The sequence below is a fragment of the Streptomyces sp. TG1A-60 genome (genome assembly GCF_037201975.1).
GTDB lineage: Bacteria > Actinomycetota > Actinomycetes > Streptomycetales > Streptomycetaceae > Streptomyces.
Map to the genome: position 1 here is coordinate 1,611,790 of NZ_CP147520.1, position 115,343 is coordinate 1,727,132.

General features: G+C 71.9%; 87 protein-coding genes and 7 pseudogenes (2 of these 94 only partly in view). 53 read left to right on the plus strand and 41 right to left on the minus strand.

What is annotated here, in order from left to right:
- On the plus strand, positions 1-288 hold the 3' end of the coding sequence (gene iolD / locus WBG99_RS06475; protein WP_338900245.1) for a 3D-(3,5/4)-trihydroxycyclohexane-1,2-dione acylhydrolase (decyclizing). 1,587 nt of this gene lie to the left of the window's left edge; 288 of the gene's 1,875 nt are visible here — the last part of the coding sequence; its start codon lies beyond the left edge, outside the window; the stop codon is at positions 286-288.
- Positions 289-371: 83 nt separating this feature from the next.
- Positions 372-1,142 (plus strand): GntR family transcriptional regulator, encoded by a 771-nt coding sequence (locus WBG99_RS06480; protein WP_338895392.1) that lies wholly within the window; start codon positions 372-374, stop codon positions 1,140-1,142.
- Between the two features lie 35 nt (positions 1,143-1,177).
- Here the strand turns inward: WBG99_RS06480 and WBG99_RS06485 are convergent, their stop codons facing one another.
- On the minus strand, positions 1,178-2,329 hold the full coding sequence (locus WBG99_RS06485; RefSeq protein WP_338895393.1) for a Gfo/Idh/MocA family oxidoreductase: 1,152 nt from the start codon (positions 2,327-2,329) through the stop codon (positions 1,178-1,180).
- A gap of 140 nt (positions 2,330-2,469) precedes the next feature.
- Between WBG99_RS06485 and WBG99_RS06490 the strand changes: the two genes are divergently transcribed.
- Positions 2,470-3,474 carry a LacI family DNA-binding transcriptional regulator gene (locus WBG99_RS06490; RefSeq protein WP_338895394.1) on the plus strand — a complete coding sequence of 335 codons (1,005 nt, stop codon included), beginning with the start codon at positions 2,470-2,472 and terminating at the stop codon, positions 3,472-3,474.
- Positions 3,475-3,542: 68 nt separating this feature from the next.
- On the opposite strand, the gene WBG99_RS06495 is transcribed toward WBG99_RS06490, so the two are convergent.
- On the minus strand, positions 3,543-3,974 hold the full coding sequence (locus tag WBG99_RS06495) for an ankyrin repeat domain-containing protein (RefSeq protein WP_338895395.1): 432 nt from the start codon (positions 3,972-3,974) through the stop codon (positions 3,543-3,545).
- 269 nt (positions 3,975-4,243) lie between these two features.
- On the opposite strand from WBG99_RS06495, the gene WBG99_RS06500 reads away from it, so the two are divergent.
- Positions 4,244-4,702, plus strand: a complete 459-nt coding sequence (locus WBG99_RS06500) for an SRPBCC family protein (protein ID WP_338895396.1) — start codon at positions 4,244-4,246, stop codon at positions 4,700-4,702.
- Positions 4,703-4,863: 161 nt separating this feature from the next.
- Here the strand turns inward: WBG99_RS06500 and WBG99_RS06505 are convergent, their stop codons facing one another.
- The 4 genes from WBG99_RS06505 to WBG99_RS06520 all read right to left on the minus strand — a co-directional run bounded on the left by WBG99_RS06505 (position 4,864) and on the right by WBG99_RS06520 (position 10,048).
- Positions 4,864-6,018, minus strand: a complete 1,155-nt coding sequence (locus WBG99_RS06505; protein ID WP_338895397.1) for an XdhC/CoxI family protein — start codon at positions 6,016-6,018, stop codon at positions 4,864-4,866.
- Positions 6,019-6,156: 138 nt separating this feature from the next.
- Positions 6,157-8,544 carry a molybdopterin cofactor-binding domain-containing protein gene (locus tag WBG99_RS06510; RefSeq protein ID WP_338895398.1) on the minus strand — a complete coding sequence of 796 codons (2,388 nt, stop codon included), beginning with the start codon at positions 8,542-8,544 and terminating at the stop codon, positions 6,157-6,159.
- A 2-nt stretch (positions 8,545-8,546) separates the two neighbouring features.
- Positions 8,547-9,158 carry a (2Fe-2S)-binding protein gene (locus tag WBG99_RS06515; RefSeq protein ID WP_338895399.1) on the minus strand — a complete coding sequence of 204 codons (612 nt, stop codon included), beginning with the start codon at positions 9,156-9,158 and terminating at the stop codon, positions 8,547-8,549.
- On the minus strand, positions 9,158-10,048 hold the full coding sequence (locus WBG99_RS06520) for a xanthine dehydrogenase family protein subunit M (protein ID WP_338895400.1): 891 nt from the start codon (positions 10,046-10,048) through the stop codon (positions 9,158-9,160). Before WBG99_RS06520 ends, WBG99_RS06515 begins: the two co-directional genes overlap by 1 nt.
- Before the next feature lie 396 nt (positions 10,049-10,444).
- On the opposite strand from WBG99_RS06520, the gene WBG99_RS06525 reads away from it, so the two are divergent.
- A complete protein-coding gene (locus WBG99_RS06525; RefSeq protein WP_338895401.1) occupies positions 10,445-12,118 on the plus strand; it encodes a PucR family transcriptional regulator ligand-binding domain-containing protein in 1,674 nt (557 codons plus the stop codon).
- Between the two features lie 150 nt (positions 12,119-12,268).
- Positions 12,269-13,042 carry a hypothetical protein gene (locus WBG99_RS06530; protein WP_338895402.1) on the plus strand — a complete coding sequence of 258 codons (774 nt, stop codon included), beginning with the start codon at positions 12,269-12,271 and terminating at the stop codon, positions 13,040-13,042.
- 127 nt (positions 13,043-13,169) lie between these two features.
- On the opposite strand, the gene WBG99_RS06535 is transcribed toward WBG99_RS06530, so the two are convergent.
- Positions 13,170-14,057 carry a GntR family transcriptional regulator gene (locus WBG99_RS06535; RefSeq protein WP_338895403.1) on the minus strand — a complete coding sequence of 296 codons (888 nt, stop codon included), beginning with the start codon at positions 14,055-14,057 and terminating at the stop codon, positions 13,170-13,172.
- A gap of 240 nt (positions 14,058-14,297) precedes the next feature.
- Between WBG99_RS06535 and WBG99_RS06540 the strand changes: the two are divergent.
- Both WBG99_RS06540 and WBG99_RS06545 read left to right on the plus strand, forming a co-directional pair.
- Positions 14,298-15,163 (plus strand): annotated as a pseudogene (locus WBG99_RS06540) ((2Fe-2S)-binding protein).
- Between the two features lie 326 nt (positions 15,164-15,489).
- The gene (locus tag WBG99_RS06545) at positions 15,490-16,557 is read left to right on the plus strand and encodes a DUF2637 domain-containing protein (RefSeq protein WP_338895404.1); all 1,068 of its coding nucleotides are present in this window, start codon (positions 15,490-15,492) and stop codon (positions 16,555-16,557) included.
- A 103-nt stretch (positions 16,558-16,660) separates the two neighbouring features.
- Here WBG99_RS06545 and WBG99_RS06550 read toward each other — a convergent pair whose 3' ends face one another.
- Both WBG99_RS06550 and WBG99_RS06555 read right to left on the minus strand, forming a co-directional pair.
- Positions 16,661-17,143: an ATP-binding protein gene (locus WBG99_RS06550; protein ID WP_338900246.1), complete on the minus strand. Its 483-nt coding sequence runs from the start codon at positions 17,141-17,143 to the stop codon at positions 16,661-16,663.
- Positions 17,144-17,589: 446 nt separating this feature from the next.
- The gene (locus tag WBG99_RS06555) at positions 17,590-19,107 is read right to left on the minus strand and encodes a protein phosphatase 2C domain-containing protein (RefSeq protein WP_338895405.1); all 1,518 of its coding nucleotides are present in this window, start codon (positions 19,105-19,107) and stop codon (positions 17,590-17,592) included.
- Positions 19,108-19,150: 43 nt separating this feature from the next.
- On the opposite strand from WBG99_RS06555, the gene WBG99_RS06560 reads away from it, so the two are divergent.
- The 3 genes from WBG99_RS06560 to WBG99_RS06570 all read left to right on the plus strand — a co-directional run bounded on the left by WBG99_RS06560 (position 19,151) and on the right by WBG99_RS06570 (position 21,476).
- A complete protein-coding gene (locus WBG99_RS06560) occupies positions 19,151-19,570 on the plus strand; it encodes a hypothetical protein (RefSeq protein WP_338895406.1) in 420 nt (139 codons plus the stop codon).
- Between the two features lie 394 nt (positions 19,571-19,964).
- A complete protein-coding gene (locus tag WBG99_RS06565) occupies positions 19,965-20,948 on the plus strand; it encodes a winged helix-turn-helix transcriptional regulator (protein ID WP_338895407.1) in 984 nt (327 codons plus the stop codon).
- Between the two features lie 45 nt (positions 20,949-20,993).
- Positions 20,994-21,476 carry a DUF456 domain-containing protein gene (locus WBG99_RS06570; RefSeq protein WP_338895408.1) on the plus strand — a complete coding sequence of 161 codons (483 nt, stop codon included), beginning with the start codon at positions 20,994-20,996 and terminating at the stop codon, positions 21,474-21,476.
- Positions 21,477-21,777: 301 nt separating this feature from the next.
- Here WBG99_RS06570 and WBG99_RS06575 read toward each other — a convergent pair whose 3' ends face one another.
- From WBG99_RS06575 to WBG99_RS06595, 5 genes and pseudogenes are all read right to left on the minus strand, one after another.
- Positions 21,778-22,272 (minus strand): methylated-DNA--[protein]-cysteine S-methyltransferase, encoded by a 495-nt coding sequence (locus WBG99_RS06575; RefSeq protein ID WP_338895409.1) that lies wholly within the window; start codon positions 22,270-22,272, stop codon positions 21,778-21,780.
- Positions 22,269-22,549 (minus strand): annotated as a pseudogene (locus tag WBG99_RS06580) (DNA-3-methyladenine glycosylase 2 family protein); the annotation flags it as partial. The gene WBG99_RS06575 and the pseudogene WBG99_RS06580, both read right to left, overlap by 4 nt.
- 90 nt (positions 22,550-22,639) lie before the next feature.
- Positions 22,640-22,771: pseudogene (locus WBG99_RS06585) on the minus strand (hypothetical protein); the annotation flags it as partial.
- A 127-nt stretch (positions 22,772-22,898) separates the two neighbouring features.
- Entirely contained in the window at positions 22,899-24,062 is a 1,164-nt protein-coding gene (gene rsgA / locus WBG99_RS06590; protein ID WP_338895410.1) for a ribosome small subunit-dependent GTPase A, read from the minus strand.
- A 470-nt stretch (positions 24,063-24,532) separates the two neighbouring features.
- Positions 24,533-31,960, minus strand: a complete 7,428-nt coding sequence (locus WBG99_RS06595) for an SDR family NAD(P)-dependent oxidoreductase (protein ID WP_338895411.1) — start codon at positions 31,958-31,960, stop codon at positions 24,533-24,535.
- A gap of 128 nt (positions 31,961-32,088) precedes the next feature.
- Between WBG99_RS06595 and WBG99_RS06600 the strand changes: the two genes are divergently transcribed.
- From WBG99_RS06600 to WBG99_RS06615, 4 genes are read left to right on the plus strand one after another with little or no spacing between them, the layout of a single operon-like run.
- Complete coding sequence (locus tag WBG99_RS06600; protein WP_338895412.1) at positions 32,089-33,141, plus strand: 3-oxoacyl-[acyl-carrier-protein] synthase III C-terminal domain-containing protein; 1,053 nt, start codon at positions 32,089-32,091, stop codon at positions 33,139-33,141.
- Positions 33,138-34,082 carry an alpha/beta fold hydrolase gene (locus WBG99_RS06605; protein WP_338895413.1) on the plus strand — a complete coding sequence of 315 codons (945 nt, stop codon included), beginning with the start codon at positions 33,138-33,140 and terminating at the stop codon, positions 34,080-34,082. Before WBG99_RS06600 ends, WBG99_RS06605 begins: the two co-directional genes overlap by 4 nt.
- Positions 34,079-35,680: an AMP-binding protein gene (locus WBG99_RS06610; RefSeq protein ID WP_338895414.1), complete on the plus strand. Its 1,602-nt coding sequence runs from the start codon at positions 34,079-34,081 to the stop codon at positions 35,678-35,680. The genes WBG99_RS06605 and WBG99_RS06610 overlap by 4 nt, the downstream gene beginning before the upstream one ends.
- Complete coding sequence (locus tag WBG99_RS06615) at positions 35,677-36,657, plus strand: NAD-dependent epimerase/dehydratase family protein (RefSeq protein ID WP_338895415.1); 981 nt, start codon at positions 35,677-35,679, stop codon at positions 36,655-36,657. The genes WBG99_RS06610 and WBG99_RS06615 overlap by 4 nt, the downstream gene beginning before the upstream one ends.
- Before the next feature lie 463 nt (positions 36,658-37,120).
- Here the strand turns inward: WBG99_RS06615 and WBG99_RS06620 are convergent, their stop codons facing one another.
- From WBG99_RS06620 to WBG99_RS06630, 3 genes are all read right to left on the minus strand, one after another.
- Positions 37,121-38,626: a cellulose-binding domain-containing protein gene (locus tag WBG99_RS06620; protein WP_338895416.1), complete on the minus strand. Its 1,506-nt coding sequence runs from the start codon at positions 38,624-38,626 to the stop codon at positions 37,121-37,123.
- A 228-nt stretch (positions 38,627-38,854) separates the two neighbouring features.
- Positions 38,855-40,189: a radical SAM protein gene (locus WBG99_RS06625; protein WP_338895417.1), complete on the minus strand. Its 1,335-nt coding sequence runs from the start codon at positions 40,187-40,189 to the stop codon at positions 38,855-38,857.
- 204 nt (positions 40,190-40,393) lie between these two features.
- A complete protein-coding gene (locus WBG99_RS06630) occupies positions 40,394-41,401 on the minus strand; it encodes a hydroxyacid dehydrogenase (RefSeq protein ID WP_338895418.1) in 1,008 nt (335 codons plus the stop codon).
- A gap of 144 nt (positions 41,402-41,545) precedes the next feature.
- On the opposite strand from WBG99_RS06630, the gene WBG99_RS06635 reads away from it, so the two are divergent.
- From WBG99_RS06635 to WBG99_RS06670, 8 genes are all read left to right on the plus strand, one after another.
- A complete protein-coding gene (locus tag WBG99_RS06635; protein WP_338895419.1) occupies positions 41,546-42,793 on the plus strand; it encodes an FAD-binding protein in 1,248 nt (415 codons plus the stop codon).
- 193 nt (positions 42,794-42,986) lie between these two features.
- Positions 42,987-44,282, plus strand: coding sequence for an ROK family transcriptional regulator (locus WBG99_RS06640; RefSeq protein ID WP_338895420.1), 1,296 nt, complete (start codon positions 42,987-42,989; stop codon positions 44,280-44,282).
- 245 nt (positions 44,283-44,527) lie between these two features.
- Positions 44,528-45,787, plus strand: a complete 1,260-nt coding sequence (locus WBG99_RS06645) for a sugar ABC transporter substrate-binding protein (protein WP_338895421.1) — start codon at positions 44,528-44,530, stop codon at positions 45,785-45,787.
- Positions 45,788-45,810: 23 nt separating this feature from the next.
- On the plus strand, positions 45,811-46,776 hold the full coding sequence (locus WBG99_RS06650; RefSeq protein WP_338895422.1) for a sugar ABC transporter permease: 966 nt from the start codon (positions 45,811-45,813) through the stop codon (positions 46,774-46,776).
- Positions 46,773-47,666, plus strand: coding sequence for a carbohydrate ABC transporter permease (locus WBG99_RS06655; protein WP_338895423.1), 894 nt, complete (start codon positions 46,773-46,775; stop codon positions 47,664-47,666). The genes WBG99_RS06650 and WBG99_RS06655 overlap by 4 nt, the downstream gene beginning before the upstream one ends.
- Positions 47,667-47,682: 16 nt before the next feature.
- Positions 47,683-50,553: a glycoside hydrolase family 2 TIM barrel-domain containing protein gene (locus WBG99_RS06660; RefSeq protein WP_338895424.1), complete on the plus strand. Its 2,871-nt coding sequence runs from the start codon at positions 47,683-47,685 to the stop codon at positions 50,551-50,553.
- Between the two features lie 379 nt (positions 50,554-50,932).
- On the plus strand, positions 50,933-52,252 hold the full coding sequence (locus WBG99_RS06665; RefSeq protein ID WP_338895425.1) for a jacalin-like lectin: 1,320 nt from the start codon (positions 50,933-50,935) through the stop codon (positions 52,250-52,252).
- A gap of 18 nt (positions 52,253-52,270) precedes the next feature.
- Positions 52,271-52,447, plus strand: a complete 177-nt coding sequence (locus WBG99_RS06670; protein WP_338895426.1) for a hypothetical protein — start codon at positions 52,271-52,273, stop codon at positions 52,445-52,447.
- Positions 52,448-52,498: 51 nt separating this feature from the next.
- Here the strand turns inward: WBG99_RS06670 and WBG99_RS06675 are convergent, their stop codons facing one another.
- Both WBG99_RS06675 and WBG99_RS06680 read right to left on the minus strand, forming a co-directional pair.
- Positions 52,499-54,232 carry a DUF2264 domain-containing protein gene (locus WBG99_RS06675; protein WP_338895427.1) on the minus strand — a complete coding sequence of 578 codons (1,734 nt, stop codon included), beginning with the start codon at positions 54,230-54,232 and terminating at the stop codon, positions 52,499-52,501.
- 78 nt (positions 54,233-54,310) lie between these two features.
- Positions 54,311-55,354, minus strand: a complete 1,044-nt coding sequence (locus WBG99_RS06680) for a rhamnogalacturonan acetylesterase (RefSeq protein WP_338895428.1) — start codon at positions 55,352-55,354, stop codon at positions 54,311-54,313.
- Between the two features lie 193 nt (positions 55,355-55,547).
- On the opposite strand from WBG99_RS06680, the gene WBG99_RS06685 reads away from it, so the two are divergent.
- Positions 55,548-57,227 (plus strand): rhamnogalacturonan lyase B N-terminal domain-containing protein, encoded by a 1,680-nt coding sequence (locus WBG99_RS06685; RefSeq protein ID WP_338895429.1) that lies wholly within the window; start codon positions 55,548-55,550, stop codon positions 57,225-57,227.
- A gap of 7 nt (positions 57,228-57,234) precedes the next feature.
- Here the strand turns inward: WBG99_RS06685 and WBG99_RS06690 are convergent, their stop codons facing one another.
- Together WBG99_RS06690 and WBG99_RS06695 are read right to left on the minus strand one after the other, a co-directional pair.
- Positions 57,235-58,647, minus strand: coding sequence for an RICIN domain-containing protein (locus WBG99_RS06690; protein ID WP_338895430.1), 1,413 nt, complete (start codon positions 58,645-58,647; stop codon positions 57,235-57,237).
- Position 58,648: 1 nt separating this feature from the next.
- Positions 58,649-59,749, minus strand: a complete 1,101-nt coding sequence (locus WBG99_RS06695; protein ID WP_338895431.1) for a glycoside hydrolase family 43 protein — start codon at positions 59,747-59,749, stop codon at positions 58,649-58,651.
- Positions 59,750-59,960: 211 nt separating this feature from the next.
- Between WBG99_RS06695 and WBG99_RS06700 the strand changes: the two genes are divergently transcribed.
- On the plus strand, positions 59,961-62,063 hold the full coding sequence (locus WBG99_RS06700) for an autotransporter (RefSeq protein WP_338895432.1): 2,103 nt from the start codon (positions 59,961-59,963) through the stop codon (positions 62,061-62,063).
- Between the two features lie 755 nt (positions 62,064-62,818).
- Here the strand turns inward: WBG99_RS06700 and WBG99_RS06705 are convergent.
- Positions 62,819-64,297 (minus strand): amino acid permease, encoded by a 1,479-nt coding sequence (locus tag WBG99_RS06705; RefSeq protein ID WP_338895433.1) that lies wholly within the window; start codon positions 64,295-64,297, stop codon positions 62,819-62,821.
- 134 nt (positions 64,298-64,431) lie between these two features.
- Between WBG99_RS06705 and mmuM the strand changes: the two genes are divergently transcribed.
- The 4 genes from mmuM (at position 64,432) to WBG99_RS06725 (ending at position 69,646) form a co-directional block, all read left to right on the plus strand.
- Positions 64,432-65,385 carry a homocysteine S-methyltransferase gene (mmuM, locus tag WBG99_RS06710; protein ID WP_338895434.1) on the plus strand — a complete coding sequence of 318 codons (954 nt, stop codon included), beginning with the start codon at positions 64,432-64,434 and terminating at the stop codon, positions 65,383-65,385.
- A 471-nt stretch (positions 65,386-65,856) separates the two neighbouring features.
- Positions 65,857-66,897, plus strand: a complete 1,041-nt coding sequence (locus WBG99_RS06715; protein WP_338895435.1) for a substrate-binding domain-containing protein — start codon at positions 65,857-65,859, stop codon at positions 66,895-66,897.
- A gap of 191 nt (positions 66,898-67,088) precedes the next feature.
- Complete coding sequence (locus tag WBG99_RS06720) at positions 67,089-69,113, plus strand: sulfatase (RefSeq protein WP_338895436.1); 2,025 nt, start codon at positions 67,089-67,091, stop codon at positions 69,111-69,113.
- Positions 69,114-69,241: 128 nt separating this feature from the next.
- On the plus strand, positions 69,242-69,646 hold the full coding sequence (locus tag WBG99_RS06725) for a VOC family protein (RefSeq protein ID WP_338895437.1): 405 nt from the start codon (positions 69,242-69,244) through the stop codon (positions 69,644-69,646).
- A 24-nt stretch (positions 69,647-69,670) separates the two neighbouring features.
- Here WBG99_RS06725 and WBG99_RS06730 read toward each other — a convergent pair whose 3' ends face one another.
- Together WBG99_RS06730 and WBG99_RS06735 are read right to left on the minus strand one after the other, a co-directional pair.
- Positions 69,671-70,369 (minus strand): helix-turn-helix transcriptional regulator, encoded by a 699-nt coding sequence (locus tag WBG99_RS06730; RefSeq protein WP_338895438.1) that lies wholly within the window; start codon positions 70,367-70,369, stop codon positions 69,671-69,673.
- A 44-nt stretch (positions 70,370-70,413) separates the two neighbouring features.
- Entirely contained in the window at positions 70,414-71,541 is a 1,128-nt protein-coding gene (locus WBG99_RS06735) for a YihY/virulence factor BrkB family protein (protein WP_338895439.1), read from the minus strand.
- Between the two features lie 66 nt (positions 71,542-71,607).
- Between WBG99_RS06735 and WBG99_RS06740 the strand changes: the two genes are divergently transcribed.
- The 15 genes from WBG99_RS06740 (at position 71,608) to WBG99_RS06810 (ending at position 85,859) form a co-directional block, all read left to right on the plus strand.
- The gene (locus tag WBG99_RS06740; protein ID WP_338895440.1) at positions 71,608-71,742 is read left to right on the plus strand and encodes a hypothetical protein; all 135 of its coding nucleotides are present in this window, start codon (positions 71,608-71,610) and stop codon (positions 71,740-71,742) included.
- 81 nt (positions 71,743-71,823) lie between these two features.
- Positions 71,824-73,476, plus strand: a complete 1,653-nt coding sequence (locus WBG99_RS06745) for an acyl-CoA dehydrogenase family protein (RefSeq protein ID WP_338895441.1) — start codon at positions 71,824-71,826, stop codon at positions 73,474-73,476.
- A 546-nt stretch (positions 73,477-74,022) separates the two neighbouring features.
- Complete coding sequence (locus tag WBG99_RS06750) at positions 74,023-75,411, plus strand: hypothetical protein (protein ID WP_338895442.1); 1,389 nt, start codon at positions 74,023-74,025, stop codon at positions 75,409-75,411.
- Positions 75,412-75,488: 77 nt separating this feature from the next.
- Entirely contained in the window at positions 75,489-76,070 is a 582-nt protein-coding gene (locus tag WBG99_RS06755) for a GNAT family N-acetyltransferase (RefSeq protein ID WP_338895443.1), read from the plus strand.
- A gap of 92 nt (positions 76,071-76,162) precedes the next feature.
- Positions 76,163-76,246: a putative leader peptide gene (locus tag WBG99_RS06760; RefSeq protein ID WP_309474722.1), complete on the plus strand. Its 84-nt coding sequence runs from the start codon at positions 76,163-76,165 to the stop codon at positions 76,244-76,246.
- Positions 76,247-76,410: 164 nt separating this feature from the next.
- Positions 76,411-78,102, plus strand: a complete 1,692-nt coding sequence (locus tag WBG99_RS06765; RefSeq protein WP_338895444.1) for a nitrite/sulfite reductase — start codon at positions 76,411-76,413, stop codon at positions 78,100-78,102.
- Entirely contained in the window at positions 78,099-78,332 is a 234-nt protein-coding gene (locus WBG99_RS06770; RefSeq protein WP_338895445.1) for a hypothetical protein, read from the plus strand. Before WBG99_RS06765 ends, WBG99_RS06770 begins: the two co-directional genes overlap by 4 nt.
- Entirely contained in the window at positions 78,329-79,084 is a 756-nt protein-coding gene (locus WBG99_RS06775) for a phosphoadenylyl-sulfate reductase (protein WP_338895446.1), read from the plus strand. Before WBG99_RS06770 ends, WBG99_RS06775 begins: the two co-directional genes overlap by 4 nt.
- Positions 79,085-79,182: 98 nt before the next feature.
- Positions 79,183-79,719 (plus strand): adenylyl-sulfate kinase, encoded by a 537-nt coding sequence (gene cysC, locus WBG99_RS06780; protein ID WP_338895447.1) that lies wholly within the window; start codon positions 79,183-79,185, stop codon positions 79,717-79,719.
- Positions 79,716-80,654 (plus strand): sulfate adenylyltransferase subunit CysD, encoded by a 939-nt coding sequence (gene cysD, locus WBG99_RS06785; RefSeq protein ID WP_338895448.1) that lies wholly within the window; start codon positions 79,716-79,718, stop codon positions 80,652-80,654. Before cysC ends, cysD begins: the two co-directional genes overlap by 4 nt.
- Before the next feature lie 2 nt (positions 80,655-80,656).
- Complete coding sequence (locus tag WBG99_RS06790; protein WP_338895449.1) at positions 80,657-81,985, plus strand: GTP-binding protein; 1,329 nt, start codon at positions 80,657-80,659, stop codon at positions 81,983-81,985.
- Between the two features lie 233 nt (positions 81,986-82,218).
- A complete protein-coding gene (locus WBG99_RS06795) occupies positions 82,219-83,328 on the plus strand; it encodes an aliphatic sulfonate ABC transporter substrate-binding protein (protein WP_338895450.1) in 1,110 nt (369 codons plus the stop codon).
- Positions 83,329-83,364: 36 nt separating this feature from the next.
- Complete coding sequence (locus WBG99_RS06800) at positions 83,365-84,153, plus strand: ABC transporter ATP-binding protein (RefSeq protein ID WP_338895451.1); 789 nt, start codon at positions 83,365-83,367, stop codon at positions 84,151-84,153.
- Complete coding sequence (locus tag WBG99_RS06805; RefSeq protein ID WP_338895452.1) at positions 84,140-85,045, plus strand: ABC transporter permease; 906 nt, start codon at positions 84,140-84,142, stop codon at positions 85,043-85,045. Before WBG99_RS06800 ends, WBG99_RS06805 begins: the two co-directional genes overlap by 14 nt.
- Before the next feature lie 64 nt (positions 85,046-85,109).
- The gene (locus WBG99_RS06810) at positions 85,110-85,859 is read left to right on the plus strand and encodes a sirohydrochlorin chelatase (protein WP_338895453.1); all 750 of its coding nucleotides are present in this window, start codon (positions 85,110-85,112) and stop codon (positions 85,857-85,859) included.
- A gap of 82 nt (positions 85,860-85,941) precedes the next feature.
- Here WBG99_RS06810 and WBG99_RS06815 read toward each other — a convergent pair whose 3' ends face one another.
- The 4 genes and pseudogenes from WBG99_RS06815 to WBG99_RS06830 form a co-directional block, all read right to left on the minus strand.
- Complete coding sequence (locus WBG99_RS06815) at positions 85,942-86,538, minus strand: TIGR03086 family metal-binding protein (protein WP_338895454.1); 597 nt, start codon at positions 86,536-86,538, stop codon at positions 85,942-85,944.
- A 149-nt stretch (positions 86,539-86,687) separates the two neighbouring features.
- Positions 86,688-87,245 carry a DUF1697 domain-containing protein gene (locus WBG99_RS06820; protein WP_338895455.1) on the minus strand — a complete coding sequence of 186 codons (558 nt, stop codon included), beginning with the start codon at positions 87,243-87,245 and terminating at the stop codon, positions 86,688-86,690.
- A gap of 89 nt (positions 87,246-87,334) precedes the next feature.
- Positions 87,335-88,396: a CDP-alcohol phosphatidyltransferase family protein gene (locus WBG99_RS06825; RefSeq protein ID WP_338895456.1), complete on the minus strand. Its 1,062-nt coding sequence runs from the start codon at positions 88,394-88,396 to the stop codon at positions 87,335-87,337.
- A gap of 238 nt (positions 88,397-88,634) precedes the next feature.
- A pseudogene (locus tag WBG99_RS06830) lies at positions 88,635-89,384 on the minus strand (macrolide family glycosyltransferase); the annotation flags it as partial.
- Positions 89,385-89,526: 142 nt separating this feature from the next.
- Between WBG99_RS06830 and WBG99_RS06835 the strand changes: the two are divergent.
- Positions 89,527-90,390: an aminoglycoside phosphotransferase family protein gene (locus WBG99_RS06835; RefSeq protein WP_338895457.1), complete on the plus strand. Its 864-nt coding sequence runs from the start codon at positions 89,527-89,529 to the stop codon at positions 90,388-90,390.
- A gap of 9 nt (positions 90,391-90,399) precedes the next feature.
- Here the strand turns inward: WBG99_RS06835 and WBG99_RS06840 are convergent, their stop codons facing one another.
- The 3 genes from WBG99_RS06840 to WBG99_RS06850 form a co-directional block, all read right to left on the minus strand.
- The gene (locus WBG99_RS06840) at positions 90,400-90,879 is read right to left on the minus strand and encodes a GNAT family N-acetyltransferase (protein WP_338895458.1); all 480 of its coding nucleotides are present in this window, start codon (positions 90,877-90,879) and stop codon (positions 90,400-90,402) included.
- Positions 90,876-91,598 carry a 3'-5' exonuclease gene (locus WBG99_RS06845; RefSeq protein WP_338895459.1) on the minus strand — a complete coding sequence of 241 codons (723 nt, stop codon included), beginning with the start codon at positions 91,596-91,598 and terminating at the stop codon, positions 90,876-90,878. The genes WBG99_RS06840 and WBG99_RS06845 overlap by 4 nt, the downstream gene beginning before the upstream one ends.
- 136 nt (positions 91,599-91,734) lie before the next feature.
- Entirely contained in the window at positions 91,735-92,973 is a 1,239-nt protein-coding gene (locus tag WBG99_RS06850; protein WP_338895460.1) for an SAV2148 family HEPN domain-containing protein, read from the minus strand.
- 329 nt (positions 92,974-93,302) lie between these two features.
- On the opposite strand from WBG99_RS06850, the pseudogene glgX reads away from it, so the two are divergent.
- The 3 genes and pseudogenes from glgX to WBG99_RS06865 form a co-directional block, all read left to right on the plus strand.
- Positions 93,303-95,421: pseudogene (gene glgX / locus WBG99_RS06855) on the plus strand (glycogen debranching protein GlgX).
- 174 nt (positions 95,422-95,595) lie between these two features.
- Positions 95,596-97,923, plus strand: a complete 2,328-nt coding sequence (gene treY / locus WBG99_RS06860) for a malto-oligosyltrehalose synthase (protein WP_338895461.1) — start codon at positions 95,596-95,598, stop codon at positions 97,921-97,923.
- Positions 97,924-98,084: 161 nt separating this feature from the next.
- Positions 98,085-98,249 (plus strand): annotated as a pseudogene (locus WBG99_RS06865) (3-hydroxyacyl-CoA dehydrogenase); the annotation flags it as partial.
- A 2-nt stretch (positions 98,250-98,251) separates the two neighbouring features.
- Here WBG99_RS06865 and WBG99_RS06870 read toward each other — a convergent pair.
- The 3 genes from WBG99_RS06870 to WBG99_RS06880 all read right to left on the minus strand — a co-directional run bounded on the left by WBG99_RS06870 (position 98,252) and on the right by WBG99_RS06880 (position 100,774).
- A complete protein-coding gene (locus tag WBG99_RS06870) occupies positions 98,252-98,659 on the minus strand; it encodes an SSI family serine proteinase inhibitor (RefSeq protein WP_338895462.1) in 408 nt (135 codons plus the stop codon).
- Complete coding sequence (locus WBG99_RS06875; RefSeq protein ID WP_338895463.1) at positions 98,656-100,020, minus strand: M14 family zinc carboxypeptidase; 1,365 nt, start codon at positions 100,018-100,020, stop codon at positions 98,656-98,658. The genes WBG99_RS06870 and WBG99_RS06875 overlap by 4 nt, the downstream gene beginning before the upstream one ends.
- 202 nt (positions 100,021-100,222) lie before the next feature.
- Positions 100,223-100,774, minus strand: a complete 552-nt coding sequence (locus WBG99_RS06880) for a DUF1707 and FHA domain-containing protein (protein ID WP_338895464.1) — start codon at positions 100,772-100,774, stop codon at positions 100,223-100,225.
- Positions 100,775-100,963: 189 nt separating this feature from the next.
- Here WBG99_RS06880 and treZ point away from each other — a divergent pair.
- Positions 100,964-102,726, plus strand: a pseudogene (gene treZ, locus WBG99_RS06885) (malto-oligosyltrehalose trehalohydrolase).
- A 137-nt stretch (positions 102,727-102,863) separates the two neighbouring features.
- Here the strand turns inward: treZ and WBG99_RS06890 are convergent.
- From WBG99_RS06890 to WBG99_RS06910, 5 genes are all read right to left on the minus strand, one after another.
- Positions 102,864-103,802 carry an aminoglycoside phosphotransferase family protein gene (locus WBG99_RS06890; protein WP_338895465.1) on the minus strand — a complete coding sequence of 313 codons (939 nt, stop codon included), beginning with the start codon at positions 103,800-103,802 and terminating at the stop codon, positions 102,864-102,866.
- Between the two features lie 317 nt (positions 103,803-104,119).
- The gene (gene cyc2, locus WBG99_RS06895) at positions 104,120-106,327 is read right to left on the minus strand and encodes a germacradienol/geosmin synthase Cyc2 (RefSeq protein ID WP_338895466.1); all 2,208 of its coding nucleotides are present in this window, start codon (positions 106,325-106,327) and stop codon (positions 104,120-104,122) included.
- 136 nt (positions 106,328-106,463) lie between these two features.
- Entirely contained in the window at positions 106,464-107,624 is a 1,161-nt protein-coding gene (locus WBG99_RS06900) for a damage-control phosphatase ARMT1 family protein (protein ID WP_338895467.1), read from the minus strand.
- A complete protein-coding gene (locus WBG99_RS06905) occupies positions 107,617-108,219 on the minus strand; it encodes a hypothetical protein (RefSeq protein WP_338895468.1) in 603 nt (200 codons plus the stop codon). The genes WBG99_RS06900 and WBG99_RS06905 overlap by 8 nt, the downstream gene beginning before the upstream one ends.
- A 121-nt stretch (positions 108,220-108,340) precedes the next feature.
- A complete protein-coding gene (locus tag WBG99_RS06910) occupies positions 108,341-110,164 on the minus strand; it encodes a S8 family serine peptidase (protein WP_338895469.1) in 1,824 nt (607 codons plus the stop codon).
- Between the two features lie 358 nt (positions 110,165-110,522).
- Between WBG99_RS06910 and WBG99_RS06915 the strand changes: the two genes are divergently transcribed.
- Positions 110,523-111,185 carry a lytic polysaccharide monooxygenase gene (locus WBG99_RS06915; RefSeq protein ID WP_338895470.1) on the plus strand — a complete coding sequence of 221 codons (663 nt, stop codon included), beginning with the start codon at positions 110,523-110,525 and terminating at the stop codon, positions 111,183-111,185.
- Between the two features lie 13 nt (positions 111,186-111,198).
- On the opposite strand, the gene WBG99_RS06920 is transcribed toward WBG99_RS06915, so the two are convergent.
- Positions 111,199-111,852 (minus strand): Tat pathway signal sequence domain protein, encoded by a 654-nt coding sequence (locus WBG99_RS06920; RefSeq protein ID WP_338895471.1) that lies wholly within the window; start codon positions 111,850-111,852, stop codon positions 111,199-111,201.
- Between the two features lie 743 nt (positions 111,853-112,595).
- On the opposite strand from WBG99_RS06920, the gene WBG99_RS06925 reads away from it, so the two are divergent.
- Both WBG99_RS06925 and WBG99_RS06930 read left to right on the plus strand, forming a co-directional pair.
- On the plus strand, positions 112,596-113,258 hold the full coding sequence (locus tag WBG99_RS06925; RefSeq protein ID WP_338895472.1) for a DUF6230 family protein: 663 nt from the start codon (positions 112,596-112,598) through the stop codon (positions 113,256-113,258).
- A complete protein-coding gene (locus WBG99_RS06930) occupies positions 113,255-113,650 on the plus strand; it encodes a DUF6114 domain-containing protein (protein WP_338895473.1) in 396 nt (131 codons plus the stop codon). The genes WBG99_RS06925 and WBG99_RS06930 overlap by 4 nt, the downstream gene beginning before the upstream one ends.
- 108 nt (positions 113,651-113,758) lie before the next feature.
- Here the strand turns inward: WBG99_RS06930 and WBG99_RS06935 are convergent, their stop codons facing one another.
- Positions 113,759-114,145 carry a hypothetical protein gene (locus tag WBG99_RS06935; RefSeq protein ID WP_338895474.1) on the minus strand — a complete coding sequence of 129 codons (387 nt, stop codon included), beginning with the start codon at positions 114,143-114,145 and terminating at the stop codon, positions 113,759-113,761.
- A gap of 196 nt (positions 114,146-114,341) precedes the next feature.
- Here WBG99_RS06935 and WBG99_RS06940 point away from each other — a divergent pair, with 196 nt between their 5' ends.
- A protein-coding gene (locus WBG99_RS06940; RefSeq protein ID WP_338895475.1) for a cytochrome P450 crosses the window boundary here: on the plus strand, positions 114,342-115,343 show its 5' portion. The gene runs 246 nt beyond the window's last position; the window shows 1,002 of its 1,248 coding nt (coding positions 1-1,002); it begins with the start codon at positions 114,342-114,344; its stop codon lies beyond the right edge, outside the window.

The following is a 115,343-nucleotide window of genomic DNA, read 5'->3' on the forward strand; positions in this document are numbered from 1 at the left end:
ACCTTCTCCGGCCCCCCGCTCCCGGTGGACCTGGCCGCCAACGCGGCCAGCCTCGGTATGGACGTCCTCCGCGCCAAGACGGTACGGGAACTGCGCGAGGCCCTGGCCACGGCCCGCGCCTCGGACCGCCCGACCTGCGTGTACGTCGAGACCGACCCGGCGCCCACCGCTCCCCCGGCGCATGCCTGGTGGGACGTCCCGGTCGCGGAGACCGCCTCCCGTCCGGCGGCCGTCGAGGCACGCGTGAGGTACGACCGCGAGGTGGCCGGCCGGCGCCGTCATCTGTGACGGACGCCCCGAGGACATGGGTTGATCATGTAAGGACAACGCGATGACAGGGCTTCCTGTCATCCGGACGGACGGATACCCTCATGGGCGTGAGCAGCGCGACTACGGGGAGTACAGGGAGTCTCGGCCTCAGTGTCGACCGGAGCAGCCCGGTGCCGCTGTACTACCAGCTGGCCCGGCAGCTGGAGTCGGCGATCGAGCACGGTGCGCTCGGCCCCGGCAGCCTGCTGGGCAACGAGATCGAGCTCGCGGGCCGGCTGGGTCTGTCCCGGCCGACCGTACGGCAGGCCATCCAGTCGCTCGTCGACAAGGGCCTGCTCGTACGCCGCCGGGGCGTCGGCACGCAGGTGGTGCACAGCCAGGTCAGACGTCCGCTGGAGCTGAGCAGCCTGTACGACGACCTGGAGGCGGCCGGTCAGCAGCCCACGACCCAGGTGCTGATGAGCGAGATCCGGCATGCCTCCGCCGAGGTCGCGGCAGCCCTGGGCATCGCCGAGGGCGCCGAGGTGCACCTCTTCGAGCGGCTGCGCCTCACCCACGGCCAGCCGGTGGCGTTCCTGTCCAACCACGTGCCGGCCGGGCTGCTCGACCTCGGCACGGACCGCCTGGAGTCCACGGGCCTGTACCGGATGATGCGCAACGCCGGCATCACCCTGCACAGCGCCCACCAGAGCGTCGGCGCCCGCATCGCCACCCCCGAGGAGGCCCGGCGTCTCGGCGAACCGGAGGGCGCCGCACTCCTCACCATGCGGCGCACGGCGTACGACGACACCGGGCGCGCGGTGGAGTACGGCACCCATGTCTACCGGGCCTCGCGCTACTCCTTCGACTTCCAGCTGCTCGTGCGCAACTGACCGCGAGGGTGCCCCCGGGCAGGGTGTTCGACGGTTCAGAGGGTCACCCACGCCCCGGACTCGGCGGAGCGGCCCATGGCGTCCAGCGCGGTGGCGCTGTGCACGGCGTCGTCCAGGGTGGTGCCGTGCGGGGTGCCCTCGGCGACGGAGCGCAGGAAGTGGTACGCCTCGACGACCTTGAGGTCGTCGAAGCCCATGGCGTTGGCTGAGCCCGGCTGGAAGGCGGCGTACGCGCCGTGGCCGGGGCCGACGAAGAGGGTGCTGACGGACTGGTCCTGGTACATGTCACCCCTGCTCACGCCCAGTTCACCCATCCGGCGAAAATCCCAGAGGACCGCGCCCCTGGTGCCGTGGATCTCGAAGCCGTAGTTGTTCTGCTCGCCGACGGAGACCCGGCAGGCCTCCAGGACGCCGCGGGCGCCGGAGGCGAAGCGGAGCAGGCAGTTGACGTAGTCCTCGTTCTCGACGGGGCCGAGTTCGCCGCCCGCGGCGCGGGCGTGGCCGGCGGTGGCGCCGGTGGGCCGTGCCCGCTCGGGGACGAAGACGGCGGTGTCCGCGGTCAGCGACGCGATGTCGCCCAGCAGGAAACGGGCGAGGTCCACCCCGTGCGAGGCGAGGTCGCCGAGGACTCCGCTGCCGCCGCGCTCCCGCTCGTACCGCCAGGTCAGGGCCCCCTCGGGATGGGCGGCGTAGTCGCTGAAGAGGCGGACGCGGACATGGGTGACCGTGCCGATCTCACCGGCGGCGATCAGCTCGCGGGCGGCGGCTACGGCGGGCGCGTTGCGGTAGTTGAAGCCGACGGCGCCCTGGACACCGGCCTTGGCGACCGCGTCGGCGACGGCTCGGGCGTCGGCGGCGGTGAGCCCGACCGGCTTCTCGATCCAGATGTGCTTGCCCGCCTCCGCCATGGCGACGCCGATCTCCCGGTGCAGAAAGTTCGGCGCGGTGATGCTCACGGCCTGGACCCGGGGGTCGGCGGCCGCCTCACGCCAGTCCCGGGCGGTCCCGGCGAAACCGAACCGCTCGGCCGCCTCCTCGGCGCGTCCGGGCACCTCCTCGACGACGGTGACCAGCTCAGGCCGTACGGACAGCTGCGGGAAGTGGTGCGGCACGCGGGCGTACGCCTGGGTGTGCACCCGCCCCATCCACCCGAACCCCACGACGGCGACACCGAGCGCACTCACCATGACCGCCCTTCCCCGGACCTCACTGGAATCACCGGACCGCGTTTGGACCGTTCCAGACCGTACATCGTCACCTTGCGGGCCGTCTTCGCCGCTGTCAACCCCTTTGACAACGGCGCGGCAGCTGTGGAACGGTCCACGCCATGAGACCCCCGACGATCCGCGATGTCGCCGAGCGGGCCGGCGTGTCGAAGTCGCTGGTCTCCCTGGTGCTGCGCGGGTCCGACCAGGTGCGCCCCGAGAAGCGGGAGGCCGTGCTGACAGCCGTGGACGAACTGGGCTACCGGCCGAACGCCGCCGCGCGCAGCCTGAGCGAGCGCCGCACCCGCACCGTCGGCGTCCTCCTCAACGACATGCGCAATCCCTGGTTCGTCGAGCTGCTGGACGGTCTCAACTCCCGGCTGCACGACAACGGTCTGCGCATGCTGCTGGCCGACGGCCATCTCAACCGGCGGCTCGGCGAGGACCTCACCCGTACCTTCACCGAGCTGCGGGTCGACGGTCTGATCGCGGTGGGCACCCTGCCGCCGTCCGAGGCCCTGCGCACGGCGGCGGGTCTCATCCCGACCGTGGTCGCGGGCGCCCGCGAACCCACCCTCCCCCGTGTGGACGTCGTCGCCGGCGACGACCAGCACGGGGCCCGTCTCGCCACCGAGCACCTCATCGGTCTCGGGCACCGGCGTATCGCCCACATCGCGGGGGACGGCGTGGTGGGCGCGCTGCGCCGGCGCAGTTTCGAGACGGTCATGCGCGAGCACGGGCTGAGCGACACGGCGGCCGTCGAGCGCGGCGACCTGACGGAGGAGGGCGGCTACCGCGCCACGGTCCGGCTGCTCAGCCTCCCCGAACGCCCCACCGCCGTCGTGGCGTTCAACGACATGGCCTGCGTGGGCGCCCTGTCCGCCGCCGAGGAGCTGGGCCTGAAGGTGCCGCGCGACCTCTCCCTCGTCGGCTACGACAACACCTATGTCTCACGCCTGCGCCACCTCTGGCTCACCACCGTGGACAACGCCAGCCACGACGTGGGCCGGGACGCCGCGCGGTGCCTGGTCGACCGCATCGCCGACCCGGCCCGGCCCGCCAGGGTCGTCCTGACCACCCCGACCCTGGAGGTCCGCGGCACGACCGGCCCGCCGACGGACCGCTGAGCCGTCAGCACCACGCTCGGAGGATGGCAGACCGTCGCGGCCCCGAGCCCGGTGGTGTGCCGGCGGAGTCACTCGGTCCGGTCGCCTGGACGGGCCCCCGCGGCGCGCAGTACGGCCGCCGTCTCGGTGTGGGACCCGCGCTCCGCCCAGTCGAGCGGCGACCAGCCCGTGCCGTGGTCCTCGCGGAGGTCGGGGTCCGCGCCATGGGCGAGCAGTACCCGGACCGTCTCGGTGTGCCCCCAGCACGCGGCGGCGCACAGCGGTGTGCCTTCCGTGCCGTGCCCGCTCTCCCTGTCGGGCGAAGCCCCGGCGGCCAGCAGCCGGCGGACCGAGTCGGTGGCTCCGTGGACGGACGCCGCGTAGAGCGCCGTCGTGCCCTCGGCGTCGGCCGTGTCCGGGTGAAGCCCGGACCGCAGCACCTCGCGCACACCGGCATGGTCACCGGTGCCCGCGGCCAGGGTCAGCCGCCCCGACAGCTTCTTCCACCGCCGTCTGTTCACCGTCGTCCCGCTCCCGCCGTGACACGCACCGGCTGTCACCCCATCACACGCCGCTCGGAAGAGCGAGCTCCTTCCCCGTACGTCGACGGCGGTGAGCGCAGAGCCGGCACGCCGCCACGAGGAACGCCAGCGGCAGCAGCATCCAGGCGCTCGCCACACCCGCCGCCACGACCAGCGGGCCTGTGGACCGGTCCGGTCCAGGACGGTCAGGCAGGTCACGCGTCCGAAGGAGCCCGCCCCGTCCGCAGTTGTTCGCTTACGATCACTTCGTGGTGCTCTTCGTCCTGGAACGATTCCCCTCGCTGCCCGTCGGCCGCGCCTGGCGACGTCTCACCGACTGGAACCGGCACGCCGACGTCGTCCCCCTGACCCGCGTCACCATGCGCACGCCTCCGCCGACCGGCGAGGGCACGGTGTTCGTGGCCCGCAGCGGCGTCGGGCCGCTCGCCTTCGACGATCCGATGGAGGTCGTGGTGTGGCAGCCGCCGGAGGGGGTGACCGCGGGGAGGTGCCGCCTCGTCAAGCACGGTCGCTTCGTCACCGGGTGGGCCGAGATCGAGGTCCGTCCGTACGGCGACGGCGCGTCCCGTGCTGTGTGGCGCGAGAACCTGCGGGTGCGGTGGCTGCCGGCGCTGTTCGACCGGCCGCTGGGGTGGCTGGCACGGCGGATGTTCGGGCGGGCGATGGACGGGCTGCTGAGGGGCCCGGGAGACCGGGGCGCGAGCTGACGACCCTCGGGCCCACCCCCGACTGCGGTTCGACGCCGGCATGATGACGCGTGGACGAAACTGCCGAGCGCGCCGCACACGACCACGGCGAGCAGCATCGCGGTGTCGCCGACCGGTCACCGAGGCCGAAGGGTGCCCAGCGTCAGGTCGGCAGGCGCTGTTCAGGAGACGCGCAGGCTCCGGAGTTCCGTGACGCCGGGGGTGCCGTCGTGGTGGATCGGGGTGTGCGCTCCGGTCAGGGGGACCCCGCTCCCGCCCCGGCGGTCCGCAACGATCTCGGCGGCGATGGACAGGGCAGTCTCCTCGGGAGTACGGGCACCGAGGTCGAGGCCGATGGGTGAGCGCAGGCGCGCCAGCTCCGCCTCGGTGACACCGACTCGGCGGAGGCGGTCGTTGCGGTCGAGGTGGGTGCGGCGGGAGCCCATGGCGCCGACGTAGGCGACGGGCAGCCGCAGGGCGAGGCGGAGGAGCGGTACGTCGAACTTGGCGTCATGGGTGAGGACACAGAGGACCGTGCGCGCGTCCACCGACGTCCGCTCCAGGTACGTGTGGGGCCACTCGACGACGATCTCGTCGGCCTCCGGGAAGCGGGTGCGGGTCGCGAAGACGGGGCGAGCGTCGCAGACGGTCACGTGGTAGCCGAGGAACCTGCCGACGCGGACCAGCGCCGACGCGAAGTCGATCGCACCGAAGACGATCATCCGGGGTGGCGGGACGGAGGACTCGACCAGCACCGTGAGCGGTGCTCCGCAGCGTGAGCCACGCTCTCCGATCTCCAGGGTGCCGGTGCGGCCGGCGTCGAGGAGGGCGCGCGCCTCGGCGGCGACCGTGCGGTCCAGTTCGGGGTGGGCGCCGAGGTCGCCGTCGTAGGAGCCGTCCGGGCGGACCAGCAGAGCGCGGCCCCGCAGGTCCACCGGGCCGGACACGATCCGCGCCATCGCCGCTGCCTCCCCGCTCGCGGCGGCGGCGAGCGCGGCGGCGACCACCGGGCGGACGGGATCGCCGACCCGCACCGGTGTCACCAGGATGTCGATGATTCCGCCGCAGGTCAGGCCCACCGCGAAGGCGTCCTCGTCGCTGTGGCCGAAGCGTTCGAGGACCGGCTCGCCATCTGCCAGCGCCTCTTGGCACAGGTCGTAGACGGCGCCCTCGACGCAGCCGCCGGAGACCGAGCCGACCGCCGTGCCGTCGGCGTCCACCGCGAGGGCGGCGCCCGGCCGGCGGGGCGCGCTGCCGCCGACGGCCACCACGGTGGCCACCGCGAAGTCACGTCCCTGCTCGACCCACCGGTGCAGTTCTTCGGCGATGTCCAGCATCTCTCGGTCTCCTTGGAGGAACGGCTCGAATCGAGCGGCGGTCGCGCGGCCGGTACGTGCCGGGCGGGCCGGGGATGCGACGTGCCCTCGCGTGGTGCGCGGAGCACACGTGGCGGCGACCCGCCGCAGCCGGACCGGCTACGCCGTACCCGTGAGGTGTTCCGGGCGTACCGGCGTCCTGTTCAGCTCCAGCCCTGTCGCGTTCCGAATGGCCGCGAGGACGGCCGGAGTCGACGACAGGGTCGGGGCCTCGCCGATGCCGCGCAGCCCGTACGGCGCGTGGTCGTCGGCGAGTTCGAGCACGTCGACGGGGATGGTCGGCGTGTCGAGGATCGTGGGGATCAGGTAGTCCGTGAAGGACGGGTTGCGGACCTTCGCGGTCTTGGGGTCGACGACGATCTCCTCCATGACGGCGATGCCGAGGCCCTGGGTCGTGCCGCCCTGGATCTGGCCGAGGACGGAGAGGGGGTTGAGGGCCTTGCCGACGTCCTGGGCGCAGGCCAGTTCGACGACCTTGACCATGCCCAGCTCGGTGTCGACCTCGACGACGGCCCGGTGCGCGGCGAAGGAGTACTGGACATGGCCGAAGCCCTGCCCGGTGCGCAGGTCGAAGGGCTCGGTCGGCCGGTGCCGCCACTCCTCCTCGACCTCGACGGCCTCGTCCCCGAGGACGTCCACCAGGTCGGCCAGCACCTCGCCGCCGACGGTGACGACCTTGCCGCCCTCCAGGAGGAGTTCGGCCGTTGCCCAGGCGGGATGGTACGTACCGAACTTGCGGCGGCCGATCTCCAGGACCTTCTCGCGGACCAGCTCGCAGCTGTTCCTGACCGCGCCGCCGGTGACGTACGTCTGGCGGGACGCGGACGTCGAACCGGCCGAACCCACCCGCGTGTCCGCCGGGTTGATCGTCACCCGGGTGACGCCCAGCTCGGTGCGGGCGATCTGCGCGTGGACGGTGATGCCGCCCTGGCCGACCTCCGCCATGGCCGTGTGGACGGTGGCGACGGGTTCGCCGCCGACGACCTCCATCCGTACCCGGGCGGTCGAGTAGTCGTCGAAGCCCTCGGAGAAGCCGACGTTCTTGATGCCGACCGCGTAGCCGATGCCCCGGACGACGCCCTCACCGTGCGTGGTGTTGGACAGGCCGCCCGGCAGCTGTCGTACGTCCGCCGCCTCGCCGGCGGTGAGCCACTGCCGCTCGGGCGGCAGGGGCATCGCCTTGACGCGCCGCAGGAGTTCGGCGACCGGGGCCGGGGAGTCGACGACCTGACCGGTCGGCAGGGCGGTGCCCTGGGACATGGCGTTGATCTGCCGGAACTCCACCGGGTCCATGCCGAGACTCGCCGCGAGCTTGTCCATCTGGGCCTCGTACGCGAAGCACGCCTGGACCGCTCCGAAGCCCCGCATGGCGCCGCAGGGCGGGTTGTTGGTGTAGAGGGCGACGGCCTCCATCTCGACGTCGTCGATGACGTACGGGCCCGCGCCGAGCGAGGCGGCGTTGCCGACGACGGCCGGGGAGGCGGAGGCGTACGCGCCGCCGTCCAGGACGATGCGGGCCTTGAGGTGGGTGAGCTTGCCGTCGCGCGTCGCCCCGTGCTCGTAGTACAGCTTCGCGGGGTGGCGGTGGACGTGGCCGAAGAAGGACTCGAAGCGGTTGTAGACGATCTTCACCGGCTTGCCCGTGCGCAGCGCCAGCAGGCAGGCGTGGATCTGCATCGACAGGTCCTCACGGCCGCCGAAGGCGCCGCCGACCCCGGCCAGCGTCATCCGGACCTTGTCCTCGGGCAGGCCGAGTACGGGTGCGATCTGGCGGAGGTCGGAGTGCAGCCACTGGGTGGCGACGTAGAGGTCGACGCCGCCGTCCTCGGCGGGTACGGCGAGACCGGACTCCGGGCCGAGGAAGGCCTGGTCCTGCATGCCGAAGACGTACTCGCCCTCGACGATCACGTCGGCGCGCTCGCGGGCCGACGCCACGTCGCCGCGGATGATCGGCTGACGGTGGACGATGTTCGGGTGCGGGACATGGCCGATGTGGTGGTCGTCGCGGCCCTCGTGGATCAGGATCGCGTCCGGCGCGGTCGCGGAGGCCTCGTCGGTGACGACCGGCAGTTCCCGGTACTCCACCTTGATCTTGGCGGCGGCGCGGCGCGCGGTCTCCGGGTGGTCGGCCGCGACGATCGCGACGGGCTCGCCGTGGTGGCGGACCTTGCCGTGGGCGAGGACCGGGGTGTCCTGGATCTCCAGGCCGTAGTTCCGGACCTCGGTCGGCAGGTCGTCGTACGTCAGCACGGCGTGGACGCCGGGCGTGGCGAGGGCCTCGGCCGTGTCGATGGAGACGATCTCGGCGTGCGCGACCGTGGAGCGCAGGATCTGACCCCAGAGCATGTCCTCGTGCCACATGTCGGACGAGTACGCGAACTCGCCGGTGACCTTGAGGGTGCCGTCGGGACGGAGCGTGGACTCGCCGATGCCGCCCTTGGTGCGGGAGCCCTGGGTGATGTTGGTGGGCAGGCCCGTGGTTCCCATGATCAGACCCCTTCGGACTGCCGGGCGGCCGCGAGGCGGACCGCGTCCATGATCTTCTCGTAGCCGGTGCAACGGCACAGGTTGCCCGACAGCGCCTCGCGGATGTCCGCGTCGCTCGGGTTCGGGCGGCGCTCCAGCATCTCGTCGGCGGCGACGAGCAGACCCGGTGTGCAGAACCCGCACTGGACGGCGCCGGCGTCGATGAACGCCTGCTGGATCGGGGAGAGTTCGACGCCTTCGCCGGTCTGCGAGTCGGTGCCCCTGGCGGCCCACCGCTTGGCCTCGTCGAGCGAGGTCCCGGCCCTCCCTGCCGTACCTGCCGTTCCGCAGGCACCCGACGCGCAACCGCCGTGCTCGGCCCGCTGCTTGGCGTGGTCCGCCAGCCCCTCGACCGTGACGACCTCGCGGCCCTCCACCTGCCCGGCCGCGACCAGACACGAACACACCGGCAGGCCGTCCAGGCGGACCGTGCACGACCCGCACTCGCCCTGCTCACAGGCGTTCTTCGAACCGGGCAGACCGAGCCGCTCCCTCAGCACGTACAGCAGGGACTCGCCCTCCCACACGTCGTCGGCTTCCTGCGGACGGCCGTTGACCGTGAGATTGACGCGCATCACGCGACTCCCTCCGTGCGGGCGGCGGTGCCGCGGTACGACTCCCAGGTCCACATCAGCGTGCGGCGGGCCATGACGCCGACCGCGTGGCGGCGGTAGCTCGCGGTGCCCCGGACGTCGTCGATGGGGTTGCAGGCGCCGGCGCAGAGGTCCGCGAACTGCTTGGCGACCGAGGGGGTGATGATCCTGCCGTTGTCCCAGAAGCCGCCCTCGTCGAGCGCCGCGTTCAGGAACTCCTCGGCGGCCCGGGCACGGACCGGGGTCGGCGCGGCCGAGCCGATGCCCGTCCGGACGGTGCGCGTCGACGGGTGGAGGGCCAGTCCGAAGGCGCACACGGCGATGACCATGGCGTTGCGCGTGCCGACCTTCGAGTACTGCTGCGGGCCGTCCGCCTTGTCGATGTGCACGGCCCGGATCAGCTCGTCCGGCGCGAGGGCGTTGCGCTTCACGCCGGTGTAGAAGTCGTCGATGGGGATGAGCCGGGAGCCCCGTACGGACTCGGCCTCGACCTGGGCACCCGCCGCGAGAAGGGCCGGGTGGGCGTCGCCGGCCGGGGAGGCGGTGCCGAGGTTGCCGCCGACGCCCCCGCGGTTGCGGATCTGCGGGGAGGCGACCGTGTGCGAGGCCAGGGCGAGGCCGGGCAGCTCGGGACGGAGGTGTTCCATGATCCGGGTGTACGACACGGAGGCGCCCAGACTAACCGTTTCCTCGCCGACCTCCCACTCGGAGAGCTCGCCGATGCGGTTCAGGTCGAGCAGATACTCGGGCCGACGGTGGTCGAAGTTGATCTCGACCATCACATCGGTGCCGCCGGCGATCGGCACAGCGGTGGGGTGCTCGGCCTTCGCGGCGAGCGCCTCCTCCCAGCTGGCGGGGCGAAGGAAGTCCATGTGACCGGCTCTCTTCTTCGTCTCTGTGTCTCGGAGTAGTTCCGTTTGAGCCAGATCGTGTGCGGCGGGCCCGGCTCGTCCAGGTGCTCTTCCTGTGGATGAAGCCCAGTACACAGCTCCCTCCTCCACCCCGGTCAGTCACGGAAGACATGAAGGAGTTGGCTGGCCAGGGGGCGCATCTTGTAGATTCGTATGAAGGGAGGCCATCAGCAACCTCTCCGTCTTCCTCTGGAAACATCCAGAACACGGCTGGGGTCCGGCGAGCGGGATCGTCGAAAGTCCCAGGCCAGCCCTGGAGCTGTCCCGGCCTCCGCGACCACCCTCCTCCGGAAGTCGCGGACACGCTTCCCGGGCGAACCGAACGTTGTTTTCGAGACAAGAACGGCGGCGACGAGAATGCGCCTGCGCGCACTGCTGGACACCGACGCGCTGGGACTGCGGCTGCTCGGCGGCGAGGACGAGCTGGACCGCGCCTTGCGCGGTGTGATGACCACCGACCTCAGGGACCCCAGCCGCTACCTCTCCGGCGGCGAGCTGGTGCTGACGGGCCTCGCCTGGCGCCGCGACGCCGCCGACTCCGAGCCCTTCGTGCGGCTCCTGGCGGGCGCCGGCGTCACCGCGCTGGCCGCCGGGGAGGCCGAGCTGGGCGACATCCCGGAGGACCTCGTCGTGGCCTGCGCCCGGCACCGGCTGCCGCTCTTCGCGGTCAACGAGTCGGTGGCCTTCGCGACGATCACCGAGCACGTCGTACGGCAGGTCTCCGGCGAGCGTGCCGGGGACCTGGCGGCCGTGGTGGACCGGCACCGCCGGATGATGACCTCCGGCCCGGCGGGCGGCGGCCCGGACGTCGTCCTGGACCTCCTCGGCTCCGACCTGGACCTCAGGGCCTGGGTGCTCTCCCCCGCCGGCCGGCTCATCGCGGGCCCCAAGGCCGCCGGGCCCGCCCTCCCCGCCGGGCTGTGCGCGCGGCTGGCCGCCGAGCACCTGGCGGCGACGCGCACGGGACGGCGCGGACCGCACCGCGTGACCGTCGGCACCACGATCTACTCGCTCTTCCCGATCAGCACCGCGGGCCGCGGGCCCGACGGAGCCCGCGACGAACGCGAGACGGTGCTGTCCGACTGGCTCCTCGCGGTCGAGGCCGACGCCGGGGACTGGCCCGCCGAGCGGCTCGACCTGCTGGACGGTGTCACGCAACTGATCGCGGTCGAGCGGGACCGGCGCGACGCGGCCCGTACGGTACGGCGGCGGCTCGCCCGGGAGGTCCTGGAGCTGGTGCAGGCGGGGTCCGCGCCCGCCGAGATCGCGGCCCGGCTGCGGGTCGCCGCGCCGGTGCTGCTGCCGGGCCTCGGGGCGGCGCCGCACTGGCAGGTCGTCGTGGCCCGGGTCGAGTGGGACGGCGGCGACGCCGACGGCGGGCCGCTCACCCAGGCGCTCCTGGAGGAGATCCTCGTCGACCCCCGGTCGACGGGCCCCGAGCCGTCGGACCGTATCGCCGTCGCCCACTCGGGTGAGGAGGCCATCGCCCTCGTCCCCCTCCCGGCGGCCTCCTCGGCACACGACCCCTCCGAGTCCGGCATCCACGCCGACACGCTCCTCGCGGCCGTACGGGACCCGCTGACGGCCGGCCTCGACGACGACGGGCGGCTCACCCTCGGCGTCAGCGCGGCCGTGCACTCGGCCGAGGGCCTGCGCGGCGCCCTGGAGGAGGCCCGGCACGCCCGCCGGGTGGCGGCGGCCCGCTCCGGCCGGGTGTGCGCGGCCGGCCACCAGGAACTGGCCTCCCACGTGCTGCTCCTCCCCTTCGTCCCCGACGACGTGCGCCGCGCCTTCACGGCCCGCCTCCTCGATCCCCTGCGCGACTACGACCGCAGGCACCGCGCCGAGCTGATCCCCACGCTGGAGGCGTTCCTGGACTGCGACGGCTCCTGGACGCGCTGTGCCGCTCGGCTCCACCTGCACGTCAACACGTTGCGGTACCGGGTGGGCCGCATCGAGCAGTTGACGAGCCGGGACCTCTCCCGCCTGGAGGACAAGCTCGACTTCTTCCTGGCCCTGCGCATGAGCTGAGGTCGAGGGGTCGTGGCCGGGGGGTCCCTGTGCGCCGTCCGCACCCCATGACTTTGTGAATTCCTTCACCCGCCCCCTGGCCCGACCCCGGAATTCGTGCTGAGATGCCGCCACCACTCAAAGCTCAAGGGCGTGCTCGGGGAGGGCAACGTGGCGCACACCGCCATGTCTGGTAACGGAACGACCGCTGGTGACGATCCACTCCAGACCGCGGTATGGCGGTTGCGCTCACGCGCCTGCTGGGTCGACGCGGCAGCCCTGATCGAACCCGTCAGCCCACAGGCCTCGCTCCAGCGGACCGCGCTGCTCGTCGAGCGCTGTCTCTACACCGAGCAGGGCTGGGAGGACGCCGAGGACGCGCTGCGCACGGCCGAGGCGCGGGCCCGGACCGACGACGAGCGGGGCGCGGCGGCCTGTGAGCGCGGCCAACTGGCGTACGCGGCCACGCTGCTCGGCGTCCGCGACCGCTCCGACGAGGCGCGGGCCGCGCTCGGCCGGGCGGCGGCCCTGATCGCCCCCGGCGCCCCCGGCCGGGCCCTGCTCGACTTCCGCCGGGGCGTCCTCGCCGAGAACCTGGCCCTCTCCCCGCAGGCCGCCCGCGCCGCCTATCGCCGCGCCCACGCCGGCGCCACCGCCCACAACGACCAGCTCCTGCAGTCCTTCACCTGGCGCCACCTTGCCGGACTCGCCCTCCGCGACGGCGAGTTGGCCGAGGCCCGTCACGGCTTCGCCGAGTCCCTGCGCATCCGGGAGGAGTTGGGCTACCTCGTCGGTACCGCCCCCGCCCTCGTCTCCCTCGCCGACACCGAAGCCGAGCCGGAGGCCTCCCGCCTGCGCGAGGAGGCCCGCCGCCTGTTCCGTCTGCTGGGCGGCGTACCGACCTGGCTGGCACGCCAGTTGGCGCCACCGGCGGCGACGGCGTGAGCGGGGGCGCGCCGACGGTGCGACTGCCGGACAGATGGTTGCTCGCCTGAGTGCGCGAGGTGGTCGCGCAGGTCCCACACGACCGGCAGCCGAGAACGCTCCGCGGCCTACGGCGCCGGCTCGCCTCTCAACCGGCCGCGCCGAAGTGCGTCTCCACCAGACAACAGGCCGCTTCCAGGTCCTGCGCCACCAACGCGTCCAACAACGCGAGGTGCTCCGCTGCATCCGCCATCAGCTCGGTACGGCCGCCCCCGGCCCCGCCCACGTGGCCGACGGTGAGCGGCAGTTGCGTACGCCGGTGCAGGTCGTCGGCGATCTGCAGCAGTTGCTGGTTCCCGGCCAGCCCCAGCACCCCCCGGTGAAAGGCCCGGTCCGCCTCCCCGTACGCGGCCCGGCACCCGGACGACGCGGCCCGCGCCGTCCCCTCGGCGAGCGGCCTCAGCTCGGCCCACCGGTCGGCCGGCAGCGTATGCGCGAGCCGCATGATCACCGGTACCTGGAGCAGCGCCCGCACCTCCGCGAGCTCGGCCAGTTCCCGGGCGCCCCGTCGTACGACACGGAAGCCCCGGTTGGGCACGACCTCGACGGCGCCCTCGACGGCCAGTTGCTGCATCGCCTCCCGGACGGGGGTCGCCGAGACCCCGAACCGCTCACCGAGCGCGGGCGCCGAGTACACCTCCCCCGGCGTCAGGTCCCCGCCCGCGAGCGCGGCACGCAGCGCGTCGAGGATCTGCCCCCGCACGGAGGCCCGCTGGACGACCGGGCGCCCCTGCGCGCGGGGCAGCGGGAACGGCGTCTCGCTGTGCGTGTGCTCACCCCGCGCCGCATCCGCCACGGGACCGGTGTCGCCGCGTACCGCCGCCGGGCCGCCGTCCGCCGCGATGCCCCGCTCCCGGTCGACGTCCGCGACCTGGGGCTGTGCGGGGACGCGATAGGCCGAGGCCGACCGGACGGCGGCGGCCTCCGGCGCACTCGGACCAGCGGCCTGGCGCACGCGAGGTCCGGCCTGCTCCACGGGTCCTCCTCCGAGCCGAGTCGTGTGTCGCGCAGCGCGGCCGACGGGATACATGGGGCACTCGGGGGCCTCGCACCACACGCGACCCGGGCGGGCACGGCGCAAGGACCCCGTAGGTCACTACTGGGGTTGTTACCGGTCGTAAAGCACCATAGGCGCACATGCCCTCAGTTCAAACCTCGACCACCTCGGGTAAGGTAAGCCTTACTTGGTGGCGACTGGTGAAACGGCGGTCTCCGCATGCCCCACCCAGCACCGGCACCGGCCCCCACTTCGCGCACGTCGCCCGTCACGGCCGCGTACGCCCGCCTGACCGAGATCCTGCCGATGATGAGCGTGACGGAACTCTCCCCCGTGGATCCACTGCCCGACGGCGATGGGTGGGTCTCCGCCGCCGGACTCGCGGCGGCGGGCGCCGAGTTCGACGCGTTCCTCGCCTGGGACGAGACGCAGATACGGCGGGACCACGGCCGCGCGGGCCGCCCGGACGTCGTGGCGGCCTTCGGACTGCACCGGTACTCCTGGTATGCCTGCCTGCTCTTCACGGTGCCCTGGTTCCTGCACCGCCGGGTGCCTCGCTTCCGCGCCGAGCAGATGGCGTTCCAGCGCGAGCGGAGCCGGCTGGCGGTGCGTGGCGAAACGTTCAGCTGCCTGCCGGGCGATCCGGCCGCGGCCGAGCCCGGTGCCCACGTGGTCCCGGACGAGGAGGCGCTGCGGGCGGAGGTGCGGGCGGCCCGGCCGAGCACATAGAACCGGTGCTCGGCGGTTTCGGCCCCCGTATGCGGCGGCGCGGGCGCGCGCTGTGGGGCATGGCGACCGACGAGATCGTCGAGGGGATCTGGTACATCGCCGAACTCCTGGGCGCGGACGAGCAGGAGCGCTGCCGACACGAGCTGGAACTGCTGCTGCCGGGCGCGACCAAGCCGTACGTGGGCGCCGCGGGGTTCCGCGAACCGACCGGCCCCGGCGGTGAGTCGCTGCCCACCCGCGACCGGGTGAGCTGCTGCATGTTCTACACGCTGGAGCCCGAGGACACCTGTGCCACCTGCCCGCGTGCGTGCGAGGCCGAGCGGATCGCCAAGTTGACGGCGTCCGCCGCCATGTGACGATCCCTCCCCTCGCCTCACCCGACGACCCCCCGGCGATCGCCCGCGGTTGTGTGCCGTAAGATCCACTCCGGTCGGGGTTCTCGTTGGTCACAGGTGGTTCACGAATTCCTCACTTCTCGCGGGAACTTTCCGTGGAACCACTCGAACGGGTAATCTCACTCGCACTCAACTCCCGTCCCTCGCGCGGTAGTTCGAGCAGAATGCCGCCTGGCGTCACTCATCGCACTTCCTTGGCGGTCTCTTGCCCCGAAACCCCCTGAGGGCCGCGAGGATTGGGCCACCATGGCGGGCGTTACGCCCTATCCCAATGCAAGGGACCCCTGATGAGATTGACCGACATATCGCTGAACTGGCTGCTTCCGGGCGCCGTACTGCTCCTGGGCATGCTGGCGGCGGTTGCGGTGCTCGCGCGCGGCAAGCGCTCCGGGGAGCACGCGAAGACCGAGGATTCCTGGGAACGCAGCGAGGAGCGCCGCAGGCGCAAGGAGGCCCTCTACGGCACGGCCTCCTACATCCTTCTCTTCTGCTGTGCCGCGGTCGCCGCCGCGCTCTCCTTCCGCGGCCTGGTCGGCTTCGGCGAACAGAACCTGGGCCTCACCGACGGGTGGCAGTACCTGGTTCCGTTCGGCCTCGACGGCGCCGCCATGTTCTGCTCGGTCCTCGCGGTGCGCGAGGCCAGCCACGGTGACGCGGCCCTCGGCTCCCGGATACTCGTCTGGACGTTCGCCGGTGCGGCGGCCTGGTTCAACTGGGTGCACGCGCCCAGGGGCCTCGGCCACGACGGCGCCCCGCAGTTCTTCGCCGGCATGTCCCTGTCCGCCGCGGTTCTCTTCGACCGCGCGCTGAAGCAGACCCGCCGGGCCGCACTGCGCGAGCAGGGTCTCGTCCCGCGTCCGCTGCCGCAGATCCGTGTCGTCCGCTGGCTGCGGGCCCCCCGCGAGACGTACAGGGCCTGGTCGCTGATGCTCCTGGAGGGCGTGCGCAGCCTGGACGAGGCCGTGGACGAGGTCCGCGAGGACAAGCGGATCAAGGAAGAGACCCGGACGCGCAAGCGCGAGCAGGAGCGTCTGGAGCGCGCACACCTCAAGGCGATCAGCCGGGGCCACCGGGGCCTGCCGGGTCGTGGCGGTGGCGGCGGTGGCGGCGGCGGCGGCGGACGCCAGGTGGACACCACGGTGGAGCGCGTGCCCGCCGCCCAGGTCGCCTCGGAGCCTGCCATATCGACACCGGAGCAGCTGCCCGTACGTACGCGTCCCTCCCTGCAGCCCGTGCGCAACGGCGCTGACAAGTCGATCACCGTCGACCTCACCGCGGAGGACGACACCATGGCCCTGCCACGGCTCGACTCCCTGGAGCGCAAGCTCAAGGACCTTGAGCAGCAGTTCGGCTGATCCGAACCGCACATCGGACCGGGGCGCGGCATCAAGCCGCGCCCCGGTCCGTTTCCCGTTCGGCGTCCTCCCGCGACGCGGACCGGTCGCCAGGGGCGGCCCCTTACGTCAGTCCGCCGTCCAGGTCGAACCACACCGCCTTGCCCACGCCGTGCGCCCGTACCCCCCAGGCGTCGGCGAGGGACTGGACGAGGAGGAGGCCACGACCATGGGTGCCGTCGTCGGTCCTGGGCATCCTGGGTCTGGGCCTGCGTGCCACGAAATCCCGTACTTCCACGTGCAGTCCGCGCGGTGAGACGGTGGCGGTCAGCACCGCGTCGTGGTCGGTGTGGATGAGCGCGTTGGTCACCAGCTCGCTCGTCAGCAGCTCCGCTGTCTCCGATCTCCCCGGCCGCCCCCATTGCCGCAGCAGCTCCCGCAGGGCCCGGCGGGCCTCGGGCACCGCCCTCAGGTCCGCCCGCCCGAGTCTGCGCCTGAGCTGTCCGGCACCGGCCTTGCCCGTCGTGCCGCCGGCCGCTTCCCCCACCGCTTCCGCCAAGAAGGCCCCTATCGCCACAGGGCCGCCCCCTCGTGCCTGCCTCTCCATGCCCCCCGCCCACGCGCCGATGTCGATTCCCCCTCCTGCCTCGAACACGTACACGGGGAACCATCCCCCGTCCGGATCGCGGCACTCATGTCGAATCGCCAACGACCTTCCGTACGCTTTCAAACGCACAGGGTCAAGCCAGCTGTCAGGCCCATGTGAAGCGTTTCCCGGCCCGGGAAACCACCGCACACGCCGACGAACCCGACGCCGCGCCCTCTCCGGGCGACCCCGGCGGGGCCCCGACCGCCGGGACCGATGGCCCACGTGGAGCTGCCGTATCCGGCCGTATACCACCGGATACGGCTGCCGTACGGGCGCCGCGTCCCCCGCACAAGGCGGGCCACTCGCCCCGATGATGCCGATTGGCCGGAATCCTGCGCTGGTACAGGCCAACGCGCGGCCGGGCGGGACTGGTTGACACCCGTCCGTGTCGGCCGTGGTCCTTGTCAGGCCTCCCACACGGCGGCGGCCGTACGGTCGTCCGCGTAGCCCTTGACCCTGACCTGGGCGTCGGCGAGGAAGGCGGCGAGGCCGGGCGGCTCGTCGGCTCCCCAGCGGCCCGCGAGATGCTCCGCGAGCGGGGCCTCCGCGCGCAGGGGCTCGGCGAGGCCGCCGGTGCACAGCAGCAGGACGTCGCCCTCCCGCGCCACGGAGGCCCGGAAGCGGAAGGGTTCACGGGGCGGCGCGGGGGCGGGTTCGTACGGGCTCGGGGGCGTCGTGATACCGAGGTCCATGGTGAGGCGGTCGCCGTCGGGGGTCTCGTGCGGCAACGAGCCGAAGCCGACGACCGGCGCGCCCGCCGTGTCGGCGACGCGCGGCTCCAAGTCCTGCCACTCCCCGCCCCGCAGCCGGAACAGCCCGCCGGCGCCGGCGCCGAAGAACACGCGCGTACGGCACCGAGGGTCGGCCGGGAGCAGCAGACAGCGCAGGCTCGCCGTGTACTCCTCCGGGTCGAGGCCCTGCTCTGCGGCGCCGGCCCGCAGCTTGCCGAGGCTGCGGTCGGTGAGCCGGTGCAGCCCGGACTTGAGGTCAACGCGCCGGGCCGCCCGGATGTCCTCCACCAGCCGTGCGTGGCTGAGCCCGACGGCCCGCCCGATCCATCGGCACGCCTCCGCCGCCGCGCGGTGCGCCCCCGGTGTGGCCCGGACACCCGTCGCCACGGCCACCAGCACCAGGGCCTGCTCGCCCACACCGAAACGGGCGGTCAGAAGTGAATCCCGGCGCGGCTCGCCCCGGTAGCGCGCCGAGTCCCCGCGCAGCGACGCGGCCCGCAGCGTGCAGACCCCGTAATGCGCCCCGTCCAGCACGGTGTCCGCCACCAGGTCGTCCAGACCCTCCGGATCCGCCGACGGCAGCGCGGTCGGCTCCGCGTCGTACGTGGGCGGCCCGGACCCGACGTAGTCGACCCGCACATCCCGCCGCCCGGTGACCGGAGTGGCCCCCCGCGTCTGGACGGTGGGGAGGTCGAACCGAGCGGAGGGCGGGGCGTCGGAGGGCTCGGCGGCGGAGGGCGCGGGCGAAACGGACGGCCGTGGCGGCGCGGGCGCGGCCCCGCCGGGTGCGTCCGTCAAAGGCCTGCCGGCGGGAGGAGGTGGCGCGCCCTCCGGGGGCCGTGAGGCGGGCACTGACCCCATGGGCGGTCGCGCGGGCGTACCGCGTCGGAAGGATGCCGCGCGCAAGCCCGGCGGGGTGGGACCGGTCGAGAAGGTCAGGGGGCCCGTCGGCTGCGCGGGCGGTGGCTCCCAGGGTGCGGGCCGCGGGGCGGAACCGCCGCGACGCAAGGAATCTGTCGTGGGGCTCGGGGCCGGGGCGGGGCCGACGGGCGGAACGGAGGGCGGGGCCGAAGGGGGAGGAGCCTGGGGGGCGTCCGGCCGGCTGCCTTGCCCGTCCTGCGCTCCGCGCCCACCACGTCCACCGAAGTCTCCCCGTCCGCCGAGTCCGCCCGGCGAGTCCTGGGGCGGCACCCTGTCCGAAAGGGCGCCCGAGGCACCTGGTGCGGACTCCGAGGTGTCCGGAACCGCGCGAGGCCCGCCCGGCGTGTGCGCCCCGGCACCCGATCCACCGGGCCGGTCCGACCCGCTGCCCGATCCGCCCGATCCGCCCGGCCCGTCCGACCCGCTGCCCGATCCGCCCGGCCCGTCCGGGACGGTGCCCGATCCGCCTCTGCCTGCTGCCGTACCGGACCCGCCCGGTACGGCTCCCCAGGCACCCGTCGGACTCGACGCACCCGTCGGGCTCGACGCACCCGTCGGGCTCGTCGGAGTACTCGCGCTCCTCGGAGTCGCCCCGCTCGCCGGAGTCGTCCGCGGCTTCCCGACCGTGTCCGCCGCCGAGGCGAAGCGGTCGTCGAGGGAATCGGCCGCGACCGAGGGGCCCGTGTCCCCGTTGGAGTCGTCGTACAACTGCCGCCACCAGTCGTCCTCGTGACCGGTCGGCCTCTCCCCCTGCTGGCTCATGCCCCTGATTGTCCACCTCGGGAGCCGTATGAAAACGGGGCATCCGGAAAATCGCCCCGCAGAGCCGACGACCCCACGGCGTGTCGGACCATATCTCGAACTCCGATGCGAGGCAGGGGAGTCGAAAGGCCGGAGGGAGCGGAGGGAGGAAAGGGACCGCCGGCGGCGCCCCACAGGAGAAACCGCCCGGCGGCGCCGGGATGACCGGCGTGGTGCCTGCGCGTGGCCCGGCCGTCCAAGTGCGCGGCGCGTTCCTGGAATTGCGCTGTGCGACCCCGGCTGCCGACGGGATGCGCGGTGCGGTGATGATGTGTCGAGCGGAAGGGCGCCGGGACCGGCGCGGCAAAGGAAAGGGACGTCGCCGCATGCTGGGAGCGATCGGTCTCGACGAGACGCACGAGGCGGCGTACCGGGCACTGGTGTCCGTGGGCGCCGCCGACGTACCGGATCTGGCGCGCCGGCTCACGCTCGGGGAGCACGACACCGAGCGCGCGCTGCGCCGGCTGGAGCGGCACGGTCTCGCTGCCCAGTCCTCCGCGCGCGCGGGCCGCTGGGTGGCCGCGCCGCCCGGGGTGGCCCTGGGCGCTCTGCTCACCCAGCAGCGCCACGAGCTGGAGAAGGCGGAGCTGGCGGCGGCGATGCTGGCCGAGGAGTACCGGGCGAGCGCGGCCGAGCCCGCCGCACACGACCTGGTCGAGGTGGTGATCGGCTCGGCCGCGATAGCGCAGCGCTTCCTCCAGCTCCAGCTCGGCGCCACGGAGGAGGTCTGCGCCATGGTCACCGGCGCTCCGATCGCGGTCTCCGGACCGGAGAACAACCCGGCGGAGGAGCAGGCCACCGGCCGCGGTGTCGGCTACCGCGTGGTGGTCGAGCGGGCCGTCCTGGACGAGGACAGCGGGCTCACCGAGCTGTCCGCCGCGCTGGGCCGGGAGGAGCGGGTGCGGGTGCTGGACAAGGTGCCCACGAAGCTCGTCATCGCCGACCGCACGCTCGCGATGGTCCCGCTCACCACGCACACCGCCGAGCCCGCCGCGCTCGTCGTCCACGCGAGCGGTCTGCTGGAGCTGCTGTCGGGCCTGTTCGAGTCGGTGTGGCGGCAGGCCCTGCCACTGCGGCTCGGCGCGGGCCGTGTCAGTGAGGACGTACCGGACGGCCCCGACGAGACCGACCTGGAGATCCTCTCCCTGCTGCTGGCCGGCATGACCGACGCGAGCGTCGCCAAACAGCTCGACCTGGGCTTGAGGACCGTGCAGCGCCGGGTGAAACGCCTGATGGAGCTGACCGGCGTGACGACCCGGCTGCAGTTGGGCTGGCATGCGTACGAGCGGTCCTGGGTGACCCGGAACTGACACGACCGCCCTGCGCTTTCTCGCGCGGTCCGGCACCCTGGGCAGATGGGAGCGTGGGAACTCCTGCTGGTCGCAGTGGTGCTGCTGCTCGGCATGTGCGGAGTGCTGGTGCCCGGCGTGCCGGGGACCTGGCTCGTGTGGGCCGGGGTCATGTGGTGGGCGCTGGAGGACCCGCGGCCCCTCGCCTGGTGGGTGCTCGTGGGCTCCACCGCCGTCCTCCTGCTGTCCCGGGCGGTCCGCTGGGGTCTGCCGCCCCGGCGGACGGAGGAGAGCGGCGCCACCCCCCGGATGGGGGTGTACGCCGGTGTCGGCGCCCTCCTGGGTTTCGTCCTCCTCCCCGTGCTCGGCGCGATCCCCGGCTTCGTCGGCGGCATCTACCTCTCCGAGCGGCTCCGCCTCGGCCGCCACGGCGCGGCGACGGCCGCGACGCGCACCGCGATGCGCTCGGGCGGGTCGGACGTCCTGGCGGAACTGTTCGCGTGCCTGCTGGTCGTGGGCGCGTGGGTGGGCGTGGTCTTCGGGGGCTGAGACGGCCCCGCGGAGAGGTCACCCTCCGGGAGTCACGTCCGGCGGGGTGCGCGTGCCCGCGTCGTCGAGGGGGAGGTGGTCACCGGGTCGTCGGGGGGACGGACCGGGCCGGGCGGCGTGGGTCGCGGACGGCCCGGTCGAAGTCCGCCACCGCGTCAAGGATCCGGTCCCCGACGATCACGTCGTCGCCCGCCTGCCGTACGCGCTCACGAGCCGGCGTGCAGGCGTGCAGGCGTGCCTCACGTGGCCGTGAAGGCGGCGTTGTCGACGCGGGGCCGGGTGTGGCCGGTCCCGGCCGGCGTCAGAGCACGCCCTCCAGGTCGAGCAGCAGGCGCTTGCGGACGAGGCCGCCGGCGTACCCGGTGAGGGTGCCGTCCGCGCCGATCACGCGGTGGCAGGGGCGGAGGATGAGGAGGGGATTGGCGCCGATCGCGCCGCCGACGGCCCGGACGGCCGCCCGGGGCGCGCCGATACGGGCGGCGACGGCACCGTACGTGGTGGTCGCGCCGTACGGGACGTCGTCGAGCGCGGCCCACACCCGCTGCCGGAAGTCGGTGCCCTCACCCCGCAACTCCAGCCGGAACTCCTTTAGTTCACCGGCGAAGTAGGCGGCGAGCTGTTCCTCGGCCGCCCGGAAGGGCCCCGGGTCGCGCAGCCGGCCCGCCAGGGGGACCCGGCCGCCTTTCTGCTCCGGCACGGAGAGGGAGGTGAGGGCGCCCGACTCGTCGGCGGTGAGGAGAAGTCGTCCGACGGGGCTGTCGACGGTGGTGCGGTACGTCCGCTGCTCGGTGCTCACGACTGAACTCCCTGTGGCTGTCGCCGCGAAGCCGTGCCCGGCTCCGGCGCGCTCGCTGTTCTGAGGTGGTGCAGGGCGTACGACCGCCAGGGCCGCCGGGCGTCCGGCACGGCCTCGCCCGGCGGTGCCACGTCCGGATCACCGAGGGCGCGGGTGCGGATCGCGGTGACGGTACGGCCGTCCATGCCCGGCAGCGCGAGCAGCGCCGCCGGGACCTCGTCCCGGTCCACGCCACGTCGAGACGTACGGTGCCGTCGGTGAGGGCGGTGGCGAGCGCCGAGCGGGCCGTCCGCCCCGGCCTGCGCACCCGGTTCGCCGGTTTCGGCGTCACCGCCGGGCAGCTCGGCCGACAGAAGATCCCGGTCGTCTCGACGGCGAGGAAGAACTCCCCGTCGGACCGCCCGCCCCTGCTGCGGACGGCCTCGTACCTGGTGTCTTCGTCCTTCATGCCTCCCAGTGTCGACCACGGGGACCGCCCCGGCTGGCGGAAATCGGACATGACGTCGGGCCGTGGCCGCCCCCGCCCCGCCGCTCCACTCGGGCGATCACCGCCGGAGGAGGCGGCGGGGGCGGCAGCGGGGGCGGCGGGGACGGACCCGCCAGGTCACCGCGTCGGGCGTCGGCGACTACGCCCAGCGATTCCGCTTGGCCTCCATCGCCGCGCGCCCCTCGGCGTCCCTCCGTTTCCACTCCTTCCGGATCTCGGCCCGCATCCGGGCGTCGGACTGGGCCGCGATCCGCTGGTTCTCGCGGAGCAGCTTGCGGTAGCTGTCGAGCCGCCGCTCGGGCAGTTCACCGGACTCGACCGCGCCGAGGACCGCGCAGCCGGGCTCGGCGATGTGCGCGCAGTCGTGGAAGCGGCAGTCCGCGGCCAGTTCCTCGATCTCGGCGAAGACCTGCCCGACCCCGCTCCCGGCGTCCCAGAGGCCGACGCCGCGCAGCCCGGGTGTGTCGATGAGGACTCCGCCGCCCGGCAGGGCGAGGAGGTTGCGGGTGGTGGTGGTGTGCCGTCCCTTGCCGTCCACGTCACGGATGGCCCGGACGTCCATGACGTCCTCGCCGAGCAGCGCGTTGGCGAGGGTCGACTTGCCGGCGCCGGACTGCCCGAGCAGCACGGAGGTGCCGCCGGAGAGCACCGCGGCGAGGACGTCGAGGCCCTCGTCGAGGGCGGAGCTGACCGTCAGCACGGCGATGCCGGGCGCGACGGTCTCCACGTCCTGCACCAGATGCCCCAGCGTGGCGGCGTCCGGCACGAGGTCGGCCTTGGTTAGCACGACCACGGGCCGCGCCCCGGACTCCCAGGAGGGTTCCGACTCGCGCAGCAGTGCATCACCTCTGGAGCAGGACATCGCGAGCGCGAGGAACCGCTCGATCCGCCCGAGGTCCAGTTCGACCGCGAGCGACACACAGATGACGACGTGGTCGATGTTGGAGGCCAGCACCTGGCCCTCGGAGCGCTTGGACGACGTCGACCGCACGAACGCAGCACGGCGCGGCAGGAGCGTGCGCACATACCGCGGATCGCTGCCTTCGGGGTCGACGGCAGCCCAGTCCCCCGTGCACACGACGTTCATCGGGTCGCGGGGGACGACGAACTCGGTGTCGGCACGAACGGTACCGGCCGGGGTGATGACGTCGCACCGGCCGCGGTCGACCCGGACGACACGGCCCGGCAGGAGTCCCTGCTCGGCATGTGGGGCGAACTCGGCCTCCCAGTCCGCATCCCACCCGTACGGCACGAGCGGATGCGAAGAAGACGAGGACGAACCCGGGAGAGAAGAGAGAGACAAGGGGTGACCCTTCACAGGGGTGGCCCCGGCACCGCGCTCACAGGCGCGGGAGAAACAGAGAGGTCAGCCGGGGGCCACGGAGGTGAACTGAACGGACTTCGGGATACGGGCAGCGCCCGTCGCAACGACAGCCATCGGTCACACCTCCCCAACCAGACCAAGTCACCCGCGGCAACTCCGGGTTGCCGCCTCAACAGAACCGACCCTAGAGGTACCCGGGCCGCGACGCCATCGAATTACGGCGACCCATTCGGCGACGGTGCGAGGCAGGCGCGGCACCGATCGCCGGGAACCTGTGCACTGTGCCGGTCAAAGGCACCTCCCCACGACCCGGACATGGTCGCGTCCTCGGGGCCTGGACGACACCCCTGGACGGTCGAGGTGTTCCGAACGGCGCCCAAGGGCACGGGCGAAGGCCGTCTCCTCACCCCTGAGGAGACGGCCTTCGCCCGTGCCCTTGGGCGCCGCTCCTACGTGAGATCCAGCCTGGTGTGCACCAGCTGCGCGAAGTGGGTCAGGGTGCGGTCGCTGTTCATCAGCTCGGCGGTCGCCAGGCGGACGTCGAAGTGTTCGCCGGCGCGCACCATGAACTCGGTGCTCAGCAGCGAGTCGAGGCCGAAGTCGGTCACGGGCCGCGCTGGGTCCAGCTCCTCGGGATCGCTGTGCAGAACGGCGGCGAGCAGCCGGGTCAGGGTCTGGGTGATCGCGGCCCGGGCGTCGTCGGGTGTCATGGCGGCCAGTTCGCGCCGCAGCTCCGCCCGGCCTTCCGGGCTGGGGGCGGAGTCGGCCGGCACAAGTCCGGCGAAACGGGCGGCGGTCAGGGCGGGCAACAGGCGGCGGGCGCGGCCCCAGCGGTAGCGGCCGATGCCCGCCACGTCGGTGCCCGGCTGGAGCAGGCCGCCCGCGGTGGCGAGGGCCTCGGCGACGGTGAGGGGCTGGAAGCCCCGTTCGGCCATGGCATCGCCGATGGCGTGGCGGGCGACGTAGCCGGTCTCGCCGATCGGGCCGAAGGCGAGCGCGGTGGCCGGGCGTCCCTGGGCGTGGCGGGCGCGCGCCTGCGCCTCCAGGTAGGCGTTGCCGGCCGCGTAGGGGGCCTGGCCGACGTTGCCGACGGCGGTGGCGATCGAGGAGTAGGTGAGGAACAGGTCCAGGTCATGGTCCGCGGTGAGGCGGTGCAGTCGGGCCGCGCCGTCGGCCTTGGGGGCGAGGACGGCGGTGAACCGGTCGTCGGTGAGTTCGGCCAGGGGCGCGTCGTCGAGGTGCATCGCGGCGTGTACGACGCCGCGCAGCCGGTGCCCGGTGGCGTCGATCGCGTCGATGACCCGGCGCAGCGCCGCCCCGTCGGTGACGTCGGCCGCGTAGGCGGTGGCGTGTACGCCGCGCCGGGCCAGGTCCTCCAGGAGGGCCGGCGCCTCGGGAGTGGCCTGGCCGCGGCGGGAGACCAGCGCCAGGTGCCGGGCCCCTTGGTCGGCCAGCCACCATGTGGTGGCGGCGCCGAAGCCGCTCAGTCCGCCGGTCACCAGGTAGGTGCCGTCGGCGTCCAGTGCGCGGGCGTGGGGTGCGGGCTGGACGGTGACGGGTTCGTCCAGCGGGTTCTCGTCGGCTTCGCTTCGGCCGCTGGCATCGACCCGGTCGTGGGCGTCGGCTTCGCCGAGCGAGACGACGACCTTGCCGATGTGCCGGGAGTGCTGCAGGACCTGGAAGGCCTCCTCCACCCGGGCGGCCGGGTAGACGGTGTGCGGCAGCGGCCGGTACACACCTCGCTCGATGAGTGACACGACATCGTCGAGCAGGCGGGAGCCGCGGCCCCGGTCCAGCACCACGTGGTCGAGGTTGAAGCCGATGAACGTCAGGCTGCGGTCGAAGGGACGCAGCGACAGCGGGTTGTTGAGAAAGATGTCGCGTTTGCCCAGTTCGATGAAGCGGCCGTTGGGGCGCAGCAGGTCCAGTCCGTGCGCGATCGCCTCGCCGCTGAGGGAGTTGACGACGACGTCGACGCCCCGGCCTTCGGTGAGTTCGCGGACCCGCGGTACGAAGTCCAGGCTGCGTGAGTCGAGCACGTGCCAGGCGCCGAGGCTGCGCAGCAGGTTCCGTTTGGTCTCGCTTCCGGCGGTGGCGATGACGCGGGCGCCCCGTGCGTGAGCGCACTGCAGGGCGGCCAGGCCCACCGCGCCGGCGCCGCCGTGCACGAGCACCGTCTCGCCGGAAGCCACGCGCGCCTGGTCGACCAAGGCGTGGTGGACCGTCAGGAAGGCGACGGGGAAGGTCGCCGCCTCGGCGTAGCTCATGCCGTCGGGGATCTTGATCAGGCCGTCGTCGTGGGCGACACCGTGGGAGGCGAGGGCCGCGGGAATGAGGCCGCAGACCCGGTCACCGATCGCGAGGTCACGCACTCCGGGTCCGACGGCGCGGACGATGCCGGCACCGTCCGTGCCCAGTCCGCGGCTGAGGGGGCTGTCCTCCACGGCTTCGGGCGGCAACAGGCCGTTGGCGCGCATGGGGTCGCGGTAGTTCAGCGCCACCGCGCGCATCTCGACGGCGACTTCACCGGGACCGGGCTGCGGGAGAGGTGTCTCCCGCCAGACCAGGCGCCGGGCGGGGCCGGGGTCGCGGGCGTCGAGGATGAAGGGCACGCCGGCGGGGACGGCGGGTGGCTCGTCGGCCGGGTGCTCGACGTGCAGGGGAGTGAAGCGGCCGGCCGGTGTGAGGACGACCTCGTCCTCGACGGCGCCCGCGTTCTCGTCCGCGGTGCGGCCCGCGGTGAGCAGCTCGGCGGCCAGGCGGCGGGCGTCGGCGGCCGGGTCCGCCGTGCGGTCGAGGGAGACGCGCCGCAGTCCCAGGCCGGGCTGTTCGTTGGCCAGGGTGCGAGCGGCGCCCCAGACGGCCGCGTCCTCGGGGTGCGTGGGGCGTTCCGGGGCGGGGAACAGGCCGGTGGGGCGTGTCACCAGCCACACCTGTGGGCCCCGGTCCTCGGGCGGAGTCCGGCAGGCGGCGGCGAGAGTGCGCAGGACGGCCGCGCGGTGCGTGGTCCGGGCCACGGGCTGCTGCGGGTCGGGCTCGGCCAGGAGCAGGACGATGTGCGGCGCGGCCTCGGCGGTCAGTGCCGCCGTCCATGCCTCGACGTCGGTGGCGGCGGGCAGGACCGTCGCCGGGCCCAGCAGTGCGGCCAGCTCCCGGGCGGTCGGGGTCTCGGCGTCGGTCTCCGTGGCGACGAGCCAGACCGCGTCCGGCGGTGGCGGGGGAAGGGCGGGCGTGTCCGCCGCTTCCCCGGGCGCGGCGGCGACCAGAACCGAGTGGTCGTCGGGCCCCGTCTGCCAGGGGCTGGTGAAGCCGCACCGCTCCAGCAGTGGCGTCCACTCGTCGCGGGGCAACAGCCGTGTGGTGGGACGCAGGGCCCGGTCACTGCGTTTCCACAGGGACTCCAGGCCGCCCAGCAGCAGGGCGTCGAGCCGATCGTTGTGCCGCTCGGTGGCCAGCAGGTGGCCGCCCGGGACGAGGAGCGAGCGTACGTGTCCCAGCGCGGCGGCCAGGTCGGCCGTGGCGTGCAGGGCGTCACCGGCGAGGACCAGGTCGAAGCCGCCCGGCGGGAAGCCCTGGACGGCGGGGTCGGCGTCCAGGTCGAGGGTGCGGTGGTCGACGAAGTGGCAGGCGGCGAAGCGGTGCCGGGCGTGGACGAAGGAGGCGTTGGAGGGGGCCGTGCAGGTGTAGTGGGTGCGGTCGGGCGGGAGCAGCGGGAGCGCGGCGGCGGTCAGGGCCGTGGTGGTCGCGCCCACTTCGAGGACGCGCAGCGGGCGGTCGGCGGGCCAGGCGCGGACGATCCGGTCGAGCAGCGCCTGCACCACCCGGTGGGTGAAGCGGTGAGCGGGCGCGGTCTCCTGCCACTGTTCGAGGAAGCTCTCGCCGACGGGCAGCAGGTCGCGCGGGTCGACGGAGCCGCGCAGCACCTCGGGCAGCTGCCGTAGCCGGCTGTTCATCAGTACCGCTGCCGGGCCGAAGCGGGGATGGTCCTCCAGCAGAGTCCGCAGAGCCGCCTCGGGGCTTGCGGTGACGTCGAGCAGCCGCCAGGCCTCCCCGTCGGCCTCGGCCAGTCGCTGTTCGGCCAGCATGGGCAGCATCAGACGCACCAGCCTGCGGTGCCGCGGCGCGAGGCCCTGACCGACCAGGTCGGGCATGGTGAAGGGCTCGTCCGGGTGGGGCAGCAGGCCGCGCAGGGCGGCGGCCCAGCAGTGCGCGCCGGCCCGTTCGGCGGCAACCGTGAACCGTGCGTGACCGCTGTCGTCCAGTTCGGAGCGGGCGGCGGTGATGCGCGCCCGGGCGGCGTCCGCCACCTCGGCCGGTGCGGGCAGCGGGGACGGCGGGGCGGGCATCGTGGGGTGCGGGGCCGCGCGCAGGACGGTGCGCTGGACGGTCAGCGGGGCGTGGTCGGTGAGACGGACGCGTCGGGTGCGGCACTTCTCGATCTCGACGGTGACGGTGCCGTCGAGGTCCGCGTACGTGATGTCCCAGCAGATCTCGTTGGCGCTGCGACTGCGGCGCCGCAGGTGGACGACGCCCTCCGACGCCGGGGTGCGCCACGCGCGTACCGTCCCGAAGGCCGAGGGCAGGTAGCCGGCGGCTTCCCGGGTCGGCTGGTCGGCCAGGGCGACGGTGGCCTGCAAGGGAGCGTCCAGCAGCACGGGGTGGACCGTGTGGGCGTCGGCCGGGTGCTCGAGCCCGTACCACGCGAGCAGTTCGCCCTCGCCGAGGTCCAGGCTCCGCAGGACCTGGAACGCCGGACCGAGCTGCACCCCGAGGCGGTGGCAGTGCTCGTAGTAGTCCGGGCCGGTGAGGGTGCGGGAGCAGCGGGCCTTGACCGCGCCGATGTCCAGTGGAGCGGGAGCGCTGCTCAGCCGGGTGCGCACCTGGGCGCGGACGACCGGCTGGATCTCGGCGCCCCGCGTGTCGCGTGTGCTGATGGTCAGCGTGCCGTCCGACGGGACCACCGCGGTCTGCAGCGCGGCTCCGGCCGGGTCCGGCCACTCGATCGAGAACGGGCGGGACAGGTCCAGATGCCGCACCTCCACCGGGCGGCCCAGCGCCCGCTGCCCGGCCGTCAGGGCCATGTCCGCGTACGCGGCGGCGGGCATCAGGACGCTGCCGCCGATCCGGTGGTCGCCCAGCCAGGGCACGAGCTGCGGCTCGACGGTGCCGTGCCACAGAGGGTGGGGTGCGGGCAGGCGTTCGCCGAGCAGGGGGTGGTCCAGCACTCCGGTGCCGCTGGTGCGCACGACGAGATCGTGTGCGGTGCCGTGCCAGTGCCGGTCACGCTGCCAGGGGTAGCCGGGCAGGTCCGCGACCCGGCCGGGGTGCGGGAAGTGCGCCTGCCAGTCCACCTCGGCACCGGCCGCGAGCAGGGCGGCGACAGCGGCCGTGGCCTCGCGCGGCCCGTCCCCGTCCCGGCGCAGCGTCGGCACGTACGACAGGCCGGTACGGCGCAGGTAGGGGCGCAGGACCGGGTGCGGGCCGATCTCCACGACGATGCCGATGCCCTCCTCCGCGAGGTGCCCCATGGCCTCGGCGAAACGGACCGGCTCGCGCACGTTGCGCCACCAGTACGCCGCGTCCAGTTCCCGTCCGGTCAGCGGGGCAGCCGTGACGGTGGAGACGAACGGCACCCGTGCCTCGACGGGCGCCAGACCGGCGAGGGCGGCGGACAGGGGCTCCTTGATGGGGTCCATGGCGCGGCTGTGGAAGGCGTAGTCCAGATCCAGCTCGCGGAAGAAGACGTCGCGGGCGGTCAGTTCGGCACCGAGCGCGGCCAGCGCGTCGGGGTCGCCGGCCGCCGTGACGTCCCGGTCGCTGTTGATTCCGGCGATCTCCAACGCCCCGCCGAAGCGGGCCAGTTCCTCGCGTGCGGCGTCCTCGGCCAGGCCGACGGCGGCCATGCGTCCACGACCCGCCGTGGCGGCCTGGGTGCGGCTGCGGTGGGCGAGCACCAGCGCCGCCTGCTCCAGGGTCAGCGCTCCGGCCGTGTACGCGGCGGCCACCTCTCCGACGCTGTGCCCGGCGACCGCACGCGGGCTCAGCCCCTGGGAGGCCAGCAGGGCGGTGAGGCCCACCTGGACGGCGAACAGCACCGGCTGGGCGATCTCCGTACGCGCCCAGCGTGCCGCGGTGGGACGCTCCAGCTCCTTGGCCACGGACCAGCCCAGATGCGGGGCCAGCGCGGCGTCCGCCTCCTCGACGGCGGCGCGGAGGACGGCCTCACTCGCCATCAGGTCGGCGGCCATTCCGGGCCACTGGGAGGCGTTGCCGGAGTAGACGAACGCCACGGCGCCCCGCCCGGCCTTGCGGGTCACGGCCCCGTGCGGCGGCGCGTCGGTGAACAGGCCCTCCAACCGGTCCGCCGCCTGCCGCGGACCGGCGGCCAGCACGGCGGCGCGGTGCGGGTGGGCGCCGCGCCGCAGCGTACTGGTGCGGGCCAGGTCGTAGAACTCCTCCGGTGCCGCTTCGCGCAGCCGCTCGGCCATCCGCGCGCTCAACTGCTGGAGCGCCTTGGGCGACCGCGCGGAGACCACCACCGGCAGCGGCCTGTCCGTGTGCTCCGGTCCGGCCGGCATCGCAGGTGGCGGTACGACGATGGCGTGGGCGTTGGCGCCGCCGAAGCCGAAGGAGTTCACCCCGACCGCGGCCCGTTCCGAGCGGGGCAACTCCACAGGAGTCACGGTGGGTGCCAGACCGAGCGCGCCGAAGTCGATGGCGGGGTTGAGCGGCAGGGCGTGCAGGGACGCGGGCGCCATCCGGTGGCGGAGCACCAGGATCGCCTTCAGCAGGCCGGCCATGCCCGCCGCGGGCTCCAGGTGGCCCAGGTTGGACTTCACGGAGCCGACGGGCAGGGGGCCCGTGCCGCGCCGCGCCCCGATGGCCCGGCCGACGGCCCGGGCCTCGGCGGGGTCGCCGACCGGTGTGCCGGTGCCGTGCGCCTCGAAGTAGACCAGGTCGTCCGGCCCGATCCCGGCCTCCTGGCACACCGCGTGCAGCAGCGCCTCCTGGGCCTGTGAACTGGGCAGCGTCATGCCGGTCGTACGGCCGTCGGAGTTGCTGCCGGTGCCGGCGAGGACTGCGTGGATCCGGTCGCCGTCGGCCACCGCGTCCACCAGCCGCTTCAGCACCAGCACCGCGCCGCCCTCGGCCCGCACGAAGCCGTCGGCGTCGGCGGAGAAGGTCGCGCACCGCCCGCGCCGCGACAGCATGCCCGCGTAGGAGAAACCGGCGTACGAATACGGGTTCGCGAGCACGTTGACCCCGCCCGCCAGCGCCACGCGGCTGGTGCCCTCCCGCAGGGTGCGGCAGGCGCGGTCCAGTGCCACCAGGGACGAGGAGCAGGCCGTGTCGATGGCCATGCTGGGGCCGCGCAGGTCGAAGGCGTACGACAGGCGGTTCGCCGCGATGGACAGGGTGGCGCCGGGCATGGTGTGCGGGCTGGTGTGGTCCTCCATCAACGTCAGGACGGTGCCGTAGGCCGGGTCGGAGACCCCCACGTACACGCAGGTGTCGGACCCGGCGAGCGCCTCGGCCGGGACGGCGGCGTCGTCCAGCGCCTCGGCCGCCATCTCCAGCAGCAGCCGCTGCTGCGGATCGAGGTGGGCCGCTTCCTTGGGCGAGATACCGAAGTACGCGGCGTCGAAGGACGCGATGTCGTCGAGGAAGCCCCCGGCGGCGGTGTAGCTGCGGCCCGGGCGAACCGCTCCCGGATCGACGAACCGTTCCTTGGGAAACCGGTCCGGCGGCATCTCCCCGACGAGGTCACGCCCCTCCCGCAGGGCTGCCCACAACCCGTCCAGGTCGGTGATCCCGCCCGGCAGCCGGCAGCCCACGCCCACCACCGCCACTGACCGGTCGTCCCGTCCCTCAGCCATTGAACCTGCCCCCCTGCTTGTCCGGTTCGAGTGGAAGGACACTGCCCAGACGGCCCGGCGGCCAAGGTCCCTTTCACCCATCGGAGTGGCCTTTGCCCCACAAACGGGTGAACTGGGGTCCACGGTGCGTGACCGGCCGCTACGGTGACGCGGTGCTCGAAGCCCCGCGTGCCCGCTTGACAGCAACCGCCGTCCACCTGCCGTCCCGCTACCGGACCATGGAGGAGATCCGGGCCCAGATCGCCGCCGCCGGAAGTCCCTACGTACCGCCGCCCGGCCTGCTCGAGGACATCACCGGCGTGCGCGGCGTGCACACCAGCGAGGAGGGGGAGTGCGCCTCGGATCTCGCGGCCTCGGCCGCCCGCAAGGCTCTCGCGGACGCGGGCGTGACCATCGGTGAGGTGGACCTGCTGCTGTTCGCCGCCACCAGCCAGGACATGATCGAACCGTCGACCTCGCACCTCGTGGCCGTCAAACTCGGCGCCACCTGCCCGGTGTTCGACGTGACGAACGCCTGCAACAGCGTCCTCAACGCGATGGAGGTGGCCGGCGCGTTCATCGCGACCCGCCGGTACCGCACGGTGCTCATCGCCTGCGGCGAGGTGGGATCCATGGTCACGCGCTGGCACGTTCCCGACCAGGAGGCCCTGCTGCGGGCCATGCCCGGCTACACCGTCTCCGACGCCGGCGCCGCCATGCTGCTCACCGCCGGGCCCGCCGGGGACTGCGACCCCGGAGTACTCACGCTGCGGTTCGCCGCGGACTCCACCGCCTGGAACGCCTGCACCGTGAGCGGTGGCGGCTCCATGCACCCGCGGGCGTTCGACGACGAGCACCTGACCATCCGGCTGAACGGCGACCTGCTGCGTACGACCGCGGTCGAGGGCCTGCCGTTCCTCCAGCGGGCAGCGGAACGGGAGTTGGACGCGGTCCGCTCCAGCGCCTTCATCGCCTTCCACCAGATCGGCATGGCCCACTACCAGGAGATGGTCGACATGCTCCCCCTGCCCGCCGACCGGTGCATGCCCGCCGTGGCCGAGCACGGCAACTGCGCCGCGGCCTCCCTGCCCCTGCAACTGGTCAAGGCACAGGAGGCCGACCGCATCGAGCCGGGCGACACCGTGGCGATGCTCGGCCTGGCCAGCGGCATGAGCTTCGGCCTGGCGCTGGTCCGCTGGTGACCGCCTCGAACCGGCGCACACCCGCCGCCACCCGCGCTTCCGTCCTCCAACAGCTCCTGCCCGGCTACCCCGCTCGCGAGCACTGGCGGCTCGTGCCGGCTACCGGCCAGCACTATCTCGACGTCGGCTCGGGCGAACCGCTGCTGTTCCTGCACGGGAACCCGACCTGGAGCTACGCCTGGCGCAAGCTGCTCCCCACACTGGCCCCGCACGCACGCTGCCTGGCCCCGGACCTGCCCGGCCTCGGTCTGTCCCAGCCCGTGGAACCGCCGTCCGACCCGAGGGCCCGCTACCTGCACCAACTGGACCACCTGGACGCCCTCTACCACCACCTGGTCCGCAACGAGGGGGTACCGCCGAGCGGTTGGACGTTCGCCGTGCACGACTGGGGCGGCCCGCTCGGCGTCGCCTGGCTCCTGCGCAACCCCGGCGTCGTCTCCCGTCTGGTGGTCCTCAACACCATCGCCTTCCCCTGGCCCGACGGCTACCGGCTGCCGTTCTACCTGCGCTGGATCAGGGACCACCGGCCGGTGGCCGCCACCGTCCACGCCACCAACGCCTTCGCCCGGGCCACCGTCCGCCTCGGCGTCACCCACCGGCTCAGCTCCGCCGAGCGGCGCGCCTACCTGCTGCCCCATGCCCGCCGGGGCAACCGCCGGACGATCACGGAGTTCGTCCGGGCCATCCCCCGGAACCCCGCCGACGAGGCCTGGCGCCTGCTCACACCGCCTGACGGGGACGACTGCCTCGGACGGCTGCCGATGCTCATCGGCTGGGGCATGCGGGATCCGGTCTTCACGCCGCTGATCCTCGCCGAGTGGACCCGCCGCCACCCGCACGCCGTCGTCCACCGCTATCCGCGCGCCGGCCACCTGGTGATGGATGACGCCGGGGACGAACTCGGCGCCCACATCCGCGACTTCCTGCGAGGGCAGCGATGACCGCCGCACCCGACGGCATCTTCACCCGCCTGGCCGGGCTGACCGAGCACGCCCCGGCCACCGTACTCGTACGCTGCACCGGCGCCGTGTCCGCACGGGACGTGACGGCGGCACAGCTGCTGGACGGCTGCCGCCGCACCGCCGACGACCTCCGTGCCGCCGGAGTGCGGCGCGGCGACAAGGCCGTGGTGATGACGCGGGACGCCTACCAACTCGTCGCGGCCGTCTACGCGCTGACGTCGCTCGGTGCCGTCCCCGTGCTGATCGAGCCGCGCGCGGAGGTGCGTCGCTGCCTGGACGAGATCGCCCCCGGCGTCTTCGTCGGGGAGCCGCTGGCCCATGTGGCGCGCCGGGCGCTGGGCTGGGGTCGCGGCCATGTCCGTGCGGCCCTGGTGACCGGCCGCGCCTTCCCCGGCCGGCACCAACTCCTGGGGCGAAGCCTGCCGTTGGCGGTTCCGGACGGCAGGGGCCCGGCGCCGCGCGTCCCGGAATGGCGGCCCGAGGACCTGGCGATGATCGCCTTCACCTCCGGCTCCACCGGGCAGCCCAAGGGCGTGGAGTACCGCTACACCACCCTGGCCGGACAGCTCACCACCCTGGACGCCGTGCTCCACCCCCGCGCCGGCGACGTCCTGCTCTCCTGCTTCCTGCCGTTCGCCGCACTGGGCCCGCTGCTCGGCCTCACGACCGTCGCCCCGCAGGTGGACCACCTGGCCCCGGCCCGCACACCGCCCGGCCACCTCGTCGGCCCTCTCCTGCGCCACCGGGCGAACATCGTCCTCGGCTCACCGGCGGTCCTCGGCCTGATCGCGGGCCACTGCTCCCGCCACGGCCTGACGCTGCCCTCGGTCCGCCGCGTGCTGTCCTTCGGCGCGCCGCTGCGCCCGCGGCTCGCCGAGGCCCTGGCCAAGGCGCTGCCGGCCGAGGCGGAGATCCTCAGTGTCTACGGCGCCACCGAGTGCCTGCCCGCCGCCGCCATCGACGCCGACGAACTGCGCTCGCTGCGCGTCCAGCCGCCCCCGGGCCACTCGGGCACCTGCCTGGGCCGGCCCCTGACCGGCGTCGGGGCACGCGTCCTGGACGCGGACGACACCGGCCTGGGGGAGATCGCCGTCGCGGGACCCGTGGTCAGCCCGGCCTACCACGCCCGCCCCGACGCCACGGCCGCGGCCAAGACGGTCACCGACGGCACACTGTGGCACCGCACCGGCGACCTGGGACGCCTCGACGACGAAGGCCGCCTCTGGTACCTCGGCCGCCAGGCCCACCTCGTCACCGGCGAAGGCTTCACCCTCACCACCGAGGACGTCGAGGCCGCGGCCGACACCGCCCGGGGCGTCCGCCGCACGGCCCTGGTCGGCGTCGGCCCCGCCGGACGGCAGCGGGCGGTGCTCTGTGTCGAGCCCGAGCGCGGCGCACGCCGGGACGCGGTCCTGGACGCGCTGCGCGCCGCCCTCGGCGGCCACCGGCACGGCCGCCGCATCGACACCGTGCTGTTCCACCCGCGGTTGCCGACCGACATCCGCCACAACTCCAAGACCGACCGTGCCCGGCTCGCCGCCCACGCCGCCAAGTACGTGACAGGAGGCCCGCGTTGAGGGTCCTGGTGACGGGCGGGAGCGGGTTCCTCGGGCAGGAGATCTGCCGCCGGCTCGTCGCACGCGGCACCACCGTCTCCTCCCTCGGCCGCCGGCCGAGCCTCGCCCTGGAGAACCTCGGCGTCCGGCAGCACCTGGGGGACCTCGCCGATCCGGCCGCCGTCTCCCGTGCGCTCGCCGGCTGCGACGCCGTCATCCACAACGCCGCCCTCGCCGGCGTCAGCGGCCCGCTCACGCCGTACTGGAGAACCAACGTCCTCGGCACCCGCAACGTCATCGACCAGTGCCGTGCCCACGGGGTCGGCACCCTCGTCCACACCTCCACCGCGAGTGTCGTCTTCCGGCCCGGCGGCCTGGAGAACGCCGACGAGCGCTGCCCCTACCCCCGCCGGCACCTGGCCGCCTACCCCCGCACCAAGGCCCGCGCGGAAGCCCTCGTCATGGCCGCCGACAGCCCCGGCCTGGCCACCGTCTCCCTGCGCCCCCACGTCATCTGGGGCCCCGGCGACCCGCACTTCGCCCCGGCCCTGGTACGCGCCGTGCGCGCGGACCGGATGGTGATGCCCGGCGACGGCACGAACCTCGTCGACACCACCCACCTGCACACCGCCGCCCACGCCCACCTGCTGGCCCTGGACCGACTCCGGGAGGGCCGGCCCATCGGGGGCCGCGCCTACTTCATCACCCAGGACGACCCCCGCCCCCTGCGCGAGATCACCGCCCGCTTCCTGCACGCGGCGGGCCTGCGGGCCACGTGGTGCGCCATCCCGCGCCCGCTGGCCCACGCCGCCGCGACGACCTGCGAGACGGTCCTACGACTGACCGGCCTCACCCGCACCCACACGCTCAGCCGCTTCCTCGTCGCCGAGCTGGTGCGGCCCCACTGGTTCAACATCGAAGCCGCCCGCCGTGACCTGCTGTTCAAGCCACCGATCACCTTCGACGAAGGCATCACCGCGCTGTCGGCCGCGCGTTGACGAGGGGCCTCAGCGGTCGGAACGCCGTCGTGTGGGCTCGGGCCGCCAAAGCCTCCAGCAGCAGCTCCACCGCCTGTTCGAAAGAGCTTATCCGCCGTTTCCGGGGAGCTCGGGGCGCACTGCGGTGAGGGCCGGGTGCCGCCGGATCCAGGTCCTGGTAGACGTTCCGCCATGCCCGGTGGTCGGCCTCGCGCTGCTGTCGTGGGAGGGCGGGGAACGCCGCTTCCGTGGCGGCGAGGCTGAGGACCGTGTCGATGAAGGCCGGACAGAGCCGTGCGGCGTCGGCCGGCCGGAGCCCGCCGTCAGGAGCAGGCCGAGCGGGAACGCGGGGCCGTCGGTCGACACCTGCTGTCTCACTCGTTGTTCGCCACGGCGGCCGGAACGGCCGCCGTACGTGGTGGTCTCACCCCGGCGGGGGCGCGCTGCCCCCGCTCGACCGCTGTGGTCCGCGGTCGGCCCGTGCTCAGTCCTCGTGGTCGCAGTCGCGCCCGTTGAGCGTGAACTCCTCGGGGACGGGGTTGTCGTAGCCCTGCCAGGTGCCGAGGAGGCCGACCCCGAAGGTGCCGCCCTCGGGGACGGTCTTGTTGTAGTCGGCGGCGGAGGCGGTGATCTCGGCCCCGTCCTGGTCGAAGGTGCCGTCCCACATCTGGGTCACGCGCTGGTCGTGCGCGTAGGTCCAGCCGATGCGCCAGCCGTCGAGTGCCTTCGTGGAGGTGACGGTGACGGCGGCCTGGAAGCCGCCGGGCCATTCGTTGACGATCTCGTAGCGGACGTGGCAGGTGGCGGACGACTTGCCGTGATCGACCGGCTCGTGGGAGGCGCGGGCGGGCGTCGAGGAGTCGCCCTGGGGCTCCTCGTTGCTGTTGCCGCCGCCCTTGTCGTCGTCGGAGCCGGGCTCCTCGGGCCGGGAGGTGCTCTGCAACTCGGACGATCCGCCGACCGGGGGCTGTGCCACCGGGAAGCGCGGGGCCTGCCGCACCACCGACGACTCGCCCGTGGACGCGCCGTCGGCGACGGTCTCGTCGTCACCGAAGGGCATCAGGGAGACGACGAACGCCAGTACGGAGACGAGGCCGGCGCCGGCGAGCAGGCCGTTGCGGCCCAGCCGGGGCCTCGGCTCCCTGCCCGGCGAGAATCCCCGGTCGGTGCCGGTGGAGTCCGCGCGCCCGGGGAGAAGTCCCGCGTCGGCCGCGCGGCGGCGGCGCTCCAGGTAGGCGTGTCCGCCCCAGCCGATCACGCCGCCGGCGAGCGCTGCGGGCAGGCCGCCGCCGTGCAGGCCGAGACAGGCCGCGGCCTCGGCGCACTCCACGCAGGTGGCGAGGTGCCGCGACAGGTCGTCGGGGGTGTCGGTGCCGGGTGAGCGGGTGACCGCGTCCAGCAGCCGTGCGTAGCTGCGGCAGTCGGTGTGCAGGGGCGTGTCGAGCTGGTTGCGGTGACAGCGGTCCCGGAACAGCGCCCGCACCTGGTCGAGTTCGGCCCTGACGACCGCCGGGTCGTGGCCGAGCCGACGGGCCACCGAGGTCAGGGGCAGCGACTCGACCTCGATCAGCCAGAGCAGAGCCGCGTCGGGTTCCTGCATGTCCCGCAGTGCGCGCAGGGCGAGGGGGCGGTGCAGTGGCGGGCCGACATAGCGCGCGGCCTTGTCGGAGTTGAGCCAGAGGCGCAGGTCGGGGTCGAGGCGGTGGCCCTTCCCGTCCGCCTCCCAGGACGCGGCACTGGTTCTGACCCACGTCAGGAGGAACGGTATTCGGGGCAGCCGTAAGGCGCGCCGTCCGGCGCCGCGCTCGGCCCCCGCGTCGAGTTCCAGGGCGCGCGACTCGTGCATGCCGTTGGTGAAGGCCTCGGTGGCCAGTTGGGCCGCCGCGGCCGAGCCGGACGTACACAGGTCGGCGTACGAAAGGACCGCGTCCCAGCACTCCGAGAACAGCGCGGCCTCGGCGGCGTCCTGGGGTTTCGGCAGGTCGGGCATGGGTCTCCTGCATCCAACAAAGCGAGGGGGAAGTGCGCAAAAGCGGTCAAATCCCCTCTGAATCAGGGGAGTTGATGGGGCCACCTTGCGGCTGCCCCAGAGCTTTTCACGCTTCCAACACAACTGACAAGCCGCGCCTTCAAATGCGGTTACCAGGGGTCACACAGTCCGGGGGTCACTGTCGAGTGGTACGTACGCCGGGCCCGATCGTCTCAACCGCCACAGGAGTTACCGGGCGGGAACCTCCTCGGTAGCCTCCTCGACGGCCGGCAGGCTGTCCATGAAGGAGCTGACGGAGAAGACGGCGCGGCCGGGTCCGGGCGGACCGTATCCGGGCGGGGACGACAGCCCGAAGTCGTCCATCGTGGCCCGGTAGGCCTCCAGCAGCCGGATGTGGTACTCCAACGCCGCGCCCTGCGGGTTGGCCTTGCCGAGCGGGGTCGTGGGCTCCGGGCACCAGGTGGTGAAGCGGGGCGTGATGCCGTGCGACATGAAGAACCGCAGGCCCTCGGTGGTGGAGGCGATCGCCTCGTCGACCGTGGCGAAGCCGAACGGCTCGGCCATCTCCACACCCGCCACGAAGTTGGGGATCACATTGCGCGCGCCGAAGACCTCCGCCGAGTCCAGGATGCGCTTGTGCCACTCGTCGCGGCCGACGTAGCGCTCCTTGCCCGGGCAGTACAGCTCGAACAGACGGCGGTCCCAGACCTCGTAGTTCGGGTGGTAGATCTTCACGCCGTAGTCGTGGAAACGCCTGACGTCGTCCAGCGGCAGCGCCTGGGCGACGACCTTGCCGATCCAGCGGTCCGGGAAGCGCTCCTCGATGGCCTTGGCGTAGTGGCCGTAGAAGTCGGCCTCGTCCCGGCCCGCGACCGTCTTGGTGATCGCGCCGCCGGTGAGCGTGTACGCGGTGGACGTCTTCGCCGTGTCGTACCGGTCGATGATCTCCAGAGCCTCCAGGACCTCGTCGACGTCCTTCACACCCGTGTACGGCCGCCCGGCCGCCTTGTGCTGGCGCCAGTTGTGGTTGATGTCGCAGTACTGGCACTCCTCCTTCGCGCCGAAGTACTGGCAGACACGGAAGACGGTGAGGTAGATGAGGTAGCCCCACTGGATGGTCGGAGCCACCTCCATCACGGACTTCCCGTTGGAGAGGGTGTGCCGGTAGTACTCGGGCATGGGCGGCACGCCGACGTCCGCGATGCGCCGGCCGTCGAGGTAGAGGCCGAGAAGGCCTTCCTCGTCGGCCCCCACACGGTAGGGCGAGGACGGGTTGACCCGTACGGACACGACCGTGCGCCGCAGGTCGTAGGGGCCGCCGGTGAGGATGATCTCCTCCGGCGGGCGGCGCAGGGCGGCCTCGCCGAGCTCGGGGAGGGTGCCGTGGTCGAAGGAGAAGATGAAGTACGACTTCGGCTTGACCTCGCCCTTGTCGTTGTCGCTCAGCGCGGAGGCGTCGAAGGCCACGCCGCCCCTGAGCAGGTCCTCCTTGAAGACGGCCTCCCGTGGCACGTGCGGGAACCTCTCCATCAGGTCCTCCACCAGTGCGGTGCGGCTGCCCATCCCGTTCTCCTCGCTCCCGACGTCACGTAAGGGGTCGTCCGTCGTCGTTGTTCGCCTCCTCACGGTATGCCTCCGCCCCCGCGCGGGTGGGAGCGGGGCCCCCGGCCGTGTCAGTCCTCCGCGGCGCGGCGGGCACCCTGTGAGGACACGAGGTGGTGCGGCGGGCTCACCGGCGCCGACGGCGTCTCGCCCGCAGGGCGATCGTCACGCGGTGCGCTCCAGCGCCGCCCGGTCGAGGGCATGAGCCAACTGCCGTCCGGCGGCGAGCCGTTCCGCCTCCTGCGTGACAGCGAAGCCGAGGCGGGACACCTCGTTGCCCTGGGAGCCGGCCAGGTGCGGGGTGACGAAGGCGTTCGGCAGGTCGAGGAGCGGGGAGTCAGGGGGCAGTGGCTCGGGGTCGGTGACATCGAGGATCGCGGAGAGCCGCCCGGCGCGCAGTTCGTCCATCAGGGCGTCGTGGTCGACGAGCGCGCCGCGCGCGGTGTTGACGAGGACGGCCCCGTCGGGCATGAGAGCGAGAGCGCGGCGGTCGATCAGCCGGTGTGTCTCGGGGGTGTCCGGGGCGTGGACGGTGACGATGTCGCAGGTGCGCAGCAGGTCGTCGAGCGGCAGGAGGGGGACGCCGAGGGCGGCGGCCCCCGCCTCGTCGACGTAGGGGTCGGTGAGGCTCACCATCAGGTCGAAGGGGCGCAGCAGTTCGATGACCCGGCGGCCGATGCGGGAGGCACCGATGACGCCGACGCGGCGGCCGTGGTTGCCGATGCCGGGGATGAACCCCCAGCCGGGGGAGACGCGTTCGGCGCGGAGGCGGTCGCGGCGGCCGAGGACGTCCTTGCCGGCGAGCAGGATCATGGCGAGTGTGTACTCGGCGACGGGCAGGGCGTTCGCGGCTGCCGCCGTGGAGACGGTGATGCCGCGCTCCCAGACGGCGGGGGCGGCGAACCCCTTCACCGAGCCCGCCGAGTGCAGCACCGCCCGCAGCCTGGGCGCCGCGTCCAGGACCGTCTCGTCGAGCCGGGGGCAGCCCCAGCCGGTGACCAGCACCTCGGCCTCGGCCAGCACCGCGCGGACCCCGGGGTCGGTGAAGTCCTCGGCGATCAGCCCGGGGTCGATCTCCAGGGTCTCGCGCAGGCGGGACAGCACCTCGGGCGGGAAGATCCGGGGAACGTTCTCGGCCGTCATGGCGAACAGTGCGAGGGGACGCTCTGGCAAGGAAGGACCTTCCGGCTGGGAGAGGCGGGCGACAGCAACCGTTCTCTACGGTAGGCAGCTGCTCGCGAGGGGGTCAATGGACCCGGACGGGCCGGGGAGGATGGGCCGGACAGCTTCGCTCGCGGATCGTGGAGGACATCGGGCATGACCACCGAGACCCTGACCAACTGGGCCCGGAACATCACGTACACCGCCAAGGAGCTGCACCGGCCGCACTCCGTCGAGGCGCTCAGGGCCCTGGTCGCGGGGAGCGACAAGGTGCGGGTGCTGGGCAGCGGGCACTCCTTCAACGCGATCGCGGAGCCCGGCCCCGAGGGTCTGCTCCTCTCCCTGACCGGCCTGCCGCCGGCGATCGAGGTGGACACGGCGGCCCGTACGGTGCGGGTCGGGGGCGGTGTGCGGTACGCGGAGCTGGCCCGCACAGCGCACGCCCATGGGCTCGCCCTGCACAACATGGCCTCGCTCCCGCACATCTCCGTGGCGGGCTCGGTGGCCACGGGTACGCACGGCTCCGGCGACGGCAACGGGCCGCTTGCGGCGGCCGTGCGCGAGGTCGAGCTGGTCGCGGCGGACGGGACGACGCTTTCGCTCGCGCGCGGCGACGAGCGCTTCGGCGGGGCGGTCACCTCGCTCGGTGCCCTCGGTGTGGTCACCGCGCTCACCCTCGACCTGGAGCCGGCCTTCGAGGTGAGCCAGCGGGTCTTCGGTGAACTCTCCCTGGCGGACCTGGACTTCACCGCCGTGGCCGCGTCGGCGTACAGCGTGAGTCTCTTCACCCGCTGGCAGCGCTCCGGCTTCGACCAGGTCTGGGTCAAGCACCGCGCCGACCGGCCACGGCAGGACTTCCCATGGGCCGCGCCGGCCACCGAGGCGGCGCACCCCGTGCCGGGGATGCCGGCGGTGAACTGCACCGAGCAGTTCGGGGTGCCCGGTCCCTGGCACCAGCGACTGCCGCATTTCCGGGCGGAGTTCACGCCGAGCAGCGGGGAGGAGCTGCAGTCGGAGTATCTGCTGCCGCGGGCGTGCGCGGTGGCGGCCCTGCACGCCCTCGACGAGGTCCGGCGCGTAGTGGCGCCCGTGCTGCAGATCTGCGAGGTCCGCACGGTGGCCGCCGACGAGCAGTGGCTCAGCCCCGCCCACGGGCGGGACACGGTCGCCCTGCACTTCACCTGGATCGCGGACACGGCGGCCGTAGCGCCGGTGGTGCGGCAGGTGGAGGAGGCGCTCGCGCCGTTCGGCGCCCGGCCACACTGGGGCAAGGTGTTCGCGGTTCCTGCGGCGGCACTGCGCGCGTCGTACCCACGGCTGGGTGATTTCCGGACGCTGGCCGACACGCTGGACCCGGCGGGCAAGTTCCGCAACGCCTTCGTACGGGAGGTACTCGGCGTGTGAGGGCGTCCGGTGTGCGGGGCCCTCACCTGGGGACCCGCCGCGCCATCGCTCTCCAGCCACGTGGTGGCGCCCCCTCGGGAGACTTCGTAAACCCCCTTTCCTAACCCCTTGAAGAAAGCCTGGTCGCGCCATAGCCTTGGCGACCGCGCCGGGGCTGCACGCCTCGCCATGGCCTGGAGGGATCGAGGGGATCATGTCGTCGGTGAAGCGCACCTCACGCGACATCCGCACCGCGAACCGCTACGAGGTGATGCGCCAGATCATCGCCCAGTCTCCCACCTCCCGGCAGGAGCTGGCCGCGGCCACCGGACTGAGCCTGGCCACGGTCGCCACGCTCGTCGGCGAGCTGCTCGACCTCGGCATGATCACCGAGGTCGGGTTCGAGGACTCCGCGGGGGGCCGTCCCCGCGGACTCGTGGCCGTCAACGCGGCGGGGGGCGCGCTGATCGGCGTCGACATCGCGGAGACGTACGTCCATGTGGAGCTGTTCGACCTGGGGCTGAACGTCCTGGCCCGCGCCGAGGAGGACGTCCGCGCCGGCGAGAACCTGCCCGAGCAGATGGTGGGCCATGTGGCCGCCGCCGTCGGCTCGGTGGTCGCGCAGGCCGGTATCGAGGGCGCCCGGGTGCTCGGCGTCGGCGTGAGCGTGCCGGGGCAGGTGGACCGGGCCACCGGTATCTCGGAGTACGCGCCCAACTGGGACTGGCACGACGTGCCGCTGCTCGACCTGCTCACCGAGCACATCGCCTACCCGCTGTACCTGGACAATCCGCTGCGGGCCGTCGCGGTGGCCGAGCTGTGGTTCGGGGCCGCGCGCGGGCGCGGGGACGCCGTGGTGGTGAACCTCGGGACCGGGGTGGGCGCCGGGCTCGTGCTGGGCGGCGGGCTGCACCGGGGGGTGAGCAACAGCGCCGGCGAGTGGGGGCACACCACGATCGTGCTGGACGGCCGGCTGTGCCACTGCGGCAACCACGGCTGTGTGGAGACCTATGTGGGCGCCCCGGGGATCATGCTGAACCTCCGGGAGCTGAGTCCGCGCAGCCCACTGCTGCACCCCGAGGACCAGACGGCCACCATCGCCGCGCTCGCCCGGGGGGTGCTCCGGGGGGACCCGGTGGCGCTCAGGGTGGTGCGGGACACCGCCCGCTACCTCGGCGCCGGCATCGCCGACCTGGTGAACCTGTTCAATCCCGAGGTGGTCGTACTCAGCAGCTGGGTCGCCGCCGCCCTCGGCGAGCCGCTGCTCACCGAGGTGCGCGAGGCCGTCGCCCGCCACGCGCTGCCGCGGCCGATGGCCGCCACCGAGATCGTCCTCTCCCTGATCCCCACCGACCCGGCCTGCCTGGGCGCGGCGACGTTCGCGCTCGAAGGGGCGCTCCAGTCGGTGGGGCAGAAGCCGGGCAAACGCGCCGTTCCGGCAGGGAGCAAGCCGGTCGTACGCCACCGAGGGCGCCCCGAAGAGCGCGAACGTCTACACCCACACCCCTGAGCCGAGGGCCGCCGGACCCTGACCCGGCGGCCCTCACCTCCCCTTACCAAGCCCTCTGCCCCGCAAGGACGTTCGGACATTCGAACCGAATACAACGCTTCGAACAGGCTTCGCCCAACCCCTTGCCGAAGCCTTAGTCGAAGGTTAACGTCCCGCACCGCAAGCCTCTTTGAGCCAACTGGCCCTGAGCCGCTGAGCCAGCGCGGGTGCAGAGCCGCAGCCGTACTCAAGACAAGGACGTCAGCATGTCGGCATTGAGCAACAGCAACTTCGATCGTCGCTCCGTACTGCGGGCCGCCATGGGCCTGGCCGCCGCGGGCGGACTCGCCGCGTGCGGCAGCAACACCGGCCGCGGCAGCGGCGGCGGCGCCGGTCTCACGCAGTACTTCCACGCGTACGGCGAGGCCGGGACCGAGCAGGCCATCAAGAAGTACGCCGCTGCCTACAAGGAGTCCAAGGTGACCACGCAGTGGATCACCGGCTCCAACTTCGAGAGCAAGCTGTTCGCCACACTGCTCACGGACAAGGCGCCCGACTGCTTCGAGTTCCACCCCCAGCTGCAGATGATCGAGAGCGGTCAGGTCGCGGACCTGACCGACCTGATCGACCCGGTCAAGGACGACTTCAACCCGGCCGACATCCAGTCGCACACGGTCGACGGGAAGATATACGGCATCCGGATGATCGACGACCCGCAGTTCTTCTTCTACCGCAAGTCGATGTTCGACAAGGCCGGTGTCGAGGTCCCGCAGACGCTGGAGGAGCTGATCGAGGCCGCCGCCAAGCTGACCACGGACAAGGTCAAGGGCGCCTACCTCGGCAACACCTTCCACGCGATCGTCGACCCGCTGATCTGGTCGGCCGGCGCTCAGCACCTCGACGAAAAGAACCAGATCGCATACCACACCGACGCGGTCGCCGACGGCCTGGGGCAGTTGCGCAAGCTGTTCACCAGCGGTGACCTGCTGCTCGACGCGCCGACCGACTTCTGGGACCCGGCCGCCCTCAACCAGGGTCTGACCGCGATGCAGTGGTGCGGTATGTGGGCGATGCCGCAGATGCAGGAGGCACTCGGCGACGACCTCGGGATCTTCCCGTTCCCGAAGGTCGGCGACGCGGGCAAGCTCTCGGTCTACAACGGCGGCTGGTCGATGTTCGTCAACGCCAAGGGCAAGAACGTCGACGCGACCAAGGAGTACGTGAAGTGGCTGTGGATCGACCAGAAGGAGTACCAGGAGGACTGGGCGCTCTCGTACGGCTTCCACATCCCGCCGCGCACCTCGATCGCGGAGGCCGCCGACAAGCTGAAGTCGGGTCTGCCCGCTGAGGGAGTCAAGCTCTTCAACGAGTACGGCAACTTCGACAACATCGGCTGGACCCAGGCCAGCAGGACGGCTCTGGTGGACGTCATGGCCAACTCCGTCCGCAAGGGCGGCGACCCGGACGAGGAGCTCACCAAGGCCGACGCGAAGGTCAACCGCGAGCTGAAGAAGCTCTTCGGATAGACCGACGGACAGGTACCCACGACATGTCGACCATCACCAAGGACGGCGTCTCCAGCCCCGCCCCGGCGAAGGCCTCTCCGGCCAGGCCGCGGCGGGGGCTGCGGGGCTCCAGCACCTTCAACTTCTGGCTCTTCACCGGGCCGTTCCTCATCGGCCTGCTGATCTTCGTCTACCTCCCGATCCTGTGGAGCCTGTGGCTCTCCTTCTTCGAGGCCCGCTTCACGGTCACGCCCAGCACGTTCGTCGGGTTCGACAACTACGCGCACATGCTGACGGACGAGAACTTCATGAGGTCCCTCGTCACCTTCACGGTCTTCGCAGCGCTCATCGTGCCGACCACCTGGGCGGCCTCGCTCGGACTCGCGCTGATGGTGAACCGGATGCGGTTCATGCGGGCGTTCTTCCGCTCGGTCTTCTTCCTGCCGACGGCGGTCAGTTACGTCGCCGCCTCGCTGATCTGGAAGATGTCCATCTTCAACGGTGTCCGCTTCGGCATGGCGAACACCTTCCTGGGCCTCTTCGGCATCGACAACACCGCCTGGCTGGCCAGCCCCGACCCGCCGTGGTATTGGCTGGTCATCGTGACCGTACGCCTGTGGCTCCAGGCCGGCTTCTACATGATCCTCTTCATCGCGGCCCTGCAGAACATCCCGCAGGAGCTGTACGAGGCCGCCGCGATCGACGGCGCCAAGCCCGGCTGGCAGACCTTCTGGCACATCACCCTGCCGCAACTGCGGGCGACGTCCACCGCCGTGATCCTGCTGCTGCTCGTGGCTGCCTACCAGGCGTTCGACGAGTTCTTCAACCTGCTGGTGAAGACGACCTGGGGCCGGCCACCGCTGGTGGAGCTGTACTACAAGGCGCTCGGCGAGAGCCAGGACTACGGCGCGGGCAGCGCGGGCGCGCTGATCCTGACCGTGCTGATCTGCCTCGTCACCCTGCTCCAGGGCAGGATCATGGGATTCGGAAGAGCGGAGGGGTCCAAGTGACCACCACGACAACACCTCCGGTGGACCAGGTGGACGCGTCGGCCAAGCCACGTCGCGTCCGGAGCGGCGGCACGATCGGCTCAACCGGTCTCTACGTCGCCACCGGCATAGCCGCCCTGCTCTTCCTCATCCCCTTCTATCTGATCGTCCGCAACGCGCTGATGACGGACCCGGAGATCACGGGCGAGGAGTGGCAGTGGTTCCCCTCCGAGATCCAATGGGGGAACATCAGCAAGCCGTTCGACGACCCGTCGGTCGACTTCGCGCGCTCGCTGTGGAACTCGGCGGTCGTCGGCGTCCTGCACACCGTGGGCACGCTGCTGGTCTGCTCGCTGGCCGGCTACGGCCTGGCCCGCATCCCGTACAAGCACGCCAACAAGGTCTTCTACGCCGTCCTCGGCACCCTGATGGTCCCGACCGCCGTGACCTTCGTGCCCAGTTTCGTGCTGGTGTCGTCCCTCGGCTGGATCGACACCTACCGGGGTCTCATCATTCCGGGCCTCTTCAGTGGTTTCACGTGCTTCCTGTTCCGGCAGTACTTCCTGGGGTTCCCCAAGGAGCTGGAGGAGGCGGCGCGCGTGGACGGGCTCGGTTACCTCGGCGCGTACTGGCGGGTCGTCGTACCCAACTCGCTGAACTTCTTCGCGGCGATCGCGACGATCACGTTCATCAGCGGGTGGAACTCCTTCCTGTGGCCCCTGGTCATCGGCCAGGACCCGAGCGCGTGGACCGTCCAGGTCGCGCTCTCGAACTACATGACCGGCCAGAGCGTCACCTACCACCTGATCTTCATGGCCACGGCCATTTCCATCCTGCCCCTGGTGTTCGTGTTCCTCTTCCTGCAGCGCTGGCTGGTGCAGGGCATCGCGCAGACCGGCATCAAGGGTTAGGACAGCTAGGAGACCGATGTCTTTCCGCACGACCGCATCCGTCGACTACGTCGAGGACGTCTCACCGGGCAGCGGGGCCCTCCCGCCCCGGGCCTGGTACGCGTCCTCCGACGCCGCGTCCCTGTCGCTCAACGGCGACTGGAGGTTCCGGCTCTCCCCCACCGCCGACGCCGAGGACGACTCCTTCGCGGAGGAGGGCTACGACGCCGGGGGCTGGGCCGAGGTGGCCGTCCCGGGTCACTGGGTGCTGCAGGGCGGCGGGGCCTTCGGGGCGCCGATCTACACCAACCACCTGTACCCCTTCCCGGTGGACCCGCCCAGGGTGCCGACGGAGAACCCTACCGGCGACCATCTGCGGTACTTCGACCTGCCGGAGGGCTGGCCGGCGGACGGCGGGGCGGTGCTCCGCTTCGACGGTGTGGAGTCCTGCGCCCGGGTGTGGCTGAACGGCACGGACATCGGTGAGTTCAAGGGCTCCCGGCTGCCGCACGAGTTCACGGTGGGGCACCTGTTGAAGCCGGCGGGCAACGTGCTCGCCGTCCGGGTCCACCAGTGGTCGGCGGGTTCCTATCTGGAGGACCAGGACCAGTGGTGGCTGCCCGGCATCTTCCGGGACGTCACCCTGCTGCACCGCCCGGCGGGCAGCGCCCTCGACTTCTTCGTGCACGCCTCCTACGACCACGTGGGCGGTCTCGGGACCCTGCGTGTCGACTCCGGCGTCGACGGCCGGGTCTCCGTGCCCGCCCTGGACATCGATGTCGCCACAAGCGAGCCGGTGACGGTACCGGTCGAGCCGTGGACCGCCGAGACACCCCGGCTGTACGACGGTGAGCTGGTCACGGAAGGCGAACGCGTCCCGCTGCGGATCGGTTTCCGCACGGTCGTCCTTCAGGACGGCCTGCTCAAGGTCAACGGCAGGGCGATCCTGTTCAAGGGCGTCAACCGGCACGAGTGGCACCCGGAGAAGGGCCGCGCGCTCGACCTGGAGACGATGCGCGAGGACGTTCTGCTGATGAAGCGGCACAACGTCAACGCCGTGCGCACCTCGCACTATCCGCCGCACCCGGCCTTCCTCGACCTGTGCGACGAGTACGGCCTGTGGGTGATCGACGAGTGCGACCTGGAGACCCACGGCTTCACCGAGCAGGCCTGGCGGGACAACCCCGTCGACGACGACCGCTGGACCCCGGCCCTGCTGGACCGCGCGGCCCGCATGGTCGAGCGCGACAAGAACCACCCCTCGGTGGTCATCTGGTCGCTCGGCAACGAGGCCGGCACCGGCCGCGGCCTGACCGCCATGGCCGAGTGGATCCACGGCCGCGACGGCTCGCGTCTCGTGCACTACGAGGGCGACTGGGACTGCCGGGACACCGACATCTACTCGCGCATGTACGCCGACCACGCCGAGGTCGAGCGCATCGGCCGGAGCCTGGACGGCGGCACCCACAAGCGCCGCGAACTGCCCTTCATCCAGTGCGAGTACGGTCACGCCATGGGCAACGGCCCCGGCGGCCTCGCCGACTACCAGCGGATCTTCGAGGCCCACGAACGCCTCCAGGGCGGCTTCATCTGGGAGTGGATCGACCACGGCGTCAAGCACCCGACGCTGGGCTTCGCCTACGGCGGCGACTTCGGTGAGGAACTGCACGACGGCAACTTCGTCTGCGACGGCCTGGTCTTCCCGGACCGGACGCCCTCCCCCGGCCTGGTCGAGTTCAAGAAGGTCATCGAGCCGGTCCGCATCGACATCGACGGCGCCGCCGGGACCGTACGGGTACGGAACGCGTTCGACTTCGCGGACCTGTCCTCCCTGGCCTTCGAGTGGTCGTACCAGGTCGACGGCAAGACGGTGGAGGCGGGCTCCCTCTCCGTGCCCGCCCTGAAGCCCGGCGAGTCGGCCGAGGTGAAGCTGCCCCGGCCGCCGTCCGGCGGACCGGACGGCGAGGCGCTGTGGACCGTACGGGCGCTGCTGGCCGAGGACACGGCCTGGGGGAAGCGGGACCACCAGGTCGCATGGGCCCAACTGCCGGTCGTCAAGCGGCCGTTTCCTACGGTGACACCGGGTGACGGGCCCACGGCGAGCGAGAAGCTGGTCTACCTCGGCCCGGCCTCCTTCGACGCCCGTACGGGCGCGCTGAAGACCATCGGCGGCCTCGACGTGACCGGCCTGCGCCTGGACGTGTGGCGGGCACCGACGGACAACGACGGCGGGGCACCCTGGCAGCCGGACGTGCGCTACGGCCTGCTGTGGCGCAGGTTCGGCTTCCATCGGATGCGGCACCGCCTCGACGGCGTCGAGTTGGGCGAGGACGCGCTGACCGTACGGACCCGGGTGGCGCCGGCCGCCTGGGAGCTCGGCCTGCGCACGACGTACCGGTGGACCGCCGACAGGACGCGGCTGAAGCTGACCGTGACCGTGGACCCGGAGGGTGACTGGACCGTTCCGCTGCCGAGGCTCGGCATCCGCTTCGGACTGTCCTCCGCGGACGCGGTCAAGTGGTACGGCGGCGGTCCCGGCGAGGGCTACCCGGACACCAAGTCGGCTTCCATGCTGGGTCGTTGGCACTCCACGGTCGACGAACTCCAGACCCCGTACGTCCGCCCGCAGGAGAACGGCGCCCGCGCCGACGTCCGCTGGGCGGAGCTGGGCGGGCTGCGCGTCGACGGCGACCCGGAGTTCTGGTTCACCGCCCGCCGCTGGACGACCGAGCAGCTGGACGCCGCCGAGCACCTGACCGACCTCCAGGCCGGTGACACGGTGTGGGTCAACCTCGACCACGGGCAGATGGGCATCGGCTCCCAGTCCTGCGGGCCGGGTGCGCTGCCGCAGTACCACCTGCTCGCCGGGCCGGCGCGGTTCTCGTTCGTGTTCTCCGAGATCGGCTGATCGTCCCCGGGCGAGTGAAGGGTGCCGCACGGCACCCTTCACTCGCCCGTCGGCGACGGAGGGACGAGGTTCCGCATCCGCAACCACTCCCCTGCCGTACAACGAGAGCTACGCGCCGAAGCCGGCGTACACGGGGCTGTCGAACGGGCTGAAACCGAACGACTGAGGCCCCGTCATGGAGACGCGCGAGCGGCAGGACCCGGAGGCCGGACCGGGCCCCTTCCACCTTCCCACGCGTGTTCCCGGCCCGGCGCACTTCTTCCCTGTCTTCACTGTTTCCCCAACCGACCTTTCACGTCACACTGTTCGCCACTGAACTTGAGCACTGTTCAAGTTCCTCCGCGTTCCCCCTCGCTCCCCGACCGGAGACACCTTCACCATGAGAAGACTTCTCGGCGCACTCGCGGCCGGCGCACTCGCCGTCACCGGCCTCGCCACCACCGGCTCGACGCCCGCGGCGGCGGCCACCAGCGGCACCTTCAACGTGCTGACGTACAACGTCGCCGGCCTCCCGGAAGGGCTGAGCTCCGGCAGTCCGGCGACGAACACCCCGCTGATATCGCCGCGCCTCGGCGCGTACGACATCGTCAACGTGCAGGAGGACTTCAACTACCACGCGGCGCTGTACGCGGGCGACGACCACCCCCACCGCACGGCGACCAGCGGTGGTGTGCCCTTCGGCGACGGCCTCAACACGCTGTCGGACCTCGCGTTCGAGGACTTCGAGCGGGTGAAGTGGAACAACTGCACCGGCACCAACTGCCTCACCCCCAAGGGCTTCTCGCTGGCCCGGGTCCGGCTCGACGAGGGCGCCTTCGTCGACCTCTACAACGTGCACACCAACGCCGACGCCACCGACGACGCGCTCGCCGCCCGCCGGGCCAACGTCGAGCAGCTCTCGGACTTCATCCAGGCGAACTCGGCGGGCAACGCGGTGATCGTCATGGGCGACACCAACACCCGCTACACGCGCACCGGCGACAACATCCGTACCCTTCTCGCCGAGAACGGCCTCACGGACCCGTGGGTGCGGCTGGTCAAGGGCGGCACACCCCCGGCACCGGGCAGCGACGCGCTGGTCTGCCCGACGACCGCCCCGACCAACGACTGCGAGGTCGTCGACAAGGTCCTCTACCGGGACAGTGACGTGGTGAACCTGACCGCCACCCGCTACCACAACGAGTGGGCGAAGTTCCTCGACCCGGCGGGCGGCAACCTCTCCGACCACTTCCCGCACACCGTCGACTTCTCCTGGACCCTCAACTCCAAGCTCCGGGCCAGCGACTTCTTCGGCGGCCCGCACGGCACCGCGTACAACGACGCGGACGACCTCCCGGCGACGGTCTCACCGCGCACCCTGACCCTGCGCGGCGGCTCCCGCCTCGACGCGGTCTCGCTCACGCACGACGGCGGTACGACGCTGGCCCACGGCGGCACGGGTGGCACGGCGGCCTCCCTCACCCTGGCCTCCGGTGAACACCTCACCTCCGTGAAGCTGACCCAGGGCCAGAAGAACGGCCGCACCCGGATCTTCTCCGCCGCCTTCGGCACCGACAAGGGCCGTATGCTGACCGCCGGCACGGCCACCACCGCCACGAAGACCTTCACCGCCCCCACCGGCTGGCAGATCGTCGGCTTCACCGGCCGCTCGGGCACCGAGATCGACAAGCTGGGCGTGCTGTACGCGCCGATCGGCTGACCTGCGCCGATACGCCCGGTGAGCGCCGTCGCCGCCTCGCCCGCAAGTCCGTCGTCGGCTCGCTCGTGGCGGCGTCCGTGCAAGGACGGGACGCTGACCCGGGCGTACGCGCCCGCCACCCCGTCCTGCACGACCGCCCTCACCGGCGCCTCCCCGACCACGAAGCCGCTGAAGACCGCCCGCCTCAAGCCCTGAGGCCCCGCCCGTCGCACGACAGCCTGCCGTGGGAAGATTCCTGTGGTGTTCTCACGTCGACCTGACGCCGACGGGTACGAGGTCCGGCGAGGTGACCGCTCCGTCCGTCAGCCGGGCCCGTACCTCGGCCCCGCCGGTCCACTGGACAAGGAGTTCGCCGGGCCCCTCCACCCGTACCGACACCGTCTCCTGAAGAGGTACCGGGTCCGGTTCGGCCGTGAGGCGGGCGAGGACGGCGAAGAGGGTGGCGCCGTCGGAGGTCATTCCTTCGTGCTCGTCGGTGAGGCCGACGGCGGGGCGGAGTTCGGTGCGCACACCGCCCCGTGCCGCCCAGCCGGTCACGCGGACCGGGGTCCCGGGCGCGGCGCCCACCACGAGATGAGCGCGTACCTCCACCGCCCCGCGCGCGAGCACGAGGCTCGTCACCCGTGCTCCCGCGCCGGCCGTGTGGCGGGACGCCGCCCATCCCTCGCCCACGCCCAGCGGTTCGATGTCCGTCCGGCGCGGGTCGCCGTCGACGATCACGCTGTTGTCGTGGGACTCCGCGGGCTCCGCCAGGGGTACGGGGACCGTCACCGTCGAGTACGCGAGCCGGGTGTAGAACGGGTCGTAGCGGACGTCCTCGCTGCCGTGGTTGTGGAGGCGGACGACGCCGTCCGCACGTGTGGACTGCACCAGCCAGTTGGGCGGGCCCACCGGCCGCACCTCGTCGCCCCGTTCCGCCGGCCCCGGCTCCTCCGTCGCCGTCCACACCTCGTGGTCCGGCGGCAGCAGCAGGCCGAGGAAGCCCTTGGCGGCCCAGTACGGGGAGGCAGGGCCCGAATAACCTTGCAGGACGGCGGAGTCGGGGCCGTGCCAGCCCAGCGACAGCAGGCCCCGGCCGTCGACGGCGCCCCGGTCGAGGAAGTACTTCAGCGCGCCCGACGCCAGCCGCCTCGTCTCGCCCGGCGACAGCGGCGTACGGCCGGTGAGGGCGCCCAGCCAGAGGGGGGCCGTCGTCGCGAAGCGGTACGTGAGGGAGCGGCCCTGGTGCAGGGGGGCGCCGTCGCCTCCGAACAGGCGGGCGTAGTCGGCGAGATGGGCCGAGAGACGGTCGCCGTAGCGGGCGAGGAGGGGTTCGTCGTTCGCGAGCCAGGCGTGGAGCACCGGGTAGAGGTGCATCGCCCAGCCGTTGTAGTAGTCGAACTTGCGGCCGTCGCCGTCGGTGTACCAACCGTCGCCGGCGTACCACTGCTCGATGCGGTCGAGCCTGTGGTCGATCACCCGGCGCGACGACTCCGGTTCGTGGCCGACCTCTTCGAGGAAGCCGCCGACGGTGACCGGGAACAACTCCCAGTTGCAGGGCCAGGGTTCGGCGGTGAGCGCGTCGCCGAGCCAGGCCGCCGCCCGCTGGCGGACGGCGTCGTCGAGCCGGTCCCAGAGCAGTTCCCGGGTGACGCGCAGCGCGAAGGCGATCGACGCGGCCTCCACAAGGGGCTGGCCTCGGTCCTCGATACGCGGCCAGACACCCGACACCCCGGCCGCGAGGCCCTCGCCGTAGCGGGCGAGCGCCTTCTCGTCCCGCCGGAAGGCGGCGAGGAGCAGCGTCCGGGCGTACCCCTCCAGGCCGTCGGAGAGGTGTCCCGACCAGCTCGTGCGGTCGCCCGGCAGGTGGTACAGCGCCCCGTCGGCGGTCGCGTACGGTTCGACGGCGGCCAGCAGCGCGTCGGCGGCGGCCTCCCAGTGGGCGCGGGTGTAGCCGGTGCGGGGGCTGAGGACGCGGTCCTCGGCGGGCTGGGAGGGCATGGTGCGCACGCTTCCTGTGTCGTTGCTCGGCGGTTCGAACCTGGGACGCCCCGGTTCCGGTCGGGGCGCCCCAGGGGCTCATCCCACCCTGGTCTGCCCCTCGGGCACCAGCCCCCGGGCGACGAGTTCGTCGCGGACGAGGTCGGCGTAGACGGTCGCGCCGTGCACGGAGGTGTGGGTGTTGTCGCGCTTCTCGTTGTAGAGGTAGAGCGCCTTGGAGGCTTCGGTGCCCAGGGACTCCACCAGCGCCTTCGTCTGGGTGGTGAGGTCGATCAGGGGCACGTCGTGGGCCGCAGCGACCGAGCGGGTGACCGCCGGGTGGTCCACACCCAGGCCGTTCACGAGCAGGGCCGTGCCGTTGTTCAGGGTGCCGTCGGAGTTGAACCAGCGGCGGACGATGGGGGTGACCAGGACCGGCCTGCCGCCCTCGGCACGGACGCCCGCGACCAGGGTTTCGAGGTTCGCCCGGTAGGTCGCCTCGTCGGTCTGCTTGTCGTTGTGGGCCAGCTGGATCAGGACCAGGTCGCCGCGGTGGATCCGCGGCTGGACGGTGGCCCACAGCCGCGAGTCGGCGAGGTAGGTCACCGTGCTCTCGCCGGAGTCGGCGTAGTTGGCCACGGAGAGACCCTTCCTAAGGTACTGCGGGAGCTGCTGGCCCCAGCCGGAGTACGGGTCGCCGGGCTGGTCGCAGACCGTGGAGTCGCCGACGAGGAAGATCTGCCGGGCGCGCCGGGCGGGGCTCACGCGGATGTCGGCGAGGGCGGGCGCCGAGCCGCCGACGACGAGGTCCAGGCCGGGGGTGCCGGCAGCGCCGGTCGGCTCGCCCTCGGGGGTGCGGACATCGACGGTGAAGCTCCGGGAGGTCGTGGCGCCCGCCGCCGTGGCCGTCTCGGACAGGAGTGTGCGGCGCGTCTCGCCGGTGATGCTCGTGCTCGCCGCGCTCGCGCCGCCGAGCCGGACGGTCACGTCGTACGTGCCGGCGGGGACATCGAAGTGACAGGCGTTCGCGGCGCAGTTCTGCAGGCCCAGAGCAGGACGGCCCTGGTGCGCCTCGGCCGGTACGGCCGTCAACGCGGTGCCCAGGGTCGCCGCCGTCAGCGCGGCGACGGTGAAACGTCTCATTGCGGCTCCTCGCGAGGGATGACAAGACCCGGCGGCTGGACCGTACATCGTTTGGCAAGCGCTTTCTAGACATCGGATCGATTTCACAAGATCCTCAACTTCCTCAGAACGAAAGCCCTTTCGCAGAATCGATTCAACTGTCACCCTCCGAAGCACCCCGCGTTTCCCCCACACCTCCCAAGGAGGCACCCCCATGTCCGCGACCAACGACAGACCGGAACCCGGCCGCCGCGGCTTCGTGGTCGGCGCCGCCGCCACCGCCGCCGGAGCCGCCCTCGCCGGACCACTGGCCGGCACCGCCCGCGCCGCCGCCTTCGGTTACTCCGACGACGGCACCCACTACGTCGTCGACACCGGCGCGAACCTCGTGTTCAAGGTCAGGAAGAGCAACGGCGACCTGTCCTCGCTCGTCTACCGGGGCACGGAGTACCAGGGCTACGGCGGCATGAACTCGCACATCGAGTCCGGTCTCGGCAGCTCCACGGTGAGGATCAGGCAGTCCGGCTCGACGATCCTCGTCTCGGTGGCCCACGGCACGCTGAGGCACTACTACGCGGCCAGCAGCGGCGAGAACAACGTCTACGTCTGGACCGACAAGGCCGACACCTCGGTCTCGGCGACCCGCTTCATCCTGCGGGTCAGGCCCGGCCTGTTCCTCAACGACGAGCCCGACTCGTACACGTACGCGCCCACCACCATCGAGGCGTCGGACGTGTTCCGGAAGTCCGACGGCCAGACCCGCTCGAAGCACTTCTCGAAGCTGCGGGTCATGGACTACGACTACGTCGGCTGGTCGGCGGGCGGCGTCGGCCTGTGGATCGTCCGCAGCAACCACGAGAAGGCGTCCGGCGGCCCCTTCTACCGCTCCCTGCTGCGCCACCAGAGCGCGGACGGCGGCGGCCTCTACGAGATCCTGTACTACGGCCAGAATCAGACCGAGGGGCAGCGGTTCGGTCTCCAGGGCCCGTACGTCATCGCCTTCACGGACGGCGGGGCGCCCTCCTCGTCGCTGTTCCCGGGCACGCTGACCACCCCGTGGGCGGACTCGCTGGGCCTGTCCGGGTATGTCGGCGCGAGCGGCCGGGGCCGGGTGGCGGGCGTCGGCATCACGGGGCGGAACACGTCGTACGCCTACACGGTGGGGCTCGCCAACCCGGCGGCACAGTACTGGGGTGCGGCGCGGGCGTCGGACGGCTGGTTCTCCATCTCGGGGGTGCTGCCGGGGAGTTACACGCTCACGGTCTTCAAGGGCGAGCTGGCCGTCCACGAGACGTCGGTGACGGTCTCGGCGGGCGGCACGACGACCCTCAACTCGATCGCGATCCCGTCGTCGAACGACCCGTCCAACGCGAGCGCGATCTGGCGGATCAACGACTGGAACGGCACGCCGGGCGGGTTCAAGAACGCCGACCTGATGACGTACGCGCACCCCTCGGACGTCCGGGCCGCCGCCTGGACCGGCAACGTCGTCATCGGCAGTGGCACCGAGACCTCCGCCTTCCCCTGTTACCTCTGGAAGGACGTCAACAGCGGCCTCCTCGTGTACTTCCGGCTGACCGCCGCGCAGGCCGCCGCCGCGCACACCCTGCGCATCGGTGTGACGACGGCCTACGCCAACGGCCGGCCGCAGGTCGCCGTCAACTCCTGGACGTCGGCCGTCCCCGCCCCGCCGCCCCAGCCGAACACGCGGTCCCTGACCAACGGGTCCTACCGGGGCAACAACCACACCTTCACCTACAACGTCCCGGCGTCCGCCTGGCTGACGGACACGAGTCGGTACAACGTGCTGAAGATCGACGTGGCGAGCGGGTCGGGGGCGGCCTCCTACCTGAGTGCGGGCACGTCGATCGACGCGATCGACCTGCTCGGCTGACGCCTCGTCATGTGCCGCGCGTCCACTGCTGGTTCGTCCCTCCGTTGCACGCGTACGTGATGATCGCGGCGGAGTCGGCGGTGGACGCGCCGTTCACGTCCAGGCACTCACCGGTCGCCCGGGACTTGACGGTGACGTGGGAGCCGGTGGCGGTGAGGGACCACTGCTGGCCGCTCACCGAGGAGTCGCAGTTCTCCTGCGTCACCGTGTTGGCGTTCTCCTGGACACACAGGGAACTGTGACGGGTCATCAGCTGGTGGTAGCCGCTGCCGACCGACTTGAACCAGTACTTCTGGTTGTCGCCGCCGTTGCAGGCGTACTGCTTGATCTGGGCGCCCGCCCACTGCGACCGGCTGGTGACATCGGCGCACTTGGAGGAGTGGCGCGCGACCAGCGTGTCGTAGGTGGCGTTCGTGCCGCTGACCGTGCCGGTGGCCGTGTCGACGGTGACCTCGGGGGTCCAGGACATGGACATCGTGGTGGAGGTCGGGAAGGTCAGGGGCAGCCAGACGTAGCGGGAGTCGCCGACCTTCCCGCCGAAGGAGTTGCCCCAGCGGTCGCCCATGTAGAGATACGAGGTGGTCGACGTGCCCTGCACGGGCAGGACGTACGCGGTCTGCGAGCCGAAGGTCGTCGAGTCGCCGATGTCGGTCATGGCTGTCCAGGGACCGGTGATGCTGGTGGCGGTGGCGTACTGCTGCTGGTTGGGGTTCCAGCCGGTCGAGCCCGAGGTCAGCATGAAGTAGACGCCGCCCCGCTTGAACAGAGCGGGGGCCTCGCGGTGGCCGCCGTGCCAGGGGTCGGCGACGAGGGCGGCGACGCCGGTGTAGTCGGCGGTGAGCCGGTAGATGTGCAGGTCGTAGTTCTCGCGGGCCGCGGAGATCATGTAGCCGGTGCCGTCGGTGTCCACGAAGACCGTGATGTCACGGGACATGTGCCGGTCGAGCGGACGGAAGCTGCCCCGCCAGGTGTAGTTCCCGTCGACGGTGTCGGAGACGGCGACGGCGGCGCGGGCCTCGCTGTAGTCGCTGCCGTTCTCCTTGTGCATCCACATCACGAACTTGCCGGTCAAGGCGTTGTACATGACCTTCGGCCGCTCGATGTTGGCGGTCGCCAGCTCGGGGTCGGTGGCCTGGGTCAGGACGTTGTTGCGGAACTCCCAGTTCTTCAGGTCCGTCGAGCGGTAGGCCGACACGTACCGGAAGGTGTTGTCGGAGTTGCGGTGCTCGCCGAACCAGTAGTAGTACGAGCCGACCTTGATGACCCCGCCGCCGTGGGCGTGCAGGGGGTTGCCGCCGCTGTCGGTGAACTGGGTGCCGTTGGTGATGGTCCGGGGTGCCGCCTGGGCCGGGCCGGCGGTGACGAGGGCGCCGGCCAGCGCGAGACAGAGCGCGAGGAATATCGCGTACGCACGTCTCATCTCAGCTCTCTTTCTGGGAGCTCGGGGTGGGTGCATCGGCAATGGGGACGCCGAAATCCGGGGTGCCGTCGGGCTTCCAGCCGAGGCGCTGGACGCGGGTGTGGCGGTTGGGGTCGTTGAGCGGGTCGCCCACGATCTCCCTGTACTGCCGGGCGTGGTAGACGAGGACGTCGGTGCGGCCGTCCTCGGCGACGGTGAAGCTGTTGTGGCCCGGCCCGTACTGCTTGGTGGTGTCGTTGCTGGTGAACACCGGGGTCGGGGACTTCGACCAGTTCGCGGGGTCCATGAGGTCGGCGTGCGCGTCGACCGTCAGCAGGCCCATGCAGTAGTTGAAGTCGGTCGCGCTCGCCGAGTACGTCATGAACAGACGGCCGTTGCGTTTGATGACCGCCGGCCCCTCGTTGACCTTGAAGCCGACGCACTCCCAGTCGTACTCCGGGGTGGTGAGCCGGACCTGGGGACCGGTCAGGGTCAGCGGGTCGGCCATCCTGGACAGCCAGACCGCGGTGTTGTTGTTCATCCCGGGCTCGTGCTGGGCCCACGCCAGGTAGCGGCTTCCCCGGTGGGTGAAGGTGGTGGCGTCGAGGGAGAAGGTCTCCCAGGCCGTCTTCAGTTGGCCGCGCTCGACCCAGGTGCCCCGGAAGGGGTCGGGGTGGGAGTTCTCCAGGACCCACATGCGGATGGCCCAGATGTCCTCGGCGGGCGCGGAGGCGAAGTAGATGTACCACTTGCCGTCGATGCGGTGCATCTCCGGCGCCCAGATGTGCGCGCCCATCACCCCTGTCGCGTGTTCGCGCCAGATGACGGACTCGGCGGCCGTCGACAGTCCGCGCAGGGTGCGGGACCTGCGCAGGATGATGCGGTCGTACTCGGGCGAGGTCGCCGTGAAGTAGTAGAAGCCGTCGGTGTGGCGCCGGATGTGCGGGTCGGCACGGTTGCGGACCAGCGGGTTGGCGTACCGGGCCGGGGCACCCTCGGCCGCCGGGGAGCTCGCCGCGTGGGCGGCGGTGGCGGGCAGCGCGGTGAGGGCGCCCGCGCCCAGCGCGCCCTTCAGGAGCAGCCTGCGGTCGGGGGGTTCGGGGAGATCGTGTTCGCGGCTCATCCAGGCTTCCTCTCGGAGGGGGGAAGAACAAAAGGAAACAGAAATGTTCGGCATTTCGCACAAGATCTTTCATTCCGAACGCCGAAAAGGTAAGGGCGTGTTACGGAGAGGTCAACGGGTTGCGCGAGACCAAAACGAGCTGACAAGAACCGGACCGGGGAACTCGCGAAGTTTCTGTTATCGGGGCGGGGCACCGGCCGTCTCCGACGATGTGCGCAGCCATACCCACAAGACAGCGGCAGCCGCCGGAGCCCTGGCGGTCACCGCCCTCATGCTCGGTGCCCCGACCGCGACCGCCGCAGGCCCCCGTGATGTCACCACCGACGTACTGGCCGGGCGGAACGTCACGCTCACCGGAGACACGGTGGTGACCGTGCCGTCCGGGACGACCACGTACGGCGGCGTGTTCAGCGGCACCGGCACGCTCACCGTGCGCGGCACCGGGACGCTGGTCCTCACCAAGGACAGCGACTTCACCCTGCCGAAGTCCCGGCAGCGGCAGACCGTGAGGACAGTCGGCGGCAACCACCCGTACGTCACCGTCACCAACCCCGACCCGCCGGCCGTGACCGTCGAGAAGGGCGCGACCCTCCAGTACGGGAATCGCGGCTCGACCGGGGTGATCCGCCACTATCCGTACGACACCCCGGCGTTCCCGCTCAACCAGAACAACATCCGCGTCGACGGCACCCTGCGGCTCTCCCTGAAGAACGTCCAGTACAACCTGGGCACCATCAGCGGCTCCGGCCTGATCACCCAGCCGAGGTTCCTCTGGGCCACCTGGGACCTGTCCGGGACGCACCCCTTCACCGGTGTGGTCGACAACGGAACCCAGGTGAACGCCGGCCGCCCGGAGTACGCGACCTCACTGCCGGCCGCGCGCAAGGTCCTCAACCAGGGCACCTGGACGGTGGACACCCCGCTGGGCCAGACCGTCACGCAGGGCATGGACTTCTACCAGCGCGAGTACGGCAGCGACATCAACGTCCAGTCGCGGCCCGGCAGCAAGGTGATCCTCACCGGCCAGTACAGCTGGTCCGACCAGGGCGGCGACACCAACCCCTCGCTCAGCGACCCCGCGCTGAACTGGACGCCCGCACGCAAGAACGTCAACAAGCGCGGCACCAACATCAAGGGCGCCAACGTCCAGTGGGGCGACGGCACGACGAACAAGATCTTCATGCCGGGCACCGCCGAGACGGTCTACATCAACCTCCTCGCCGCCCGCTCCCGTTCGCTGCTCACCTTCGACTACAACGGGCCGGTCACCCTGGGCGCCCCCATCGGCGGCGGAGTGTTCCACGACACGCTCTCCAAGCCCGGCGCCGGGGACATCGTCATCAAGGGGACCAAGGGCAACGACGTCACCTTCGCGGCCGTCCAGTACTACAACGGCTCGACGACCGTCGAGAAGGGCGCGGTGCTGCGGCTGGGCAGCGGCAGGTCCGGCGGCGACGGCGGGCTGTACACCAGGGGCGACCTCTACAAGGTGGTCAACAACGGCTCGCTGGTCGTCCGCAACGTCGCCGAGCCCGTGACGCTGTCGCGCGTCGGCGGCAGCGGCTCCCTGACCCAGTCGGGCACGGCCACGACGACCCTGACGGGCAGCGCGGTGACGTACACGGGGAGGACGACCGTCACCAAGGGCACGCTGGCCCTCCGCTCGGGAGCGACGCTCGCCCGCAGCAAGGCCGTTCGGCTCACCACCACCGGGGCGAAGCTCGACGTGGGCACGGCCGGGCTGAAGGTGACCAGGTCGCTGTCCGGCAGGGGCACGGTGAAGGGCTCGGTCACCAACGCGGGCACCGTCGTGGCCGGCCTCACGGTCACCGGCGGATACACCCAGACCAAGCAGGGTGAACTGGTGCTGCGCGAGAAGCCGTTGAAGGTGAGCGGCGCGGTGAAGCTCGCCGGTGAGCTGGACTTGGGTGACGTCGGCGGACCCGGCACGGAGATCATGGTGATCGACCACCGGGGCAAGGACGGGAACACCGGTACGTTCACCGGGCTGCGCGAGGGCGCCGAGGTGAAGCTCGCCGACAGCGCCTACAAGATCAGCTACAAGGCCGGGGACGGGAACGACGTCGTCCTCACCGCCGTGAAGGCGAGCCCCTCGCCCAAGGTCAAGGCCGCCGCCGGCTCCGGGTCGGGCCTCCAGGACTCGACCACCCGCAACACCGGCGCCGCCGCCGACACCGGGCTCGGCTGGTGGCCGTACGCACTGGCGGTCGTGCTGTCCGGCCTGCTGGTACCGGTGGCCAGACGCCGCAGGAGCAACCGCCGCCGGGGCGGTCGGCACGCGGCCACGGGCTGAGCCCTCGCGCCACGCAACGGCACCGGGGCGCGGCCGGCAGCGAAGCCGGGGCGCTCCGGCCAGTGCCGCGGGCAGGCGACGCTTGCCCGCGGCAGGAGCGGCGTCCGGTGCGTGCTCTCGGTGTGCCGGCGGGAAGGCGTCGTCCGCCCGAAGGGCCTGGACGTACTCGGGCTTTCACCACCGTCCGCCACAACGGGATCACCACCCGCCCGCGGGAGGCCGGACCGGGTGTTCTGGCCGACCTCGGCTTCGTCGGCCTGGACGACGGCCCCGGCGACCCGGTCATCGTCACCGGCCGGCGGGCGACCCGCGGCCATCCGCTCACCGACGCCCAAGGAGCGAACGGCTGGTCAGCCGCGAGCGAGAGGCGAACGAGCACGGCTCTGCCACCTGCTGAAGAACTGGTGGATCCTCACTCGCCAAGGTCGGCGTGGATGCCCGACACGCGACCCCGCTTCTACGAGCTCTCCTCGCACGTTCACCGTCGCATCGACCACCACGCTGTTCCGGGCCGAGCTCGTCAACCGTCTGCCGTAACCTGTCCGTCCGGTCCGGGCGGCGCCCGGATCAAGGACCGGCAACGTGAAGAAGCACCTGAACCGGGGCGACAGAGCTGTCAATCGGGCTCTGTCGCCCCAACGGGCTTGCCGGCGTCACGGCCCACCGCTCGTACCTCGTCTCATCTGGTGAGTCCGCGGCAGCAGGTCAGGCAGGTCCACGGCTTGACGTTGCCCCTGAGGGAAGCCGTCGCGGTTCTACGCCGTCCCGGCCTCGGGCGCGCCGGGGTTCTCCTGCCGGCCGCGCAGCCACACGTACACCGGGATGCCGGCGAAGAGGAACAGGACGCCCTGGTAGACGGCCGCGTAGCCGGCGCCGGCGATCAGCCAGAAGGAGAAGACGAAGGAGAGGGCGGCGACGATCAGGTCGCGGACCAGGCCGGCGGGGCGGACGCGCTCGCGGGTGCCCCGGGCCAGCCAGTACAGCTGGGCGGCGGCGGAGAGGAGGTAGGGGACACAGCCGGTGAACGTGGTGATGAGGACCAGGACCCGGAAGGCGGTGTCCGGGTCGTCGGCGTAGTTCACGGCGATGAGGAGCGTGCCGAGGACCGCCGTGGCGAGGACACCGAAGCCGGGGACGCCGCCCTTGCCCACGCGGGCGAAGCGCTTCGGGAAGAGACCGTCGCGGGCGGCGGCGTACGGCATCTGGGCGCTGAGCAGGACCCAGCCGTTGAGGCAGCCGACGATCGAGGCGACGGCGACCAGCGCGATCACCGTGCCGCCCCAGCTGCCGCCGGCGATCGAGTTCACCGCGTCGGCGAAGGGCGCCCCCGACTCGACCAGTTCCTCGTGCGGGACCAGACCGAACACGGCGACCGTGCCGAGGATGTAGACCAGCGCGGAGGCGAGCGTGCCGAGGACGCTGGCGCGGCCCACGGTGCGCTCCGGGTCACGGACCTCGCCGGCGCTGACGGCGGCCGACTCGACGCCCAGGAAGCTGTAGAGGAGGAGCGCGGCAGCGGCGGCGAGCGCGCCCGGGACGCTCTCACCGGAGGCGTTGAAGGGGCCGTAGTTGTCCGTGTCGATGAAGAACAGGCCGATGGTGGCGACCAGCAGCAGCGGCACGAACTTCAGGACCGTCGACACGATCTGCACGGCACCGACATAGCGGGTGCCGGCGAAGTTCGCGGCGGCCGGCAGCCACAGGGCTGCCAGCGCCACCACCGCCAGGGCGACCTTGCCGTCCCCCAGGGGTATCAGCACGTCGACATAGCCGACGACACCGACGGCGAGGGCGGCGATGCTGACCCAGCACATCGTCCAGTACGACCAGGCCGACAGGAAGCCCGCGAAGGGGCCGAAGGCGTCGCGCGGGTAGACGTAGAGGCCGCCGGTGACGGGGCTGCGCCTCGCCAGCCTGCCGAAGAGCAGCGCCAGCAGCACGGCGGCCACGGAGAGGACGACGAAGGCGAGCAGGCTGACCGTGCCGTACGGGGCGACGGCGGCGGGGAGCGTGAAGATACCGCCGCCGATGATGTTGCCCATGACGAGGGCGGTGGCCGCGCCGAGGCCGAACTTGCGGCCCGGTGAGGCCGCGTTCGTCCCGGGTCCGGTCGCGGAGATCTCCTCGGACCCGGCGACCGGGGCCTTCCCGGACCCCGAGGCCGGGGTGGGCTCGGGCCCCGGGACAGGGGTCGGATCGGGCTCGGCGGCCTCGGGGGTGCTGGTCGTGGTCATGACGGTTCCCGGGGGATGGGGCGGGGACGGGGAGGGCGTGATCGTACCGCCGCGTTCCACATGGTGGTCAACCTGTTCACCTTCTGGACATCGTCGGTGTGGCCTCCGCGTCCGGCTCGACTACCGTCGTCGGCATGACCAGCAACACGCCCGGCACGTCCCCCGCCCTTCCCGGCCCTCACTCCGTCCCTTTCGCCACGGCCCTCGCCGACGGCGTCCTCGTCCTCGACGGCGGCATGTCCAACCAGCTCGAATCGGCCGGGCACGACCTGAGCGACGAACTCTGGTCGGCGCGACTGCTGGCGGAGCGGCCGGAGGCCATCACCGAGGCCCATCTCGCCTACTTCGAGGCGGGCGCGGACGTGGCCATCACCTCCAGCTACCAGGCCACCTTCGAGGGCTTCGCGGAGCGCGGGATCCACCGGGAGCGTGCGCACGAACTACTCTCCCTGAGCGTCGAGTTGGCCGCGGACGCGGCAGTGGAGGCCAAGGCGAAGGGCGTCACGCGACCGCTGCTCGTGGCAGCCTCGGTCGGCCCGTACGGGGCGATGCTCGCGGACGGCTCGGAGTACCGCGGCCGGTACGGACTGAGCGTGGCGGAACTGGAGCGGTTCCACCGGCCCCGCCTTGAGGCACTGGCCGCCGCCCACCCGGACGTCCTGGCCCTGGAGACGGTCCCCGACACCGACGAGGCCGAGGCGCTGATACGGGCCATCCGCGGCCTGGACGTGCCCGCCTGGCTGTCGTACACCGTCGCCGGCGACCGCACCCGCGCCGGGCAGCCGCTGGAGGAGGCCTTCGCCCTGGCCGCCGACGTCGAGGAGGTCGTCGCCGTGGGCGTGAACTGCTGCTCCCCCGACGACGTGGACGGGGCGGTCGAGACGGCCGTCCGGGTCACCGGCAAGCCGGTCGTCGTGTATCCGAACAGCGGAGAGGCCTGGGACGCGTCGGCGCGGTCCTGGACCGGGCGGTCGACGTTCACGGCCGAGCAGGTGGAGGGATGGCGGACCGCCGGGGCCCGGCTGATCGGGGGGTGCTGCCGGGTGGGTCCTGAGGCGATCTCGGCGATCGCGCGGACACTGGGCTGACGCGCACGGCGCTGCCGCCGCTCCCCCGCGGCTGGCCTCACTTCCGGGGTGACCGGTTACTGATGACCAGGCCGGGTTTCTGCCCAGGCGGCGGCGATGAGGGGGCGATGCAGGTCGGCCCGTCGGATGCAGATACCGACGACCCCTGGCCCCTGGCCAGCCTGCGCCGCGCGCCCGACCCGTCCCGTGGCCGAGCGGTGGCCCCCTGCGCCTGGGCCCCTCGGCCCGCCTCACCGTCATCAGCGAACATCCGGCAAACCACTCGCCCGGCCCCCGGTCGGACCCCGCACCCGCTGTTCGAAGTTTCGAAAGTTCTGGCCGGGGCGGCCCTCCGAATCCCTGCTTCTTCACGCGGTGTTGAGTTGGGCTTACCGTAGGAAGCGCTTGCTACGCGGTGGGGCTCCGCCGCGCGAGCGTGCTGTTCGAAAATTTCACCGGCCCTCGGGACGGGCCCTGAGAGGTGGAGTCGCGATGGTGCGTGGCGGGAACGCGACGGCCGGGCCGACGCTGGCGGTGGTGGCGCGCGAGGCCGGGGTCTCCGTACCGACGGCCTCGAAGGTGGTCAACGGCCGGGAGGACGTGGCCCCCGAGACCAGGCGCCGGGTCACCGAGGCGTTGGACCGGCTCGGCTATGTCCGCAGACCCCGGTTCGAGGCGTCGAAGCCGCCGCGCATGGTCGACCTGGTGGTGCACTCGCTGGAGAGCTCCTGGTCGGGCGCCGTCCTGCACGGCGTCGAACAGGCGGCCCACGACGCGGGCCTGGAGGTCGTGGTCTCGGCCGGTCTGACCCGCACCCGGGGTGCCCGCCCCGAACGCGGCTGGTTCGACAAGCTGACCGCCCGGGGCTCGGCGGGCGTGCTGTTCAACCTGGCCGAGCTGTCCCCCGCCCAGTACTCCTGGCTCACCCGGCACCGCATCCCGTTCGTCCTGATCGACCCGGTCCTCGAACCGCCGCCCGGCGTGGTGTCGGTCGGCGCGGCCAACTGGCAGGGCGGGATGACCGCCACCGAGCATCTGCTGGCCCGGGGGCACGAGCGGATCGCCGTGGTCGCCGGGTACCGGCGCAATATGTGCAGCAGCGCCCGGGTGGCGGGTCACCGCTCGGCGCTGATGGCGGCGGGGGTCCGGTACCGGCCGGAGTACGTCCGCTACGGCAATTTCGTGGAGACCACCGCCCGCCGCCGTATGCACCAGCTGCTCGACCTCCCCGAGCCGCCGACCGCCGTCTTCGTCTGCTCGGACAAGATGGCCCTCGGCGTGTACGAGGCGCTGGCCGAGCGGGGGCTGAGGGTGCCGGACGACATCAGTGTGGTCGGTTTCGACGATCTTCCCGAGGCCCGTTGGGCGACTCCGGGCCTGACGACGGTCCGCCAGCCGCTCTCCGAGATGGCCTCGGCCGCGCTACGGCTGCTGGTGCGGATGATGGAGGGCGATCAGCCGGAGAGCACGCGCACCGAATTGTCGACGCGGCTGGTCGAGCGGGCGAGTACCGGGGCCCCACGCTCGGGCTGAACCCGTGGGCGCCGGGCATGTCGCTGTTCGGTGAAGTGGTGCGGAGAACTCGAGTGCGGGTGAACGGTGGGCGGCGTGGGACCGTACGCATAGGGATGGCCGTACGGGTGTCCCGGCGGTTCCGCCGCTCCCGGCCCGCGCCACCGCACCAGCACTGAGCTCCACATGCTCCACAGGGAAGGACCTTCGGGTTGTCGCACACACGCTCTCCGCAGCTCCCGGGACCAGGACCGGCACCGGCACCGGCACCGGACGACGACACCGCTCCCGAGGAAGCCGCCCCACCGGCCCCGGCACCCGAGGAGAGTTCGCCGGACGCCGGGGCCAAGGCGGAGCCCGAGCCCAGGCCGGAATCCACGCCGGAGGCGGAGCCCGAGCCCAAACCGGAGCGCAGGCCGAAGGCGGAGACGGAGACGAAGCCGGACTCCGAGCCGCAGGCGGAGCCCAAGTCGAAGGCGGAGACGGAGACGGGGCCTGCCCCCTCGCCGAAGGCGGAGCCCGAGCCCGAGCAGGACCCCGAGACCGGCCCTGGCCAACTGCCTGCCGAGTCCCCGGCCGTCCCCACCGGCTGGCGCACCGAGCACCCCGCCGTCGCGCGCACCGTCGCCTGGACGGTCACCGGGCTGGCCCTCGCCCTCGTGCTGTTCGCGTTGCTCGTGCCGAACGACGTCACCAACCTGGAGTTCGGCCGTTTCCTGCGCATCCCGGCGGAGGGCATCCTCGTGGCGGCGCTGCTGCTCGTGCTGCCCGCGACCGCGCGGCGGGTGGGGGTGGTGGTGGTCGGGGTGGTGCTCGGGCTGCTGACGATCGTCAAGGTGCTGGACATGGGGTCGTACTGGACCCTGGACCGCCCGTTCGACCTGGTGCTGGACTGGATCCTGCTGGACGACGCCCAGTCGTTCATGAAGGACTCGCTGGGCGGCGCGGTCGCGCAGGCGGCCACGATCGGGGTGATCGCGCTTGCGGTCGCGCTGCCGGTGCTGATGACGCTGGCGGTGGTGCGGATCAGCCGGCTGATGGTGCGCAACCGGCACACGGCGAGCCGTACGCTGCTGGTCCTGGGCACCGCGTGGATCACCTGCTCGACGCTTACGCTTGAAATCGCGAACGTGCCGGTGGCCTCGCACAGCGCGGCGACCCTGGTGGAGAACCGGGTCGAGGCGGTGAGCAACGGGCTGAAGGACGGGGAGGCGTTCAAGAAGGAGGCGGCGGTGGACGCCTTCGCCGACGTACCGCCGGACGAGCTGCTGACGGGTCTGCGCGGCAGGGACGTGCTGATCACGTTCATCGAGAGCTACGGCCGCTCCGCGATCGACGACCCGCAGATGGGCGGGCCGCTCGGCGAGACGCTCGCGCAGAAGACGAGGGAACTCGAGGAGGCCGGGTACGCGTCCCAGAGCGGCTGGCTGCGCTCCCCCATCACGGGCGCGGGTAGCTGGCTGGGCCACTCCACGTTCCTGTCAGGCCTGTGGATCAAGAACCAGCAGCGCTACCGCAACCTCGTCTCCGGCGACCGTCTCACCCTCACCGAGGCGTTCCGCCGTACGGACGCGTGGCGCACGGTCGGCATCGTGCCGGGCACCCAGAAGACCTGGCCGGAGGGCAAGTACTTCGGCCTGGAACACATCTACGACTCCGACCAACTCGGCTACAAGGGCCCGAAGTTCAGCTGGTCGACGATGCCCGACCAGTACACGCTGAAGGCCTTCGAGGAGCTGGAGCACGGCAAGAAGGACCGCGAGCCGATCATGGCGGAGATCATCCTCACCTCCAGCCACAACCCGTGGGCGCCCGTCCCGAGCACGATCCCCGAGGAACAGATCGGCGACGGCTCGGTCTACCACTCGCTCCAGAAGGCGGAGGGCAAGGACCCCAAGGAGGTCTGGAAGGACCCCTCGGACGTCCGGGACGAGTACCGCAAGTCCATCCAGTACTCGGTGACCAGCCTCGTCGACTACGTCGCCGAGTACGGCTCGAAGGACACCGTCCTGGTCTTCCTCGGTGACCACCAGCCCAACAAGACGGTCACCGGCGCCGACCCCAGCCACGACGTGCCGGTGTCGATCGTCGCCCAGGACCCCGAGGTGCTGGAGAAGGTCGCCGACTGGGGCTGGACGGACGGCCTCAAGCCCGCCGACGACACCCCGGTGTGGCGGATGGACAAGTTCCGCGACCGCTTCATGACGGCGTTCGGCCCGGCCGTCCCGGCCGGCTGATCACGTTCCGCGGGCGCGCCGAGAAGTCCGGGCCTCGTACGACGCGTCCCGCCGCGTGGCCGGGCGGGGCCTGGCCGGGTGTCCGATTCCTTCAAGACCGGCCGCCCCGGCCCGCCTACGGTGGCCGTATGACTCCACGACTCGATGCGATCGGCATGGTGGCCTCGGACATGGCCGCCTCCGTCACCTTCTACCGCCGGCTCGGCTTCGCCTTCCCCCAGGGCGCCGAGAACCAGCCGCACACCGAGGCGCAGTTGCCCGGCGGGCTGCGACTGATGCTCGACACCGAGGAGACCGTGCGCTCCTTCCACCCCCAGTACCGGCCGGGAACGGGCGGCGGCGCCGGGCTGGCGCTGCTGTGCGACAGTCCCGCCGAAGTCGACGCGCTGTACGAGGAGTTGGTGGGCGCCGGGTACCACGGTGAGCTCAAGCCGTGGGACGCGGTGTGGGGCCAGCGGTACGCCGTGGTCCTCGATCCCGACGGCAACGGGGTAGACCTCTTCGCGCCGCTGCCCTCGTCCGCCCGCGAGTAGCCGTCCCGGCGCCGCGCCCTTCCGCTATCGTCCACCGAGCAGCTCGCCGAGCGGCACTCCCGCCAACTCCCGTACGTCACGGGCCAGATGCGCCTGATCGGCGTACCCGGTCCGGGCCGCCGTCTCGGCCCGGGGCAGCCCGGACCGGGCGAGCGCGAGCGCCCGTTGCAGCCGCAGCACACGCGCCAGAGTCTTGGGCCCGTACCCGAACGCGGCGAGCGACCTGCGGTGCAACTGCCGTGCTCCGAGACCGAGTTCGTCGGCGGTCGCCGCGACCGTCCGCCCCGCGTCGAGGGCGGCGACGACCCGCCGCAGAAGCGGATCGGACCGCCCCGTCACGGCCGCCCGCGCCAGGGCCACCTCTTCGAGCCCGCTCGCCGGATCGGCCGCCGCGTTCACCCGCGCGGTGAGCCGCCGCACAAGCGCCGGGGACCACAGGTCGGCCAGCTCCACCCGCCGGTCACGCAGTTCGTGCGCGGGCACCCCGAGGAAGGCGGGCGCGGTGCCGGGGTAGAAACGGAGACCCGCCCAGCCGCTGGGCACCCCTCCGGTGACGTACGCCCGTGTGTCCGGCCCGGCGACCAGCAGCCGCCCGTCGTTCCACAGCAGGTCCAGGCACCCGTCCGGCAGAACCCGGCCGGCCCCGGGACCGGCCGGCGGATCACTCGGGCTGTTGGTCCACACAACGGCCCCGCCCAGCCGAGACGCCCTTTCCGCATACACGCCGAAAGGCTACGCCTGCGCCCGTCGAGCGCCGCCGCGCCCCTTCAGCCGTCCTCGCCCTTCCTCACGGGTGACCGCAGTCGCGCCGTCACGTCCTCCGGCGGCAGGAAGCGCGACCACCGCTCGGGGAACTCGGACGGCATGTCCGGGTCCTCGGGGTCCTGGGAGCGGGCCGCGGCGGCGCGGGCGACGTACTCGGCGGCCTGTTCCTCGCGGAGTCGCTCGTTGGCGGCGCGGGCGGCGGCGGTGGCGGCGGCGGGCCAGACGCGGTCGATGGCGGCGTTGACGGCGGCGCCGACGAGCACCGCGAAGGCGCTCACGCCGATCCACAGGAGGACGGCGACGGCAGCGGCCAGGGAGCCGTAGATGGTCGCCCCCTCGACCGTGCTGGTGAGGTAGATGCGGAGCAGGAAGCTGCCGAGGACCCACATGCCGAGGGCCATCAGGGCGCCGGGGACGTCCTCGACCCAGGGAGAACGGACCGGCACCGAGACGTGGTACAGCGTGGTCAGGAAGACGATGGACAGGACCATCACGACGGGCCAGTAGAGGACCTGGACGACGGTCGCCGACCACGGGACGATCCGGACGACGGCGTCGGGCCCGGCCACCATCAGGGGCAGGGCGATCGAGCCGATCAGCAGGGCCACGATGAACAGCAGAAACGCCATGAGGCGGGTCTTGACGATGCCGCGGACGCCGTCGAGGCCGTACATGACGGTGATGGTGTCGATGAAGACGTTCACCGCGCGGGAGCCCGACCACAGGGCGAAGAGGAAGCCTATGGAGATGACGTCCGGACGGCCGCCTTTCATCACGTCGTCCAGGATCGGCTGGGCGATCTCGGCGACGCCCTTGTCGGACAGGACGGTGCGTGAGGCCTCCAGGATGTTGAGCTCCAGGCTGGCGATGGTGTCGGCGCCGGTCCAGTCGTCGACGTAGCCGAGCAGGCCGATCATGCTGAGCAGCAGCGGCGGCACGGAGAGCAGCGTGAAGAACGCCGCTTCGGCCGCGAGGCCCAGGATGCGGTACTCGATGCAGGAGTTGACCGTGTCCTTCAGCAGCAGCCAGGCGGTCCTGCGCTTGGAGACGTTCCGGTAGAGGACACGCACGCGGTGGAGACGCCCATGGGGGCTCTCCGGTCGTCGGGGTGACTGACTTGCTGGCTGCACGCCCTAAAGGTATCCGTCTGCGCGTGCCGCTCTCACCTCCCGGGCTTCGACGGCTCCCTGTGGCAGTTGCCGGCCGCGCCGCTGGTCGGCGGGCGGACGCCGCTGTACGGGGAAGGCGCACGGGACGACGGCGTCCTGGATCCGGCGGACGGGTTCGGCACGGACGACCAGGGAACGGGCGAGCCGGCGGCCCCGGTCTGAGCCGCCGGCTGTGATCCGGCGCCGGACGGATACTGGTGGGCGTCGCCGCACCGACGCCATACCGAGGGGTAGGTTCGAGTCATGGCAGCCAGCACCCACGAAGTGACCAATCAGGCTCCGCCCCTGGTGGACTACGACGTCTTCGCCGCCGACCGGGTCCTGGCGGAGGCGGTCGACCGGCATCTGGACCCGGCGGTGCTCGACGAGGCACGTGCCGAGCTGTCCGGGCTGGGACGTACGGCGGGCTCCGCGCAGGCGCAGGAGTGGGGAAGGCTGGCGAACGAGAATCCGCCGAAACTGCGAACGCACGACCGGTACGGCAACCGGGTCGACGAGGTCGAGTTCCACCCGTCGTGGCACCGGCTGCTCGGCAAGGGCGTGGCGGCGGGGCTGACGGCGGCCTGGACGCGGCCCGGCGGGCATGTGCGGCGGGCGGCCGGCTTCGTCGTGTGGACCCAGGTCGAGGCCGGCAACGGCTGTCCGCTGTCCATGACCCACGCGGCGGTGCCCGCCCTGCGCACGGACCCGGCGCTCGCCGCCGAGTGGGAGCCGCGGCTGACGTCCCTGCTCTACGACTGGGATCTGCGGCCCGCCGACCAGAAGCCCGGCGCCCTGTTCGGGATGGGCATGACGGAGAAGCAGGGCGGCAGCGACGTACGCGCCAACAAGACCGGGGCACGGCCGCTGGCCGAGGACGGGACGTACGAGCTGACGGGCCACAAGTGGTTCTGCTCGGCGCCGATGTCGGACGGCTTCCTCGTGCTGGCGCGGGCGCCCGGCGGGCTGACGTGTTTCCTGGTGCCGCGTGTGCTGGCGGACGGCTCGCGGAACGTGTTCCGCATCCAGCGGCTCAAGGACAAGCTGGGCAACCGGTCGAACGCCTCCGCCGAGGTCGAGTTCGACGGGACGTGGGCGCGCCGGGTCGGCGACGAGGGCCGGGGGGTGCGCACGATCATCGAGATGGTGGCGGCGACCCGGTTGGACTGCGCGCTGGGCGCGGCCTCGCTGATGCGGCAGGCGGTGGCGCAGGCAGTGCACCACTGCACCCACCGGGAGGCGTTCGGGGGCCGGCTGGTCGACAAGCCGTTGATGCGCAATGTTCTCGCCGATCTCGCGCTGGAGTCGGAGGCGGCGACGACGCTGGCGATGCGGTTGGCTGCAGCTTACGACAACGTGGCCGCGGCTGAGGCGGGCGACAAGAACGAGCGCGCGTTCCTGCGGCTCGCGGTGCCGGTCGCCAAGTACTGGGTGACCAAGCGCTGCACCCCGACGGCCGTCGAGGCCCTGGAGTGCCTGGGCGGCAACGGCTATGTCGAGGAGTCCGGCATGCCCCGCCTGCTGCGCGAGTCCCCGCTCAACTCCATCTGGGAGGGCGCCGGCAACGTACAGGCCCTGGACGTACTGCGGGCCCTCCAGCGTGAACCGCAGGCCCTCGACGCCTACTTGCGGGAGGTGGGCCGGGCCCGGGGCGCCGATCACCGTCTCGACGGCGCCATCAAGGACCTGCTGACCGAACTCGCCGACCTGGACGGCATCGAGGCCCGCGCGCGCCGGCTCGTGGAGCGCCTCGCCCTCGTCCTGCAGGGAGCGCTTCTCGTGCGGTACGCGCCCCCGGCGGTCGCGGACGCGTTCTGCGCCTCCCGACTGGGCGGCGACCGGGGCACGGCCTTCGGCACACTGCCGCACACGCTGGATCTGGCGTCGGTGGTGGAACGGGCGCGCCCGGTGAGCTGAGACCGGCGGGTGGGCCGCCCTCGCTCGAGTGGTACGACCGAGGTGTACGACGCGGGGGTGGTGCTGCGCCGACACGGCACCACCCCCGCCTCGTCGGGCGCCTTCGAGCGGAGCGCACACGCCGCACTGGGCGGCGTCGAACAAGTCTCAACGAGGCCACGGCGGTTCGCCAGAGGTGCGGGGGGGGTGCGACTCGTCCGCGCTCTGTGACACGGCATACGTCTCCTCCGTGGCCGAAGAGCGGCAGACTTCGAAACCCGCGGTCGACGCCGTAACCCGGATCCGGGCTCCCACGGCCGCCGGGGGCCGTGGGGCCGCACGGGCCTGCCGGGGAGGAACAAGTACCGCCTCCGGGAAGAACACCCGCCGGCCACCGGTGAACGGATCATGATCCCGGGGTGAGGGATCTCCCTGTATTTCAGGCGTCCTCGGCGTGACACCCGTCTCACTGCCGTAGCATCGCTGCCAGGCCACCCCACCTGCCCCTCCGTCAAGGTCCTGGAGTCGGGGAGCAGTTGGCCGTCGCCACCCTCGGGAGGTTGTTGTATGAAGCACCGCGGCAGGCACCGTCGACGCAGGAGGGGGCGTGCGCTGCGCGCGTCCCTGGCAGGGACCGCGCTGGCGCTCACGGCGGCGGCCACGCTGATCAGCACGTCACAGGCGACCGGCGGCGAGACGCCGGGCCCGCTGTCCTCGGTCTCCTCGGCCGGTGAACTGCGTGAGCTCCGGCTGCGGGAGAACCTGACCGACAGGACCGCGCTGAACACCCTCACCACCCACATGGGCGGCGGGGTCGATGTCGACGAGGTGCTGCGGAGCGCGAACCACGCGATGCGCGACAAGGCCGACTGTTTCGTCACCGAGAAGGACAACCTGCCTGTCGAGCCGACGGCCGCGCGGGCGTACTGCTGGGAGCCGGGCGACGCGGTCGACGACAGGTGGACCCCCCGCTCCATCACCACGTCGCGGAACAACCGGGTCATCGTCTCCGGCTGGACGCACAACGGCTCCGACGGCCGCGCGGGCAGCGACAGCACCGGCGGCGCCGGCGCGGACGAGGAAGGGCTCGCGAGGGTCGCCTTCGTCGACACCGCCGACCCGGCGAGCCCGAAGTACCGGTGGGTTCTGCTGGTCGTGCCGAAGGCCGACGGACAGGACTTCGAGGGCCTGCGCTCCCGGCTCGGCGGCATGGCCTGGTACGAGGACAAGCTGATCGTCACCGCGCGGGGCGCTGAGAGCCGCGGACGGCAGGACGACTCCCTGTTCGTGTTCGACCTGGCTCGCTTCCTCCGTGCCGACGTGACCGACAGCGACGAGATCGGCAGGGTCCGCGGCGGGTGGTCGGCCCATCACTACCGGTACGTGCTGCCGGCCGTCGCCGCCTACAGTCCGGCGGCGGGCGACAGCTGTGACGCGCGTGACAACGACGGGGTGCCCTGCCTCGGTTCGCTCTCGCTCGACCGGACGTCCACACCGCCCGGCGTCGTCGCGAGCGAGTGGTTCGCGCCGAGCCGGGAGGAGCCCGCCCGTGTCTGGCGGTACGGCCTCGACACCACCGCCGACCGCGCCGGCCTGCTCACCACCGCCGGACGCCGGAGCGACGCCGTCGCCACCGAGGCGTACCGGACCGTGGCCGCCGGTGTCCGGGGTGTCCTCTCCCACGAAGGGCAGTGGTACGTCGGGCAGGCCGCCGAGAGTCGCGACGGGCGCGGCACCCTGTGGCGTCAGGACGAGGACGGGGCGAAGGCCGCCAAGTGCGCGGGCGGTGAGCCGGGCGACGACTCGGGCGGTACGTCGTACGCCTGCTGGGGACGGCAGACCGTGTCCCTCTCCTACTCGCCGGAGACCGACGAGGTGTGGACGCTCACCGGCCCGGTCCCGGAGCGTGTGCTGTACGCGGTGAAGCTGTCGGACGTCGACAGCGCGCTGGGCTAGGCGGCCCGGCCCGGTCATGGCAGAGCGAACTCGACCCGCCCTTGGAGGCGGGCCGAGCCGCGTGATTCCCTGACCCCATGAGCAGCAGCCCCGTCACCACCTGGTCCCTGGAACAGACCTCGCCGAGCGATCTCCTTCCCGCCGCCGCGCCCGACGGCGACGACGTGCGTGTCGTCCGCTCCGAGGTGCCCTCCCCCGAGTTCAGCCGCTTCCTGTACGCCTCCGTCGGCGGGGACATCCTCTGGATCGACCGGCTGGCGTGGTCGTACGAGCGCTGGCAGGAGCACCTGGGGCGGCCGGGCGTGGAGACCTGGGTCGCCTACGACCGGGGCACGCCGGCCGGCTATGTCGAGCTGGAGTCGCAGGACGACGGGGTCGTGGAGATCGGGTACTTCGGACTGGTCCCGGCGTTCCGGGGCCGGCGTATCGGCGGGTACCTCCTCTCGTACGGGACGGCCCGTGCCTGGGACCTCGCCGAGCGGTGGCCGGGGCCGGCACCGACCAAACGGGTCTGGCTGCACACCTGCACCCGGGACGGGGAGCACGCCATGGCGAACTACCTGCGGCGGGGGTTCAGGCTGTTCGACACGAAGGTGACGGAGGAGGCCGACGCTCCGGCGCCGGGCCCCTGGCCCGGAGCGACCACGTCCACACCATGACCCACATCACACTGTCCCACTATGCGAGACAACCTTGTCCGCTATGTGGATGAAGGTGGACTCGGTCTAAAGAGCCGTGACAGGCTTCCGTCATGTCTGGAACTGGAATTGCCTTGGTGAGTCGGCGGCACGTCGACCTCGGCCGCATGTCCAGCGCCATCTGTCCGGTGAGCTGACGCCCGACGCGAGGGTCGTCACGACCCCGGGCGACAGCGCCGCACCCTCCTCCGTTTCACCCAGCGCAAGGACGCGCAGGCGCCGCACGGCGCCGCGCGCGTGCCCACATGCGCCAGCGCAGGTCAGAGCCGCTTCCACGCCTTTCCCGAAGGACATACACACCATGGCCGCCACCCCGCAGAACTCCGCCACGCCCCGCCGCAAGGTGAGCCGTCACCGTGGTGAAGGACAGTGGGCAGCGGGACATTTCACCCCGCTGAACGGCAACGAGCAGTTCAAGAAGGACGACGACGGTCTCAATGTGCGGACACGCATTGAGACGATCTACTCGAAGCGCGGCTTCGACTCGATCGACCCCAACGACCTGCGCGGCCGGATGCGCTGGTGGGGGCTGTACACCCAGCGCAAGCCCGGGATCGACGGCGGCAAGACCGCGATCCTGGAGCCGGAGGAGCTGGACGACGAGTACTTCATGCTGCGGGTACGGATCGACGGCGGCCGGCTCACCACCCGGCAACTGCGGGTCATCGGCGAGATCTCGCAGGAGTTCGCGCGGGGCACGGCCGACATCACCGACCGGCAGAACGTCCAGTACCACTGGATCCGGGTCGAGGACGTGCCCGAGATCTGGGAGCGGCTGGAGGCCGTCGGGCTGTCCACCACCGAGGCATGCGGTGACACGCCCCGTGTGATCATCGGCTCGCCCGTCGCCGGGATCGCCGCGGACGAGATCATCGACGGGACGCCCGCGATGGACGAGATCCATCGGCGGATCATCGGCAACAAGGACTTCTCCAACCTGCCCCGCAAGTTCAAGTCCGCGATCTCGGGCTCGCCGCTGCTCGACGTGGCGCACGAGATCAACGACATCGCCTTCGTCGGTGTCCGCCACCCCGAGCACGGCCCCGGCTTCGACCTGTGGGTCGGCGGCGGTCTGTCCACCAACCCCAAGATCGGGCAGCGGCTCGGCACCTGGGTCCCGCTGGACGAGGTCGCGGACGTGTACGAGGGCGTCATCTCGATCTTCCGCGACTACGGCTACCGGCGGCTGCGCACCCGCGCCCGCCTGAAGTTCCTGCTCGCCGACTGGGGGACGGAGAAGTTCCGCCAGGTGCTGGAGGACGAGTACCTGAAGCGGAAGCTGATCGACGGCCCCGCGCCGGACCAGCCGGTGGCCCGCTGGCGCGACCACGTGGGTGTCCACCCGCAGAACGACGGCCGGTACTACGTCGGCTTCGCCCCGCGCGTCGGCCGCGTCGACGGCACCACGCTGACGAAGATCGCCGACCTCGCCGAGGCACACGGCTCCGGCCGGGTCCGGACCACCGTCGAGCAGAAGATGATCGTGCTCGACGTCACCGAGGACCAGGTCGACTCGCTCGTCTCGGGCCTGGAGGCGCTGGACCTCACGGTGCACCCGTCGCCGTTCCGGCGCGGCACCATGGCCTGCACCGGCATCGAGTACTGCAAGCTCGCCATCGTCGAGACGAAGGCGCGCGGCTCCGCGCTGATCGACGAGCTGGAGCGCCGTATCCCGGACTTCGACGAGCCGATCACCATCAACATCAACGGCTGCCCGAACGCCTGTGCGCGTATCCAGGTGGCGGACATCGGTCTCAAGGGACAGCTCGTCCTCAACGAGGAGGGTGAGCAGGTCGAGGGCTTCCAGGTGCACCTGGGTGGCGCGCTCGGCCTGGAGGCCGGGTTCGGCCGCAAGGTGCGCGGACTGAAGGTCACCTCCGAGGAACTGCCCGACTACGTCGAGCGGGTGCTCAAGCGGTTCCAGGAGGAGCGCGAGGACGGCGAGCGGTTCGCCGCCTGGGTCACCCGCGCCAGCGAGGAGGCCCTGTCGTGAGCGAGCGAGCCGCGCCCTTCTACTGCCCCTACTGCGGTGACGAGGACCTGCGCCCCAGCGAAGCCTTGGAAGACAGTCGTGGGGCGTGGGAATGCGGAGCCTGCAATCGAGCCTTCCAGTTGAAGTTCCTCGGGCTGCTGGCCCGGGGCGTGAGCCGTCGCGCTCCCTCGGCTCACGCCCCTCAGGAAGGCAGCCTTCAGCGAGCCGACAGCGGAGGGGACCACAAATGACGACCGTTCAGGCGGATTCCGATACATCCGCGTCCTTCGAGGACGCGGCCGGCCCGGAAGCGGCGAAGCGCGCCGAGCTCAAGGCGCTCGCCGAGCAGGCCGGCCGTGACCTTGAGGACGCCTCGGCGCTGGAGATCCTCCAGTGGGCCGTGGACACCTTCGGCAAGCGCTTCTGCGTGACCTCCTCCATGGAGGACGCCGTGGTCGCACACCTCGCCTCCCGGGCCAGGCCCGGCGTGGACGTGGTGTTCCTCGACACCGGATACCACTTCCCCGAGACCATCGGCACCCGGGACGCGGTCGAGGCCGTGATGGACGTCAACGTCCTCACGATCACCCCGCGTCAGACGGTCGCCGAGCAGGACGCCGAGTACGGGCCCAGGCTGCACGACCGCGATCCCGACCTGTGCTGCTTCCTGCGCAAGGTCAAGCCGCTCGAAGAGGGCCTGGCCCGGTTCGACGCGTGGGCGACCGGTCTGCGCCGCGACGAGTCCGAGACCCGGGCGAACACCCCGGTCGTCGGCTGGGACGACAAGCGCGGCAAGATCAAGGTCTCGCCGATCGCGCGCTGGACGCAGGACGACGTGGACGCCTACGTCGCCGAGCACGGCGTGCTCACCAACCCCCTGCTCATGGACGGCTACCCGTCCGTGGGCTGTGCCCCCTGCACCCGTCGTGTCGCCCCGGGCGAGGACGCGCGGGCCGGCCGCTGGGCGGGCAACGCCAAGACCGAGTGCGGGCTGCACCTGTGACCGCCACCGTGCCCGCCGACACCCCCGAGAACACCGTCCCCGTGACGAACCGCGGTCCTGTGACGAACCGCGGTCCTGTGACGAACCAGGAGAACCAAGTGACGACCGGAGCCACCGTCTGGCTCACGGGTCTGCCGAGCGCCGGCAAGACCACCATCGCCTACGAACTCGCGGGCCGGCTCCGCGAGGAGGGCCACCTCGTGGAGGTGCTCGACGGCGACGAGATCCGCGAGTTCCTCACCGCGGACCTCGGCTTCAGCCGCGCCGACCGGCACACCAACGTGCAGCGCATCGGCTTCCTCGCCGACATGCTCGCCCGCAACGGCGTCAAGGCGCTGGTGCCGGTCATCGCGCCGTACGCCGACAGCCGTGAGGCGGTGCGCAAGCGCCACGCGGCGAGCGGCGCCGCGTACATCGAGGTGCATGTGGCCACGCCGGTCGAGGTGTGCTCCGTACGCGATGTGAAGGGGCTGTACGCCAAGCAGGCGGCCGGTGAGATCTCCGGACTCACCGGGGTCGACGACCCGTACGAGGCTCCCGAGACCCCTGATCTGCGCATCGAGTCGCAGGACCAGACGGTCCAGGAGTCCGCCGCCCTGGTCCACAAGCTGCTCACCGAGAGGGGTCTGGCATGACGACGACCGTCGCGACCGTCTCCGAGGAGACGGGTGCCCCGTACACCCTCTCCCATCTGGACGCGCTGGAGTCCGAGGCGGTCCACATCTTCCGCGAGGTGGCGGGCGAGTTCGAACGGCCGGTGATCCTCTTCTCCGGCGGCAAGGACTCCATCGTCATGCTGCACCTGGCCCTGAAGGCGTTCGCCCCGGCGACGATCCCCTTCTCCCTGCTGCACGTGGACACCGGCCACAACTTCCCCGAGGTTCTTCAGTACCGCGACCGTACGGTGGCCGAGCACAACCTGCGGCTGCACGTGGCCTCGGTCCAGGACTACATCGATCGCGGGGTGCTGCGCGAGCGCCCCGACGGCACCCGCAACCCCCTGCAGACCGTGCCGCTCACCGAGAAGATCCAGACGGAGAAGTTCGACGCCGTCTTCGGCGGTGGCCGCCGCGACGAGGAGAAGGCGCGGGCGAAAGAGCGGGTGTTCTCGCTGCGGGACGAGTTCTCGCAGTGGGACCCGCGCCGCCAGCGCCCCGAGCTGTGGCAGCTGTACAACGGCCGTCACGCGCCCGGCGAGCACGTCCGCGTCTTCCCGCTCTCCAACTGGACCGAGCTGGACGTCTGGCAGTACATCGCCCGGGAGGGCATCGAACTGCCCCAGATCTACTTCGCGCACGAGCGTGAGGTGTTCCAGCGGGCGGGCATGTGGCTGACCGCCGGCGAGTGGGGCGGCCCCAGGGACGGCGAGACCGTCGAGAAGCGCCTCGTCCGCTACCGGACCGTGGGGGACATGTCCTGCACGGGCGCCGTCGACTCCGACGCGACCACCCTGGAGGCCGTGATCACCGAGATCGCCGCCTCCCGGCTCACCGAGCGGGGCGCGACCCGCGCCGACGACAAGATGTCCGAGGCCGCGATGGAAGACCGTAAGCGCGAGGGGTACTTCTAGGCATGAGCACGACCACGGAACTCACCGAGACGACCCTGCTGCGCTTCGCGACCGCCGGTTCCGTCGACGACGGCAAGTCCACGCTCGTCGGGCGACTGCTACACGACTCCAAGTCGGTCCTCACCGACCAGCTGGAGGCCGTGCAGCGCGCCTCCGCGAGCCGTGGCCAGGAGGGCCCCGACCTCGCGCTGCTCACCGACGGTCTGCGGGCCGAGCGGGAACAGGGCATCACCATCGACGTGGCCTACCGCTACTTCGCCACGCCCCGCCGCCGGTTCATCCTCGCCGACACCCCCGGCCATGTGCAGTACACCCGCAACATGGTCACCGGCGCCTCCACCGCCGAACTGACGGTGATCCTGGTCGACGCCCGCAACGGCGTCGTCGAGCAGACCCGCCGGCACGCCGCGATCGCCGCGCTGCTGCGCGTGCCGCACGTGGTGCTCGCCGTGAACAAGATGGACCTCGTCGCCTACGAGGAGCAGGTCTTCGCACGGATCGCCGAGGAGTTCACGGCGTACGCGTCCGAGCTGGGCGTCCCGGAGATCACCGCCATCCCGATCTCGGCGCTCGCCGGTGACAACGTGGTGGAGCCGTCGGCGAACATGGACTGGTACGGCGGACCGACCTTCCTGGAACACCTGGAGTCCGTGCCGGTCAGCCACGACCTGGCCCACTGCCACGCCCGCCTCCCCGTGCAGTACGTGATCCGTCCGCAGACCGCCGAGCACCCGGACTACCGGGGGTACGCGGGGCAGATCGCGGCCGGCACGTTCCGCGTCGGCGACTCGGTGACGGTGCTGCCGTCCGGCCGTACGACGAAGGTCACGGGTATCGACCTGCTCGGCAAGCCGGTCGAGGCGGCCCACACCCCGCAGTCGGTGACCCTCCTGCTGGAGGACGACATCGACATCTCGCGCGGCGATCTGCTCGTGCCCAGCAAGGACGCGCCCGCGACCACGCAGGACATCGAGGCGACCGTCTGCCATGTCGCCGACCAGCCGCTCACCGTGGGCCACCGGGTTCTGCTCAAGCACGGCACCCGCACGGTCAAGGCGATCGTCAAGGACATCCCGTCCCGGCTGACCCTCGACGACCTGTCCCTGCACCCGCACCCGGGACAGCTCGTCGCGAACGACATCGGCCGGGTGAAGGTCCGCACCGCCCAGGCGCTGCCGGTCGACTCGTACGCCGACTCCCGCCGCACCGGCTCGTTCATCCTGATCGACCCGGCCGACGGCACGACGCTGACCGCCGGCATGGTCGGCGAGTCCTTCGCCTCCCCCGAGCCCGTCAAGGACGAGGCCGAGGACGACGGGTGGGACTTCTGACATGAACTGCCTGGACTTCTACGCGACGTTCGCGAAGGAGGGTGGCCGGGTCGGCAGCGGCGCCCTCGGCAGCGGGCAGGGCGGAGTGGCCCGATGTGCGTGACGACGTACGCGCACCCCATGCGCGCCCCGTCCCCCCGCCCGACGTCCCGGCTGCGACGAAGACCCTTTTCCTGACCCCGGCCACGCCCGAGAAGACCGTGACCGCCGGGCCTCCGAGAGGAACACCTCCCGTGCCTGCCTCCCGCTCATCCGCCTTCCGGCGCGTCTTCGCGGTCGTAGCGGCGCTTCCGCTGCTCGCGCTCGCCGCCTGCGGTTACGGCTCCCAGGCTCCCGACGACGACGCCTCGCAGGTCGCCGCCGGTGCCAAGAAGATCGACGGTCTCGACTCCGTCAACATCGGCTACTTCGGCAATCTCACCCACGCCACCGCCCTGGTCGGCCGCCAGAAGGGCTTCTTCCAGAAGGAACTCGGCGGCACCGAGGCGAAGTACGCGGTCTTCAACGCCGGCCCCTCCGAGATCGAGGCCCTCAACGGGGGCTCCATCGACATCGGCTGGATCGGCCCCTCCCCGGCGATCAACGGCTACACCAAGGCGAACGGCACGAACCTGCGCATCATCGGCGGCTCGGCGTCCGGCGGGGTGAAGCTCGTAGTCGACCCGGACAAGATCAAGACCCTGAAGGACGTCAAGGGCAAGAAGATCGCCACCCCGCAGCTCGGCAACACCCAGGACGTGGCGTTCCTCGACTGGATCGCGGAGCAGGGCTGGAAGGTCGACGCGGAGAGCGGCAAGGGCGACGTCTCCGTGGTCCGCACGGACAACTCCGTCGCTCCGAACGCCTACAAGTCCGGCGCCATCGACGGCGCCTGGGTGCCGGAGCCGACCGCGTCCCAGCTGGTCGCCGAAGGCGCGAAGGTGCTGCTGGACGAGGCCGACCTGTGGCCGGACAAGAAGTTCGTGATCACGAACGTCATCGTGCGGCAGGAGTTCCTGAAGAAGCACCCGGCCGTCGTCGAGGCCGTACTGCGCGCCTCGGTGAAGACCACCGCGTGGATCCACGACAACCCGGACGAGGCCAAGGCCGCGGCCAACGCCCGCCTCAGGGCCGAGACCGGCAAGGAACTGCCCGCCGAGGTGCTCGACCCGGCGTGGCGGTCCATCCGGTTCACCGACGACCCGCTGGCCGCCACCCTCGGCGTGGAGGCGGAGCACGCTGTGCGGGCCGGTCTCCTCGAGAAGCCCGACCTCGCCGGCGTCTACGACCTGACCTTGCTGAACAAGGTCCTCGAGGCCGCGGGTGAGCCCACGGCCGACGACGCCGGGCTCGGCGTCGAGTAACCGCACAGTCCGATGAGTTCCCAGGAGGTGACGACCATGGCCACCGCACTCGCCAAGGCCGCCGACAGCGCCGGAACGGCCCTGCACGCCGCCCGTATCGAGCACGTGTCGAAGTCCTTCGCCGGGCCTGGCGGGCAGCAGCTCGTCCTCGACGACATCACCCTCGATGTCGCTCCGGGCGAGTTCGTCACCCTCCTGGGGGCCTCGGGCTGCGGCAAGTCGACGCTGCTGAACCTGGTCGCCGGGCTCGACAGGCCGACGGCGGGCAGCATCACGACCGACGGGCGTCCGGCCCTGATGTTCCAGGAGCACGCCCTGTTCCCGTGGCTGACCGCGGGCAAGAACATCGAACTCGCCCTGAAGCTCAGGGGGGTTCCGAAGAACGACCGGCGCGAGCGGACCGAGGAGCTGCTCGGCCTGGTCCGGCTCAAGGGCGCCTACGGCAAGCGGGTGCACGAGCTGTCCGGCGGTATGCGCCAGCGGGTCGCCCTGGCCCGCGCGCTGGCCCAGGAGAGCAAGCTGCTGCTGATGGACGAGCCGTTCGCGGCGCTCGACGCCATCACCCGCGACGTGCTGCACGACGAGCTGACCCGCATCTGGAGCGAGACGAAGCTGTCGGTGCTGTTCGTGACGCACAACGTGCGCGAGGCGGTCCGGCTCGCCGAGCGCGTCGTGCTGCTGTCCTCGCGCCCCGGCCGGGTGGCCCGCGAGTGGACGGTGGGCATTCCGCAGCCGCGCCGTATCGAGGACACCGCCGTGGCGGAGCTGTCCGTCGAGATCACCGAAGAACTGCGTAGGGAGATCCGCCGCCATGGCCAGCACTGAGACCAGGAGCGACGCCTCCGGCAGGGACGGGGACGGGGACGATCTCGCCGGCCTGGAGGCGGGCCTCGACGCGCTGGACGCGGTGCAGACCGGGCGTCCGCCGCTGCGCCAGGTCCTCCTCCAGAAGGTGCTGCCCCCGGTCGTCGCGGTCGCCCTGACGCTCGCGGTCTGGCAGCTCCTCGTCTGGGCGGAGGTCACCCCGGCGTACAAGCTGCCCTCCCCGTCCGCCGTCTGGGACGAGGTGGAGCAGGCCTGGCTGCAGGGCACCCTCCTCGACTACATCTGGACCAGCGTCTCCCGAGGTCTGCTCGGGTTCCTGCTGGCCCTGCTGATCGGCACGCCGCTCGGTCTGCTGGTGGCCCGCGTCCGGATCGTCCGCGCGGCGCTCGGGCCGATCCTCTCCGGTCTGCAGTCGCTGCCGTCGGTGGCGTGGGTGCCGCCCGCGGTGATCTGGCTGGGCCTGCAGCCGTCGGTGATGTACACGGTGATCCTGCTCGGCGCGGTGCCCTCGATCGCCAACGGGCTGGTGTCCGGCATCGACCAGGTGCCGCCCCTGTTCCTGCGGGCCGGCCGCACCCTCGGCGCCACCGGGCTGAAGGGCACCTGGCACATCGTGATGCCGGCGGCGCTGCCCGGTTACGTGGCCGGTCTGAAGCAGGGCTGGGCGTTCTCGTGGCGCTCGCTGATGGCCGCCGAGATCATCGCGCAGGCACCGGACATGGGCACGGGCCTCGGCCAGCTGCTGGAGGCGGGCCGGACCAACAGCAGCATGTCCCAGGTCTTCCTCGCCATCCTGCTCATCCTGATCGTCGGCATCGCCATCGACCTGCTGATCTTCAGCCCGCTGGAGCGGTGGGTGCTGCGCAGCCGAGGTCTGCTCGTGAGCCGCTGAGCACGGATCCCGACCGCCGACGCCCCGATACGGAACCGAAGGAAGAGCTGAGAGAGCCACCTGCATGCACAGCCCCGTACTCCTCGTCATCGCCCACGGCAGCCGCGACCCTCGGCACGCCGCGACCGTGCACGCCCTCGTGCGGCGGGTACGGGCGACGCGCCCCGGGCTGCGCGTGGAGACCGGCTTCCTGGACTTCAACGTCCCTTCGGTGCAAGGGGTGCTGGAGTCGCTGGCGGCGGAGGGCGTACGCGACGTGGTGGCTCTGCCGCTGCTCCTGACCCGCGCGTTCCACGCGAAGGCGGACATCCCGGCTGTACTGAGTGCCGCGCCGCCACGGCTGCGCATCCGTCAGGCGGAGGTCCTGGGCCCCTCCCCGCTGCTGCTGTCGGCCCTCGAACACCGTCTGTACGAGGCGGGGTCGAGCCCCGCCGACAAGTCCTCGACCGGGGTCGTTCTGGCCTCGGCGGGGTCCACCGACCCGGAGGCGATCGCGGTGATCGCCGACATCGCGCGGGAGTGGTGGCACACCGGTTGGTGCGCCGTGCGACCCGCGTTCGCCTCCGCATCCCTTCCCCGCACCGAGGACGCCGTGCGCGAGCTGCGCTCCCTCGGCTGCGAGCGCGTCGCCGTCGCGCCGTACGTCCTCGCCCCCGGCTTCCTCCCGGACCGCATCGCCCGGGGCGCGGCCGGGGCGGACGTCCTCGCCGATGTCCTGGGACCCGCCCCGGAGGTGGCACGGCTGCTCCTGCGCCGGTACGACGAGGCGGCCACGAAGGCGCTGGCGTCGACGCGGATCAGCGCGAGCGCCTGAGCTTGACGTTCAACCCCGACAAGATCGTCTCTTGTCGGGGTTGAACGTCAAGCCGAGCGCCACACTCGGTCGGCAGCCCGCGTCACCGCGCGACCGGCTCCGGGTGGCGGCCACTCGACGCCAGCGCGCGGTCGAACACCGGGGCGTCGGCCGGGACGGGCACCGGGGCGGCGAAGCCGTCGTACCGGCGGTAGAGGTCGCCGTGGGTCTCCACGACGGTGAGGACGAAGCGGGCGGGCGGGCCCGGGAGGTGGAAGGACTGGCCGGTGGCGGTGGCGACGTCCCAGCCGTGGACGGCCATCTCCTTGATGATCATGCCGGCGAGGTCGACGGCGGGCAGCGGGCCCATGCCGAGGTCGATGTCACCCTCCCAGAGCGCCGGGTCGGCCCAGGCCGTGACCGCACGGTCCAGTCGGGCGGCGTAGGCGTCGGCCCAGTCGGGGTCGGCGGTGAAGTCGCGCCGGGTCAGTTCCTCGGGCAGGTGTTCGCGCAGGGCGTGGTGTTCGAGGCCGTGCGAGGTGTACAGGACCCAGTGGTTGACCAGGGCGCGGACGTCCCAGTCGGGGCAGTGGGTGGACAGGGGGAGCTGCGCCGCCGTGACGCCCCGGGCGACCCGGGCCGCCTCGGCGGCGCATTCGGCCATGTACGGGTGGTGCGGGTGCGTGTCGTGGTTCTTCATGCGCCTCACGCTAGGGACGGCCCGCTCAGTCCTCTTGAACAAACGCGACAGCCTCGTCCGCCGGACACATCGGCTTCGCCGCCGGGGCCGGACCCCGGGCCGCCGGTGCCGCCTCCGTTTCCTGGGTCGGCCCGGGTCGTTCCGGGTCTTCACGGCGAGGAGGGGAACCGGGTCAGTTCCGCCAGCTTCACCACCGTGTTCCAGTTGCGGGTCGTGGCGGTCAGACCCTTCAGGAGGCGCGGCCTGGACAGGACCTCCGCGAGTCTGGAGCGGCCGAGGCCCTCGGGGGCGTAGAGGTACAGGGCCCGGTCGCCGAGTGCGAACTTCTCCGGCAGGAAGGCCTGTTGGTCGATCGTCTCGAAGCGGTTCGTGTCCACCGGCGCCGAGAAGTACGTCACGTGCAGTTGCCTGCCCTCCAGTTCCGCCGCCGGAAACGGGCAGGCGCCCTGGACCGCCGCCAGGTAGGCGTGGTCGCGTACCAGGACGTCGACGGTGAAGCCGAAGTGCTTCTCGACGGCGGCGGCGATCTCGGCGGCGAGGGAGTTCTCGTCGCCGTGGTCGCTGGTGAAGACCGCGTTGCCGCTCTGGAGGTAGGTGGCCACGCCGTCGTGGCCCAGGCCGGTCAGGAGGGTGCGGAGGTCGGCCATCGGGACCTTCTTGTTGCCGCCCACATTGATCCCGCGCAGAAGCGCCGCGTACGTCGTCATGCGCCCACGATAGGCACGGCGGGGCGGGCTCACCCTGAGGAGCTGCCCCGAGGACCCGGGGCAGCCGCAAGAGGTCGCCGCCCGGCCCGTCAGGCCGCCTCGGCCACGTCGCCCCGGTCGAAGGAGGCCAGGGTGCGGGTGAAGTCGCGGGTCGACAGCAGCAGTTTGTAGATGATGGCCAGTTCGAAGACGAGCAGCAGGGCGCCGGAGACGATGGTCGCCGTCAGCACCGAGTCGAGCAGCGGGCCGATCATGAAGACACCCATCTGGAACTCGATGCCGCTGATCAGATGGGGGCGGATGCGGTGGCGCAGCAGGAAGGACCGTGCGCGCAGGTAGGCGGGGAAGCGGCGGCGGAACTCCTGGTGCAGGTCGACGACCTGCGTCCGCGTCGCGGGCGGCGCGTCCTCACCGACGGCCGCCGACGGGATCACGGCGGCGGTCGGCGGGGACGGGACTCCGGCTGTCCGAGCGACTTCGGCCACGGCCGCCGGCGGGGCTTCGGCGGCAGCAGCCCTGTCGGCCGCGGCGACGGCCGTCCGCAGGTCCTGCTCGATGTCGGCCTCGGGGTTGTCGCGCAGCAGGTCCTCCATGAAGGCGAGTTCCCGTCCGTTCTCGGCGCGGCGGGCCTCACGGAGCCGGGCCTTGATCTGCTTGCGCATGGTGTGGCGGATCTTGAAGATCTCCAGGGAGTTGATGTACCGGAGGGTGTCGAGGCCGATGACGGCGGCGGCCAGCCAGATGTAGCGGGCGTCGTCCGTGCGCTGGTACTGCCCCGCCATCAGCGCGACCCCGCAGACCGCCACCCGGACGCGGTCGAAGACGAAGTCGAGCCAGGCACCGAACACGGAGCCCTGGCCGGTGAGTCGGGCGACCTTGCCGTCCATGCAGTCGAGGATGAAGCTCAGGTGGTAGACGGCGGCACCGGCGATCAGCCAGCGCCAGTCGCCCAGTGCGAAGAAGGCGGCCGAGACGAGACCCAACAGGAAGGCGCCCCACGTCAGCTGGTTGGGCGTGATCCTCGTGCACTTCGCGGTGAACCGCACCAGCGGTGTGGCGACCGGGTCGACCAGCAGCACGGTCCACCAGGCGTCACGCTTCTTCTGCGTGACGCGGCGCACCTCGGCGAGGTCGGGTATGTCTCGACGCATGGGTCAACTTCCTGGCGTTCGACGTGTGTTCACGCTCAGCCTGGGAGCCGTTCACCCGAGGTACAAGAAGTGCAGGACACAACCTTTCGGAGGGGGTAACGGTCGAACCCGGCACCAGAGTCGATGGAAGGTCCACGCTGACCGGACGTTATCCGAGCGTTACCAAGCGGCCCGGCCGTCACCCAGAAGGCGCCGAGACTTCATGGCATGAGCACAATCGCCCTGCTTGTCATGCTCTTCACCGCTCGTCCCGGTGCCCTCCGCCGCCCGCCAGTTGTGCCTCGATGAGGTCGGCGGCCCGCCGGGTACCGCCCTCCTTGGCCATCCCCTCCCGTACTTCCCTGAGCCGACGGGCCACGTCGGGGTCCCCGACGAGGGCGAGGACCGCCTCCCGCAGGGTCTCGGCCGTCGCCTCCTCCATGGGGATGTGACGGGCGACACCGAGCGCCTGGAGCATGTCGGCGTTGCCGAACTGGTCGACGGCCTGCGGCACGCCGACCATGGGCGTGGCGGTGGCGAGGCCCTCCTGACTGCCGCCGGCGCCCGCGTGGGTGATGAAGGCGTCGGCCTGCTTGAGGACCGCCAGCTGCGGCACCCAGTCCCGCACCTCCACGTGGGCCGGGATCTCGCCCAGCTCCGCCGGGTCGACGTGCCTGCCGACCTGGAGCACCAGGTGCCAGCCGGGCAGATCACCGATTGCCTTGACGCACTCGCGGTAGAAGCCGGGCTGTTTGGTGAAGGACGACCCGAGCGAGACGAGGACGACTTTCTCGGCGGCGGCCGGCCGCCGCCAGGCGCCCTGCGCGGAGCGGTCGCCCCGGCAGGCGCCGACGAAGGTGTAGCGGCTCTCGTCGACCCGGTCGGCGTTCGGCTGGAGCGCCTTCGGGATGAGGACGAGGGAGCGGGCGGGCCTGCCGATGAACACGTCGGGGTGCTCGGTGACCCCGTTCTCCTCCAGCCAGGCCTGGAAGCGGGCGTAGTACGCCTTGTTGACGGTGTGAAGGGGCGTCAAGTCACCGCGCACATCGGCCGACCTGTACGAATGGGAGACTGGCCGCCGTACGGCGTGAACCTTGCGTCCCGCTCCCGGGGCGTCGGCCGCACGGCCGGGCCGGACACGGAGGCGGAGGATGGACGAGGCAGGGGCGCGGGACGTAGTGGTCGCCGCCGGTGTGCTGCCGGGTGCGGCCGGAGAGGCGCGGCTGCTCGCCCTGGGCGAGAACGCGGTGTTCGCCGCCGGTGACCTGGTGGTCAAGGTGGGCCGGGACGCCGGGCTCCTCGACCGGGCCCGCCGCGAACTGCGCGTCGCGGCCTGGCTCGCCGAGGCCGGCGTCCCGGCGGTGCGGGCCGCCGAGCCCCAGGCGCTGCTCGTCGCGGGTCACCCGGTGACGGTGTGGCACCGCCTGCCCGATCCCGTACGCCCCGCCGGGCCCCGCGACCTGGCCGAACTCCTTCGACTGGTCCATGCCCTCCCCACCCCTGCCTTCGCACTGCCCCGCCGGGAACTGCTGGACGGTGTGGAGCGCTGGCTGCGCCTGGCCGGCGGCGCGATCGACCCGGCGGACGCGGCCTACCTCCGCGAACGCCGCGACGGCTTCGCGGCGGCCTCGTCCGCCCTCACCCCGCACCTGGCACCCGGCCCGGTCCACGGCGACGCGCTCCCCCGTAACGTCCACCTCGGCCCGGACGGCCCCGTCCTGGTCGACCTGGAGACCTTCTCCGGCGACCTCCGCGAACACGACCTCGTCGTCATGGCCCTCTCCCACGACCGCTACGGCCTGCCGAGCGAGGACTACGGCGCCTTCACGGCGACCTACGGCTGGGACGTACGCGAGTGGCCGGGCTGCTCCGTCCTGCGCGGCGCCCGGGAGACGGCCAGCTGCGCCTGGGTAGCCCAGCACGCGCCGAACAACCCGGCGGCACGGACGGAGTTCGAACGCCGCGTCGCCTCGCTGCGGGACGGCGACGGGACGGTCCGGTGGTATCCGTTCTGAGCGGGGACGTCAGGTCAGGGTGAGGAGCACTTCGTCGATCTCGCCGGCGCGGGCTCGGGCGAAGCATCGGCCGTGGCCGGTGACGACGAAGCCGCACTTCTCCAGCACGCGGACCGAGCCCGCGTTGTCGGCCGCCGCGTGGGCGTGCAGCGGCCGGGTACCGACGAGCCCTATCAGAGCACGGAGCGCCGCGGTGGCTGTGCCGCGGCCCCAGTACTCCCGGTCGATCCAGTACGTGACCTCGCGTTCGCCCGGCGGCCCGAACACCGCGACATGGCCGACCACCTCGTCATCGGCGAGCACGGTGCGCATCTGGACGTCCGGTTCGGCGCGGACCCTCGCCCAGTGGCTGTCGAAGAGGTCCCGGTCGTAGTGGTAGTCCCTGGTGACGGCGGCAAGCCGCTGTGCCTCCGGATCGGACAAGTGCTTCCAGAAGAACGGCAGGTCACTGTCACGCACTTCGCGGAGGGAGACCAGGGCGGTCGTCATACCGTTTCGTCCGCCGGCTCACGCAGGGGCCAGGTCGCGTCCACCACCGCGTCCGGGTTGCCCTTGCGGCGCAGGAAGGCCTGGAAGTCGGCGGCCCATTCGGCGTACCAGTCGATCTGGCGGCGGTGCAGCTCGGCCGGGCCGAGTCCGGCGACCTTCGGGTGGCGCTGGGCTATCGCGCGGGCGAGGCGGGCGGCGGCGAGGGCGTCGGCGGAGGCGTCGTGGGCGGCGTCGAGAGGGACGCCGTACTCGGCGCAGACCGCTTCGAGGTTGCGCTTGCCGCGGCGGTAGCGGTCGATGGAGCGGTCGATCGTGTACGGGTCGATGACCGGCGCCGGGTCGAGGCCGCCGAGCCGGTCGCGCAGGGACGGCAGGGCGTGCCGGCGCAGCTCGGCGGAGAGCAGGGTGAGATCGAAGGCCGCGTTGTACGCCACGACCGGGACGCCCGTCTGCCAGTGGGAGACGAGGACGTCGGCGATGGCGTCGGCGACCCGGTCGGCCGGCCGGCCCTCGGCCGTCGCGCGGGCGTTGGTGATGCCGTGCACCGCCACCGCCTCCTCCGGGATCTCCATGCCGGGATCGGCGAGCCACTCCCGGTGCCCGACCGGCTCCCCGTCCCTGACCTCGATCACCGCGCCCGTGACGATGCGCGCCTCGCGCGGGTCCGTCCCGGTGGTCTCCAGGTCGAAGCCGATCAGCAGCTGCCGGTGCCAAGCCATGCTGGCCCCCCTTCTTGGTGGTGCTTTCCCCCAGTGACGACCACCATCCCATGGGCCACTGACAATCCGAGGACCGCATTCCGCTTACCACCGCCCGGCCCGCGCTCGCGGGCACGGCGCCGGGTCGCACCCCGGCTCATGACACCGGGCGCGAGTCCGCCCAGGCCACTTCGAACTCCTCGCGGTATGTGTCGAACAACCCGACTTCGCCGTTCTCGTCCGCCTTGAGGACCCGGCTACCGCCGCGCAGCACGAGCACCGGTGCCTCCATACCCCGCGTGCGCCGCAAATAGGTCTGGATGACGGCGACGCCGTCCGAGCCGTCGCCGTTCACTAGGTGGGCGGTGAAGCGGGGGGTCTCGTCGAAGACCTGGATCTCGAAGGCGCCGGGGTCGCGCAGCCGGGCGCGGACCCGGCGCATATGGAGGATGTTCATCTCCACCGCACGGCTCAACTCGCCGCGTTTTATGCCGAGTTCCCGCTCGCGCCGCTTCACAGCACTGGACGCGGGGTTGAGGAAGAGCAGGCGCACCCGGCACCCCGACTCGGCGAGCCGCACCAGCCGCCGCCCGGAGAAGTTCTGCACGAGGAGGTTCAGGCCTATGCCGATGGCGTCCAGGCGGCGGGCACCGCCGAAGAGGTCCTCGGCGGGAAACTGCCGCAGCAGCCGTACCCGGTCGGGGTGGACGGCGACGACGTCGGCGTACCGGTCACCGACGAGGTCCTCGACCGCGTCGACGGGCAGTCGGCGCGCGGACGGCACGTCGCTGCCCGCGCCGAGGATCTCCAGCAGCTTCGCCGAGGCACGCTCGGCCTGGGCGAGGACGGCTTCGGAGAGGGCCCGGTTGCGGGAGACGACGTTCCGGGTGACCTCCAGCTCGTCGAGGGCCAGCTCCACGTCGCGCCGCTCGTCGACGTACGGCTCGAAGCAGGGCCAGTGCTGCACCATCAGCTCGCGCAGCTGGGGCAGGGTGAGGAAGCTGAGGACGTTGTCGTCGGCGGGGTCGAGCAGATAGCCCTTGCGGCGGCTGACCTCACGTACCGCGACGGCGCGCTGCACCCACTCCTGTCCGGCGGGTCCGGCGGCGGCGACCACCCAGTCGTCGCCGTGGACGGGCTCGTAGACGGGCCGCAGCACGGCGGCGACGACGGCGCGAAGCCGCTGCTCGACGAGGTTCAGCCAGATGTAGGCACGGCCGGCCCGCTGGGCGCGCGTACGCACTTCGAGCCAGGCGTCGGCGTTCCAGTCCAGTTCCGGGCCGATGGATCCCAGCTCCATCGGCCGTGCCAGGGACACCGCGCCGGGTGGGACATCTGTGGAGTCCCCCTCGTGACCTTCGTCACCAGGAGGCAGCTCCAGCCCTCCCGAGCCCACCCACGCACCGCCTTCCGCTCCCCGAGCTCACCCCTACTCAACGATCAAGGAAGGGTACTCCGGTAGCGGTCGGCGATGCAGCCGGATGGACAGGTCGTTTCTCAACTACCGCACGTCACTGGGCTGTTCCGGCCCGCTGCGGCGGCCGGGAGTGAGCCGATTCATAGCGGTCGGGCCGAGGCGCCCGCCATACCGGCGGCCAGTGGAGCGTCAGAACGTGCCCGCCGCTGGGCAGAAGGGAGGTATGTCCTAGGAGGTTCCATCAGTTTGGGGGAGACTCCCCCGAAAGTCGCCCTCAGCGGCGCGCGACAACTGGAAGAGTCGTATTCATGCAGGTCTGGCCTGGACAGGCGTATCCGCTCGGCGCCACGTACGACGGCGCCGGTACCAACTTCGCGGTCTACTCGGAGGCCGCGCACCGAGTCGAGCTGTGTCTGCTGCACGACGACGGCTCCGAGGCGGCGGTGGAGCTGCGCGAGACGGACGCGTTCGTACGGCACGCGTATCTGCCCGGCGTGATGCCCGGGCAGCGGTACGGCTTCCGTGCGCACGGCCCGTACGCGCCGGAGCGCGGGCTGCGCTGCAACTCCGCGAAGCTGCTCCTCGATCCGTACGCGCGTGCCATCAGCGGCTCGATCGAGTGGGGCGAGGAGGTGTACGGCTATCACTTCGGGGCGCCCGACAAGCGCAACGACCTCGACTCGGCACCGCACATGATGACGTCGGTCGTGGTCAACCCGTACTTCGACTGGGGCGACGACCGGCGGCCCCGTACCGAGTACCACCACACGGTGATCTACGAGGCCCACGTCAAGGGCCTCACCATGCGGCATCCGGGGCTGCCCGAGGAGCTGCGCGGCACGTACGCGGCGCTCGCCCATCCGGCGATCATCGAGCACCTGACCGAGCTGGGCGTGACGGCCCTGGAGCTGATGCCCGTACACCAGTTCGTGAACGACCACCGTCTGACCGACCTGAACCTCAGCAACTACTGGGGCTACAACACGATCGGTTTCTTCGCCCCGCACAACGCGTACGCCTCCTGGGGCGACCGAGGGCAGCAGGTTCTGGAGTTCAAGTCGGCGGTCCGGGCGCTGCACGAGGCGGGGATCGAGGTCATCCTCGACGTGGTCTACAACCACACGGCCGAGGGCAACCACCTGGGCCCGACGCTGTCGTTCAAGGGCCTCGACAACCCGTCGTACTACCGGCTCACCGACGACCCGCGCTACTACATGGACACCACGGGGACGGGCAACTCCCTGCTCATGCGGTCGCCGCACGTCCTGCAGCTGATCATGGACTCGCTGCGGTACTGGGTCACGGAGATGCACGTCGACGGCTTCCGCTTCGACCTCGCGGCCACCCTGGCCCGGCAGTTCCACGAGGTGGACCGGCTCTCGTCGTTCTTCGACCTCGTCCAGCAGGACCCCGTGGTCTCCCAGGTGAAGCTCATCGCCGAACCCTGGGACGTCGGCGAGGGCGGCTACCAGGTGGGGAACTTCCCGCCGCTGTGGACCGAATGGAACGGCAAGTACCGGGACACGGTCCGGGACCTGTGGCGGGGCGAACCGCGGACACTCGCGGAGTTCGCCTCGCGGCTGACCGGCTCGTCCGACCTGTACCAGGACGACGGGCGGCGCCCGCTGGCCTCCATCAACTTCGTGACCTGCCACGACGGCTTCACGATGCGGGACCTCGTCTCCTACGGCGACAAGCACAACGACGCGAACGGCGAGGAGAACCGGGACGGCGAGAGCCACAACCGGTCCTGGAACTGCGGGACCGAGGGCGAGACCGACGACCCCGGGGTGACGGGCCTGCGGATCCGGCAGATGCGGAACCTCATCGCCACGCTGATGCTGTCGCAGGGCGTGCCGATGCTCAGCCACGGCGACGAGTTCGCACGGACGCAGGGCGGCAACAACAACGCGTACTGCCAGGACAACGACTTGTCCTGGGTTCCGTGGCCGTCCGCCGACGACGGCGAGGTCTTCGGGAATCTGCTGGAGTTCACCCGCGCGATGGTCTGGCTGCGGAAGGACCATCCGGTGTTTCGGCGGCGGCGGTTCTTCCACGGGCGGCCGGTGGAGGGGACGCACGACGAGCTGTCGGACATCGCCTGGTTCACGCCTGGGGGAAGGAGATGGTGCAGCGGGACTGGGATTCGGCTCAGGCCGGTGCGCTGACCGTGTTTCTGAACGGGAACGCGATCTCCGAGCCGGGGGCTCGGGGGAGCGGATCTCCGATGACTCGTTCCTGTTGATGGTGAACGCCTCCGCGCTGCCGCTGGAGTTCGTGGTTCCGGTCGACCACGGTCAGCAGTGGCAGGTGGTGGTGGATACGGGACGGGAGGACGCGGTTCCTGAGGACGGGCCGAAGGTGGCGGCCGGGGATCGGGTGACGTTGGTGGATCGGAGCCTTGCGGTGTTGCGGCGGCCGGCATAGAGATGCCTGTGGGAGCGCCGTAGGAGTGACGGTGCTTCGTCGGCCGCGGATTGCCTGTGGCTGGGCGCGCCCACGCGGCGGAGCCGTCGAAACAGCCCCGCGCCCCTCGAAAGCCGGGGATGCCGTCGCGTGTCACAGCGCACGAATCGTGGTCCTGCGGGTACGTAGGTCTGCATGACCTCTGTCGTGCCTGCCGCCACCTACCGGCTTCAGCTTCAGCCCTCGTTTCCCTTCGCCGCCGCGTCGGCCGCCGTGCCGTACATCGCCTCGCTCGGGATCTCGCACCTTCATCTGTCCCCCGTGCTGGAGGCCGTGCCGGGGTCGGGACACGGGTACGACGTGGTGGACCACGGGCGGGTGCGGGGCGAGCTGGGCGGGGAGGAGGGGCTGCGGGCGCTGGCCCGCACCGCCCGGGAGCACGGGGTCGGGCTGGTGGTGGACATCGTGCCCAATCACATGGCCATGGCGCCCCGGCACAACCGCGCGCTGTGGGAGGTGTTGCGGGAGGGGCCTCGGTCGGCGTACGCGCGGTGGTTCGACATCGACTGGGAGGCCCAGGGCGGGCGGGTGCTGCTGCCGGTGCTCGGGGGGCCGCTGGGGGCGGAGGTCGAGCAGTTCGTGGTGGACGGGCGGGAGCTGCGCTACTACGACCACGTGTTCCCGCTGCGGGAGGGCACCGAGAAGCTGCCGTTGCCGCGGTTGCTGGACGCGCAGTGGTACCGGCCGGTGTGGTGGCGGCTGGCCCGTACGGAGCTGAACTACCGGCGGTTCTTCAGCATCTCGGAGCTGATCGGGGTGCGGGTGGAGGATCCGGAGGTCTTCGACGCGACGCACGCGAAGATCCTCCAGCTGCTGGACGAGGATGTCGTCGACGGGCTGCGCGTCGATCATCCTGACGGGCTCGCCGATCCCGACGCCTATCTGCGGCGGCTGCACGAGGCCACCGGTGGGCGGTGGACCGTCGTCGAGAAGATCCTCGCGGACGGGGAGGCGCTGCCTGCCGCGTGGCCGGTCGCGGGAACCACCGGCTATGACGCGCTGCGGCACGTCGACGGGCTGTTCAACGATCCGGCCGGGACCGGTGAGCTGTTGGGGCACTACCGGCGGTTCACGGCCGTGCAGGCCGACCGGGGCGGTGAGTGGGAGCCGACCGTGCGGCGGGCCGCGTACCGGGTGCTCACGCACGAGCTGGTCACGGAGGTCGAACGGCTCACCCGGGTGGCGCACCGGCTGTGCGAGCGCTCCCCCGATCTCGCCCTGCGCGACCACGCGCCGTGGGCACTGCGCACCGCGCTGTGCGAGCTGCTCGCGCGGATGACGGTGTACCGCCCGTACGCCTCCCAGGACGCCTCCCTCGTCGTCACCGAGGAGGCCGCGGCCGAGGCGCGCGCGGTGTTCGTGGTGCCCGAGGAGGCCCGGTCGGTGGATGCCGTACGGGATCTGGTGCTCGGGCGGTTCGGGGAGGGGCCCGAGCAGGTGGAGTTCCGGGCGCGGTTCGCGCAGACCTCGTCGGCGCTGCGGGCCAAGTCGGTGGAGGACACGGCGTTCTACCGTTATGTGCCGTTGCTGTCGGCGAACGAGGTGGGCGGTGAGCCGGGGAGTCCTGCCGTGTCGCCGGAGGACTTTCACGCGTACTGCGCGCGTGCGCAGCGGGACTGGCCGGGCACGGGGACCGTGTTGTCGACGCACGACACCAAGCGCAGCGCGGATGTGCGGGCGGCGATCGCGGTGCTCGGGGAGTGCCCGCAGCGGTGGGCCGACGTGCTGGCGGAGGTGACGCGGGACGGTGCGGGTGTGCCGGACGCGCAGCTGGCGTGGGCGGCGTGGCAGACGGCGTTCGGGCTCGGGCCGGCGGACGGGGAGCGGCTTGAGGGGGCGCTGCTGAAGCATGTGCGGGAGGCGGGGCTGCACACCTCCTGGACAGAGCAGAACCCGGCGTACGAGCGGGCGGTGGCCGACTTCGTGGCGCGGGGGCCCGCCGTGGACACCCGGGTGGCCGCGCTGCGGGCCGCCCTGGAGCCCCATGTGCGGGCGAACGGTCTCGGTGCGGCCCTGGTGCAGCTGACCATGCCGGGGGTGCCGGACGTCTACCAGGGGACGGAGGGCGAGTACCGGGCGTTGGTGGACCCCGACAACCGGCGGCCCTTCGCCCCGCGGGAGGAATCCTCGGAGAAGTCCCGGCTCACCTCGGCCGCGCTGCGGCTGCGCCGGCGGCGGCCCGAGGTGTTCGGGGAGGCGGCGACGTACACGCCGCTGGCCGCTGACGGGCCGGGGGCCGGGCACTGCGTCGCCTTCGTGCGGTCCGGTGCGGTGGTCACGGCTGTCACGCGGCTGTCGCTGCGGCTGGCCGAGGCCGGGGGCTGGGGGGAGACGCGGCTGACGCTGCCGGAGGGGCGGTGGGCCGACGTGGTCGACGGGGAGCGGGAGTTCATGGGGGGTGCCCGGGTGGCGGAGCTGTTCGGAACGCTGCCGGTCGCGCTGCTGGAGCGGGTCGACGGGTGACCGAGACTCGCCTGCCGGGGAGTGGTGACTCCCGTGCCGGCCAAGGCCGAATGCCCCTGGGCGCCTCGAGCCGCCCCGTCCACGGAAGGACACTGGGGAATTTCCCCCACTCGGGGCTCGATCGGGTGCATGGGATCTGATGCCAGGCGGACTGGACGGGGGTGGGTCTCCTGTTGGACCTCGGTCATCCCACGGTGGCGCAACTGAAGGCGGCGGCACGGTGCCCTACGGCGCGTCGGCCGGGACTGTGCGCGCTGCGGCGGATCGGTGTCTCGCGGGCGGGCCGGCCGCTGCGGCTGCTGTCCGTGGGCCGTACGAGACGTGCTTCTCAGCTCGACAGGGCGAACACCGCTCCCGTCCGGGCCGCCATCACACAGCCGTTCGCGAACGGCTGCTCGTAGCCGACCGGTCGGCCGTTCCACTGCCCGCGGGCCGTGACGCGGACCGGCGCGTAGATCTCGGTGCAGACGGCGTCCTCGTGGGGGATGCGGGTGATGTCCCCGCCGGCCTCGCGGAGTTCCGCGCAGGCCTGGACGGCCTGGCCGTGGCCCTGGGGCGGGTCGCAGAGGAGCAGGGTGCCGCGGGTGTCGGAGGAGCGGGCGTCGCCGCGGGTGACGGAGACATACAGCCAGTCACCGTTGAAGGAGGTCGCTCCGGCCGGAGCGGAGGCGCCGACGGTGAGCAGCGCGAGCGCCGCCAGCAGACCGCTGCGTACCGCGTGGATGGTGTGCGTCATTCCCGGTGCATCGGCACGGCGGGCTCGGAACTCCATCCCGGCTCACCCGAACGGGAATCCGCGTGGGCGTCCGGGCAGGCGGCCGGCGGGGCGGGCGCCGTGCGCGGGCGGCCGGCCGCCAGGTCGAAGGCGGCGAGGACCACGCGTGTCTGGTACTCCGCCTGGCGGGCGACGGGGATCCAGCGCGCCCGGTAGCCGTCACGGTAGTCGGCGCACCACTCGTCGATGAGCCGGTCCAGCTCGGGCAACGCGCCGGCCGGGTCGTGTCCGGCACGGGTCACCAGCTGGTGCAGCAGCCCGGCGGCGCGCAGGGCGACCCGGCGGCCGGAGATGGCGAGGGCGGCGAGCCGGGCGGTGTCGAGCGGTGGCAGCGGCCGGGCGGCGCCGTCGTGGACGTCGGGGTCCCAGGAGTCGGCGAGGCCGGGGCCGACCAGAAGGTAGTCGTCGACCGGAGCGAGCAGCCGGGCGGCGTCCGGGCCACCGCTCACCGAGGGGCGGACCCGGGCGAGGATGTCCCCCAGCAGGCGGGTGTCACGGCGCAGAACGCGGCTGACGGTGCGCAGTACGGCGTCGGCGTCGGGTGACGCGGAGGCGTCCTCGACTGCGCTCACGCCCCACATGGGTGCCTCGACGACGGCGGTGACCGTGCCGTAGCGGTGCGGGTGGAACCAGGTGGATTCGACGGCCGCCTCGGTCATGGCGGCGGCCAGGTCGCCCCGGCGCGGGGGCGGGATGCGGTAGACGGCGGGGCCGAGGCAGGGCCAGTACAGGGTGTCGTACGGGCGCAGCTCGCGCGGGATGCCGAGGCGGGCGGCGGTGTGGGCGACGCGCTGGACGATGCCCGGCAGCTCTCGGGTCAGCTCGACGAAGCCGCCGCCGACGTCGACGCCGTGCAGGGAGCACTGGAAGAAGGGCCGCAGTTCGTCCTGGAGGCCGAGCAGGGCACGGGTCTCCGGCAGGACGGCCCCGGCCGCGCCGTCGGGCAGCCACTCGGGCTGTTCCAGGAAGCCGGGGCGGAAGAAGTTCCGGAAGTAGTGTCCGAGGGTGTACGGGCCGGACAGCCAGCCCTCGTTGCGGCGGGAGCCGTCGGGGTCGAGGCTCAGCAGCAGGTTCCAGGTGATGTCGGCGGCGTCGCTCAACCGGGGTTCGGCCAGGGCCCGTTCGGCGAGTCTGAGGACCGTGGCCCCGCCCACGGGTTCGTTGGCGTGCGGTCCGGCGACGATCAGGGTGTGGCGGCTGCCCCGGCCGACGGACAGCAGCCACATCGGGGTGCCCGCCCGTGAGGTGCCCACCCGGCGCAGCCGGGCGCGGTGCGGATGTCCGGCGACGATCGCGGCGGCACGGGCGGACAACTCGTCCACGGTCGGGTAGCGGAGGAGGGGCGGCAGGGCACACCTCCACGAATGTGGCGCCGTCGGTTCACCTGGTGTGCATGGTGTAAGCACAGTCAGTCATGGCCGAGAACGTACGTCAACACCCTCGAACCGAAGGGAAGTTGGGAAACTCGCTGCGTAAATCCCAGGCCAGAGCTTTGCGGTGGGTCGACGGGCGCCCGGTTCCGTCTCACTCCGAGGAGAGCCGGAAGGCCATCCGGCCGAAACCCACTTGATCGCCGTCCCGCACGATGGCCGCGCCGATCACCCGACGGCCGTTGACGGTGGTGCCGTTGGTGGAGCCGAGGTCGCGCAGGATCCACATGCCGCCCTGCCGGCTCAGCTCGGCGTGCACCCGGGAGACCGTCTCGTGGCTGAGCCGGAGGCCGCTCGCGGGGTCGCGGCCGATGCGCAGACTGTGACCGCTCGCCGGATGCGGCAGCTGGAGCTTGGGCAGCCGCTCGGTCTGCCAGGCCCGGCGCAGCTTCACCCCGAAGCCGGACATCGCCCCGACGGTGCCGAGCACCAGCCGGGACCACCGCTTCTCGGCGGGCAGGTCGGCGGTGAGCGCGGCGAGTTCGTCGGAGCGGCGGGCGGTGAGCGCCAGCTCCATGCGCCGGATGAACGTGTCGTGCGACAGCCGGCCCAGTGCGACGCCGTCACGGAGCGCGCTCAGCGCGCGGTCGCGCTCCGCGTCCGACAGCCGCGCGGGGTACGTGTGGAACTCGAAGGACGACGTCACGCACGCGATTGTCGCCTCGGTACCACCGGGGTGTCCACAAGACCCGTGAACGGTGACCATCTCCGGACACAGCGACGCACGCGGCAAAAGCGCCGATCCGAGCGCGCGCCGATGCCGTTTGCCGCACGATGGACGGGCTACACCTGACTACCCCAGGACCAGGACCGGCAGCCGAGGGAGAACCGTTTCGTGCAGTTCGAGGTGTGGGCACCGCAGGCCGACCGTATGACGCTCCACTGCGCGGGCGCCACGCACGCGATGGAGCGGGACCCGGACCGGCCGGGCTGGTGGACCGCCGAGGCGGGGCCGGAGCCGGGAGCGGGGTCGGCGGACGGCACGCGCTACGGCTTCGCGGCCGACGACGGTCCCGTGCTGCCCGACCCGCGCTCCCGCCGCCAGCCGGACGGCCCCGACGGGCTGAGCGCGGTCGTCGACCACGAACGGTACCCGTGGCGCACGCCATGGGCGGGGCGCGGGCTGCCGGGGGCGGTGCTCTACGAGCTGCACGTCGGCACGTACACCCCCGAGGGCACGCTGGACGCCGCCGCCCAGCGCCTCGGCCATCTCGTCGAACTCGGTGTCACACACGTCGAGTTGATGCCGCTGTGCCCGTTTCCCGGGACGCACGGCTGGGGGTACGAGGGCGTCTCGCTCTGGGCCGTGCACGAGCCGTACGGCGGTCCCGAGGCGCTGAAGCGGTTCGTGGACGCGGCGCACGGGCTGGGGCTCGGCGTGGTGCTCGACGTCGTGCACAACCACCTGGGCCCCTCCGGCAACTACCTGCCCGTCTTCGGCCCCTACTTCACCGAGCGGCACCACACGCCCTGGGGCGCGGCGGTCAACCTGGACGCGCCCGGCTCGGACGAGGTGCGGGCGTACTTCCTGGGAAGCGCCCTGGCCTGGCTGCGCGACTACCGCCTCGACGGCCTGCGCCTGGACGCGGTGCACGCTCTCAAGGACACCCGCGCGCTGCACTTCCTGGAGGAGCTGTCGACGGCAGTGGACGCCCTCGCCGACGAGGTGCGGCGGCCCCTGTTCCTGATCGCCGAGTCCGACCTGAACGATCCCCGCCTGGTGACCCCGCGCGCCCAGGGCGGCCTCGGGGTGCACGCCCAGTGGAACGACGACTTCCACCACACCCTGCACACCACCCTGACCGGCGAATCGCGGGGCTACTACACGGACTTCGCGCGGGCCGGCCTGGCGGGCCTGGCGAAGACCCTGACGGGCGGCTACTTCCACGACGGCACCTACTCGTCGTTCCGGGAACGTCGCCACGGCCGGCCCCTGGACCGCACGAGCGTGTCCGCCCACCGTCTGCTGGGCTACGCCCAGACCCACGACCAGGTCGGCAACCGCGCCCGGGGAGACCGTCTCTCCGCCGTCCTCTCCCCGGACTGCTGGCCTGCGCGGCGGCGCTGGTGCTGACGGGGCCGTTCACACCCATGCTCTTCATGGGTGAGGAGTGGGCCGCCTCCTCACCCTGGCAGTTCTTCACCGACCACACCGACCCCGAGCTCGCGGAGGCGGTACGGCGGGGCAGGCGGCGGGAGTTCGCCGCGCACGGGTGGGCCGAGGAGGACGTGCCGGATCCACAGGACCCCGCGACCCGTGACCGGTCCTGCCTCGACTGGTCCGAGCCCGGCCGCGAGCCCCACGCCCGTGTCCTCGCCTGGTACCGCGACCTCATCACCCTGCGCCGCACCCTCCCCGACCTCTCCGACCCCGACCTCTCCGACGTCCACGTCACGTTCGACGAGGAGGCCAGGTGGTTCGGCTTCCGGCGGGGGGACGTGCTGGTGGCGATGAACCTGGGCGAGCAGCCGGTCGCGGTTCCGCTCGGGGTGCCCCACGCGCGGGCGCTCGCGGCCTGGGAGCCGGTGCGGGCCCCGGGGGCGGACGGGGTGCTGAGGCTGGCCGGGGAGTCGTGCGTGGTCCTGATGGCGGCGTGAACCGCCGCGGCTCGGTCGGCGGGGTCCCGTGCGGGGCGCGGGGAACTGCGCGATCACCCACCTGTCGCCCGAGGTCGCCGCACGGCAGGCGTCCCCGAGCTGTCGGGTGCCCGACCACACACACCGGGGGACGCTCGTCAGTCTTCGCCCCGCAGGTCCGTGACCCGCTCCAGCAGGATCGCCTCCCACGTGCGCCGCAGGCGGTCCCGTAGGACCGGGAGCGGGGTGGCCGGTCGGCCCCGCAACCCTTCAGACAGGGCGATGACCGTGTCACAGCGAGCGAGCCAGAGGCCGCGCAGGCAGGGGCGCGCGCCGTAACCCGCGAGGGTGGCTGCGCGGACGGCGGCGGGGGAACCGACGGCCGTGGCGAGGCCTGCGATGTCCTCGGCGGGGTCACCGACGACCGCGTCGCTCCAGCCGAGGACCCCACGGACACGGCCCTCGGCGCTGACGAGGAGGTGGTCGCCCGTGAGCCGTTGATGGACGAGGACCGCGGCGGGCGCCGCCAACTGCGCGGCGCTCGCCGGTGTGAGCTGCCCGAGCCGTGCCGCGTCGAACTCGTCGGCCTCGGCGAGGTGCCGCGCCGCACGCCCGGCGGCCGTACGCAGCGCCTCCAGGGAGCGCGGTGCGAGCCGACCCACCCCGAGCAGCTCGGCCTGGCGCGGCGGCACGTCGCGCAGCCCCGTCAGGAGTGCCGCCAGATCGTCCTCGCCCACGGCGGACACCTCGTGGTCCTCGGCGGTGCCACCGGGCAGCCTGGTGTCGAGCGTGTAGGTGAGGCCCCCGGCCCACTCGCCGTGCGCGACGCTCACCGGGACGGCGACCCCGACGTGCGGCCGGACCAGGTCTCGCAGCCGCAGTTCGCGCCGTCGGCGCCCGACGGCGTGCCGGTCGGACGCGAGGCGCAGCACATGGCGGTCGCCGACCCACCAGGTGCGGTGCGCGTCGTCCCCGGCGACGGGCCGTACGTCGGGTCCGTCGCCACCCTCGCCGCCGCGCCGGCCCTCCCCGTTCTTCAGCAGGGAACGGACCAGTCGGCGGACGCTGTCCGCGGTGGGTGTCGGTGCCTGGGTCATGGTCGCGCCGTCGTCCGGGGTTCAGGGGAGCGGGGGTACGCGGTCGGTCACTCCACTATCGCCCTCTCACGCGGGGTGGTGTCGAGGCGCCGGCCACTGGGGCTACGGGCAGCATCCTGCCCCTCAGCAGCAGCGCACGCGAGCCGATCGCGCCGTGTCGTCGACTCTCGTGGGCCCGGACGACGGGCGCCGGTGGGATCTGACGCTCCGTCACCTCGCGTTGTCGTCGGCGACCGCGCCGGGGGGCGCCGCCCAGGCCCTCGGTCGACCGTGCGCGCCGGGCGGCGGCGAGCGGGCCGGCGTGGACCGGCCGGGGGTCAGCCGGCGTGGACCGGTGCGAACGGCGGGGCCGGTGGACGGTCCGGGAGGAAGCCGTGGGCTCGGCGGGCCAGGTGCTCGGGCTTGTAGCGGTCGACCTGCCGGTGCCAGTTGAGGATGCCGGAGAGCCAGTTCCGCAGGTCGGCCACATAGCCGTCCATGGTCGCGCGCGCCTCATCCGACAGCTGGAAGTCGTCGTAGACGACGGGGAGTTCATGGGCGACGACATGCTCGAACTGCCGCATCCGCTGCGTCATCAGGTCGTGCACCACGGTGAGGCCGGTCGGGTAGTCGCAGCCGAAGAAGTTCTGCACGACGAGGATCGCGTTGTGGACCTCGCCCTCGTACTCGATCTCCTTCTGGTACGAGAAGACGTCGTTGACGAGGCACGCGTAGTCGATGGCCGCGTTCTCCAGCGAGCGGACGGGGCCGCTGCGGTAGACCTCGTCCGGGATGCGGGGGCCGTGGCCCATCCTGCACAGGCTCAGGGTGAGGTCGGAGCCGAAGGTGGCGCGCCGCATCTCCAGGTAGTCGACCGGGTCGGGGACGCGGTTCTGGAGCTGGTTGAGCACCTCCCACACCCAGCTCTCGGTCATCTTGTCGACCGCCTCCTTCAGGGTGCGCCGCTGGTCGGGGGTCATGGCCGCCGTCGTACGCGCCCAGAGGTCGACCAGGCCCCGTTCCATGCCGTTGACCGGGACGGGGACCGGTTCCCCGTCGACGGGCATGCAGTCGGAGAGCCGGGCCGTGGTCAGGCGTGCGGCGGCGAGGTCGCGGCGGTGGCCGAAGACGAGCGGGTAGTAGTCGTCGCCGTAGGTGCCCCAGGCCAGCCACTGGGAGCTCAGGTCGAGTTCCTCGGGGGTGGCGTCCGGGTCGAGGCCGGCCGCGCAGAGCGGAAGGTCACCGGCGGCCAGCTTCTCCTCGTCCCAGACGCCCTCGCTCAGCATGCCCATCGCCTGCGTCCAGGCGGCGAGGCGGGGGCGGGCGGCGTCGAGGTGCGGGCTGAGCTCCACCGTGAACGGCATGTGGAAATCGGGGAGCAGGGACGGTCCGACCTTCTGGTACGGCACATGTGTGTGGGCGCGCAGCCGTTCCACCGCGGCGGTCGCGAGCAGCGCCCCCATGTCGGCGGCGGACGTGCCGAACCCGGCCCGGGTGACCAGGGCGGGGCCGGACAGGAGCGCGCCGCCGAGGTCCAGAGGGCCGCGCGAGGAGGTGGCTCCGTCGTTCATGTAGCGGCTCGACCGCATGTGCCACTCGTGGCCGCCGGACTGCCAGTCCTGCAGTCCCTTGGTGTACGCCGCGACGGCGGCGACCTCGTCCGGGGTGAGGCCCTTCTCCAGGGCCAGCGCGGGCACTTCGGTGAGCGCGGTGTTCTCGAACTGGTGCAGCCGGGAGGTGAGGATGTCGTTGACCGTCTCGGCCGCCTGCTGGGTGCCGCAGCCGAAGAAGGTCTCCAGGACGAGGACGCCGTTGCTGTTCTCGCCCTCGTCCTCGACCTCCCGCTGGTACGAGAACAGGTCGTTGCGCAGGTGGACGGCGTCGGAGAAGGTCTCCATCAGGACTCGCAGAGGCCTCGACTCCGCGACGGACGCCGGTACTTCGGCGGTCGCGTACTCGACCAGGCCGGCGGACCAGGGCGCGCCCCCGACCTTGCGGCGCATCTCGACGTACTCGACCGGGTTGGCGATCCGGCCCTCGTTGATGTTGGACAGCTCCCACAGGGACTCGTTGAGCAGATGCTCGGTGGCCACGGCGAAACGGCGGCGCCAGTCCATCGACATCGAGGGCACCGTGCGCGCCCAGAGATCGGCGAGGCCCGCCTCCACCGGGTTGCGCGGCTCCGGTACGGGGGTGGAGAGGTCCAGCGGCATGAAGAGCGGGAGCCGGTCGAGGTGGGCCTTGCCGCCGGGGCGGTCCTGGGAGCGCTTGAAGAGCTCCAGGAAATGGTCGTCGAAGAAGAACACCCACACGTACCAGTCGGTGATGAGGGAGAGCGCCGGTCCGCCGCAGTCGGGGTGGGTGTACGCGCACAGCAGACCGTAGTCGTGCGCGTCCAGGTCCTCCTGCCCCCATACGCCGGAGCCCTCCAGCATGCCCGTCTCCCGCGCCCACGCGGTCGAGTGGGTCCGGGCCTCTTCGAGGTGGGGGTTCAGCCGCGCGGGATACGGCATGTAGAAGTGCGGGAGTTCGAACGGCTGCGTCATGGCCGGGCCCTACCCGTGCCGTTCGGCGGGCATCCGGACGGGGATACATGATCACACCATCGCGTGAATCCGGGCACGAAAGCCCACTCCCCGCCCGTCACGGGGTCACGGGGCCTCGGGAGAACGCCCGCCGCCGTCAGAGCCTGACCTGGATCAGCGCCCTCGTCCCGCTCGTACGCCACCGCTGCCCCTCCGAGGCCACGAGAGCGGACTCCGTCTCGGGGGTCAGGCCGACGACGACGTCGGACTTCAGGGTGCGCAGGGCGGCGACCGGGCCGGGGAAGGAGGACGTGGCCTCGGCGAAGGAGGTGGTGGGGGGCCGGAGTCGGTCGCCCACCAGACGGCGGTAGTTGAGGTCGCCCTTGAGGAGGGTGAGGGTGGCGGAGGCGAAGTCGGCGCGGAGGTCGGAGGGCATGTCCGCGTAGGGCGAGGGGGCGCAGGAGAAGGGGTGGGTCCGCAGGGTCAGGCGGCCGTCGCGGAGTGCGGAGCGCAGGCGGTCGCCGGCGTCGGTCTTCGCGGACACCAGGTGGCGTACGGCGTCGAGGGTGTCGTCGGTGGTGGCGTCGGAGACGAAGTACGGGTACGGCTTCAGGTGCAGGAGGGCGCGGTCGAAGTGGCCGTGGGTGAGGAGGTGGTCGATGAGGAGGAGGTCGGGGATCAGTTCGCGGCCCGCGTTGTCGGCCACCAGGCAGAGCGTTCTGCCGCCGGGGCCCGTGCCCCGGCCCGTCAGCAGCGACAGGAGCGACTCGCTGTCGTCCGAGACCAGTCGGGAGTCCGTGGCGGCCGGGTTCTCCTCGGTGGTCTGGAGGCGGAAGCCCAGGTCCGCTCGGTTCCCCCAGAGGGAGCCATGGAGGAGGGCCTTGAGCTGTGCGGGGAGCGGCTGTTGCGACAGGGGAGCGAGGGCCGTCAGTTCGGCGGCTGCCTCGGGGGTGTCGAGTTCGGCGAGCTTGAACGGGCGGAACGGGTCCACGCCCTGCCAGGGGCCCGGGGTGAAGTAGTCGACCGCGTGCAGGAGCTGGCGATAGAAGCAGCTCTCGGCCACGAGGAAGGGCAGGGAGAACCAGGAGTGGCCGGCGTGGCGGCGTACGTTCCAGGTGTCCCACCAGTCGTCGCCCGGGGGTGGTTCGACGGTGCCGTGGAGTGTGCCGGCCAGCAGGTCGTCGAGGGCGCGGCGCTGTTCGGGGCCGTAGGGGGTGGCGTCCTGGACCCTGCGGATGAGGGCGGGGTGCCGTTCGGCGAGGACGCTGTGCGGGAAGGAGGCCGGGTCGTCGCAGCGGATCACGGGGGCGTCAGGCATGGCCGGTGGCTCCTCCCGGACCGGAGGGGCCCGCGGGTGTCCCGGGCGGCAGCTCCACGTCCCTCAGCCGCTCGTCGATCTGCTGGTCGAAGCCGGCCTCGGTCCATACGTACTTCCTGAACTGGTCCGGGGTCAGCGGGCCCGGCCACGGGGTGCCGGCGGGGTAGAACACGCACGCGCAGGACGCGCAGTGGTGGGCCGGGCGCCACACGCGTTCGGCGCGGGGCTCGCCAGCGGCGACGGCGGCGCGTTCACGGAACTCGCCACGGATCACGACGAGGGTGCCGACGAGGAGCAGGACGGCGAGGAGGGTGCCGCCGATCGTGTACGGGGGTTTGTCGTGCTGTACGCCGCTGTGGGCGAGGCCGGCGCCGATGCCGGCCAGGACCATGCCTTCGAGGACGTGCATCACGCTGTCGGATCCCGACGGCACGTCCGGGGTCTTCGCCAGCCGGTCGGACAGTCCGGAGCGCGCCGAACCGGGGTCGGCGCAGGCCTCGGCGACCGTTCGCACCGGCGGCCCCGAAGCCCCGCAGCGGGGGCACACCACCGCGGCCGGAGCCCCGGCCGGTCCCTCGGTCTTCTCTGTCGGCATGCCCCTACGCTAACGGTCGCTCCGACGCACGGGCGCCGGCGGCCGGCCGATGCCCGCTCGCATCGGTCGGCCGCCGGCAGTGGGGGGTGGCGGTCGGTGGGCCCGGCTTCTCAGCCGGGGATCAGAAGGTCAGCTTCCAGCTGTTGAGCCGGCCGGTGTCCGCGGACGCCACGTCCTGGACGCGCAGCTTCCAGGTGCCGTTCGCGGTCTCGCCGGACGCGTTCACCGTGTAGGTGGTCTTCACGTCGTCGGCGGAGTCCGAGGTGCTGGAGGACTTGAGACGGTAGGCCGAGCCGTCGGGGGCCACCAGGTCCAGGACCAGGTCACCGCGGTAGGAGTGGGTGATGTCCACGCCGACCTGGAGGGCCGAGGGCGCGTTGCCGGTGCGGCCGGTGACGGAGATCGAGGACTCGATCGCCGAACCGCGGTCCGGGATGGAGACGGCCGTGGTGTTGCTGAAGGTGGTGCCCTCCGTGTCGCCTCCGCCCGTGCCGCCGGTCACCGCCCGCACCGTCTTGGCCGCGTCGGCGAGACCGGCGCCGCAGCCGCCCGAGCAGGTGCCGGGCAGAGCACGCGAGTTGTTCTTGATCGCCGACTCGATCCGGGCCGGGGTCAGCGCGGAGTCCGCCGACTCCAGCAGCGCGGCGAGGCCCGCGATGTGCGGGGCGGCCATGCTGGTGCCCTGGTAGTACTCGTACTTCTCACTGCCCGGGCCCCGCGTGCCGCTGTTCAGCGTCGACAGGATGCCGTTGGAGAGGGCGGAACGGGTTTCACCGCCGGGGGCCGCGATGTCGACGACCGAGCCGTAGTTGGAGTAGGACGAGCGGGAGCCGGCGCGGTTGGTGGCCGCCACCGAGATCACGTTGTTGCAGCTGGCCGGCGAGAAGTTGCCCGCGTTGGCGTTGCTGTTGCCCGCCGCGACGACGACCGTGGTGCCGCGGTTCACGGCCGCGTTGATCGCGCTCTGGGTGGCCGTGGAGCAGGAGCCGCTGCCACCGAGGCTCATGTTGATGACCTTGGCGACGTTGGTGTTGGCGGGCACACCCGACACGGTGCCGCCGGACGCCCAGGTGATCGCGTCGATGATGTCGGAGTCGTAGCCGCCGCACTTGCCGAGCACGCGCACCGGGGAGACCTTGGCGCCGTAGGCGATGCCGGCGATGCCCTTGCCGTTGTCGGTGGCGGCGGCGATGGTGCCGGCCACGTGCGTGCCGTGCCAGGAGGAGGGCTGGCCGACCCAGTTGGCGGAGCACTCCCTGTCCACGGTCCAGTCGCCCGGGTCGGCGGGGTTGCTGTCCCGGCCGTTGCCGTCGTTGGCGACGGCGGTGTCGGAGATGAAGTCGTAGCCGCCGACGATGTTCGCGGCGAGGTCCGAGTGGGCGACGTAACCGGTGTCGATGACGGCGACCGTCACCCCGGAGCCGGTCACGGAGTCCCAGGCGCCCGGCACGTTCATGCCCGCGGTGGACTCGAAGAGGTCCCACTGCTTGTTGTACTCGGTGTCGTTCGGGGTGGCCAGCGGCTTGTTCAGCCGGTCCGGGACGACATAGGCGACCTGCGGGTCGGCCTGGTACTCGGAGATGACGTCGGCGACGTCCGTCTTGGTGAGGTCCTCGCCGAGGTCGACGAGGGCGGCGCCGCTGCCGAGCCGGCGCTCGAAGCCGAGTCTCTCGCCGGCCTCCTTGCCCTTGGCCGCGGCGTCGGCGTCGGCGGCCTTGTCCGACTTGGCCTCGGCGGCGCCGGACTTGTAGCCGACGATCAGGCGCTCGGCGACGGTACCGGGGGCGGCCTCGGTGGCACCGGCCACGGCGGGGGCGGCCTCGGCCTGGTCGGACGGGGCCTGGGCGACGGCGACCGAGGAGGTCATGCCCGCCACCAGGGCAACGGAGACCGCGACGACGGAGATGAGCTTCCGTCCGGCGGCACGGGAGGGGGAAGTACGCAAGGGCTTCGCCTTTCGTGGCCTGCTCATGTCAGGGGAGGAGCGGCGGTGAAACGCTTCTTCATCGAAGCGGCGGGGGGGTCCAGAAAGGGGTGGCGCTGAGGCCGGCCAGGCGCGAGCTGCATCAGGGGTTACCTGGAGTTCAGCTGTGCGATGACCATAGGCAAAGCGCAGGTCACGGGGATACGGGGAAAACCCTCGACCCGTCGGTAACTTCCCTATGCCGCCCGACAGTCGGGCCCGGATATGACACTTCGCCGGTTTCGCCGAGGCGCTGCCCCCGTACGGCGCGTGACGGGATCCGGCCGGCCGAACAAGGTCGGCGCGTGGAACACTGCACGCGCGGGTTCCGTACGTCTCCGTGGACCGCCCGAGCCTGGACTCGGGTGCTCGGATCCGGGATCCGAAGCCCCGGGCACCAGCCCTCAGCCGCCGGCACCCGTCCCGCGGAGCCGGGTTACGACCCCACGAAGCCGCTGAGCGGTCCGACCTGCCCGAGAGGCCGTTCGCCTCGGTCACCGACCCGCAGCTCCGGGACGGCTCGTACCGTTTCCCTGCGAAGCCGCCGACGGACCGGCCAGGGCACCATGTGCTGTGCGCCATCCGGCACGACACGAGCACGGTGGACACCTGCTACTCGTGTTCGGACGCGGCGTTCCCCTGGGTGAAGCAGGCCGACTCGAAGACCGATGGCGCACGTCCGGCGAAGCCACCCGCCGGGGGCGAGGAGACCGAGGCCGAGAAAGTCGGCGGCGGAAAAGCCCGGGCCCGCCGCCAAGCCCACGCCCATGCCCATGCCCACGGAGTCCACGGAGGCGCCGCCCGTCGCAGCGGACACGGGCGCCGGCGACGCTCGGGCAGTCGACCCCGACAGCCCCGTCGGCCTCCACGACGGACGAGAGCGGCACCACCGTGCCACTGGTGGAGGGCGGTGCCCGCGGCGTTGGTACTCGCCGCGGGCACCGCCCTCTTCCCGCGCGGACGCGGGCACCACTCTCACATCAGCTGCCCGTCAGGCGACTGATCCGTGTCCTGGTTCAGTTGACGTGGACCGACGCGCCGCCCTGGGTGGTGTTCGTGACGGGCGCGTACTTCGCGGTGAAGTAGCCGCTGCTGAAGCACAGGGACGAGCCGGAGGTCTTCGTGAACGCCTGGCCGACGAAGTTGATGCTGTTGTCGTCGTTGCTCGCCGTGCCGGTGATGCTGGGCGCCTGGTAGACGCAGTTGATGCTGCCCAGCAGGGTGCGCAGGACGACGGTGGTCTGGATGACCGAGCCGGCGGACGGGGTGATGGAGACGGCACCGTCCGAGGAGACCGCGGCCGTGTAGGGCAGGTTGTTGACCGTGACGCCGGTGACGCCGAGGACACCGAACACGTTGCTGGTGCAGCTGCCGAACGTGTGGCTCGTGACCGTCTCGGTGGCCGTGCCGGGCGCCGCCGGGTTCTCCTCGACCACGGCCTCGAAGCCCGACTCGGCGCAGGAGACACCACTGGTGCCGGTGGCGCTGGAGTAGAACGTGGCGGCGGTGCCCGAGGCGAGGGAGGCGTTGAGCACGTCCCCGGTGGCGACCGCGTCACCCGCGGGACCGCCGGTGGTGAGCACGGTGTCCGCGGCGGAGGCGGGGCTGACGGCCGACACCATCAGGGCGGCGGTGGTTCCGACGAGGGCAAGAAGGGATCGCGTACGCATGAGGATGCCTCTTCTCAGGAAGCGAGGGCCGCAGATGACAGCCCTCGGGAGGTGCGGGTGACAGCCCTCGGGAAGCGAGGGCTGCGATGAGTCGCACGCGAGCGGGACCGTTCGCGCGGGGTGACGCGGCGATGCCGCACGGCGCTGTACGGTCGCCGCCGATCCGTGGCACGCCTTCTCCGTACGTGACGGATCGACGGCGACAGCCGGGGGCCGGGCACGGTCCGGTGGAGGGGAAAGGCGACCGTGCCCGGCACCTCGGCGAGGGGTGGTGCTGCGTTGGGCCGCGCGGCGCGTTCGGGTGTGTCACCCACACCCCGTCTGCGACGGGGAGTTCGGGACGGTGACATACGCCGCGCGTTCGGATCCGGCGCCACGGATCCGCGGGGGGAACCCGGGAGAGTTGTAGACCTGGGAATGAGTCAACGTCAAGGCACTTCAAGGAAGTTGACGACCCGTGACAACACGCCTGGAGGCACAGCCGAAGGCTGCCGGACGACAAAACCAAAGGTGAGAGTTGTTCACCTTTCACGGATGCGGCACAACCGACATCCTTTTGCCACAAGCGCCTTGACCCTTGAATGTAACCACCGGTAACTTCGCGAATGGCTACTGCGGCGTAGCAAGCAGGCCCTCGCATGCTCGGGAGGTGTGCGCGGGTGTGCGCCGCAACCGCTGTCCGCGCCAGGACAACGTGCCGTCGAAGCCCCATCTGCAATGACTTGGAAGTCCAGGGAGCACACATGGCCTCGTCCTCGGACGCCACGGCGTCCACCAACGAAAGACCCGAGGGTCCCGAAGCGTCCGGAAGACGCGGGCGGGTCCGCCTGAAGCGCGCCGCCGTGATGGCGGTGCCGGCCACGGCGGTCGCCGCCGGGTTGATGGTCCTCACCGCGCAGGGCGCTCTGGGTGTCCAGTTCGCCATCTCGGGCATGCCGTTCGTCGTCACCGCCGACAAGCTCGAAGGCCAGGGCTTCGCCCAGTTCGGCGCGCTGGACCACATGATCGAGAACAGCCCCAACGAGGGCGACACCGGCGGTCAGGTGCTGGTCGTGACCTCGGTCGTCAAGAACGGCAAGCTGACCAACCTCTGCCAGAGCGTCGACCTCGGCGGCATCCAGCTCGTCCTCACCGCCGGCAACAAGTCCACGCCGGTCAGTGTGAAGAACCTGGCGATCGACTCCGACGACATCAAGGGCGACGCCGCGTTCAACAACATGGAGATCGGCCGCGACTCCAGCACGTTCGACAAGGTCGGACAGCAGGGTCCCCCCGGTGTCTACGGCCAGCAGGCGGACTCGGTCACCATCACCGACCTGTACCAGCACAACTACGCCGCCACCGCGGCCGTCTTCAAGCTCCCCGACCTGCACATGAGGTTCCAGAGCGAGGGCTGTTCGAAGTGAGCCGGTTCCGGGAATGGAGAGGACACCGGCCGTTCGCCGGTGGACTGCTGCTGGTGCTGGGCGGCGCCGAGATCCTGCTGACCATGAAGGCGCCGCTGCCGGTCATCCTGAAGATCGGTATGCAGGGCCTGGCGGGTTATCTGCTGCCCTCACTGATGATCGTGTGCGGGTTGCTGATCGTCTTCAACCCCGCGCAGCGCCTGTTCTACTCCATCCTCGGGATCATGCTCTCGCTGGGCACCTGGCTCACCTCCAACATCGGCGGCTTCGTCGTCGGCCTGCTGATGGGTGTGATCGGCAGCTCGCTCGCCTTCGGCTGGCTACCGGACCAGGAACCCCGGCCGAAGCGCTCCGCGAGGCGGCGGGAGAAGCATGTGGCGGAGCTCGGTTAGTCGAGGTCGTTCGGCGGGTGCGGGTGAGTCGTGGTCGTTCGCGCCCACGCCGCGGAGCCGCGTATCGACAACAGCCCCGCGCCTCTCCTGGGGCGCGGGGAACGGCACTCACCGTGCGGCGACGGCGGCGGCCGTGAGGGCCGTGCGGAGGCGTTCCGGATCGGTCCAGTAGTGCTCGCGGGAGAGCGGGACACGCCAGAAGAGGCCGGGGCCCGAGGTGCGGCGCAGGGGCGGGACCGCGACATGGCTGCCCGGTCCGAGAACCTGGACGCCGGTCAGCCGCCAGTCGGTCGCGGCGCCCGGCGGGATCAGCCAGTACAGGATGCCGCCGTAGCCGTCCTTGATCACGGCGCCCGACTCGTCCGCGAGGGACTTCAGCGCGGGGGCGCCGAGGACGACCGGCACCCGTACGGCGTTCCACCAGCGCCCGGCCAGCACCGTGCGCACCTCGGGGCTGTAAGCGCACATCCAGCGCGGGGCCCTGCTGACAGTCATGGCATTCACCGGCTCTTCATGGGGGTGAGGCCGATCCTAGGAGCCGGTACGGAACCCGACTTGCGAGTACGCGCAGGGAAGTTGCCGTCGTACGCAGCGCACGGCCCGTGATCTCCCCCGACGTCGCGACCAAGCCATAGCGTGACCGGACGTCTACGTTGTGCTGTTGGACTGATGTCGACCGCAGGAGGGTTCGATGGGCAACCCCAGCCCCATAGTGATTGACGCGACCGGCCGTGACATCCACGGTGAGGCCGCCCGTATCCGCGAGACGGGTCCGGCGGCCCGGGTCGTGCTGCCGGGGCCGCCCGCCGTCGAGGCATGGGCCGTCAGCAGCCCCGAGCTGCTCAAGCGGTTACTCACCGATCCCCGGGTGTCGAAGGACGCGCGCCAGCACTGGCCCAGGCTCGGCGCCGGTGAGATCACCCCGGAGTGGCCGCTGTTCACCTGGGTCGCCGTACAGAACATGTTCACCGCGTACGGCGGTGAACACAAACGGCTGCGGACTCTGGTCTCCAAGGCGTTCACCGCGCGCCGGACGGCCGCGCTGCGGCCCCGCGTCGAGGAGATCACCAAGGAGCTGCTCGACCGGGTCGACGAGGGCTTCCGGCGCGGCGAGACGGTCGATCTGCGGGAGGAGTTCTGCTACCCGCTGCCGATCCAGGTGATCAGCGAGCTGTTCGGGCTGCCCGAGGAACGCGGACCGCTGCTGCGGGAGCTGGTGGACAAGATCTTCGACACCTCCGCCGACCCTGGCGAGATGACGGCAGCCTACGAGCAGTTGTACGGCGTGCTGGGCGAACTCGTCGCCACCAAGCGGGAGTCGCCCGGCGAGGACCTCACCACGGGGCTGATCGCGGCCCGCGACGAGGACGACACCCGGCTCAGCGAACAGGAGTTGCTCGACACCCTGGTGCTGATGATCAGCGCCGGGCACGAGACCACGGTGAACCTCCTCGACCAGGCCGTGCACGCGCTGCTGACGCACCCCGAGCAACTCGCCCATGTCCGGGAGGGCCGGGCGACCTGGGAGGACGTGGTGGAGGAGACGATGCGGTACGAGGCGCCGGTGGCGAGCCTGCCGCTGCGCTACGCCGTGGAGGATCTCGACCTCGCCGAGCTCGGCGGCCCCGAGGGCGTGGTGATCGGCAAGGGTGAACCGATCCTGGCCGCGTACGCCGCCTCCGGGCGGGACCCC

Excerpts from the sequence above, each read along its gene's own strand:
- WBG99_RS06480 (WP_338895392.1), top strand. The coding sequence starts at position 372 with ATGGGCGTGAGCAGCGCGACTACGGGGAGTACAGGGAGTCTCGGCCTC.
- WBG99_RS06485 (WP_338895393.1), bottom strand. The coding sequence starts at position 2,329 with ATGGTGAGTGCGCTCGGTGTCGCCGTCGTGGGGTTCGGGTGGATGGGG.
- WBG99_RS06490 (WP_338895394.1), top strand. The coding sequence starts at position 2,470 with ATGAGACCCCCGACGATCCGCGATGTCGCCGAGCGGGCCGGCGTGTCG.
- WBG99_RS06505 (WP_338895397.1), bottom strand. The coding sequence starts at position 6,018 with ATGCTGGACATCGCCGAAGAACTGCACCGGTGGGTCGAGCAGGGACGT.
- WBG99_RS06510 (WP_338895398.1), bottom strand. The coding sequence starts at position 8,544 with ATGGGAACCACGGGCCTGCCCACCAACATCACCCAGGGCTCCCGCACC.
- WBG99_RS06515 (WP_338895399.1), bottom strand. The coding sequence starts at position 9,158 with ATGCGCGTCAATCTCACGGTCAACGGCCGTCCGCAGGAAGCCGACGAC.
- WBG99_RS06520 (WP_338895400.1), bottom strand. The coding sequence starts at position 10,048 with ATGGACTTCCTTCGCCCCGCCAGCTGGGAGGAGGCGCTCGCCGCGAAG.
- WBG99_RS06525 (WP_338895401.1), top strand. The coding sequence starts at position 10,445 with ATGCGCCTGCGCGCACTGCTGGACACCGACGCGCTGGGACTGCGGCTG.
- WBG99_RS06545 (WP_338895404.1), top strand. The coding sequence starts at position 15,490 with ATGAGATTGACCGACATATCGCTGAACTGGCTGCTTCCGGGCGCCGTA.
- WBG99_RS06550 (WP_338900246.1), bottom strand. The coding sequence starts at position 17,143 with ATGGAGAGGCAGGCACGAGGGGGCGGCCCTGTGGCGATAGGGGCCTTC.
- WBG99_RS06565 (WP_338895407.1), top strand. The coding sequence starts at position 19,965 with ATGCTGGGAGCGATCGGTCTCGACGAGACGCACGAGGCGGCGTACCGG.
- WBG99_RS06570 (WP_338895408.1), top strand. The coding sequence starts at position 20,994 with ATGGGAGCGTGGGAACTCCTGCTGGTCGCAGTGGTGCTGCTGCTCGGC.
- WBG99_RS06595 (WP_338895411.1), bottom strand. The coding sequence starts at position 31,960 with ATGGCTGAGGGACGGGACGACCGGTCAGTGGCGGTGGTGGGCGTGGGC.
- WBG99_RS06610 (WP_338895414.1), top strand. The coding sequence starts at position 34,079 with ATGACCGCCGCACCCGACGGCATCTTCACCCGCCTGGCCGGGCTGACC.
- WBG99_RS06620 (WP_338895416.1), bottom strand. The coding sequence starts at position 38,626 with ATGCCCGACCTGCCGAAACCCCAGGACGCCGCCGAGGCCGCGCTGTTC.
- WBG99_RS06625 (WP_338895417.1), bottom strand. The coding sequence starts at position 40,189 with ATGGGCAGCCGCACCGCACTGGTGGAGGACCTGATGGAGAGGTTCCCG.
- WBG99_RS06635 (WP_338895419.1), top strand. The coding sequence starts at position 41,546 with ATGACCACCGAGACCCTGACCAACTGGGCCCGGAACATCACGTACACC.
- WBG99_RS06640 (WP_338895420.1), top strand. The coding sequence starts at position 42,987 with ATGTCGTCGGTGAAGCGCACCTCACGCGACATCCGCACCGCGAACCGC.
- WBG99_RS06645 (WP_338895421.1), top strand. The coding sequence starts at position 44,528 with ATGTCGGCATTGAGCAACAGCAACTTCGATCGTCGCTCCGTACTGCGG.
- WBG99_RS06650 (WP_338895422.1), top strand. The coding sequence starts at position 45,811 with ATGTCGACCATCACCAAGGACGGCGTCTCCAGCCCCGCCCCGGCGAAG.
- WBG99_RS06660 (WP_338895424.1), top strand. The coding sequence starts at position 47,683 with ATGTCTTTCCGCACGACCGCATCCGTCGACTACGTCGAGGACGTCTCA.
- WBG99_RS06665 (WP_338895425.1), top strand. The coding sequence starts at position 50,933 with ATGAGAAGACTTCTCGGCGCACTCGCGGCCGGCGCACTCGCCGTCACC.
- WBG99_RS06675 (WP_338895427.1), bottom strand. The coding sequence starts at position 54,232 with ATGCCCTCCCAGCCCGCCGAGGACCGCGTCCTCAGCCCCCGCACCGGC.
- WBG99_RS06680 (WP_338895428.1), bottom strand. The coding sequence starts at position 55,354 with ATGAGACGTTTCACCGTCGCCGCGCTGACGGCGGCGACCCTGGGCACC.
- WBG99_RS06685 (WP_338895429.1), top strand. The coding sequence starts at position 55,548 with ATGTCCGCGACCAACGACAGACCGGAACCCGGCCGCCGCGGCTTCGTG.
- WBG99_RS06690 (WP_338895430.1), bottom strand. The coding sequence starts at position 58,647 with ATGAGACGTGCGTACGCGATATTCCTCGCGCTCTGTCTCGCGCTGGCC.
- WBG99_RS06695 (WP_338895431.1), bottom strand. The coding sequence starts at position 59,749 with ATGAGCCGCGAACACGATCTCCCCGAACCCCCCGACCGCAGGCTGCTC.
- WBG99_RS06705 (WP_338895433.1), bottom strand. The coding sequence starts at position 64,297 with ATGACCACGACCAGCACCCCCGAGGCCGCCGAGCCCGATCCGACCCCT.
- mmuM (WP_338895434.1), top strand. The coding sequence starts at position 64,432 with ATGACCAGCAACACGCCCGGCACGTCCCCCGCCCTTCCCGGCCCTCAC.
- WBG99_RS06715 (WP_338895435.1), top strand. The coding sequence starts at position 65,857 with ATGGTGCGTGGCGGGAACGCGACGGCCGGGCCGACGCTGGCGGTGGTG.
- WBG99_RS06725 (WP_338895437.1), top strand. The coding sequence starts at position 69,242 with ATGACTCCACGACTCGATGCGATCGGCATGGTGGCCTCGGACATGGCC.
- WBG99_RS06745 (WP_338895441.1), top strand. The coding sequence starts at position 71,824 with ATGGCAGCCAGCACCCACGAAGTGACCAATCAGGCTCCGCCCCTGGTG.
- WBG99_RS06750 (WP_338895442.1), top strand. The coding sequence starts at position 74,023 with ATGAAGCACCGCGGCAGGCACCGTCGACGCAGGAGGGGGCGTGCGCTG.
- WBG99_RS06755 (WP_338895443.1), top strand. The coding sequence starts at position 75,489 with ATGAGCAGCAGCCCCGTCACCACCTGGTCCCTGGAACAGACCTCGCCG.
- WBG99_RS06760 (WP_309474722.1), top strand. The coding sequence starts at position 76,163 with ATGTCTGGAACTGGAATTGCCTTGGTGAGTCGGCGGCACGTCGACCTC.
- WBG99_RS06765 (WP_338895444.1), top strand. The coding sequence starts at position 76,411 with ATGGCCGCCACCCCGCAGAACTCCGCCACGCCCCGCCGCAAGGTGAGC.
- WBG99_RS06775 (WP_338895446.1), top strand. The coding sequence starts at position 78,329 with ATGACGACCGTTCAGGCGGATTCCGATACATCCGCGTCCTTCGAGGAC.
- cysD (WP_338895448.1), top strand. The coding sequence starts at position 79,716 with ATGACGACGACCGTCGCGACCGTCTCCGAGGAGACGGGTGCCCCGTAC.
- WBG99_RS06790 (WP_338895449.1), top strand. The coding sequence starts at position 80,657 with ATGAGCACGACCACGGAACTCACCGAGACGACCCTGCTGCGCTTCGCG.
- WBG99_RS06800 (WP_338895451.1), top strand. The coding sequence starts at position 83,365 with ATGGCCACCGCACTCGCCAAGGCCGCCGACAGCGCCGGAACGGCCCTG.
- WBG99_RS06805 (WP_338895452.1), top strand. The coding sequence starts at position 84,140 with ATGGCCAGCACTGAGACCAGGAGCGACGCCTCCGGCAGGGACGGGGAC.
- WBG99_RS06810 (WP_338895453.1), top strand. The coding sequence starts at position 85,110 with ATGCACAGCCCCGTACTCCTCGTCATCGCCCACGGCAGCCGCGACCCT.
- WBG99_RS06815 (WP_338895454.1), bottom strand. The coding sequence starts at position 86,538 with ATGAAGAACCACGACACGCACCCGCACCACCCGTACATGGCCGAATGC.
- WBG99_RS06820 (WP_338895455.1), bottom strand. The coding sequence starts at position 87,245 with ATGACGACGTACGCGGCGCTTCTGCGCGGGATCAATGTGGGCGGCAAC.
- WBG99_RS06825 (WP_338895456.1), bottom strand. The coding sequence starts at position 88,396 with ATGCGTCGAGACATACCCGACCTCGCCGAGGTGCGCCGCGTCACGCAG.
- WBG99_RS06835 (WP_338895457.1), top strand. The coding sequence starts at position 89,527 with ATGGACGAGGCAGGGGCGCGGGACGTAGTGGTCGCCGCCGGTGTGCTG.
- WBG99_RS06840 (WP_338895458.1), bottom strand. The coding sequence starts at position 90,879 with ATGACGACCGCCCTGGTCTCCCTCCGCGAAGTGCGTGACAGTGACCTG.
- WBG99_RS06845 (WP_338895459.1), bottom strand. The coding sequence starts at position 91,598 with ATGGCTTGGCACCGGCAGCTGCTGATCGGCTTCGACCTGGAGACCACC.
- treY (WP_338895461.1), top strand. The coding sequence starts at position 95,596 with ATGACCTCTGTCGTGCCTGCCGCCACCTACCGGCTTCAGCTTCAGCCC.
- WBG99_RS06870 (WP_338895462.1), bottom strand. The coding sequence starts at position 98,659 with ATGACGCACACCATCCACGCGGTACGCAGCGGTCTGCTGGCGGCGCTC.
- WBG99_RS06890 (WP_338895465.1), bottom strand. The coding sequence starts at position 103,802 with ATGACCCAGGCACCGACACCCACCGCGGACAGCGTCCGCCGACTGGTC.
- cyc2 (WP_338895466.1), bottom strand. The coding sequence starts at position 106,327 with ATGACGCAGCCGTTCGAACTCCCGCACTTCTACATGCCGTATCCCGCG.
- WBG99_RS06900 (WP_338895467.1), bottom strand. The coding sequence starts at position 107,624 with ATGCCTGACGCCCCCGTGATCCGCTGCGACGACCCGGCCTCCTTCCCG.
- WBG99_RS06905 (WP_338895468.1), bottom strand. The coding sequence starts at position 108,219 with ATGCCGACAGAGAAGACCGAGGGACCGGCCGGGGCTCCGGCCGCGGTG.
- WBG99_RS06920 (WP_338895471.1), bottom strand. The coding sequence starts at position 111,852 with ATGCGTACGCGATCCCTTCTTGCCCTCGTCGGAACCACCGCCGCCCTG.
- WBG99_RS06925 (WP_338895472.1), top strand. The coding sequence starts at position 112,596 with ATGGCCTCGTCCTCGGACGCCACGGCGTCCACCAACGAAAGACCCGAG.
- WBG99_RS06935 (WP_338895474.1), bottom strand. The coding sequence starts at position 114,145 with ATGACTGTCAGCAGGGCCCCGCGCTGGATGTGCGCTTACAGCCCCGAG.